A 115,343-nucleotide genomic window follows, 5' to 3' on the forward strand; every position below is an offset into this window, starting at 1 on the left:
CCAGAGCTCGCCGCCCGGGCGCAGCACCCGTGCGGCATCGGCGAACAGACGCGGGGCGAGGCCCTCGTGGATCGCGCCGCCGACGTGGAACGGCGGGTTCAGCGCGATGAACGACGCACTCGCGTCGGGCCGGGTCGACAGCATGTCGTCGCGGACGACCTCGATCCGATCGGCGACTCCGTTCGCCACGGCGGTCTCGCGCGCCGACGCGACGGCGGTGGCCGACTGATCGGTCGCGTACACCCGGAGATCGGGATGCCGAAGCGCCAGCGCCGCAGCGACGACACCCGTGCCGCACGCGAGGTCGATCGCGGCGTCTCGGGAGTCGATGGTCTCGGAAAGTGTGTCGGGGAGGCTGTCGAGCAACAGCCGTGTGCCGATGTCGATCGACGTGCCGGCGAACGCCCCGCCGTACGCGCACACGACGAGGTCGCCGTGCTCCGCGCGCTGCGGCGCGGGGTCTCGCCCGTCGTGGGGGTCGCGCGCGATCAGCACGCGCGACTTCTGCCGCGCGTGGCTCACGTCGAGCCGCGAGAAGTACCGGTGCAGCACGTCGTTCATGCCGAGCGTCATGTGCTTGAGGCGCCCGCCGGCGAACACGACGACGTCGGGGTGGGCGTGGGCTGCGATCAATCCCGCGATGTCGTCGAGGGCGTCGAGCGAGCGGGGGAGGCGCAGCAGCACGACACGGGTGCCCCGCACGAGGTCGGCGTTCAGCGGGTGCGACGAGAACGCTGCGTCGAGCCCGAACGTCGCGGCGTTCGCAGCGAGCGCCCGCTCGCCCGTCACGGCGTCCTGATGGACGCGGATCGGCCGCAGTCGCGCTCCGCCGTCCGCCGCGGCCGCCAGCGTCAGCGCGCCGAAGCCGTCGCCGATCACGACCAGACCCCCGTCACCGGCAACCACCCGCGCGGACGCCGACTCATCCAGGATCAGGCGGTCGGCGGCATCCGCTGCCGGAAGATCCGGCGCCTCGACGTCGGGCCATCGCCGCAGGTCGTCGAGTGAGAAGTCCACGACCCCACGCTAGCCCGCCCCACCCCCACCGTTTACGGACGGGACGCGCCGCGGCCGACTGCGAGCACCGCGGCGTGTTCCGTCCGTAAACGGATGCGAACGGGGGAGGGGAAGCGCGAAAGTAGGCTGGGAAGACCCCCTCGACCCTTGGAGACCCGTGTTCCGCGCGCCCCTGAACCTCTTCCGCACGCTCGCGATCGCCGAGGCGATCTCCTGGACCCTGCTCATCACGGGGCTCATCCTGCGGGCAACCGCCGATCTCGCGATCGCGGTGACGATCGGCGGCGGCATCCACGGGTTCGTCTTCCTCTCCTACGGCGCGACCGCGATCCTCGTCGCGAAGAACCAGCGCTGGGGAGCGTGGCCGACGATCGTCGCGATCGGCAGCGCCATCGTGCCCTACGCCACGATCCCGACCGAGCTGTGGCTGCACCGCTCGGGACGGCTGCGAGGCGACTGGCGACTCGTGGCCACCGCCGACCCGCGCGATGCGGCGTGGCACGACCGGCTGATGCGCTGGTTCCTCAAGCGCCCGTGGGTGCTGGGTGCGCTCATCGCGCTCGCGGTCGTCGTGCTGTTCGTGATCCTGCTGATCGTCGGGCCGCCCGGCGGGCGTGACTGACCCGCCGTCACGACCGCGTCAGAACCCCGTCGTCAGCACACGATCGAGCGCGGCGACGAAAGCGTCGGCGCTCTCGCGCGTGAAGCACATCGGCGGTTTGACCTTCAGGATGTTCTGGTGGTCGCCGGTGGGCTGGGCGATGACGCCGAGTTCGCGCAGGCGCGCGCAGATCGCCGCTGTCTCGGCCGTGGCGGGCTCCCACGTCGTGCGGTCGCGGACGAACTCCGGGCCGAGGTAGAAGCCCGAGCCGTGGACGGCGGCGAGGAGCGGATGCCGGCGCCCGAGGTCTTCGAGCCGACCCTTGAGGTACGCGCCGATGTCGCGGGCGCCCTGCTGCAGCTGCTCGTCGCGGATGATGTCGAGCACGGTGAGCCCGACGACGCTCGAGACCGGGCTGCCCCCGGCGGACGAGAAGAAGTAGCCGCCAGTTCGATAGCGCTCGGCGATCTCGCGCGTCGTGATGACGGCCCCCAGCGGATGCCCGTTGCCCATGGCCTTGGCCACCGCGACGACATCCGGCACGACGCCCTGCTGCTCGAATCCCCAGAACCACTCGCCCAGGCGCCCGTAGCCGACCTGCACCTCGTCGGCGATCGCGAGTCCGCCGTGCGCACGCACCGCGCCGTACACGGCAGCGAGATACCCGTCGGGGAGGAACACTCCGCCGGCGTTGCCGAAGATCGTCTCGGCGAGGAAGGCTCCTGGCGGCGTCCCGGCGACGGCGAGGCGCTCCACCTCGGCGACGGCGTCTGCGGCGAACTGTTCGCCCGCGCCGCGGTGCGTGAAGGGAGCCTCGACCGTGTGCACCCATTCAGGGCGCGTCTCCAGCGCCGCCGGGTTGTCGGCGATCGAGGTCGAGACGGCATCGGTGAGGTAGGTCCAGCCGTGATAGGCCTCGCGCACCGCGAGCACATCGCGACGGCCCGACCACGCCTGCCCGAGGCGCAGTGCGAGATCGACCGCCTCCGACCCGCTGTTGACGAGGAAGACGGTGTCGAGCGGCTCGGGGACGAGGGCCGCGAGCCGTTCTGAGAACTCCACCACCGCGGGGTAGTGGAAGCGCGAGTTGGTGTTGAGCAGGCGCCACTGCTCGGCGACGGCCTCGGCGATCCGCGGGTGGGCGTGCCCGACCGCGGTGACGTTGTTGAGCGTGTCGAGGTACACGCGCCCGTCGGCGTCGATGAGGTGCTCGCGCCATCCGCGCACCATGACGGGCGGGTCTGCGAAGTAATGCTCTTGCACGTCGGCGAACACGGCGTCGCGACGGGCGAGGAGCGCTGTGGCGTGGGTGGTTTCGATCTCGATCGGGGCGGACGGATGCTGGGGCAGCAGCCGCGACGGATCCTCGACGACCGCGAGCCACGCCTCCGCGAGCGAGTGCTGCGCAAAGCGCGGCACATCGACGCCGTCGTCGAGGCCCGGGCCTGTGAGCTGGATCCACAGCGCCGCATCGACTTCGCCGAGCAGGTCGCCCGCCGATACCTCCGCGCCGTCGTCGAGCGCCGAGCGCAGGCCCTCAAGGCGCAGAGCGCGCCCGTCGCCCGCCAGCACCACGCCGCCTGTCGTCACGCGCACGATGCCGCTCCACGGGGCCGCGACCGGTTCGGGCTGCGTGACGCGCAGCTCGATGCCGAGGGCGACGTTGTGCGGCTCGGCCTGGGCGTGCGGCCGCGCGCGCGTGAGCCGTGCTTCGCCGAACCGCGTCAGGGCTGCGCGCGGGGCGGCGGTGGCGGCGGTGCCGGGGGAGAGATGCTCCGCGAATGCGCGGTCTTCGGCATCCGCATCGAGCCATCGTCCATCGTGCAGGTCGCGACTGCCGGCGGACAGATCCACGACGACGACGTCGTCGGCCCTCAGCCACGGCAGGAGCGGGGCGTCCGGGATCTGGGCGGCGCGGCGATGCGATGCCCCGACGGTGCGTCGCACCAGACTCTCCGCCCCCGCGAGCGGCACCGAGACCGCCTGCTCGAAGATCGCGAGCTCGTGGACGAGGTTGCCTGCGGCATAGGCGTTCGCGGCATCCGTCGCCAGCACATGGTGGGCGCTCGCGACGAGCGTCGCGCCGCGCAGCACGACGAGAGGCCACAGGGCCTTCACCTCGGCCTCGGTGAGCGGGCGCACCGCGTGGTACGCGCCGACGGCGCGCATCGCGCTCGCGAGATCCATGCCGTCGTGGTGCAGCAGCGACGACACCGTGATCGCGAGCTCGCCGACCGCCCACGTGCGATTGAGATCGCCGAGGTCGATCACGCCGTCGGGGATGCGCGTGATCGGGTCGGCGGTGACGACGTTGTCGTCGGTGAGGTCGCCGTGGATGAACTGCGCGGGCAGATCGGCTGCCAGAGCCTCGACGGCAGACCAGGCGGATGCTGCGGCCTCGGTGGCCCGCGAGCGCAGGTCGTCGTCGGCGATGTAGGGGAGCAGCTCGGCGAGCACGCGCGGAGCGTGGCGGAGATCCCACTGGTGCTCGCGCTCGGCGACGGCCGGGTCGATGTCGAGGCCGTCGAGCTCGGCGAGGGCGAGCGCCACCCGCGCGGCGAGGGCTCCGAGGGCGGTGACGACGGCGGGGGACAGGTAACCCGACAGCGTCTCGCCCTCGAGGAACTCGAGAACCCGAGCCTGCATCACGACGCCGTCGACGATGACGGCTGCCACGGTCCCGTGACCGGCCTCCGGCGCGAGCGCTCGCGGGGCGCGGGTTCCGGCGCGCTCCGCGATGGCGGACGCGGCGGCGCTCTGGGCTTCGAGCTCGTCGGCGCTCACGCTCGGATTCGCGATCTTCAGCAGCAGTGGCGGGGCATCCGGGCGTTCGAGCAGGAAGTTGCGGTCCTGGTGGCTGCCGAGCGCGCGGGCCATCGCCTCGACGCCCCATCCGTCACGGGCGAGCCGCGCCGCGGTGTCGTCGTCGATCTCGGGCGGCGCGGGCTGGACGAGCGCGTCGTCGCTCATGGCGGGGCTCCTTCGGTGGGGCTTCGATGAGGGTATCCGCAACCGCGACGGGAATACATCTCCCGAGGAGTCGTTGAAGTTGACACGTCTGCACTCAACTTCGCAGTCGATCCCACCCGATGTCGCAGGAGAAGCAATGCCCGAAGACCTCACACCCCCGCACGACGCCGACGAGAACGGCAGCACGTTCGACGAGTTCCTCGCCCGGTACGTGGCCCGCGAGCGTGCGCGGGCGGAGGGATCGATCGATCTCGCGCGCTTCCTCGGCGCCCGCACGCAGCAGCTGCTGCAGAGCGCCGGGCGTTTCGCGCTGGAGCGCGGTCAGCACGAGCTCGACGCCCTGCACGTGCTGCGCGTCCTCGTCGATGACGCTCCGGTGAGGGACGCCGTCGCCCGCATCGGCGCCGACCCCCAGGCGATCGCCCGCGCGGCGGAGGAGCGACTCCCCGCGGCATCCGATCCCGCCGACGTCGACGGGGCGATCATCACGTCGTCCGTGCAGCGGGCGCTCTTCCACGCCTTCCAGGTCGCGCGCTCGTCAGGGTCGACGTACGTGGATCCCGAGCACCTCTTCTTCGCGCTCGTGCTCGCCCAGGACACCCCCGCCGGCCAGGTGCTCGCCCGCGCCGGGGTCACCGCCGAAGCTCTCACCGAGGGTCTGCGCGACACGGTGACGCCCGGGAGTGCAGAGCCCGGTCAGACGGCGACGGATGCCGCAGCATCCGCGTCCCCGATGCTCGATGCGTATGGAACCGACCTCACCGCACGCGCCGCCGAGGGCGACCTCGACCCCGTGATCGGGCGCTCCGACGAGATCGAGCAGACGATCGAGATCCTGAGCCGTCGCACCAAGAACAACCCGGTGCTCGTCGGCGAGGCCGGCGTCGGCAAGACCGCGATCGTCGAGGGGCTCGCACAGGCGATCGTCACAGGCTCCGTTCCGGAGCAGCTGCGCGAGAAGCGCGTCATCGCGCTCGACCTCGCCGCGATGCTCGCCGGTGCCCGCTACCGCGGTGACTTCGAGGAGCGCCTCACCTCGACGCTCGACGAGATCGCCGCGCGCAAGGACGAGCTGATCGTGTTCATCGACGAGGTGCACACCGTGGTCGGCGCCGGTGCCGCGGGCGAGGGCGCCATGGATGCCGGCAACATCCTCAAGCCCCGGCTGGCGCGGGGCGACCTGCACCTCGTCGGCGCGACGACGCTCAAGGAGTACCGCGTCGTCGAGAAGGATCCGGCGCTGGAGCGCCGGTTCCAGCCGGTGAGGGTGGGCGAGCCGTCGGTCGCGGATGCCGTGCTGATCCTGCAGGGGCTCAAGGCCGCCTACGAAGACCACCACGCCATCGTCTACACCGACGAGGCGATCCGCGCCGCCGTCGAGCTCGGCGACCGATATCTGCCCGACCGGGTGCTCCCTGATAAGGCGATCGACCTCATCGACCAGGCGGGCGCACGGCTGCGACTGCGCCTGGGCTCGAAGGTGGATGTGAGCGGACTGCAGTCTCGCCTCGCGGTGCTCGAGGCGGAGAAGAACGCCGCCGTGTCTGCCGAGCATTATGAAGACGCCTCGCGCATCCGCGACGAGATCGCCGGGGTGCAGGCGCAGCTCGCCGACGCGGCTCGCGCGGGGCGCGCCGCAGGCGACGCTGGAGCGGTCGTGGGTGAGGCCGAGATCGCGGCCGTCATCAGCCGCGCGACCGGCATCCCCGTCAGCCGCCTCACCGAGACCGAGCGCGAGCGTCTCGCGCAGTTGGAGGACGAGCTGCACGACCGCGTCGTCGGGCAGGACGACGCCGTCGCCGCCGTGGCGAAGGCCGTGCGCCGCAACCGCACCGGCATGGGCGACGCGCACCGGCCGGTGGGGTCGTTCCTCTTCCTGGGTCCGACGGGCGTCGGCAAGACCGAGCTCGCGAAGGCGCTCGCACAGTCGCTCCTCGATGACGAGTCCGCGGTCATCCGCTTCGATATGAGCGAGTTCGGCGAGCGGCACACGGTCTCGCGGCTCGTGGGCGCTCCTCCCGGATATGTCGGCTTCGAGGACGCCGGGCAGCTCACCGAGCGCGTGCGGCGGAACCCGCACTCGATCGTGCTGTTCGACGAGATCGAGAAGGCGCACCCCGACGTGTTCAACCTGCTGCTGCAGGTTCTCGACGACGGCCGCCTCACCGACGGCCAGGGACGGACGGTCGACTTCCGCAACACGGTGATCGTGATGACCTCGAACCTCGGGTCGGAGTTCCTCGCCTCGCGCTCCGGCGCGATCGGGTTCATCGCCGACGGGGGAGGGGCGACCGGATTCGGATCCGAGAAGGACCTCCGCGACCGCGTGATGGGGCGACTGCGCGAGGCCATGCGGCCCGAGTTCCTCAACCGCATCGACGAGATCGTGCTGTTCCGCAAGCTCGAGAAGCCCCAGCTTCGCGACATCGTCCGGCTGCTGCTCGGCGCCACCGACGCGCGCCTCGCGCGCCGCGACGTGGCGCTGGTCGTCACCGACTCGGCCGTCGACTGGCTCGCCGAGCACGGCTACGAGCCCGAGTACGGCGCCCGGCCGCTGCGCCGGCTCATCCAGCGCGAGGTCGACGACCGCATCGCCGACCTGTTCGTCTCGGGTGCACTCGAGGCGGGTGGGACGGTGACGGTGGATGCTGTCGCGGATGAGTCAGGCCGCGTGCTGACGGTTCGCGCGGGGGCGCCGATCGTCGCGGCGGCATAGTCGAGGTCGGAACCGCCTGCCAGAGTGGGACGCATGGCACGCATCGGCGCGATCTTCAATCCGTACACGCATTCCCCCGACGAGTTCCTCGCCGCGGTGCAGTCCGCCGAACGCGCGGGCGTCGGCGAGCTGTGGCTGTGGGAGGACTGCTTCCGCCAGTCGGGGTTCGCCGCGGCCGCCGCGGCGCTCGCGCAGACCGAACGGCTGAAGATCGGCATCGGGATCGCGCCGATGCCGCTGCGCAACGTCGCGCTCACCGCGATGGAGATCGCGACCATCGAGCGACTCTTCCCTGGGCGCCTGCTGCCGGGCGTCGGTCACGGCGTGCTCACGTGGATGGGTCAGGTGGGCGCGCGCGTCGCCTCGCCGCTCACGCTCATGCGCGAGTACGTGCCGGCTCTGCGAGGACTCCTCGCGGGCGGTCAGGTCGACGTCGAGGGGCGCTACGTGACGCTCCGCGAGGTGCGCCTGGACGCGCCGCCGGAGACACCGCCCCGCGTCTATGCGGCCGCCGAAGGACCGAAGACGCTCGCGCTCAGCGGCGAGGTCGCCGACGGCACCGTGCTCGACAGCGGGCACACGCCCGACGAGGTGGCCGTGTCGGTCGCCGCGATCCGTGCGGCGCGCGCCGCGAGTGGCCGGGGCGGCGACGCCGACATCGTCGCGTACGTGATCGCCGCATTCGGGACGGATGCCGAGGCCCGCGCCCTCGCCGACGTCGGCGACCGCGAAGACCCCCATCGCCGAGCCGTGTGGGGCGATGCCGCCGCGGTCGCCGCCGGAACGAGGGCGTTCTTCGACGCCGGTGTCGACGAGGTGATCCTGCTCCCGGCGTCCCGCACCGACCTCGACGCGTACTACGCCGCCGTCGGCGAGGTCTCCCGCATCGTCGCCGGGGCGTCGCAGGCATGACCGGCGCGCTCTCGATCGGCATCGCCGCAGCCCTCGGCCCCGACGTCGCAGCCCGCATCGCACCGGCGATCGAGGGGGCCGGGTTCCACTCGCTGTGGGTCAACGACACCGCGGGGAGCGACGCGCTCGAGGTGCTCGCGGCGGTTGCCGCCGTCACCGATCGGCTCATGCTCGCGACGGGAGTGCTGCCGGTCGATCGCCGCACGCCCGACGAGATCCTCGAGCGCGTCGCCGCGCTCGAGCTGCCGGCCGAGCGCCTCGTGCTCGGCATCGGCTCGGGCGGCGCCGCCGTCGGCGCGCTTGCGCGCGTGACGGAGGCCGTCGATGCCCTGCGCGCGCAGACCACCGCGCGGGTGATGGTGGGCGCACTGGGCCCGAAGATGCGCGAGCGAGGGGCCGCGGCATCCGATGGTCTCGTGCTCAGCTGGCTGACGCCGGCGCTCGCCGCGCGGCAGACCGCCGAAGCGCACGCGGTCGCTGCGCACACGCACACCGCGCTGTATGTGCGAACGGCGACCGATCCCGATGCGGAGGCGCGATTGGATGCCGAGACCGCCCGCTATGCCGGGTACCCGTCGTATGCGGCGAACTTCGCGCGGCTGGAGATCGCAGCTGAGGACACCGTGATCCGGCCGGGGTCGGTCGGCGCGGGGATCACGGCCTACCGCAGCAGTGCCGACGAGGTCGTGCTGCGGGCGATCACCGCGGAAGACGCCGAGGCCGACTACCGGCGCTTCATCGACGACGTCGCGGCGGTGATCTGAGACGTCCCCGGAAACAGAAGACGACGCGCGGTGGCCGCGCAGACCCGGCCACCACGCGTCGAGCCGGACGGGGCTAGAGCGTCGGAACCAGCACGCGGTCGATCGTGTGGATCACGCCGTTCGTCGCGTCGATGTCGATCGCGCGCAGCACCAGCCGCGGATCGCGCAGCGACGGGGTCTCGTCGCGCAGCACGAGGCCGGCCGGGCGCACGATGCCGCCGTCCGCCATCGTGAGCGAGCGCGTGAGCAGCAGGCGCAGGGGTCCGATCTCGCGGTCGGGAACCGCGTGGTACAGCACGATCTCGCGGATCTGAGGGATCGTGAACGCGGTGGTGATCGTTGTGAGGGCCTCCGCCTCGCTCGCAGGGGCGGTGCCGGTGAGATCCTTCACGAGCGTCATGAACGCGCGGTCGGTGGGGGCGAACACCGTCCATTTTCCGCCTGACAGCGGGGCGGCGAGTTCGGTCGCGAGGACCGCCTGGACGAGGATGTCGTAGTCGTTGGCGTTCGTGTCCGGCGTGCCGCCGCCGGAGGCCGCGACCGCGATCTCGACGATGTTCTGGGTGGGCGCCGGTGCGGGCGATGGCTTGGGCCAGGACGCCTGCGCCGGAGTTGCCACGCCGACGACGAGAAGGGCCGTCACCGCTGCGGTCGCGAGGATCTTCTTCATGTTCGAAACTCCTTCGTTCTCGGGGAGGTCTCCGCCCGGCATCCCGGACGCGCCATCAAGTGATTCCCCGTTCGCGCGGCTTTTGGATGCAGGCGGGGCGAGACTGGGGGAATGACCTCGAGCCCGGCAGCATCCGTCCTCCGCCTGATCAGCCGGCTGCTGCTGGCGCTGCTGCTGATCGTGGCCGGCGTCTCGCACCTCACGTGGGGGCGTCGTGGGTACCGCATCGTCGTGCCCGATTGGGCGACGCGGATGCTGCGCACCGACAAGGACATGATCGTGGTCGCGTCGGGGGCGGTCGAGGTCATGCTCGGAGCTGCTATCGTCGCGCTCCCGCGAGACCGGACGCGGGTCGGGATGATCGTCGCGGCGTTCTTCGTCGCCGTCTTCCCGGGAAACGTGCACCAGTGGCGCACGGGCCGTGAGGCGCCGATGCTTCGCACGGATCGCGCGCGGTTCATCCGGCTGCTGCTCCAGCCCCTGCTCGTCGCGTGGGCGCTGTGGAGCACCGCGGGTGACGCGCCGGCGGGGCATGGCCGGTGACCCGCCCGATCGCGGTCGTCGCGGGCGCCACGGGGTTCGTCGGCCGCGCCCTCACGGCGGCGCTCATCGAGGACGGGTACGACCTGCGCCTCGTGGGGCGTGACGCGCGCGACGCGCGGTGGCACGACCTCGAGAGCATCCGACGTGCGGTCGACGGCGCCGCACTGATCGTCAACCTCGCCGGAAAGTCCGTCAACTGCCGCTACACCGACGCGAACCGCGACGAGATCCTGCGCTCGCGCGTCGAGACGACACGCCTGCTGCGAAACGCGGTGACGGATGCCGCCGCCCCGCCGCCGCTGTGGCTCAACGCCAGCACCGCCACGATCTACCGCTACGCCCTCGATCGGCCGCAGACCGAGGCCGACGGCGAGATCGGCACCGGGTTCTCGGTCGACGTGGCCCGCGCGTGGGAGGACGAGTTCCTCGCCGGCGACCTTGCCGGTACGCGGCGTGTCTCGCTGCGGATGGCCATCGTGCTCGGCGACGGTCCGGCGACCCGCACCCTGGTGAACCTGGCCCGCGTGGGCCTCGGCGGGACGCAGTTCGACGGTTGGTGGTTCCCGCACCGCCGCTATCGCGGCATCGGGCCGAACGCCTCGGGTGACGGGCGAGCGCCGTGGCATCGATCGCGCGGGCGGCAGAGGTTCAGCTGGATCCACATCGACGACGTCGTGGGCGCAGTGCGTTTCGTGCGCGATCACCCGGAGATGTCGGGGCCGGTCAACCTCGCGGCGCCGCACGCGAGCGACAACCGCTCCCTGATGGCGACGCTGCGCCGCGCGGTGGGCGCCCGGATCGGGCTGCCGGCCGGGCGGTTCATGCTCGAACCCGCGATGTGGGCGCTGCGCACCGAGCCCGAACTCGTCATGAAGAGCCGCTGGGTGGTGCCCGGCGTTCTGCAGGGCGCGGGTTACCGGTTCGCCCAGCCCGATCTCGAGGCGGCACTCCGCGACGTCGTGAACACGCTTTCCCCCGATCGCTGAGCGGGGCCTCGGGGTCGCTGTGGTCTGGGTTAGAGTGCCAGAGTGCATCGGATGGCCGCGTGATCGGAGGAATCCGGTTCGCCCTGGCTCGGGCGCGTGCCGCCACCGCGCCGCTGGTGACCCTCGCCGTCGTCGCGGCGCTCTGCGCCCTCCTGGTGGTCGTCACCGCCGGAGTCATCGCGACCGTCGAGGCGCGCGAGGTGCGCGCGGCGCTTGCGACCGCCACGGGTGAACGCGGTGCCGTCGAACTGACGCTCGAGAGCGATGCTGCGCGGGGTGCCGCGATCGACGCGGTCGAGGGGCTGCTCCGCGAGCACGGGGCCTCCGGCGCCCTCGTGGTCGGCGGCGAGATCGCCGTCGTCGTGCTCAGCCCCGACCTCGAGACGATCACCGCGAGCGAGGCAGCCGCGCTCGTCGACGTGCTCGGTGGCGTCCGCGATGCGGTCGAAGACAGCACCGATGTGAGCGTGCAGGTGTCGGGCGGGCTGCGTGACACCCTCGAAGGCATCACGGCCGGGGTCGACGCCCGCCGCGGCCCCACCGCAGTCGCGATCGCGCTGCAAGGCCTCCTGACCGCGGTCGTGGTGGGCGCGGTGGCCCTCGAAGCCGTGCGGATGCGCTCCACCGAGACGATGCTGCTGCGCGCGCGCGGGGCGCGGCGCCGTGATCTCGTGTCGCTTGCGAGCATCGAGACCCTGGTCGTCGCAGCGGCGGGCGCCGTCGCCGGCGCCGGCGTCGGGGTCGCCGCGGTGCTCGCGTTCGGAGGTGTTCCCGCCGGACTGATCCTTGCGGCCGGTGCCGCTCTCGCGATCGCCGTGGTCGCTGCGATCGTCGTGGCCGTGGTCACCGCACGCGGCGTCGATCGGGGCTCGGCCCGCGCGCGCGCCGCCGCCGACATCGGCCTCGTCATCGTCCTCGCCGTCGTCACCGCGCTCGCGGTCTGGCAGTTCGCCCAGTCCGGCACGCCGATCGTCGAACGCGGCGACGGCACCGCGGTGCTCGACCCGCTCGTCGCCATCGCTCCGGCTCTCGCCCTCGCACTCGTGGCCCTCGTCGCGGTGGCGCTCGCGACCCCGATCGCACGGGCGGTGTCGGCAGCCCTCGCCCCGACCCGGGGGATGACGCCGGTCACGCCGCTGCGCCTCGCCGCGCGGCGACCCGCGCGCCACGCCCTCTCGATCACGGTGGTGGCGTTCGCGATCGGCGCCGTGACGATCGCCGGCACGTACCAGGGATCCCTCACGGCGCTCGGCGATGCTCCCGAGGCGCTCCGCGTCGGTGCCGACGTGCGGGTCACCACGATCCCCGACGACGTGGCGGCCGCCGATGTCGCCACCGCCGGTGATCCGGATGCCGCCATGCTCGCGCGACCGCTCAACGCTCGCGGTGCGGACCAGCGCCTGCCCATCCTCGCCGCCCAGGCGTCGGAGCTGGGCGCCGTGATGCTCGACGCCGGCGGGGCGATCGACCCGGCCGCCCTCGGCGATGCCCTCATGCTCTCCTCGAGCGGCGCGCCGCTGTCAGGCACCGACATCGCGCTGACGCTCCTGACGCCGTCGCCGCCCCCGGTCGTCTTCGACGGCGAGGAGTACCAGCCCGGCCCGCCCGAGGTCGAGGCGCGCGTGACGGCGGTGTCCTCCACAGGCCAGGTGGCTCGTTTCGTCTTCTCGAACACCGACACGATGACCGTTGAGAACAACGGCGACACCTTCGTCACCTCGACCACCCGGGAGCAGACCGACGTCTCGTTCGACCTGCCTGCCGGCGAAGGATGGGCGCTCGCGGGGGTGGACGTCGGGTTGCGCTATCTGAACGGTGGCGCGAACGTCATCGAGTTCACGGAGTTCACGAGCGGCGGTGCCGCCGTCGACGTCTCGGGCTTCCGTTCCGCCGGCGGGTCCGGCGGTGTCGAGGCCTCGGCGAGCGCACTGACGTTCACGCTCGAGGTCGACGGGGAGTACACCCGGGCGGTGGCCGCCGACATCCCCGCCGTCGTCCCGGCGGTGATCACGGCGGCGCTCGCCGACACGATGAGCCTCGGCGTCGGCGACGACCTGGCGCTTTCGATCGTCTCGCCCGACGTCGACATCGACTTCCAGATCGCCGAGGTCATCCCGGTGCTCCCCGGAAGCGCGTCGGGCCAGGGGATGCTGGTCGACCTCGCGACCGTCTCCCTCGCCAGTCCGCTCGACATCGTCGCGAACCAGGTGTGGATGTCGACCGACGACCCGGGAGCGGTGACCGCCGCCGTCGAGGAGGCCTTCCCCGAGACGGTGACGATCGTCGCCGATCCGCGCTCCGCCGACAACGCCGCCGGCACCGCGCTGGCGTTCCTGCTCGCGGCTGTCGGCGCGGTCGGGCTGGCGCTCGTCGTGCTGGTGTTGCGCCGCACTCGCTCCCGTGCCGATTCGCGTGAACTGGCGCTCCTCGCGGTCCTCGGACTCGGTCGCGGGCGAGCCGTGCGCCTGCGCGCACGGGAAGACCTCTTCGCGGTCGTCATGGGCGTCGTCGGCGGTCTCGCGGCCGGTGTCGCTACGGCCTGGCTCGTCGTGCCGCCGCTCGTGCGCGCCGCCTACGTCACGGTTCCCGAGGCCTATCCGGTGCCGCTGCAGGCGTCACCCGTGCTCCTCGGCGCCGCTCTCGTGGTCGTCGCCGGCGTGTTCTGCGTCGTCGTGTCGACCGTGCGCGCGCCCGCCGCCCTCGCGCCGCTCATGAGGGAGGACGAGTGACCAGGTCTCCCGGGCTCTTCGCCCTCACCCGGCGCCGGTTCGCGACGCCTCGGAGCGCCGCGCTCGTGATCGTCGCGCTCGTCGCGTTCGCCGCGTTCGTGATCGCCGCGGCACCGCGCGCTCTCGTCGGTGTCGTGCGTGACGAAGTGGCCCATCAGATCTCGGGCGTTCCCGCGATCGCCCGCGATCTCACCGGCGACACGATCGGCGTGCCGATGTTCGGGCCCGCAGCGGATCCCGAGCTGACAGCGGGCTGGGACGACGGCGCCGCGACGGTGTTCGGCGAAGTGGCGCAGAGCCTCGCCGACAATCGCGCTTCGTTCGAGGAGGTTCTGCAGCCCATGGTGGGCGAAGCAGAGTTCGCCGAGTTCGCCGAACCCGCGGGTGCCGACCCCGACGTGATCGCGCCGGACGCGCCGCTGACGCGGGTCCAGCTGCTGTCCGAGCCCGAGATGCAGGCGAACGTCCGCCTGGTCGAGGGAGCGTGGCCGCAGGCGCCGGGAGCTGAGGGGACCTTCGACATCGTGCTCGCCGTGGACTCCGCCGCCACCATGCAGTGGCCGATCGGCGAGTCCCGCCGCTATGCATTCGTCACCGCGATGCAGACACGCGAGCCGCCGCTGCTGCGTCTGGTCGGCGTCGTCGAGGCGGTCGACCCCGACGCCCCGCGCTGGCAGCACCTTCCGACCGCGCTCGGCGCGACGGTCTTCGACGACGGCAACCGCCGCCCGGTCGCGACGTCGGTGGCGTGGCTGCATCCGGCCGCATGGCAGGCCCAGGCCACGGAGTCTCCGCGCCCGAGGCTCCGGGCGTGGTATCCGGTCGACGGCTCCGCAGCCGTCGGCGCGGACCCGCAGCAGGTGCTGTCGGCGCTGCGCGGCGTGACGGCGACATCGGTGCCGGTCGACAGCACCGGCCAGTTGCGCGTGCGGTTCTCGAGCGACATCGTCGACGTCCTCTCGACCGCGCTGTCGCGTGCGGGGTCGGCGAGCGCTATCCTCGCGGTCGCCGCCGTCGGACCCCTCGCCGTCAGCGTGGCGCTCGTCGTGCTGGCCTCGGCCCTGATCATCCGCCGCCGCCGCGCCGACCTGTCGCTCATGTCGGCGCGCGGGGCGCCGCTGGCGCGCCTCCGGCGCCTGTTGTTCGGAGAGGGACTCGTCCTCGGCGTGCCGGCCGCCGTCGCAGCAGCTCTCGCCGGGGTCGCCGCGACGACCTACGACGCCGGAATTCTGCCGACGACGGTGGCGATCGCGGTCGGCGTCGTCCCCGCCCTCGCTCTCGCCTTCACGCTGCGGCCGGCGCTCCTCGGACGCGACCGCGCCGACCTCGACGCGCCGGTGCGCGGGCGCGTGGTGCGGGTCCTCGAAGCGGTCGTCGTGCTCGTCGCGGTCCTCGCCGTGGCACAGCTCGTCATCCGCGGCATCGGACCGTCGACCGAGGGCATCGATCCGCTCGTCGTCGCGGCGCCGCTCTTGGCGACCGTCGCCGTCGCTCTGATCGTGGTGCGCCTGCATCCGCTGCCGATCGCCGCAGCCCTGCGCGTCGCGCGCCGCGGCCGGGGAATCACGTCGCTCGTGGGCGCCGCGCGCAACCTCCGCGACCCGGCGGCCGGCACCACCGCGGTGCTCGCGATGCTCGTCGCCGTCGCGATCGCGGTGTTCTCGTCGCTCGTGCTCGCCACGGTCGATCGGGGCGCGGTCGTCGCGGCCCAGCGCGACGTCGGCGCGGACATCCGCGTCTCGGGACCGTACTTCGACGACCAGACGATCGAGCGCATGCGCGAGGCCGGGGGCGTGACGGATGCCGTCGGCGTGCTCCGCGGCGACTACATCTCGGTGGCAGGACCCGACGGCCGCGATAGCGTCCAGGCCGTGATCACCGACGTCGAGCGCCTCGCTGCGATCCAGCGCGGCATGACCGGCGCGCTCCCCGAGGGCCTCATCGAGCCCGAGTCGGACCCCGTGCAGGTCGTGCAGTCGACGGCCCTCGTCGCCGAGATCGGGCAGGGGAGCACAGCATCCGTCGTCGATGTGCCCGTCGATGTCGTCGGCACCCTCGATCGCGTGCTCGGGATGTCGGTGTCGGAGCAGTTCATCCTGCTCGACCAGACCGACTACCTCACCCTCACCGGATTCGGGTTCTTCCCGCGCACCGTGCTGGTCGACATCGCCGACGGCGCAGACGCGCAAGCGGTCGCCGCAGACCTCAGCGACATCGTGGCGGGATCCCATTCGGTGCGCATCCTCGAGGAGTCCACGGCCGAGATCCAGGCGTCGCCCGCGGTCTCGGCGCTGCGCTTCGTGCTCTTCGCAGCCCTCGGCGTCGCCGTCGCGCTGTCGGTGGTCGCCCTGCTGCTGGTCGCGGGCGTCTCGCAGGACGCCCGGTCGCGCACGATCGCCCTGCTGCGCAGCATGGGTCTCGACCGGCGTCGCGCTCGCGGCATCATCGCGTGGGAGTTCGCCCCGCTCGGGATCACCGCGATCGTGGGCGGCGTGATCCTCGGAGCGCTGCTGCCGCTGCTGGTGGTCACCTCGATCGATCTGCGACCCTTCACGGGCGGCGGCGGCCAGCCGAGCATCGCCGTCGACCCGGTGCTCAGCGGCATCCTGATCGCCGTCGTCGTGGTCGCGATCGCCGGTGCCGTCGTCGGCGGCGTCGTGAGCGCGCGCACCACATCGATGGCCACCGTGCTTCGAACCGAGGAGGACTGATGACAGAACCCGACATCGTCTGCGAGGGGCTCGTCCGGATCTTCGCCGTCGCCGACATCGAGGTGCAGGCACTGCAGGGCCTCGACCTGGTCGTCGAGCGCGGCGAGCTCGTCGCGCTGGTCGGCGCCTCGGGCTCGGGGAAGTCGACGCTGCTGTCGATCCTCTCGGCGCTCGACACGCCGACGGCCGGCGCCGCACGCGTCGCCGGCCGCGACCTTCCGTCGCTGTCGTCGCGCGACCGCGTGACCTATCGCCGCGAGGTGGTCGGCTTCGTCTGGCAGCAGACGGCCCGCAACCTGCTGCCGTACCTCTCGGCGCGCGAGAACGTGCAGCTGGCTCGCGCGATCGGCGGCGACCGCAAGAATCCGGCGCGCGCGGACGAGCTGCTCGAGCTCGCCGGCGTCGCGAGCGTCGCCGACCGGCGCCCGGCCGAGCTCTCGGGTGGTCAGCAGCAGCGCGTCGCGATCGCGGTCGCGCTCGCGAACGACCCGCGGGTGCTGCTCGCCGACGAGCCGACCGGAGACCTCGACGAGCACGCGTCGGCCGAAGTGCTCCAGACTTTCGAGAGCGTCAACCGCGAGCTCGGCACGACCGCCCTCATCGTGACGCACGACCCCGCGGTGTCGGAGCACGTGCAGCGCACGGTGCAGATCCGCGACGGCCGCACCTCGACTGAGGTGCTGCGCTGGACCCACACCGACGACGAGGGTCGCGAGCACGCGATGGCCGAAGAGTTCGTCGTGCTCGACAAGGTCGGCCGCATGCAGCTGCCGACCGACTACATGACCCAGCTGTCGCTCCGTGATCGCGTGCGGCTCGAGCTGAACGCCGACCACGTCGGGGTGTGGCCGGCTGAGGGCAGGAGTGCACCGCCGACGCCACCCGCCGAACCGGCGCCCGCGGCGGAGAGCCTGCTCACTCGTCGGAGCAGACGCGAACGCGCGCAGCATCCTGACGATCAGAAGGGGGAGCGCGATGAGTGAGCCCGTGCTCGAGGCATCCGGACTCTCCGTTGTCCACCAGACACCCGCCGGGGACGTCCACGCCCTGGCAGACGCTTCGCTGACGCTCGTGCCGGGCGAACTCGTGGTGCTCGTCGGCCCGTCGGGTGCCGGCAAGACGACGCTCCTGCACGTGCTCGGCGGCATCCAGCCCCCGACGGCGGGAAGCGTGCGCGTCGGCGACGTCGTGATCACCGAGGCGGCCGAGCGCGAGGTCGACCGCGTCCGCCGCGACGACATCGGCTACATCTTCCAGTCGTTCGGCCTTATCGGGGCGCTCTCGGCGGAGGAGAACGTCGAGGTGCCGCTCCGGATCCTCGGTGCCGACCCCGGCGAACGTGCGGCTCAGGTGAGGCGCCTGCTCGAGCGGGTCGGGCTCGCCGGCCATGCGTCCCAGCGGCCGGCCGAGCTGTCGGGCGGCCAGCAGCAGCGCGTCGGCATCGCGCGGGCGCTCGCGGGTTCGCCCCGCATCCTCCTCGCCGACGAGCCCACCGGCCAGCTGGACTCTCGCACTGCCGCCGACATGATCGAGCTCATCGCCTCGATCGCGCACGACGACGGGGTCGCCGTGCTGCTGTCGACGCACGACCCGTCGATCGTCACGCGCGCCGACCGCGTGCTCGAGATGCACGACGGCGTGCTGCGCGCGGGCGAGGTGACGGTCGCGGTTTCGTAGGCGGGCTGGTGGGCACTGGTGGGCGCCGGTGGGAACTGTCGGCGCTCGGTGCGAGAATGCCGGGATGCTGCTCTCGGAGATCGTGCAGGCGACGGATGCCGTGGCGGCCACGTCGTCGCGGCTCGCGAAGGTCTCGGCCCTCGTGGCTCTGCTGCACGACCTCGAGCCCGACGAGGTCATCCCCGTCATCGGCTTCCTCACCGCGAGCCCACGGCAGGGCCGACTCGGGGTGGGCTGGCGAGGGCTGGCGAACCTCGAGGTCGACCACGCCTCGTCGCCGACCCTCACCGCGCTCGTGGTCGATGCCGCCCTCGAGCGCCTCGCCGCGGCCGACGGAGCCGGATCGGCGGCGGTCCGCAAGGCCGAGCTCACCGGACTCGCGGAACGGGCGACCTCATCCGAGTGGGACTTCCTCACGCGCGTGATGCTCGGTGAGCTGCGAACTGGAGCGCTCGAGGGCGTGCTGCTCGACGCCGTGGCGAAGGCATCCGCGCGCGACCTCGCCACCGTCCGCCGCGCCGCGATGCTCTCGGGCGACCTCGGCGTCACGGCGCGCCTCGCGCTCACCGGCACCGCCGACGATCTCGCTGCGGTCGGGCTCGAGGTGGGCCGACCGGTCCTGCCGATGCTCGCCTCGACCGCCGGCACGCCGAGCGAGGCGCTCGCGGTGGCCGGGGGAGCGGCATCCGTCGAGTTCAAGCTCGACGGCGCCCGCATCCAGGTGCACCGCGACGGCGACGACGTGCATGTCTACACGCGTAGCCTCGCGGAGATCACCCACCGCGTTCCCGAGATCGTCGAGGCGGTGCGGGCGCTGCCGGCGCAGCGTGTGATCCTCGACGGCGAGACCCTGTCGCTCGACGAAGACGGTGCACCGCGCCCGTTTCAAGACACGATGGCCCGCTTCGGCTCCGAGGGAGCGGCGTCGACGGCACTGCGCCCCTGGTTCTTCGACATCCTCCATCTCGACGGGCGCGATCTTCTCGACGAGCCCCTCGCGACGCGACTCGAGGTGCTCGACCGGGTCGCCGGCGACGCCCGCATCCCCGGCATCGTGACCGATGACCCCGAGCGCGCGGAGGAGTTCTCGCGCGAGGCGCTCGCCGCCGGCCACGAGGGGATCATGGTCAAGGCGATCGACTCGCCGTACGCTGCGGGCCGCCGTGGCAAGAGCTGGGTCAAGGTCAAGCCCGTGCTCACCTACGACCTCGTGGTGCTGGCCGTCGAAGCGGGATCGGGGCGGCGCACCGGTATGCTGTCGAATCTTCATCTCGGGGCGCGCGATCCCGACGGCGCGTTCGGCGAACCCGGTGGATTCGTCATGGTCGGGAAGACCTTCAAGGGCCTCACCGACGAACTGCTGCGGTGGCAGACGGCGCACTTCCCGACCATCGAGACCCACCACTCGGCGTACGCCGTGCACGTGCGGCCCGAGACCGTCGTCGAGATCGCGATCGACGGCGTGCAGCGCTCGTCGCGGTACCCCGGCGGGGTGGCGCTGCGGTTCGCCCGTGTCAAGGGCTACCGGCCCGACAAGCAGGCGGCCGAGGCCGACACGATCGATGCGCTCCGCGCACTGCTTCGATGACGCGCATCGTCGTCCTCACCGGGGCGGGCATCTCGGCCGAGAGCGGTGTGCCGACCTTTCGCGACGCCGATGGGCTCTGGGAAGGACACCACGTCGAGGACGTCGCCACACCCGAGGGTTACGAGCGAGACCCCGACACCGTGCTGCGGTTCTATGACGAACGCCGCCGAGCGCTGGTCGCGGTCGCGCCGAACCCGGCTCACGACGCGCTCGCGCGTCTGGAGACCGCGCTCGGAGAGGATCTGCTCGTGGTGACGCAGAACGTCGACGACCTCCACGAGCGGGCGGGCAGCATCAACCTCGTGCACATGCACGGCGAGCTGTATCGCGCGCTGTGCGAGGGGTGCGGCATCCGCTCGCCGTGGACCGGCGATCTGCTGGGGCGACCGCCCTGCCCCGTGTGCGGAGAGCGGATGCTGCGCCCCGACGTCGTCTGGTTCGGGGAGATGCCCTACGAGCTCGACCGCATCGAGGCGGCGGTCGCCCTGTGCGACACCTTCGTCTCGATCGGCACGTCGGGCGCGGTCTACCCGGCCGCCGGCTACGCGGCGCTCGCATCGGCGTTCGGGGCGCGCACGATCGAGCTGAACCTCATGCCGAGCGATGCGCTCGTCCCGTTCGACGAGGCACGCGCGGGGATGGCGAGTGTCCTGGTGCCGGCATGGGTGGACGAGGTTCTCGGTCGCCCACGAGACTGACGTGATCGCGGTGCTCGACGCGATGGGGCGCGGGCGATGATCAGTGCGTGAGACGCCGACGGCGCCGGAGGGAGAGCCCTCCGGCGCCGTCGGACGTGTCGATCCGGCTATATTCGTGCGCCGCCCGATCTCAGCCGCGAGAGTGCGTCGACGCTCGCCGCGAGGATCAGGACACCGCCGGTGACCAGCAGGTTGATGCCGGCCGGCAGGTTGAGCAGGCCCAGACCGTTCGTGATCACGGCGATCACGAGCGCGCCGATCGCGGCGTGGATGAGCCGGCCCTTGCCGCCGAAGAGGCTGACGCCGCCGACGACCGCCGCCGCAACGCCCGACAGGACGATGTCGCGACCGACCGTCGCGTCGACCGAGCCCACGCGTGAGACGCTCAGGAGCGCGGAGAACACGGCGAGGCTCGAGCAGATGACGAACGCCCACCACTTGATCCAGCGCACCTTGACGCCCGAACGGCGGGCGGCTTCGGCGTTGCCGCCGATCGCGTAGAGGTAGCGGCCGAACTTCGTGCGATCGAGCACGAACGTGCCGATGAACAGGATCACCAGCACCACCGGCACCACGATCGGGACGCCCGAGACCTCGACCACGGACTGCCCGCGGTTCTGGTTCAGCACGTAGACGACCGCGCCGCCGATCACCGCGATGACGGCGAGCTTGATCCACACGAGCGACATCGCGCGGTTGGGCACGCCAGCACGGGTGCGCCGAGCGCGGTCCCAGAACGAGGTGCCCGCCGAGACGGCGAGGATGACTCCGAGCATGACCCAGCCGGCCCACACCGGCAGGTTGCCGTTCTGCAGCGCGATCAGCTCGGGAACCTCGATGCGGTACAGACCGCCAGGGCCGATGATGACCAGCGCCAGTCCCTGGAAGCCGAGGAAGAGCCCCAATGTCACGACGAACGACGGTATGCCGACCCTCGCGACGAAGAAGCCTATGAGAGCGCCGGTGAGGAAGCCGAAGACGAAGCCGATCAGCAGCGCCAGGGGCCACGGGATGCCGAAGACGGAGTTCAGCACGACGAACAGCGCCATGCCCACGCCGCCGGTCACACCGGCCGACAGGTCGATCTCGCCCAGCAGCAGCACGAAGACGAGAGCCATGCCCAGCACCACGAGAGTGGCGGCCTGGTTCAGGAGGTTCGCGAAGTTGCGCTCGGTCAGGAAGAAGGGGCTGAGGACCGAGAACAGGATGCCGAGGACGACGAGGCCGCCGACTGCGGGAAGGGCGCCCATGTCGCCGCCGCGGACCCGCTGCCACCAGGCCTGCACCTGGTCGCCCAGGGTTCCTTCGACGCCGCTGCCGATCATGTCGCTCACGAGCGGATCGGGTGCCGCCTCGCTGCGGGGTGCGTTGCTGCTCACTGCGCGCCCTCCGTCGGGATGTTGGTCGTGCCGATGATCTCGACTCCCAGGGTCTTGGTTCCGGTGATGTAGCCGACGACGTCGTCGCGCGTCGTGTCGGCCACGTTGATCTGCGCGACCATCTGGCCGAGGTAGAGCACCGCGATGTCGTCGGCGACCTCGAACACGTCGGCGAGGTTGTGGCTGATCAGGATCACGGCGACGCCCTGGGCGGAGAGCCGCTTGACGAGGTTGAGCACCTGCTCGGTCTGCGCGACTCCGAGCGCTGCGGTGGGCTCGTCGAGGATGACCACGCGGGCCTTCTTGAGAACCGCGCGCGCGATGGCGACGGTCTGGCGCTGGCCGCCGGAGAGGCTCGAGACCTTCTGACGGACGGACTTGACGGTGCGGACCGACAGCGACCGCAGCGTGTCGGACGCGTCCTTCTCCATGCGCCCTTCGTCGAACGTGCCCGCCGAGAGCTCTTCGCGCCCGAGGAACATGTTCTGGACGATGTCGAGGTTGTCGCAGAGCGCGAGGTCCTGGTACACGACCTCGATGCCCAGGCCCGCGGAATCCCGAGGCGCGTGCAGGTCTCGGTGCTCGCCGTCGATGAGGACTTCGCCCTCGTCGTAGGGCTGGACGCCGGCGAGGCCCTTGATGAGCGTCGACTTGCCGGCGCCGTTGTCGCCCACGAGGGCGGTCACCTTGCCGGGGTAGACCTTGAGATCCACGCCCTTCAGGACGCTGACGGGGCCGAAGGACTTCTTGACGCCGATCAACTGGATGATCGGCTCTGTTTCGGTGATCGTATCTGGCATGCTCGCTTCCTTGCGATCTTGGGGGACGATCTACGGGCATCGTAGACCCGGGTGTCCCTGGTGGTGCAGACCTGAGGGATCCCGCGCGCCGCGCGGGATCCCGGGGGAACGGGGCGGGGGCGCCGCGTCTCGGACGCGGCGCCCCCGTCGTTCGGTGTCGTCAGCCTGCGACGACGCCGAACTCCTCGCATGCGGCAGCGACATCCGCGGTGCAGACCTCGTCGAAGGACGCGTCGCCGGCGGCGACGACATCCTTGACCTCTTCGGGGCCGACCAGCACCGGGGTGACCTGGACGTACGGCGTGCCGTCGTCGAGCTCAGCCTCGGTGGGGAAGTCCTCACCGTTCAGAAGCGCGATCGCGACCTCGACGGCCGCGGCCGCCTCGTCCGCCACCGGCTTGTAGACGGTCGCCGTCTGCCATCCGAGGAGGATGTTCTGCAGACCCGCGACGTTGGCGTCCTGTCCCGAGACCGCAACGCCTTCCAGGTTGTTGTCCTGGAGCACCTTGATGACGCCGGCAGCGTTGGTGTCGTTGGCAGCCCAGACCCCGTCGACCTGTCCGTTCAGGCTCGTGAGAGCCTGCTCGAAGTTGGTCTGCGAGATGGCCTGGTCCCAGGCCCCCGGCGGCTCGGCGGCCGGAACGATTCCGGCGCCTTCCATGACCTCGGCGGCACCTTCCGCGAACATCGCGGCGTTGCCGTCGGTGGGGTCTCCACCGATGTAGACGACCGTGGCGTCTGCCGGAGCGACACCCGCGGCCTCGAGGCCGTCGAGCACCGTCTGGCCCTGCAGGCGGCCGACCTCGACGTTGTCGAAGGACACGTAGTAGTCGGCGCCCGTGAACGGACGGTCGTACGCGATCACCGGGATGCCCTCGGCCGACGCCTTGGCGGCGACTGCTTCTGCGGCACCCTGGTAGTCGACGAGCAGCATGACGCCGCAGCCCTGGGTGAGCTGCTGATCGGCGATCGTCGAGTACGTGTTCACGTCACCCTGGGCGTTCTGGATGTCGACCTCGAAGCCGGCACCCTCCAGACCCTCCTGGAGGTAGGGGCGATCGAAGTTCTCCCAGCGCGGCGAGGACGCCGCGTCGGGCAGGATCACACAGGCACGGCCCGCTTCGGCTTCTCCGCCGTCGCCACCGTCCGAGGGGGTTTCACTGCTTCCACCGGCACAGCCGGCGAGCACAACCGCAGCCGCACCCGTGAGGGCGGCAACGGCGAGGAGTGAAGACTTCTTCATCTTTCGCCTTTCGTCTTTGAAATGTGCGAGGCCCAGGAGCTTCCCTGGCGCACATCGCGCTGATGCGATCCTGACGGCATCCGTTCTTGGCGTCAAGTCTTGAACGTAACGCTTTGGCAACGCTGGGTTCTGCCTGATGCACGACGCTGTCGTGCGCGACTCGCGCTAAAGTTTGCTTCGCAGATTGATGCTAAGACTGGACCCTTTGCCGACATAGTGCGCAAAAGGCGCTCGAATCGAGTGATTTGTTGTCGAGAACGGCTTTGTGCACTGAAGGCACTGAAGGCACATCGACCTAGGCGAGTCCGGTCGCCGCTCGCGTGCGCCGTGAGATGGAGTCGACGATGACCGCGAGCACGAGCACGACCCCGGTGATCATGAACTGCACCTCCGAGTCGAGGGCGAGCAGCGTCAGTCCCGACGAGATGGACTGGATGACGATGATGCCGAGCAGCGCCGAGAACGCCGATCCGCGCCCGCCGAACAGGCTCGCACCGCCGATGACGGCCGCGGCGATCGCGTTGAGGTTCGTGTCGCCGGTGCCGGAGCTCTGGCTCGCCGAGGCGAGGCGCGCTGCCGCGAGGATGCCTCCGACGGCGGCAAGGGTCGCGCACATCGCGAAGACCGAGAGGTAGACGCGGTCGACCCGGATGCCGGCGCGCCGCGCGGCCTCCACCGAGCCGCCGACGGCGTACACCGAGCGTCCCCACCGCGTGCGCGTGAGCGCGAAGTTCATCACCACGACAAGGGCGATGAAGAACAGGAACATCACGCCGATGCCGCGATAGAGGTTCAGGTACCACGTGGCCGCGAGCAGGAAGACCAGCAGACCGCCGCTGCGGAACGCGATGTCGCGGTAGCTCTGGCTCACGAGGTTCGCGGCGGCCCGGCGGCGCGCGCGTCGCAGCAGCGACCACGCGAACGCCCCGACCGACAGCACCACGACGACGTACGACGCCCATGCCGGAAGGGTCATCTGCTGCGCGAACTGGACGATCCACGAGTCGAACGGGATCGAGATCGACCCGGTGTCGCCCAGCACCCACAGCTGCAGCCCGAGGACGCCGAGGAGCCCGGCGAGGGTGATCACGAAGCTGGGCAGCCCGAAGCGGGTGTAGAGCCACCCGTACACGAGTCCCACGAGACAGCCGATCGCGATGGCCGCCACGATCGCGAGCGCGACCGGCCACTGGTACTGCACGAAGGTCACGGCGAGCACCGCCGCGGCGAGCCCAGACACCGAGCCGACCGACAGGTCGATCTCGCCGAGCAGCAGCACGAGCACGATCCCGAGGGCGATCGTGCCGGTGGCGGCCGACTGCATCGTGAGGTTCCAGAGCACTTCGCTGGAGAGGAAGTAGGGGTTGAGGATCTGGAAGATCGTCCAGATGAGCACGAGCCCCGCGATGACGGGCAGGGCACCGAGGTCGCCGCCGCGGATACGGCCCATGAGCATCGCGAACCCCGCACGGATGCCGGCCACGCTCAGGAAGCGGTCGGACTCGGCATCCACCGAGCCCATGAGGCCGCGATCGTCGCCGATCCCCGTCATGCGCGACCCTTCCCGTTCGGATCCTTGCGGCGTCGCGTGCGGCCTTCGGGCATGCGGATGATCTTCGCGTCATGCGTGCCGGGCTCGTCGAGGTCGGAATCGGAGTCGGGATCGGGCTGTCCGGCGCGGTGCGGCGGGTCGGGGCGCTCCGCAGCCCGTCGTGTGACGGCGTTGTCGGCAGCGCCGGTGATCGCGGCGATGAGGGTTTCGCTCGTGATCTCGGAGGCGTTGTAGACGCCGTTGTTTCGGCCGAGCCGCAGCACCACGACGCGATCGGCGACGGCCATCACATCTGCCATGTTGTGGCTGATGAGGATCACGCCGTGGCCGCGTTCGCGCAGGCGCTCGATGAGGTTGAGCACCTCGGCGGTCTGCGCGACGCCGAGCGCAGCGGTCGGCTCGTCGAGGATCACGATGCGGGGGTCGCCGATGAGCGACCGCGCGATCGCCACCGTCTGCCGCTGCCCGCCCGAGAGCGAGGCGACGGGAACGCGAACCGACGGGATCTTCGCGGCGAGCTCGCGCAGCAGCGTCCAGGTGCGCTGCTCCATGTCGACCTCGTCGAGGGTGGTCCCCTCGACGATCTCGCGCCCGAGCCACAGATTCGCCACGACGTCGAGGTTGTCGCACAGCGCGAGGTCTTGGAACACCGTCGCGATGCCGAGGTCGACGGCGTCGGCAGGGCTCTCGATCTCGACGAGGTCACCGTCGAACTCGATCGTGCCGGCATCCGGAGCATGCACACCCGCCAGCACCTTCACGAGTGTGGACTTGCCCGCGCCGTTGTCGCCCACGAGGGCGACCACTTCGCCCTCGTTGACCCAGAAGTCGACGTCGGTGAGCGCCTTGACCGCGCCGAACCGCTTGCCGATGCCGCGCATCGTCAGCACGCGGTCGCGCGAGCGTCCCGCCCGCTGCTGTGTCATCGACATCCTCGTCACATCCTCCTCGCCAAGGTCAGGACCCTACCGGATCCCGGCGGCATCGCACGCATCGGCGTACGGAGGTGTGCAGATGTCGGCGACGGTCCAGAACCCGTCGGCGACGACCGTCTCGAGGATGTTGTCGACGGTGACCGCGACCGGGTCGAGCAGGGTCGTCGGGGTGCCGTCGATCTCCATCGGCGCGGTCACCTCCTCGCCGTGCAGCAGTGCGACCGCGACCTCGGCGGCGAGCTCCGCCTGCGGCTTGATCGCCTTGTAGACGGTCATGTGCTGGTCGCCCGTGATGATGCGCTGCAGGGCCGAGAGCTCGGCGTCCTGCCCCGTCACGATCGGCAGGGGATCGACGTTGCCTGCCTTGAGCGCCGAGATCGCCCCGCCGGCAGTGGCGTCGTTGGCGGCGTAGACGCCCGCGATGTCGTCGGCGAACTGCGTGATCTGACCCGTTACCCAGGCCTGCGCCTTGTCAGGGCTCCACTCCGGGGTGTCGTACTCGGCGAGCACGCGCAGGCCGCTGTCGTCGATCACGCTGTGGGCGCCCCGACGGAAGAGCTCGGCGTTGCTGTCGGTCGGCGACCCGTTGACCATCAGGATGCCGGCGCCCCGGTCGGCGGCGAGCACCGCGTCGACGAAGGCGGTGGCCTGCAGGACGCCCACCTGCTCGTTGTCGAACGAGATGTAGTACGCGAGGTCGCCGCCGGCGATGAGTCGGTCGTACGAGACGACGGGAACGCCTTTCGCGTTGGCGGCGGTGACGATCGTGACCGCCGCGTTCGCGTCGACCGGGTCGAGCACGAGCACGCCGGCGCCGGCGGCGAGCGCGGACTCGGCCTGCTGCTGCTGCTTCGCGGCATCCTGATCCGCATTCGCGTACAGCACCGAGTAGTCGCCGAGCTCGTGCACCCGCGCCTCGAAGAAGGGGCGGTCGAACGTCTCATAGCGGGCCGTGTTGGCATCGGGAAGCAGGAGCGCGATCGTCCCGGACGATGAGCTGCTCGGGTCGGGGCCACCCGGTGGGGGCGTGCAGGCGGCCGTGCTCAGCGCGAGAGCGGCCGTGAGCGCGGCCGCGGCGACCATGCGTCCGGCAGACATCCTCAGGACCCGGGGTCCTGGCTTCCCACGACGCACGATCTACGCCGTGACCGGAAGGGCCCGGGCGTCGACCGTCACATGGTCGAGCGCGACGGCGATCGCTCCGCGCGTCTCGGCCCATTCGCCGAACGAGGCGCCGACGATCTCGGGGAGGCCTCCCGCGGCGGCGAGCGCGGTGCGCTCGAGCGAGTGGCGCATCGGGGCCATGAGGATCTCGCCGGCCTGGGCGAGCTCGCCGCCGACGATGATCAGCTCGGGGTCGAACAGGTTGCACAGGCTCGCCACGGCGATGCCGATGTGGCGTCCGGCGTCTGCGATCACGCGGCGGCAGCTGCCGTCGCCGATCTCGGCGGCGTGGAGCAGGTCACCGAGGCGCTGCATGCCCTCGCTCGGGGGGAAGAGCGACAGGAGCGCCGGTCCGCCGGCGTAGGTCTCGAGGCACCCGCGGTTGCTGCAGCGGCAGATCGGGCCGTTCTCGTCGATCGTGACGTGGCCGATCTGGCCGGCCTTGCCGTTGACGCCGCGGAAGAGGTCGCCGCCGACGATGAGGCCGGCGCTGATGGTGTGGCCGACGCGGATGAAGACCGACGACGAGGCCGCACGCCCCGCGCCTTCGCGGGCCTCGGCGAGTCCGCCGAGATTCGCCTCGCTGTCGACGTAGACGGAGCGGCCGATGCGAGCCGACAGGCTCTCGGCGACATCCACACCCTCCCAGCCGCGCAGGAGCCCCGGGGTCGAGACCATGCCGGTGCGAGGGTCGATGGGTGCGGGCAGGGCGAGCCCCACCGAAAGCAGGTCGTCCAGCGAGCCGCCGAGCGACTCCATCATGTCGCCGAGCAGCAGGCTCAACCGGTCGAGTTCGGCGTCGTGCCGGTGATCGAGGGCGAGGGGAAGCGAGCTCTGCGTCACGATCGTGCGGTTCGCGTCGGCGATCGCGATGTGCAGCTGACGCGAGCTGAAGTGGACGCCGGCGACGAGACCCAGCTCGCGGGCGAGCGAGACGAGGGTCGCGCGTCGGCCGCTGCGTGAGGTGATCGAGGTGTGGAGCAGCCCCGAAGCCGTCAGCTCTTTGACGATGTTCGAGACGGTCGCCGGCGACAGGCCGGTGCTGCCGGCGAGCTCGACCTGGGTGAGCCGCCCGTGGCGCTTGAGGGATTCCACCAGGCGCGCGCGATTGGCTTCGCGCAGCGAAGTCTGGGATCCCGGCGGTGGTTTGCGGCGTGCCACAAGACGACACTGTACCGGACGGGCGTTTTCCCTGGTCGGAGTGGGATCCTCGGCATCCGACCTCGAAACGGCGGCCGCCCCGCCCCGATGAGCGGGGCGAGGCGTCCGGATGATGGTCGGATCAGGACTCGATCAGGCGTTCTGCGCCGCCTCCTGACGGTCGCGGATGCTGAGCTTCTCCTCGTCGAGCCGGTCGAGTTCGTGCAGCGACGCGCCCTTCGTCTCGCGCAGCGAGATCACCGCGACGAGGGTGACCGCAGCCGCGATCGCGAGGTAGATCGCCACCGGCACCCACGAGCCGGTCGCGCCGATGAGCGCGGTGGCGATGATCGGCGCGAGCGAGCCCGCGAAGATCGAGGTCACCTGGTAGCCGAGCGAGACGCCCGAGTACCGCATGCGCGTCGGGAACATCTCCGACATGATCGCCGGCTGCGGCGCGTACATGAAGGCGTGGATGATGAGGCCCAGGCAGATCGCCGCGATGATGACGAGCGGGTCCTTCGTGTCGAACATCGGGAACGCGATGAAGCCCCAGGTCGCGGCGAGCACGGTGCCGATGAGGTACACGGGCTTGCGGCCGATCCGGTCGGTGAGGGCGCCGATCGGGGTGATCACGAGCATGTGGACGACATGGGCGATCACGAGCCAGCCGAGGATCTGCGTGACATCCATCGCGAGGACGGTGCGCAGATACACGATCGAGAACGTCACGACGAGGTAGTACATGATGTTCTCGGCGAAGCGCAGACCCATCGCGGTGATGACCCCGCGGGGGTAGCGCTTGATGACCTCGAGCACGCCGTAGCGCTTCTCTACGATCTCGGACTCCGCGGCCTGCTTCTGCGCCTCGAGGAAGATCGGGGCGTCGGTGACGCGGGTGCGCACGTAATAGCCGATCGCGACGATCACGACCGACAGCCAGAACGCCACGCGCCAGCCCCATGCGAGGAACGCCTCGTCAGACAGCGTGTTGCTGAGGACGAGCAGGACCACCGTCGCGATGAGGTTGCCGATCGGCACCGCAGCCTGCGGGAACGACGCCCAGAAGCCGCGGCTGCGGTCGGGGGAGTGCTCGGCGACCAGGAGGACGCCGCCGCCCCACTCGCCGCCGACCGCGAAGCCCTGTGCGAAGCGCAGGAGCACCAGAAGGGCAGGTGCCCAATAGCCGACCTGTTCGAAGGTCGGCAGGCACCCCATGAGGAACGTGGCGACGCCGACGAGGATGATCGCGAGCTGCAGCAGCTTCTTGCGGCCGTACTTGTCGCCGAAGTGGCCGAACACGATCCCGCCGAGCGGCCGCGCGACGAAGCCGACGGCGTACGTCACGAACGCCGCGATGATCGGCGCGAACGGGTCGTCCGACGGCGGGAACATGATCAGGTTGAACACCAGAGTCGCGGCTGTGGCGTAGAGGAAGAACTCGTACCACTCGACGACGGTGCCGGCCATCGAGGCGGTGACGACCCGGCGAAGCGTGGACGGGTTCTCGGGGACGGATGCTGTGGCTGATTCTGTGGCTGACGCCATGCGCTGAACCTCCTTGTAGAGCGCGGATGCGGCGGGGGGATTGTCGAGAATTGCCGCCCGCCGACAGTACCTGACGTCAGATTCAGGTTTCAAGGTGTGGATGGTGAGAATCCCCTCACATCCGCGGGACTAGCATCGGGAACGCCATGGACTCCGTCGTCGAGGCGCTCTGCGCCGCACTGCCCCCGCACATCGTGGCGACGGATGCCGACACCCTCGCCCGCTGCAGCCACGACGACGCCGAATGGGCGGCCTTCGGCATCCCGGCAGCGGTCGTCTTCGCGACGTGCATGGACGACGTCGTCGCTGCCGTGAGGGTCGCGGGCGCGTACGGCGTGCCGGTCGTTCCGCGCGGCGCGGGCACGGGTCTCTCGGGCGGCGCGAACGCGACGAGCGGCTGCATCGTGCTCTCGCTCGAGCGCATGACCGCGATCACCGAGCTGAACGTCGCCGAGCGGTACGCGGTCGCCGAGGCGGGGGTTCTCAACGACGACCTGCGCCGCCACGTCGCGGCCTCGGGGCTGTGGTACCCGCCGGACCCGGCGAGCCAGGCGATCTCGACGATCGGCGGCAACGTCGCGACCAACGCGGGCGGGATCTGCTGCGTCAAGTACGGCGTCACGCGCGACTACGTGCTCGGGCTCACGGTCGTCCTCGCCGACGGCCGCGTCGCGAAGGTCGGCCGGACCACCGCCAAGGGCGTCACCGGGTACGACTTCACGGGCCTCCTCGTGGGCTCGGAGGGGACGCTCGGCATCGTCGTCGACGTCACGGTGAAGCTGCTGCCCCTCGCCGGGCGCGAGGAGCGCGCCGTGGTCGGGTACTTCCGATCGCTGACGGATGCCGGCCGTGCGGTCTCGGCCGTCTCGGCGGCCGGCATCGTGCCCGCCGCCCTCGAACTCATCGACCGCACGTGCCTGCATGCGGTCGCCGAGTGGCAGGGGTGGGAGCTGCCCGAAGACGCGAACGCCCTGCTGCTGGCGAAGGTGGACGAGCCGGGCGCCCGCGGAGAGGAGCTCGCCACGGCGGTCGAGGCGCTCTTCCGCGACGCCGGCGGCGAGCGCGTCGAGCGGGCGTCGGACAAGACCGAGGTCGACCGGCTGTTCGCGGCACGGCGCCTCGCGTACCCCGCGCTCGAGCGGCTCGGGCCGGTGCTCACCGAAGACGTCTGCGTGCCGCGGGCCGCCGTTCCCGAGATGCTCGCACGGATCGAGGCGACCGCTGTCGACGCGGGCGTCGTGATCGCCAACATCGCCCACGCCGGCGACGGCAACCTGCATCCGCTCATCATCGCGCCCGAGGGCGACGACGACGCCAAGACCCGTGCCAAGACCGCGTTCGACCGGATAGTCGACGACTGCCGCGCGCTCGGGGGCACCGTCACCGGCGAGCACGGCGTCGGACTCCTCAAGCTCGACGGGGCCGCCGCCGAACTCAGCCCGGTCGTGCTCGACATGCACCGCGCCGTCAAGGTGGCGCTGGACCCCGCGGGTCTGCTCAACCCCGGCAAAGCGTTCCCCGCCACCCCTGCTTCACCACTCGACTGACCATCCGCCCGACTGATCCCCACGCGACCCCGGAGGCACTGCACCCGATGCCCACCCTCAACGCGGACGACGGCGTCCGCCTCGACTACACAGAGCACGGCGACCCCGCCGGCACCACCGTCGTGCTCCTCGCCGGTTTCAAGGCGGCCACCGCAAGCTGGATGTACCAGCTCGAACCGCTCGTGGACGCAGGGCACCGCGTGCTCGTCGTCGACCTGCGCGGCCACGGCGCGGCCGAACGCCCCGCCACCGGCGTCGATATGGCCCGCCGCGGGCGGGACGTCCGCGACGTGATGGAAGAGCTCGACCTCCAGGGCGCGATTCTCGTCGGCGGATCGATGGGCGGCAACACCATCTGGTCGTACGTCGCGCAGTTCGGCGCCGACCGCATCGCCGCGATCGCGATCGTCGACCAGACGCCGAAGATGCTCAACACCCCCGATTGGCCGCACGGATACTACGGCTACGACGAGACGAACGTCGACACCTACTTCGCCGAGAAGATCCCCGACACCGGGCAGGGCACGCCGGTCATGCGTCGCGGCATGCGCCTGGTGCGGCTGCTGAAGGCCTTGAAGGGCGTCGATCGCACCCTCACTCCGGGCGAGCTGGACCTCTTGGGCGACCATGCCCGCGCCGATTGGCGCAAGGTAATCGCCGCGACCGACGTGCCGGTGCTCTTCGTCGCGGGAGCAGACAGCGAGCTGTGGCCGAGCACGCATGCCGCGGCAGCCGCCGCCCTCGCTCCGCAGGGGCAGTCCGTGGTGATCCCGAAGGACGGGCACGCGGCCAACATCGAGCAGCCCAAGCCCTTCAACGAGGCGCTGCTCGCGTTCATCGCCGCGATCTGACCGCGTCTGGGCGTCAGCGTCGCCCCTCCGCCAGGCGGATGAGCACGATGTTTCCCGACTCGTCCATCTCGGCGACTTCCGGGTGGGTCTTCACGAAATCCGTGAAGCTCTTGTAGCCGAGCGCCTTCTCGCTGAAGGACGGGTCGAGGCGTTTGATGAGGCTCTTCACGGCGGACGCGTGCTGCCACTCCGCGCCCTCCTTGTCGCTCTCGAGCCGGAGCGCGCGTTCCAGCAGATCGGCCGACGGGTCGGCGGCGGCCTTGCGGGAGCGGCGGCGCGAGGGCTCCGCCTCCTTCTTGCCGTCCTTGGGCGGTGCCGCGACACCGGGAAGCGCGTCGTACGAGTCGAACTGGTCGCACGCTGCGGCCAGCGACTTCGCGGTCGATCCCGCGACGCCGACGCCGACCACGAACCGGCCGAGCCGCTTGCAGCGCTGTGCGAGGGGCACGTAGTCGGAGTCGCCCGCGACGATCACGACGTGCGTCAGATCCGGGAGGCGGAACATGTCCTCGACCGCGTCGACGGCGAGACGGATGTCTGCGCCGTTCTTCGCGTAGGCCGCCGCCGGGAACAGCTGCACGAGATCGACGGCTCGCGCGACCAGCTGCGAGCGGTACTCGGCGTTCACCGTCGCCGACCAGTCGGCGTAGGCACGCGTGAGCACGAGCGTGCCGAACGAGGCGGCGTAGTCGATGATCGCGCCGACGTCGATCGTGGCCGCGGCCAGCCGCTCGGCGATCTCGGGCTCGGAGGCGTCGGCGGCGATCTTCTGCCGGTCGCGCTGGTAGGAGTTTCGGCCGTGGACGCGGTCGTACCAGCTCATCACGATGTTGTCGAAGTCGAGGTAGACAGCCACACGCGGGTTCTGCAGATCGGGCACCGCTCACTCCTCGCCGGGGTAGCGCACGCCGATGAGGGCGCGGATCTCGTCGAGCGTCGCCATGATCGCGACGGACTCGTCGAGGGGAAGGATGTCGCTGTCGGTCGCACCGGCGGCGACGAAGCGCTCGGCGGCGAGCGCCTGGTACTGCATCCCGCGGCCCTCGACCTGCGATTCGTACGACTCGAGCACCGTGCCGTCGGGCGCGACGAGGCGGAACGACGTGGCGTTGTACCAGACGGCGTCGATGTCGATGCGGGCCTCGGTGCCCACGACATGGGCGGTGTTGGGGCCGGCGGAGCGGGATGCCGAGATCGACGTCGACAGCGCGCCCGAAGCGTGGGTCATGATCGTGGCGACCTCGGTGTCGGCGCCGGTCTCGCCCAGGCGTGCGGCGGCGGCGATCGCCACCGGGGCGCCGAGCACGTCCCACGCGAACGAGATCGGATAGATCCCGAGGTCGAGGAGCGCCCCGCCGCCGAGTTCGAGGGAGTTCAGGCGATGGGCGGGGTCGGACGAGATGCGCTGCGTGTGGTCGGCGAACAGCGTCCGCACCTCGCCGAGGGCGCCCGAAGCCAGCAGCTCCCGGATGCGCACCATGTGGGGGAGGTACCGCGTCCACATCGCCTCCATCGCGAGGAGGCCCCGCTCGGCGGCGACCCGCTGCACGGTGGCCGCCTCGCCGGCGTTGAGGGTGAAGGGCTTCTCGACCAGCACGTGCTTGCCGTGCTCGAGGGCGAGGATCGCCTGCTCGGCGTGCAGCGGATGCGGCGTCGCGATGTAGACGATGTCGACGTCGGAGTCGCTCACGAGCTCCTCGTACGAGCCGTGCGCACGGTCGATGCCGTACTCGGCGGCGAACGTCGAGGCGGCCTCCGCGCGTCGCGAGCCGACGGCGGTGACGTCGAGCCCCGCCGTCCGCAGATCACGAGTGAAGGCGTGGGCGATGCCGCCCGGGCCGAGGATGCCCCATCGAAGTCCGGTCATCCTCTGAGGTTAGCGCCGGACGTAGGCTCGTCGAGTGACTTCAGCCGTCGATCGCTTCCGCGAGCTCCTGCGCATCCCGACCGTTTCGCACGCCGACGAGTCCGAGACGGACTGGTCGCGGTTCGACGAGTTCCATGCCGCGGTGGAGCGCCTCTACCCGGCGGTGCACGCGACGCTCGAGCGCGAGGTCGTCGCCGGGCACTCGCTGCTGTATCGGTGGGCCGGGGCGGAGGTTGGAGGCGCGGGTAGCACTGCATCCGATCCGCTCGTGCTCATGGCGCACATCGACGTCGTCCCCGTCGTCGAGAGCGAGTGGGAGCACCCGCCCTTCGACGCCGAGATCGTGGGCGAAGGCGCGGATGCCGAGCTCCACGCGCGCGGCGCGATCGACGACAAGGGATCCCTCGTCGCCATCCTCGAGGCGGTCGAAGAGCTTGCCGCCGCCGGGTTCACGCCGGCGCACGACGTGTATCTGTCGTTCGGGCACAACGAAGAGACCGCCGGCGACGGCGCGCGCGCGATCGTCGAGGTGCTGCGGAGGCGTGGCGTTCGTCCCGGACTCGTGCTCGACGAGGGTGGCGCGGTCGTCGACGGCGTGGTTCCGGGCGTGAGCGTGCCCACCGCGATGGTCGGCGTCGCCGAGCGCGGCGTCATGTCGCTCCTCCTCACTGCTCGCGAAGGCGGCGGGCACGCCTCGACCCCGCCTGCGACACCGGCCACCGCGCGCCTCGCGCGTGCGATCGACCGGCTGCATCGGCATCCGTTCCCCACGCGCATCGCGCCGCCCGTTCGCGCGATGTTCGCGACCCTCGCGCCGCATGCGACAGGGCCCCTGCGCACGGTGTTCCGGAGCCTCGGGCTCACCGGGCCGCTCGTCGCGCGCGCTCTCTCACGCTTCGGCCCCGAGATGAACGCGATCGTGCGCACGACGGCGGTCGCGACCGAGCTCAGCGGTGCGCCCGGCGAGAACGTGCTCGCGACGACCGCACGAGCGACCATCAACATCCGCCTGCTGACAGGCGACACCGTCGAGGCGGCGACAGCCCGTGTGCGGCGCGTGATCGCCGATCCCGCGGTCGAGATCGAGGTGCGCCACGGCTCCGACCCGTCACCGGTTTCGCCGTGGCGGGGCGAGCCGTGGCAGCGGATCGGCGCGGCGGTCGCCGAAACGCTGGGCACCGACATCGTCACGACCCCCTACCTGCAGCTCGGCGCGAGCGACAGTCGGTGGTTCACCGGCATCGCGGATGCCGTCTACCGGTTCACGCCGTTCCACCTCACGCGGGCCGAGCGCGACGCCCTGCACTCGCACAACGAGCGCATCCGCGTCGAGGTGTGGCTGCGGGGGATCGGGTTCTACCGGGCGCTGATCAGGGCTTCCTGAGGCTCGAGGTCCGCCGCGGCGTCGGCTGTGACGGACACGGTCGCGAGGGCTGCTCCGAGGTCTGCGACGATGTCGGCCGGGTCTTCGAGGCCTATCGACAGGCGCACCGTGGTCGGGCCGATGCCGGCCTCGGCGAGCTGCTCGCGCGTCATGTGGCTGTGGGTCATCGACGACGGGTGCGCGACGAGGCTGCGCGCGTCGCCGATGTTCGCGACCAGCCGGACGACCCGGAGCTCCGCGATGAACGCCTCGACGAGGGCGAAGTCGGCATCCGCGTCGCCCGAGGTGGGCAGGTCGAAGGAGAACACCGAACCCGCTCCGCGCGGCAGTGAGCGCTTCGCGGCCTCGTGCCAGGGGCTGGACTCGAGGCCCGGGTGGTGGACGCGGACGACCGCGGGATGCGCCTCGAGGAAGCGTGCCACCGCGAGCGCGTTGGAGGTGTGACGGCCCATCCGCAGGTCGAGCGTCTCGATGCCCTGGAGGAGCTGGAAGGCATTGAACGCCGACAGTGACGGACCGAGATCGTGCACGTACTTCGTCTTCACGAGCGTGATGTACGGCGAGCCGGTCGCGCCGAAGCGCTCGACGAGGCTCGCGCCGTGGACCCGCGCGTACGGCGCGTTGAGCTGCGGCCAGCGGCCCGGGTCGGCGGCGAAGTCGAATGTGCCGAGATCGATCACGACGCCGCCGAGCGACGTGCCGTGGCCGCCGAGGAACTTGGTCGCCGAGTGCACGACGATGTCGGCGCCGAAGTCCTTCGCGCGCTGCAGGTACGGGGTCGCCACCGTGGCGTCGATGACGAGGGGCACGCCCGCGGCGTGTGCGAGGTCGGCGACCTGCTGCACATCGAGCACCTGGGCGATCGGGTTCGTGATCGACTCGGCGAAGAACGCGCGGGTCTCGGGACGCGCGGCGGCCGCCCACGCGGCCGCGTCGTCCTGGTCGACGAAGGTGACGGCGATGCCCCAATCGGCGAACGTGTCCGCCAGCAGGTCGATCGTGCCGCCGTAGAGCTGGCGGGCGGCGACGATGTGCTCGCCCTGCTTGGCGAGCGCGAGGAGGGCGACGGCGACGGCCGCCTGGCCCGACGAGACGCCCGCCGCCGCGATCCCGCCTTCGAGCGCGGCGACGCGGCGCTCGAACACGAGCACGGTCGGGTTCGCCGCGCGCGAGTAGATGTTGCCGTCTCGGCGCAGCGCGAACAGGTCGCGAGCCTCGCTCAGCGAGCCGAACTCGAACGCGTTCGACTGGTGGATGGGGGGCACGGCGGTGTTCTCGGCGACGCCGGCGGTGTAACCCGCCTGCACCTGCGTCGTCGCGAAGGCGCGCGGGGACTCGGACATGCGATCCATTGTCGAGCCGCGGTGCCCCGAGGTGTGATCCGTGTGTCGAACTGTTGCAGTGGTGGTCTACGGGGTCAGTGTGACCTTGCCGTCGACCCCGGCCTCGACGAGGCGGTGTGACTCTGCCGCGTCTGCGAGCGGAAGCGCCGGGCCGAGCTCGATCGAGAACCGCCCGGCTGCGAGCAGCGCGAGTGCGACGGGAACGGCCTCGGCGCGCCAGCCCTGCTGTCGCGGCGTCAGGGGCTCGGGCGACCCACCCGAGAAGGCGCGGATGCCGAGGGCTGCGGCATCCCGCCCGCGAACGAGCGTCGCGATGCGCGACCGGTCGGCGACGAGATCGACCGAGGTCTGCAGGGCCTCGTCGGTGCCGGCCGCGTCGAGCGCGACCGTGATGCCGTCGGGTGCGAGTTCCCGCACGCGGTCGGTGAGCCCGTCGCCGTAGGCGACCGGGGTCGCGCCGAGCGCGCGTACGCGGTCGAACCGGCGCTCGGATGACGTGGCGATCACGCGCGCGCCCCACAGCACCGCGAACTGGACGGCGGCCTGACCGACCGCCCCCGAGCCGCCGTGGATGAGTAGCGTGTCGCCCGGACCGACGGCGAGCGAGCGCAGAGCCTGATAGGCCGTGCCGATCGGGATGCCGAGGGCGGCGCCTTCTGCAGCGCTCACGCCCGCGGGGCGGGGGAACACCCGCGACGCGTCGACGACGACATCGGTCGCGTACGAACCCCTGGCACCGAAGAATGCGACGGGCTCGCCCGGGCGGAGGCCGTCGACGCCGGCGCCGACCGCCGTGACGACGCCGGCGCCGTCGCTGCCGACGCGTCGAGGGCCGTCGAGCGGGGTCGAGGCGCGCAGACCCGCGCGCAGCTTGTAGTCGATCGGGTTCACGCCTGCCGCCTGGACGCGGATCGCGACCTCGCCGTCGCCGGGAAGGGCCTCGGAGATCTCGATCTCGTGCAGGACCTCGGCGCCGCCGAACGCGGTGTGGACGATTGCTCTGGTCATGATGGGGCCAATCTACTCGCGCACCTACTCGCGCGACGCCTTCTGGATGCGCTGCAGCGACACCGCCTCGGCGGTGCCGAGGTGCTGTGCGAACAGGCTCACGCGGTACTCCTCGAGCAGCCAGCGGGTGCGCGTGAGCGCCGGGGAGGCGTCGGCGGGGAGCGGCAGCGTGCCACCGGCCTCGGCGAAGACGGATGCCGCCCGCTCGAACTCGGTGAGCCGCTGGCGATCGCGACCGGGGCTGTCGGCGAGCACGTTCAAGCGTTCGAGAGCACCGCGGAGATACCGCGGCAGATGCGCGAGCCGCGCGAGGCCGATGCGCGATGCGAAGCCCGGGAACACGAGCCCCGCGACCTGGGCCTTGACGTCGCCGAGCGAGCCGAGGAGCACCATCGAGTTCTGCGCGCGCATCGCGCGCTCGACGTCACGGGTCGCCGTGAGGATGCGGGCGACGAGCGAGACGGCGTCGAACAGCTCGTCGACGACGACGGCCGACAGCGCGTCGCGCACCCGATCGAAGTCGGCGCGGGTGCGGATCACCCCGTCGCCGACGGTGCGCGCGATGACGGCATCGGCGACGGCGACACGACAGTCTTCGATGAGCGCCTTCGCCGACGCGTACGGGGATGCTGCGAGCGCGAGCTTCTCGGCGGAGGTCAGGTGCTCGAGAACATATGCCGACGGCGACGGCACCGCGAGCAGCACGAGGCGCCGTGCGCCCGCGCGGGTGGCGGATTCGGCGGCCGCAGGCGTCGTCTGGATGCGCAGCGACACGCTCGCGCCGTCGTCGACGAGCGACGGGTAGCCGCGCACGACGCCGCCGGCGACCCGGGTGTCGACGACGTCGGGGAGGTCGTCGAAGGTCCAGGCGGTGAGGCCGGACTGCTCGGCTACGGGAGGAGCGGCCGCCGGGGCGGGAGTGCGCTTCGTCTCAGGGCTTCGCTCCTCGCTCTGGGACCCGGGAGCGGTCAGCGACCCGCGGGTGAGGGTCTGCGAGACGGCGTCTCGCGCGCGCTGCGAGAGACGCTGCTGCAGGTCGCCGAGGTCGCGGCTCGACCCGACCGCGCGGCCGCGCGCGTCGACGGCGCGGAACGAGACGCGCAGGTGCCCGGGGACGCGCTCGAGATCGAAGTCGGCCGCGGTCACCGGCTGGTTCGCGACGCGCTGGATGCGGGAGGCGAGCGCATCGCGGAGCGCTGTCGGCGGAAGACCCTCGTGCGACTCCGGTCCGCTGCCGGCGAGATCCGCGGCGAAGGTCGCCGCCCAGTCCGCGGCCGGCACCACGTGACGGCGGATCGCCTTCGGAAGCGAGCGGAGGAGACCGGCGATCAGCTCGTCGCGCAGCCCCGGAACCTGCCAGTCGAACCCGTCGTCGCGCAGCTGTGCGAGGAGGGCGAGCGGCACGACCGCGGTGACGCCGTCGTCGGCGGCGCCCGGCTCGAAGCGGTAGGCGAGCGAGAGCACCTGGTCTCCCTGTCGCCACCGCGCGGGGAAGTCGCGTTCGTCGCCGCGCGACGCCTCGTCGACGAGGTCGGCCTCGGTCATGTCGAGAAGCCGCGGCGTGCGGGCGGCGGCATCCCGCCACCACGCCTCGAAAGAGCGCAGGTCGAAGACGTCTCGCGGAAGGCGCGCGTCGTAGAACGCGTACACGGCCTCGTCGCCCACGAGGATGTCGCGGCGCCGCTCGCGCTCCTCGACCTTCTCGAGGCGGCGGCGGAGCTCGAGGTTCCGCCGCTCGAAGGCGGTGAGCCGCTTGTCGAGGTGCGACGAGTCCCATTCGCCGTCGACGAGCGCGTGGCGCACGAACAGCTCGCGCGCGAGCGGCCGGTCGAAGCGCGAGAGCTGCACCCGGCGCTTCGGGATGATCTCGACGCCGAAGAGCGTCACCTTCTCGTACGCGGATGCCGCGCCCTGCGTCTTCGACCAATGGGGCTCGCTCAGCTGCCGCTTGGCGAGATCGCCCGCGAGCGACTCCGCCCAGGCCGGATCGATCGCGGCGACGGTGCGGGCGAAGAGCCGCGACGTCTCGACGAGCTCGGCGGCCATGACCGCGGTCGGGCGCTTCTTCTTGAGCCCGGAGCCGGGGAAGATCGCGAAGCGCGCTCCGCGCGCGCCGAGGTAGTCCGCGCCGCCGCGGGTGGGAGCGGACTTCGCCGCGGGGCGTGTGCGCTCGTCGATGATCCCGATGTGCGAGAGGAGCCCGGCCAGGATCGCCTTGTGCACCTCGTCGGGGTCGGCCGACGTGATGGCGGCAGCGGCCGCCGCGCCGCCGCGGGCCTTCTTGCCGATGAGCGTGCTCAGCTGGCGGTGGACGTCGACCCACTCCCGCACGCGCACGTAGTTCAGGTGCTCGGCGCGGCACATGCGGCGGAAGGCGCTCGAGCCGAGGGCGGCCTGCTGCTCCTGCAGGTGGTTCCACAGGTTCAGCAGACTCAGGAAGTCGCTGGTCGGGTCGGCGAAGCGTGCATGGAGGCGGTCGGCCTCTTCGCGGCGCTCCTCCGGCCGCTCGCGGACGTCCTGGATCGACATGCCCGCGACGATCGGGAGAAGCGCGGCGAGAACGCCCGTCCGCTCAGCCTCGACGAGCATGCGCGCGAAGCGCGGGTCGATCGGCAGCCGCGCGATCTGGCGGCCGATGGTGGTGAGCGTCGTGCCGCCGCGCTCGGGCGCGACGGCGCCCAGCTCGATCAGCAGGTCGAAGGCAGCTTTGACGCCGCGCGAGTCGGGGGGCGTGAGGAAGGGGAACGCCGTGATGTCGCCGAAGCCGAGCGCGAGCATCTGCAGGATGACGGCGGCGAGGCTCGTGCGCAGGATCTCGGGCTCGGTGAACGCGTCGCGTGTCGTGAAGTCGTCCTCGCCGTAGAGGCGGATCGCGATGCCCGGCGACGTTCGGCCGGCGCGGCCCGAGCGCTGCTGCGCCGACGCCTGCGAGATCGCCTCGATCGGGAGCTGCTGGATCTTCGTGCGATTGCTGTAGCGCGAGATGCGCGCGGTGCCGGTGTCGACGACGTAGCGGATGCCGGGGACGGTGAGGCTGGTCTCGGCCACGTTCGTGGCGAGGATCACGCGGCGCCGGACGCCCGCGACCGCCGAGCGCTCGAACACACGGTGCTGTTCGGCGGCAGAGAGGCGGCCGTAGAGCGGCAGCACCTCGGTCGGTGCGGCATCCTTCGCGTACATTCCCCGCACGGCATCCGTCGCATCGCGGATCTCCGCCTCGCCGGGGAGGAACACGAGAACATCCCCCGCCGGCTCGCGGTCGAGTTCGCGCAGGGCGCCCGTGATGCCGTCGACGTCGTCGTCGGCATCGGCGGTGCGCGGACGGTAGCGGATCTCGACCGGGTAGGTGCGGCCCGAGACCTCGATGACGGGAGCAGGAGTGCCGTCGGGGGCGGCGAAGTGCCGGGCGAAGCTCTCGGGGTCGATCGTGGCGCTGGTGACGATCACCTTCAGGTCGGGGCGCTGGGGGAGGATGCGGGTGAGGTAGCCGATCAGGAAGTCGACGTTGAGCGAGCGTTCGTGCGCTTCGTCGACGATGATCGTGTCGTAGCGGCGCAGCAGTCGATCGCGATGGATCTCGTTGAGGAGGATGCCGTCGGTCATGAGCGCGACGCGCGTGTCGGCCGACACCTTGTCGGTGAAGCGCACCTTGTAGCCGACGGTCGAGCCGAGTGGAACCTGCAGCTCTTCGGCGATGCGCTCGGCGATCGTGCGGGCGGCGATGCGCCGGGGCTGCGTGTGCGCGATGCGCTCGCGACCGAGCTCGAGACAGATCTTCGGCAGCTGGGTCGTCTTGCCCGATCCGGTCGCGCCGGCAACGATCACGACCTGGTTGTCGCGGATGGCGCGCGCGATCTCGTCCCGTGCGGCGCTGACGGGCAGCTCCGGCGGGTAGATGATCACGGGTTCGGGCGCGGGCATAGCCTTCGATCGTACTGCGCATGGCGCCCGGGCCGGCGTCCCGCGGGACCCACGCGCGCGGATCTGCAATGGCGGTGGTACCGCATCGACCGTGTGGGCTTTCCTCTGCTCCGCCGGCTGCCGAACCAAGGACTCCCGCCACCGCGCCCGAACCCGCGCCTAGGCTGGATCCATGACGATCTCCACGGTTCCCCTCAACGACGGCCTCAGCATCCCCCAGCTCGGCTACGGCGTGTTCAAGGTTCCGCCGACCGACACCGAGCGTGCGGTGACGGAAGCCCTCGAGGTCGGCTACCGCCACATCGACACGGCAGCCATCTACGGCAACGAAGAGGGCGTGGGTGCCGCGATCGCCGCGAGTGGCATCTCGCGGGCCGACCTCTACGTCACGACGAAGCTGTGGAACGACCGCCACGACGGCGACGAGCCGCGCGCCGCGATCGGCGAGAGCCTCGACAAGCTCGGACTCGACCACGTCGACCTCTACCTCGTGCACTGGCCGACCCCGGCGAAAGACAACTACGTCCACGCGTGGGAGCGCGTCATCGAGCTGCGCGAGGCCGGCCTCGCGCGCAGCATCGGCGTCTCGAACCACCTCGTCGCACACCTCGAGCGCATCGTCGCGGCGACCGGCGTCGTCCCCGCGGTCAACCAGATCGAACTGCACCCCGCCTACCAGCAGCGCGAGATCACCGACTGGGCTGCCGCCCATGACGTGCGCATCGAGGCGTGGGGACCCCTCGGACAGGGCAAGTACGACCTCTTCGGCGCCGAACCGGTCGCCTCCGCCGCGGCAGCGCACGGCAAGACGCCCGCTCAGGCGGTGCTGCGCTGGCACCTGCAGCACGGTTTCATCGTGTTCCCGAAGTCCGTTCGCCGCGAGCGCCTCGAGGAGAACCTCGACGTCTTCGACTTCACGCTCACCGACGCCGAGATGGCCGCGATCGACGCCCTCGACCCGGGCGAGGGGACGGGACGCGTCAGCGCCCACCCCGACGAGGTCAACTGATCGGCTGCCCGACGGACCGGCGCCGACATGGCCTCCCGACTCGCCGACACCACGAGCCCGTACCTGCGGGCGCACGCCGACAATCCGGTTTCGTGGTTCCCGTGGGGTGAGGAGGCCTTTGCGCGGGCGCGCGAGCGAGATGTGCCGGTGATGGTGTCGATCGGCTACTCGACGTGCCACTGGTGCCATGTGATGGCGCGCGAGTCGTTCGCCGACGCCGCGACGGCCGCCGACCTCGACGCCGGCTTCGTCGCGATCAAGGTCGACCGCGAAGAGCATCCCGAGGTGGATGCCGCCTACATGGCGGCCGCAGCGGCGTTCACGCCGAGCCTCGGCTGGCCACTGACGGTGTTCACGACCCCCGAGGGGCACCCTTTCTTCGCGGGAACCTACTTCCCGCCCGAGCCGCGCGGCGGCCTCCCCGCGTTCCGCCAGGTGCTCGCGGCCGTGCGCGAGGCCTGGAGCGAACGCCGCGAGCAGATCGACGGCACGGCCGCGGCGATCGTGTCGGCACTCGCCGAGGTGCGGGCGAGCGCTGCCGACGAACGGTCGGGCGACGGGGCGGCGCCGCCCTCGGTCGACGCGCTCGCCGCGGCGGCACGCGCGCTCGCGGCGCGCGAGGATGCCGAGTACGGCGGTTTCGGCGGTGGTGACCCGTCGGCGCCGAAGTTCCCCGTCGCGACGGCACTGCGGTTCCTGCAGGCGCGCGCGATCCGCGAGGCGGCGGGCGCAGCATCCGTCGTCGCCGATCGCGCGCTCGTCGCGATGGCGGCGTCGCCGCTTCGAGACGGTGTCGAAGGCGGCTTCTTCCGCTACGCGACGCGGCGCGACTGGACGGTGCCGCATTACGAGCGGATGCTGACCGACAACGCGCAGCTGCTCGACGTCGCCCTCGACGCCGGCGACGAGCGCAGCGCGCGCGGCATCGCGGGTTTCCTCCTCGACGTGGTCCTGCAGCCGTCGGGAGGGTTCGGTGCGGCTCAGGACTCGGAGTCGTGGATCGACGGCGCACGCAGCGAGGGCGGGTACTACGCGAGGGATGCCGCCGCCCGCGCGGCGCTGAGTCCTCCGGCCGTCGACGGCAAGATCGTCACCGGATGGAACGGGCTCGCCATCGGCGCCCTCGCCCGTGCCGGGTCGCGCCTCGACGAACCTCGCTGGATCGAAGCTGCACGCCGCGCGGCGGAGGCGGTGCTGACGACGAACGTCTCGCCCGGCGGAGCTCTGGTGCGAGCATCCCTCGACGAGATCCCCTCGCATGCCCGGGCCACCCTCGCCGACTACGGACAGCTGGCGGGCGGCCTCATCGCGCTCGCCGTCGCCTCGGGCGATCCTGTCTTCGCGGTGCGGGCGCGCGAGCTCGTCGACGCGTGCACGCGCGGCGATGCCGAGCCGACGGCTCCCGGCGGCGGGGATCCGATGCTGGTCGCGCACGGCATCGCGGCGCCGGATGCCGCCTCCGACGGGGACGAGCCTTCAGGCCCGGCATCCCTCGCCGACGCATCCCTCGCGCTCTGGACGCTGGGTACCGGCGACCGCTACCGCGAGCTCGCCGCACGCATCGTGACCCGGCATGCCCCCGCCGCTCTCGCGCAGCCCCTCGCGCACGGATCGCTGCTGCGCGCGGCGGCCGCGCTCGCGACGGCACCGCACCAGATCGTCGTCGTCGCCGATGAGCCGGCGGCGCGGCTCGCGGCGGCGGCGCACGCCAAGCGCCCCGACCTCGTCGCCGTCGCAACGACCGATCAGGCGCGCGCGTGGTCGGCTGCGGGCTTCACGCTGTTCGACGGGCGGACCACGCAGCAAGGCCGTCCGACGGCCTACGACTGCAGCGATTTCGTCTGCCGACTGCCGGTCACCGACCCGGCGCACCTGTGACAACGCGCTACGCGCCCCACGACGCCAGCCACATGTGGCTGTGCCAGAACTCGTACGGCACCGCGACGGCCGCGACGACCGGATACCAGTAGATCGACAGCGCGACGGAGACCCCGAGGAACACCCACACGAGCCGCTGCCCGGTGAGGCGCCGATAGTCCTCGGCGTGCCGGGGTCCGGCGATGTCGCGCAGCGCGAACGTGAGCGCGAGCAGCATGAAGGGGAGTGTCAGCACCGTGTAGAACTGGAACACCGTGCGATCGGGATAGAAGAGCCACGGCACGTAGGTGACGCCGATCCCGGTCAGCACGAGCGCGTAGCGCCAGTCGCGCGCGACGACGAACCGATAGGCGAGGTAGAGCACCGCCGCGACGCCCGCGTACCAGATGAGCGGATTCGGCAGCGTCGAGATCGCGCGCGTTCCCTCCGGATCCGTGCGGAAGTACATCATCGTCGGCCGGATCAGCAGCGGCCACTGCCAGGCCGGGCTGTCGTAGGTGTGGGGCGAGGTGATCCGGGACGCCGCACCGAACATCGTGACGTGGTACTGCCAGAGGCTCTGGAACGCCACCGGCACCCACGACCACACGCCTGTCGCGGGCGCGGCATCGGCGGAGTGCCGGTCATACCCGCCGTCGGTGACGAGCCACCCCGTCCACGACGCGATGTAGACGAGGACGGCGACCGGCACGAGCAGCGTGAACGTCGCGACGCCCTGTCGCAGCGCGTCGGCCGGCCACAACCGCACGCCTGCGCGGCGTCGCGCCAGCGCGTCGGTCACGACGAGGTAGATCCCGAGTCCGGCGAGCACCCACACGCCCGACCATTTGACGGCGGATGCCGCACCCAGCGCCACGCCGGCGGCGAGGATCCAGGGCCGGTTCCACAGCACCGGACCCCACGCCGGCGGTTCGTCGCCGTCGGCGCGTGCTGCGACCGTCATCGCGATGCGTGCCATGGTCCGCTCTCGATCGAGCAGCACGAAGAGGAAGCCGAGCAGCACGAAGAAGGTCAGCGGCATGTCGAGGAGCGCCACACGGCTCATCGAGATCGCGAGCCCGTCGATCGCCATGAGCAGGCCCGCGACGACGGCGAATGTCGTCGAGCGGGTCAGGCGTTTGGCGAGCAGCATCAGCACGAGGACGGCGGCGATGCCGAGGAGCGCGGTCGTGATGCGCCAGCCCCAGCCGGTCGTCGGGCCGAGGGCGCCCATGCCGAGCGCGATGATCCACTTCCCGAGCGGGGGATGCACGACGAAGGCGGGGTCGGTGGTGAACGCGCCGACGTCGCCTGAGAGGAAGCGCTCGTTCGCGTCGGACGGCCACGCGCCCTCGTAGCCGAGCTGCGACAGGGTCCACGCGTCCTTGACGTAGTAGGTCTCGTCGAACTGGTTCATCAGGTCGTGCGGGTTCGCGAGATCCCAGAGGCGGGGCACCGCCGCGATCAGCAGCACGAGCGCCGGGCCGAGCCAGTCGTAGAGGCGGGCCGCACGGGGATCCGTCGCGAGCCGCTCCCGGAAGCGGTCGTACAGACTCGGCCGCGGCATGGGCGGCAGCAGCGGTGGCAGCAGCTGTGGCGGTGTCCCGACGGGCGCGGTCGCGTCCGGTCGGGTCTCGTGCGTCACCCGGCAAGTGTAAGCGGGACGACCCTGTGACCTGCCCTGACCCGCACCGTAGGCTGGGGCCGTGATCATCCTCGCGGCGACGCCGATCGGAAATCTCGGGGATGCCTCGCGGCGCCTCGTCGAGGCTCTCGAACAGGTGACCGTGGTCGCAGCCGAAGACACCCGCACGACCCAGCGCCTGCTCGCCGCCCTCGGCGTCGCCAACCGTCCGCGCCTCATCGCGTTGCACGACCACAACGAGAAGGATCGCGCGGCCGAGATCGTCGAACTCGGCCGCGAGAAGGACGTGCTGATCCTGAGCGATGCCGGCATGCCGACGGTGAGCGATCCGGGCTACGCGCTCGTCGCAGCCGCGGCCGCAGCCGGTGTCACGGTCACCGCGATCCCCGGCCCGAGCGCCGTGCTGACCGCGCTCGCGGTGTCGGGGCTTCCGACCGACCGGTTCACGTTCGAGGGCTTCGTTCCGCGCAAGTCGGGGGAGCGGCTCACCGCCTTCCGCGCGCTCGCCGCCGAACCCCGCACGATGGTGTTCTTCGACGCGCCCACACGCGTCGCCGCGACCCTCGTCGACATGGCCGCCGTCTTCGGGGGCGACCGCCCCGCCGCGGTGTGCCGCGAGCTGACGAAGCTCTACGAGGAGGTCGCGCGCGGCAGCCTCGTAGAGCTCGCCGCGTGGGCCGAGCCCGGGGTCCGCGGTGAACTCGTCGTGGTCGTCGCCGGGGCGGTGCCGCGCGAGGTGGCCTTCCCCGACGCGGTCGCCCAGGTGCAGGAGCTCGTGCGCGCCGGCATCCGGCTGAAGGATGCCGCCGGTGAGGTGTCGGCCCACACGGGTCACTCGAGCCGCGAGCTGTACCAGGCGGCGCTCGCGGCCCGCGGATGACCTGCGTCGCGCACCCGATCGCGGGGAATGTGACGAAATCGTCCTTCGCCACGCGCGGGGACCGCGCTCCTGTCACGCGGAGGGGGCGCGGCATCCGTCCCGACTAGAATCCTCGGGTGACTTCCGGCCGCAGCTTCTACATCACGACGCCGATCTACTATCCGAGCGACGTGCCCCACATCGGCCACGGCTACACGACCGTGGCGGTCGACACGCTCGCGCGCTGGCACCGCCAGGCGGGCGATGACACGTGGATGCTGACGGGCACCGACGAGCACGGTCAGAAGATGCTCCGTGCCGCCGCCGCGAACGGCGTGACGCCGCAGGCGTGGGTCGACAAGCTCGTCACCGAGTCGTGGTTCCCGGTGCTCGAGACGCTCGACGTCGCGAACGACGACTTCATCCGCACGACCCAGGAGCGCCACGAGGAGCGCGTCAAGCAGTTCGTGCAGGCCATCTTCGACCGCGGCTACATCTACGCCGGCGAGTACGAGGCGCTGTACTGCGTGGGCTGCGAGGAGTTCAAGCCCGAGTCCGAGATCGTCGACGGCACCGGACCCTTCGAGGGCCTCAAGGTCTGCGCGATCCACTCGAAGCCGCTGGAGCTGCTCAAGGAGAAGAACTACTTCTTCAAGCTGAGCGAGTTCCAGGACCGTCTGCTCGAGCTGTATCGCACGCAGCCGGACTTCATCCGGCCTGAGTCTGCGCGCAACGAGGTCGTCTCGTTCGTGAAGAACGGCCTGAAGGACCTCTCGATCTCGCGTTCGGCGTTCGACTGGGGCATCAAGGTGCCGTGGGACGAGCAGCACGTCATCTACGTGTGGGTCGATGCGCTGCTGAACTACGCCACGGCGATCGGCTACGGCGACGACGGTGAGCAGTTCGAGCGCCGTTGGCCGGCGTATCACGTGGTCGGCAAGGACATCCTGCGCTTCCACGCAGTCATCTGGCCCGCGATGCTGATGGCTGCGGGGCTCGACGTGCCGCGCGGGGTCTTCGCCCACGGCTGGCTTCTCGTCGGCGGCGAGAAGATGTCGAAGTCGAAGCTCACCGGCATCGCGCCCACCGAGATCACCGACGTGTTCGGGTCGGACGCGTACCGTTTCTACTTCCTCTCGGCGATCGCGTTCGGACAGGACGGCTCGTTCTCGTGGGAAGACCTCTCCGCTCGCTATCAGGCCGAGCTCGCCAACGGGTTCGGCAACCTCGCGTCGCGCACGACCGCGATGATCGAGCGCTATTTCGAGGGTGTGCTGCCCGCGGCGGGCGAGTATCTCGATGGTGACCTGGCCATTCAGCGGATCGTGGCGGATGCCGCAGCCGCAGCCGACGCGGCGATCGAGCGTTTCCGCATCGATGAGGCGATCTCGTCGATCTGGACGATCGTGGATGCGCTGAACCTGTACATCACCGAGAACGAGCCCTGGGCGCTCGCGAAGGACGAGGCGCAGCGTGCGCGGCTCGGCACCGTGCTCTACACGGCGGCCGAGGGTCTGCGCGCGCTCGCAGTGCTGCTGTCACCGGTGATGCCGGCTTCGACCGAGAAGCTGTGGATCGCCCTCGGCGCGGCGGAGTCGATCGGGCGCCTGCAGGATCAGCCGATCCGCGAGGCCGGTGGCTGGGGTGTGCTCGAGCCCGGCTCGAGCGTGAGCGCTCTTGCGCCGCTGTTCCCGCGCGTCGAGCAGTCGGTCTAGCCCGGTCCGCAGCATCCGTGTCCCGATTTCCGGCTACCGCGTCCCGATTTCTCGGCGCGACGGTGCCTCTGACGCGAGAGAGTGGGACGTGCCGTGAGTGAGGCGACCGACCCGAGCGGCTACGTCCGCGAGCGTCACAACGACGGCAAGCGCGACATCCGCTGGCCGGCGGCACCGGATCCGCTCGGCGTTCCGGTGTACGACAACCACGCGCACCTCGAGATCGCCGACGGCGACGAGCCGCTGACGCTCGACGACCAGCTCGAGCGCGCCGCCGCCGTCGGTGTGATCGGAGTTGTGCAGGCCGGCGGCGACATCGAGTCGTCGCGCTGGTCGGCGTGGGCTGCGGCATCCCATCCCCGGGTGCTGGCGGCCGTCGCGATCCACCCCAACGAGGCGCCGGCTTACGCGGCCGCGGGACGCCTCGACGAGGCGATCGGCGTGATCGACGAGCTCGCGGCGCAGCCGCGCGTCCGCGCGATCGGCGAGACGGGGCTCGACTTCTTCCGGACGGACGAGGACGGAGTTCCGGCCCAGTTCGAGAGCTTCGAGGCGCACATCGCACTCGCGAAGAAGCACGGCGTCGCGATGCAGATCCACGATCGCGACGCGCATGACGCCGTGCTCGAAACCCTCGAGCGGGTGGGTGCGCCGGAGCGGACGGTCTTCCACTGCTTCTCGGGCGACGATGCGATGGCGCGGATCGCGGGGGAGCACGGGTACTACCTGTCGTTCGCGGGGAACGTGACGTTCAAGAACGCGCAGAACCTGCGCGACGCGCTGGCGGTGATCCCGCGCGATCGGATCCTCGTCGAGACGGATGCGCCGTTCCTCACGCCCGTGCCGCATCGGGGTCGCCCGAACGCGCCGTACCTGATTCCGGTGACGGTGCGCTTCATGGCCGCCGAGCTGGGTGTCGAGGTGGACGAGCTGTGCGCACAGCTGGCCGCGAACACGCTCGAGGCCTACGGCGCGTTCGAGGACTGAGCGCTGGTTGACTGGGGGGATGCTGCTGCAGCCCGCCCGGGACATCGGCTCGAGCGCTGACACGGAGGCCGGTCGGCCCTAGGCTTCCTCGCCGATCACGGGCTTCGCCGCCGCGATGTTCGAGATCGGGCGCCACACCAGCAGCAGCGTGATCGCCGAGCCGCCGAAGGCGAACCACCACGGCGCCGTCAGCCCCCACGCCTGCGCGATGAGCCCGCCGAGCAGCTGTCCGATCACAAGACCGCCGAAGACGCCGACCATGTTGACCGACGCGATGCGGCCCTGCAGCTCCATCGGCACGAGGCGCTGGCGCACCGTGGTCGAGATCGTCGCCCACACGAAGGCATACGCACCGAACCCGAACATCAGCGCGAAGGCCACCCAGCCCGTCGTCGTGAGTGCGAAGGCGAGGTGCATCAGCACCTCGAGGCTGAGGCACACGCGCATGAGCGTCGCGAACGAGACGTGGCGCTCCAGCCAGCCGAAGCCGGCGACGGAGATGAGCCCGCCGAGCGCGGAAGCCGTGGTGAGGGCGCCGAAGCCGACCGCCCCCATGTTCAGGTGCTCGGTCGCGTAGAGCACGAGGATGCTCCACGGTGCCGCCCACGTGATGTTGAAGACCAGGATGATGAGCACGAGCGTGCGCACGGGCGGGTTGGCGCGGAGCCACCGCAGGCCCTCGCGGATCGGATGCGGCTTCGCGCCCTCGGGCGTCGCTGCCTGCTCCGGCACCGGCGTGTGGGCGATCCGCGAGATGAGGATCACCGCGAGCGAGACGCAGACGATCTGCACGACGAAGGGCCAGAACGACCCGACCGCGAAGAGGAAGGCGCCCAGCGGCGGCCCGGCGAGCTGATTCGCGACGAGATAGCCGGCCTGGAGGCGCGCGTTGCCGATGCCGAGGTCGGCCGGGCGCACGAGCATGGGCAGCAGGGTGCTGCCGGCAGAATCGGCGAACACCTCGGCGGTGCCGTAGAGGAACGCGGTCGCCAGCACCAGCCAGACGTTCGCGTAGCCGGTGACGATGAAGACGACGAGTGCCAGCACGACGACGGCTCGTGCGCTGTTGGCGATCATGACGAGTCGCCGGCGATCGTGATGGTCGGCGACGGACCCTGCGAACAGACCGAACAGCAGCCAGGGCAGGAACTGCATCATCGCGCCCGAGGCGACCAGGATCGGCGACGAGGTCATCGAGGCGATCAGCAGCGGCGCCGCCGACAGCGCGATGCCGTCGCCCAGGTTGCTCGTCCACGACGACGAGAGCAGCCAGCGGAAATCCGTGCCCAGACGGCGGGGTGCGATCATCTCGCCGAGGGAGGGCATCCGTCGATCCTATGCGGGGTTGACGACAGCGCCCCGATCAGTCCGTCTTCGCGCCCTTGTGGGTGAAGAGGGTCTCGGTCTGCTCGATGTCCATGCCCTTCGTCTCGGGGATCCGCAGCAGCACGTAGAAGAACGACAGTGCGGCGAACGTCGCGTACATGCCGTAGGTGAGCGGCAGCGACCACGACGACATCGCCGGGAACGAGATCGTGATGAGGAAGTTCGCGATCCACTGCGCGCCTGCGGCGACGCCGAGCGCCTTGCCGCGGATGCGGCTCGGGAAGATCTCGCCGAGGAGCACCCAGACCAACGGGCCCCACGAGGCGCCGAACCCGATGACGAAGACGTTCGCGGCGACGAGGGCGATGGGGCCCCACGGTGCGGGGAGGACGACCTCGCCGGCGGAATCGGTCACGGCGAACAGGAACGCGATGGCCATGAGCCCCAGCGACAGGGCCATCATCACCGAGCCGGTGAGCAGGATCGGCTTGCGGCCGACGCGGTCGACCAGGAAGATCGCGACGAGGGTCACCAGCACGTTCGTCACCGAGGTCGCGACGCTGATCGCGAACGAGTTGCTCTCGTCGAAGCCCACCGACTGCCAGAGGCTCGTGGAGTAGTAGAAGATCACGTTGATGCCGACGAACTGCTGGAAGACCGACAGGATGATGCCGACCCACACGATCCGCTGGAGGCCCAGCACCGGCCCCCGCAGGGAGACGCCGGCGTTCTTGCGGTCGGACTCGATCGCCGTCTGCAGGTCGCGGATGGTGTGGTCGAGATCGGCCTCGGGAACCAGCTGCGCGAAGATCGTGCGCGCTTCGTCGGTGCGACCCTTGGCGAGCAGAAAGCGCGGCGACTCCGGCAGCGTGAAGGCCAGGATTCCGTAGACCGCCGAGGGAATGACGCCCACGATGAACATCCAGCGCCACGCCTCGAGTCCGAGCCACAGCACGTTGTCCGCACCCCCGGCGGCACCGGCGAGGAGGGCGTCCGAGAGCAGGGCGGCGAAGATGCCGAGCGTGATGGCGAGCTGCTGGAGCGAGGCCAGGCCACCGCGGATCTGCCGGGGCGCGATCTCGGCGATGTAGGCGGGGGCGATCACCGAGGCGATGCCGATGCCGAGGCCGCCGACGACGCGCCAGAGCGCGAGGTCCCACACCGAGAAGGCGAGGCCGGCGCCGAGCGAGCTGACGAAGAACAGCAGGGCGCCGATGAACATCACCCGCAGCCGCCCCCAGCGGTCGGACAGGTTCCCGGCGAGGATCGCGCCGACCGCGCAGCCCAGCAGCGCGATCGCCACGACGAACCCCGTGAGAACGTCGTTGATGGCGAAGTCCTGCGAGATCGAGTCGACGGCGCCGTTGATCACCGAGGAGTCGAAACCGAAGAGGAAACCACCGACGGCGGCGGCGACCGACAGGCCGATCGCGCGGCGGCCGAAGGCGCTGCGGATCGAGAAGGCGTCCGCCGGGATGCTGCCGGTCGTGTTCATGGAGACGACGTTATCGGCGGCGCTCCGCGCGGTCGAGGCGGCTCACCGCGCGCCCGCACCGGCGAGATCGACCGCCGCCAGCCACGCGAGGATGGCCGAGAGCGAGGTGCCGTCGTCGAGGGAATCGGCATCCAGTCCCTCCACGATCTCCGCGGCGCGCGCGCGCGCGTCGTCGTCGCCCAGCGCCGAGTACGCCAGCACGTACTCGCCCAATGCGCCGTCGAACGCGGCATCTCCACCCGCCTCCGCGACTCGTCTCGCGACGCCTTCGGGATCGCCGGCGAGGTAGTCCAGCGCGATCGGTCCGATCGGCAGCACCTGGATGCCGAGGATCGCCGACGGCTCGGCGCTGAACCACGTCGCGTACTCGCGCTTGCCGCCCCACGCGAGCGACACGATCTCGTGCTCGTAGCCGGCGAACCCGGCGAGATCGGGCGCGAGCCACTGCGTGCGCGCAGCGTCGGCTTCGGCGGACAGCAGCCACAGCGCCGTCGCCTCGAGGCCGCGGTCGCCGCGCGCGCTCGCCCAGCGGGCCAGGCCGTTCCAGGCCGCCACCGCCTCCGAGCTCGACTCCTGGTTGTTGCCGTCGGCGAAGGGGGAGAGCCCCGACGCCCAGGAATGCCCCTGATACGGATCGAACACGCGGAGCGCCGGCAGCGCCTCGTCGGGAGCCCCGGCGGAGATATCGGCGGCGAGCGCGTCGATGACGGGCGCCAGCGCGTCGCCGCTGTCGGGTCGCGCCTCGACGAGGGCGGCGGCGGCTGCGAGGAAGTAGCCGTAGTGGAAGTGGTGGTCGTTGCCCTCTTCGGCGCCGAAAGACGGGGTGCGACCGACGACGAGACGGAGTGCGTCGTCGTAGACGAAGCAGCGCTCGTCGCGGTCTGTGCAGCCGTCCGGATCCGTCCACGGCGCGAACTCGTCGGCGAGCCGGTCCGCGATCCGGTCGGCGAGGTCCTCGTCGCCGATCGACCGCGCGATCCCGAGCAGGTCTCCCAGCCGCGCCAGCCCTTTGCCGCCGAAGTACGTGTCGGCGGGGACGGGCTCGGTCGCAGCGAGGTCGGCCGCGATCTGCTCGGCGAGGGCGGTGCGCGCGCTGCCGTCGAGCCCGTCGAGGTCGTACGCGCCGAGGGCGTCGCGGCGCGGCACCGACCACTCCAGCGTCGTGCTCGCGCAGGCGGAGGCAGTGCCGTGGATCGTCGCGAACGTGCCGAGGTCGCAGCCGGCGTCGGGCTCGCGCCCGGGGAGCGGCACCACGACGGTCGCGTCCGTGCCCGCGTACGAAAGGCGGGTCGCGACCGAATCGTCGCTCGTCGAGTACGACGTGTCGACACCCGTGATCGGGTCGTCGAGCGCGGCGGCCCACGCGGACGCATCGGAGTCGGCGGGGACGGCGAACCACTGCGCGGTGGCTCCGGCGGGGAGACTCAGGATGCCGTCCGCCACGTCCGCGCCGGGTGCCCGCAGCCCGAACTCCTGCTCGCCGATGGTCGCCGTCCAGGCGCCCTCTCCCGCGGCGGTCAGAGTCGTGTCGGCGGTCAGATCGACCGCTGTCGCGGCCGTGAAGGCGACGACCGGCCACCCGGATGCCGTCGTGAGATCGCCCACGGGTGCGCCCGCGTTCGTGAAGCGCACCGTCACCGAGACGGGATCCGCCGCGACGACGGTGTAGTCGTCGGCGGGGACTCCGACGCCGATCGCCGGCGCCTCCGCGGTCGCGATCGTCGTCGGCGACACCGCGACGCCGGGCAGCGACACCGCGAACGACGCGGTCGTCAGGTCGAGGGCGAGCGGGAACGGGAAGATCCGCTCGGGCGTCTCGAAGGCGATCCCCGAGTACCAGCGATTCGTCGGGGGTGCCAGGTCGTCCGCCGTGCGGGAGGCGACGTCGGCCGCGATGCGGTCGACCGGGAGCGCGGCGACCTCTGTCGCAGCATCCGTCGACGCACCGGGCGTCTGCCATCCACGGGTCGTGGCGGGCGGCGCGGTCGTCGGTGCGCACGCCGCGATCGTGGCGACGATGCCCGTCGCCACGGCGATGCCGAGGGCCCGCTGCCTCGTCCGCCGGGCCGGCCCCCGCATCACAGGCCGATCCGCCAGAAGAAGTCGCGCACCACATCGGAGACGCCGGCGAGCGGGCCGTCGTCGCGCAGCAGCAGCGACGCGCGCACGGGGGTTCCCGGGCTGTACAGGCCGTCGATCGTGTGCGCCCGGAGTCCCGCGCTCTCGATCGTGATCGACGCGATCGCCTGCCCGTCGAGCGTGTCGACGTCGATGTCGGTGGTGAGCCCGCGGATCGTGCGGTCGTCGGGGAGGGTCATCTCCACCGTCGTGCCGATCCCGATCCGGCCGTAGTCGCGGGGGCTCAGTGAGAATTCGGCGACCACCGTCAGGGTCCCGGCGCGGTCGAGGTCGGCGAGCACTTCGCCGGTCTGAGCGAAGTCGCCGACGGGCGAGTGCACCTCCGAGACCGTGCCGTCGACCGTCGCGACGACATCGAACGTGCCGTCGGCGGCGACCGCCACGCCGAGGTCGTCGGCGGTCACGGTCTCGGCGGCGAGATCCCGCGCCAGCATCGGGCTGCGCACGCGGAAGAGGATCTCGCCGGCCTCGACGTCGTCACCGGGCTCGACGAGCTGCTCGACGATCGTGCCGGCGTAGACGCTGCCGACCGAGATCTGCTCCGCGGCGAACGACGCGGTCGTGCTGTCGGCCCGCAACTGGCGCTGGTTGAACGCGACGGTGCATGCGCCGACGATGATGAGCACGGCCACCAGGCCGAAGAACAGGCGGAAGCGATTGGCCCAGGTCATGAGGCACCTCCTCGTTGTGCACGCGATGCCGGCACTGCCGGTACCGCATCAGCTTCTTCCTCCCGTGCGGCCGGCAGCGGCCGCGCCACGATGGTGATCAGGGCCGGCGCCTCGTCCTCCGGCGCGGGTGTCGCGGGCATTGCGGATCGGGGCCTGCGCGCCGCGCGGTGCTCGTGGATCGCGGTGCCGACGAAGGCGGCGAGGATCAGCGTGTTCGTCACATTCCATGCGGTCGCGAGCGACAGCGCGCCGCCGTTGGCGTCTCGCCAGATCGCCACCACCGAGGTGAGGGCGAGGAAGACGAAGAACAGCAGCTGCGGCACGATGAAGTTGAAGGGCGAGCGCTGCGATGCGGTGCCGGTGACGTGCCAGCCGACGTCCTTGCCGGTCAGCACGTTCCACAGCGCCTTCGTGTAGATCGGGAACGACACGGTCGACAGGGTGAGCGTCTCCCAGCGGAACGAGCCGACGACGAACCACGCGAGCACGATCTGCATCGCGTAGAAGCCGGCGTAGTAGATCGCCCACGTGAGTGCCGTGATCGTCAGGTTCATCGGCCGCAGGTCGAAGTAGATCTCCAGCGGCGGCACGAGCAGCAGGAGCAGTGGGGCGATTCCCGTCAGGTAGAAGGTCGCCGTCACGAAGTACTGGATGCGCTGGTCGCCGGTGAGCTTGCGGCGCGGACTCAGCGGGTTGTGGGTCAGCAGGATCTCGAATCCACCGGTAGCCCAGCGCAGCTGCTGCTTGCTGTACGCCTCGATCGTCTCGGGGGCATCCCCGACGGCGAGGACGTCGGGGATGTACACCGAGCGCCACCCCCGCTCGTGGAGGGTGAGCGCCGTCCACACGTCCTCCGACTTCGAATCCGTGTAGATGCCGCCGATGTCGTCGATCGCGGCGCGGCGGAAGATGACGTTCGTGCCGACGCAGAAGGCCGCGTTGAAGCGGTTGCGGCCGCGTTGGGCGAATCGGTAGAACACGGTCTGCATGTACGCGGCGCCGCGGGCGATGACGGTGTGGAGGTTGCCGTACGCCTGCGGCGTCTGCACGAACGCGACGTTCGCGTCGTTGAAGAAAGGAACGGTCTCGATGAGGAAGTCGGGATGCGGCACGAAGTCCGCATCGAAGACGGCGAACAGCTCGCCCTTGGCGATCGACAGGGCATGGTTGACATTCCCGGCCTTCGCGCCGTTGGGGCTCAGGCGCCGGATGTACCAGGCGCCGAGCTCGGCGGCGGCCGCCTTCACGGCATCCGATCGCCCGTCATCGAGCACCCACGTGCGATGCGCGCCGCGTAGGGCCACCGCGGCGCGGACCGTGCGCCGAACGACGTCGAGATCCTCGCCGTAGACCGTGATGAAGACGTCGACGAGCACATCGCGGTCACCCAGGCGCATGGTGTCGTCGCCGTCGGGGGCGCTCGGCATGAGCAGCCGTTTCGCCTCGTGGTACGGGAAATCGCGCGGATCGTAGCCCGAGGCCAGGATCGTCCACATCGACAGGAGCGCCTGGACGACCAGGATCGTCTCGGCGATGAGCACGAGCGAATACGGCAGGAAATCGCCCCGGTTGTCGGGGTTGAGGAGGAAGAGCGAGTAGGCGACGACGCCGAGCGTCGCCACCACCGAGACGAGGACGAAGAGCGCCGAGGTCTCGCCGCCCTCGATTCGGCGGCCGTTGCGGTCGAAGCGTGTCAGGTGTGTGCGGGAAGTCGTGTCCGTCATCCTGTCCCTCCGGGTCAGGTGCCCTGCCGCGCGGGCCTGCGCGGCACCGTGCTGGCAAGCCGACGGGCGAGCGCCGGACTTTCCACTTCCATACTCCGCGCCTGACCGGCACCCGCGCGTTCCGGCGGTGTGAACGTCGCGTGACGTTTGGCTGGATGCCGCTGGGTAGGGTGAACGCATGCCCGTGTCTCTCCTCGGCGCCGCAGAGATCCGCGCGCTCGCCTCCGAACTCGACGTCACGCCCACCAAGAAGCTCGGGCAGAATTTCGTGGTCGACGCGAACACCGTGCGCAAGATCGTCCACGCCGCCGAGGTGCAGCCGGGTGACCGCGTCGTCGAGATCGGGCCGGGTCTGGGCTCGCTCACGCTGGCGATCCTCGAGGCGGAGGCGACGGTCACCGCGGTCGAGATCGACCACCGTCTCGCCGAGCGCCTCGCCCGCACGGCGGCGGCCCACGGCGTCCCCGACGGCGCGCTCACGGTCATCGACGCCGACGCGCTGCGGGTCACGGAACTCCCCGGCGACCCCACGGTGCTCGTCGCGAACCTCCCCTACAACGTGTCGGTGCCGGTGCTGCTGCACTTCCTCGAGACGTTCCCCGCGCTTGACCGCGGCGTCGTGATGGTGCAGGCCGAGGTCGGCGAGCGTCTCGCGGCCCCGCCCGGATCCAAGGTCTACGGGGCGCCGAGCGTCAAGGCCGCCTGGTACGGCCGGTGGCGCCTGGCCGGCACGGTGTCGCGTCAGGTGTTCTGGCCGGTGCCCAACGTCGACAGCGTGCTGGTCGGCTTCCATCGCGATCCCGACCCGCGCGGCACCGAGGACGAGCGCCGGCGCACGTTCGCGATCGTCGACGCGGCCTTCCAGCAGCGGCGCAAGATGCTGCGGCAGGCACTGTCGAGCGTGCTCGGAGGATCCTCCGCCGCGGCATCCGAGATCCTCGAGCGCGCCGGGGTCGCACCGACCGCCCGTGGCGAGGAGCTGTCGGTCGACGACTTCGCGCGCATCGCGGCCGCCGCTGCCTGATCCCGCCTGATCCGATAGTTCTCTGCCCGTTCTCCACCCGTTGTGCGGATCGCCACCGCGCCTTTCCCAGCGCCGCGAAACATGCCTGTAACATTTCGGGTGGCTCTCGTCTCGACCGCGGGAGCGGGGAGAGGATCATGCGCACCGCCGAACACCCGGCGCCCGAGCGGGTGCTGCTGCACATCAGCGATACGCACCTGCGCGCGGGCGGCTCGCGGCTGTTCGATCTCGTCGACGGCGCCGACCGCCTCGCGCGAGCACTTCGGGCGATCGAGGCGAGCGGGATCGCGCCCGACGCGGTCGTCTTCACCGGCGACCTCGCCGACCTCGGCGAGCCCGGCGCCTACGCCGACCTCCGCTCGCTCGTCGAGCCGTTCGCCGCGCGGATCGGCGCACGCGTGCTGTGGGTCATGGGCAATCATGACGACCGCGGAGCCTTCCGCGAAGCGCTGATGGACGAGCCGGCCGACCTCCGCCCGGTCGACCGCGTCGACGAGCTCGACGGCCTCCGCATCGTGACCCTCGACTCGTCCGTTCCGGGGCACCACCACGGCGAACTGCGCGACGAGCAGCTGGCGTGGCTCGCCGATGTTCTGGCGACTCCCGCGCCGCTCGGCACGATCCTGGCGATGCACCACCCGCCGGTCCCGAGCGTGCTGCCGCTCGCCGCGAGCGTGGAGCTGCGCGACCAGGCGCGCCTGGCAGCCGTGCTCCGCGGCACCGACGTGCGCGCGATCATCGCAGGGCACCTGCACTACTCGACGTTCGCCACGTTCGCCGGCATCCCCGTCTCGGTGGCGTCATCGACCTGCTACGCGCAGGACCTCACGGTCCCCGTCGGCGGCACGCGCCCGCAGGACGGCGCGCAGGCGTTCAACCTGGTGCACCTCTACGACGACACCGTCGTGCACTCGGTCGTGCCGGTCGATGCGCCGCAGATCCTCGAGCACATCGACGCGTCGGAAGCCCGCAGGCGCCTGATCGCGTCGGGGGTCGCCCCTGTCAGCGCCGCGCCGACGGATGCCCCGACCGAGCCGATCGCTGTTCTTCACTGAGCTCGACGCGCTCCCACGGCGCCCGCACCGGGAACATGCGCTCCAGCGCCGCGCGCAGCGCCTGAACGCGCAGCTCTTCGGGCACCTCGCTCTCGCCGCCGTCGTTGAGGCAGAACATGTCGACGTCGATGCGCTCGGCGAGCCGCTCCATGCGCTGCAGTGACGCGGCGAGCGTCGTCTGCACGTAGCGCACGCGGGGGGCACGGGTGGCGATCGCGCGCCCGGTCATCAGCGCGAAGTAGTGGTACAGGCTGTTGGTCACCGAGATGTCGGTCGCCGAGCGGAAGCGGCTCGCCGCAGTCCGCGCGAAGTCGTCGGGGAAGGTCTCTTCGAGCTCGGCCATGACGCTCTTGCGCAGCGGCGTCGCGCAGTGCTCGAGGTCGCGAACGATGGTGCGGCCGAATCGGCCCTTCAGCAGTTCGCGGTTCACGCGCAGCCCGTTGTCGTGACCGCTGCGGTGGCGCGCGGGGGAGCCGGCGCCGATGCGCACCTCGCACTCGACGAAGGATGTGATGCCGGCGGGCGTGAAGAACAGCTCGGGTTCGACGAGGCGACCGAAGAACATGTCGTCGTTCGAGTAGATGAAGTGCTCGGAGAGCCCCGGGATGCGGTGCAGCTGCGCTTCGACGGCGTGCGAGTTGTGGGTGGGGAGCACCGAGGGGTCGGCGAAGAACTCCTCGCTGCGCGCGATCGTGACCTTGGGGTGATCGAGCAGCCACGCGGGGGCGGGGGAGTCGGTGGCGATGAAGATGCGACGAACCCACGGGGCGTACATGTGGACGCTGCGGAGGGCGTACCGCAGCTCGTCGACGTGCCGGTAGCGAGCGGGGCCGTCGTCGCCCTCGCCGACGACGTACTCGGCCATCTGCGCTGCGCGCTGGCGCTGGAAGTCGCTGGCGGAGCCGTCGACCCACGAGAAGACGAGGTCGACGTCTTCGGTGAACTCCGCCGGCTGCGGCGTGAACATGCCGTCGATCGTCTCCCACAGCCGCCCGTCGCGCTCGACCGTGCTGAACGCGATGTCGCTCGTGGGGGTGTTGCAGCGCAGCAGCGCGTTGGCCGCGGGTGCCTCGATGATCTCCTCGCCGAATCGCCAGAATTCCAGGCGCGCGCCGAGCGAAGCGCCGTAGCGCAGCGTCCGGCCGCGCGTGATGCGCGGGCGATAGAGCCGCAGCGATGCCGGATCCGGGCCGGGCGCCGCGGCATCCGCCACGAGGATCGGCGCGCGACCCTTCGCCTTGACGTAGAGCGGCTCGTCGGCCAGCTGTTCGCGCAGCGCCTCGAAGGCGATCTCGCGCGCGGAGACGTCGACGACGAGGGCGGGGACCGCGCGATCGTGGCGGATGAGCAGCACCCGCACGCCCGCGTCCTCGAGGGTGCGGGCGATCAGGAGCAGGTCGTCGGTGCGGGCGTCGAGAGGTGTCGTCATCTCGTGGACGAGGTGGAGGATGCCGCGATCGAGGATCACGTCCGGGCGCTCGAGCAGGCCTGCTCCGGGGTGCTGCTGCTGGGGTAGTGCCGACAGGGATGCGATGGCGAACCTCCTCGATTTCGTCGCCACCGGATCGCGGGGCGCCCGGGCAACACTATGCGGTCTGCATTTCGGCGGGGTTTCGCAGTCCGCGCGCTAGCCTCGGATCATGAGCGACGCGCCCCGCTTCCGTGCCGAGGTCGGAGACCTCCACCGTCCGTACACCGCCGCCGAAGACCGCTACGTCGGCACCGGCTACCGGCAGGTCGGCTCGTCGGGCCTGTACCTTCCCCCGATCTCGCTCGGGCTGTGGTGGAACTTCGGCGACAACATCCCGTTCGACAGCCAGCGGGCGCTGCTGCGCCATGCGTTCGACCGCGGGATCACCCACTTCGATCTCGCGAACAACTACGGCCCGCCCTACGGATCGGCCGAGACGAACTTCGGGCGCATGATGCGCGAGGACTTCGGCCCGTACCGCGACGAGCTGATCATCTCGTCGAAGGCCGGGTGGGACATGTGGCCCGGTCCCTACGGCGACCTCGCGCCGCGCAAGCACATTCTCGCGAGCGCCGAGCAGTCCCTGGGGCGCATGGGCATCGACTATGTCGACATCTTCTATTCGCACCGCGTCGATCCGGTCACCCCCATCGAGGAGACGATCGGCGCCCTCGACACTCTCGTGCGTCAGGGCAAGGCGCTCTACGTCGGCATCTCGTCGTACAGTGCCGAGCGCACCGCGGTGGCGGCAGCCGTCGCCCGCAGCCTCGGCACGCCGCTCGTGATCCACCAGCCGGCGTACTCGATCCTCAACCGCTGGGTCGAGGACGGACTGACCGGCGTGCTCCGTCAGGAGGGGCTGGGCGCGATCGCCTTCACGCCGCTCGCGCAGGGTCTCCTCACCGACAAGTACCTGAACGACGGAACTGCCGAACGCGCGCAGCAGCGCCGGTCGCTGCCGTCGCAGCGGCTGTCGGAGCGGGGCCTGTCGGCGCTGCGCTCGCTCGATGTCATCGCGAAGGAGCGCGGTCAGACGCTCGCGCAGATGGCGATCCAGTGGGTGCTGCGCGACCCCGTGGTGACCTCGGCGCTCATCGGGGCGTCGCGCCCCGCTCAGCTCGACGAGAACCTCGCCGCCCTCTCCGGACCGGCGTTCACGACCGAGGAGCAGGAGCGTATCGACGCGCTGTCCGACTCGATCGACGTCGATCTCTGGGCGCAATCGGCGCAACTGTGAGCCACTCCTTCGCAGCCGAACGCGTGCACGTGCGCGCGCCGGGCAAGCTCAACGTCTTCTTCGCGGTCGGAGCCGTGCAGGAGGACGGGTACCACGACGTCGCGTCGGCGTATCAGGCGGTGTCGTTGTATGAGGACGTGTGGGCGGAGCACTCCGCCGACTTCACCATCGCGATCTCGGGCACCGTCGACATCTCGGGCGTGCCCGCCGACGACCGCAATCTCGCCGTGCGCGCTGCGCGGCTGGTCGCCCAGCGCATCGGCCACACGGGCGGCGTGCACCTCGAGATCGTCAAGCACGTCCCGGTCGCGGGCGGCATGGGTGGGGGATCGGCGGATGCCGCGGCGGCACTCGTCGCATGTGACGCACTGTGGGGAGCCGATCTCGGAAGCGCCGAGCTCCACCGCCTCGCCGTGCGCCTCGGGGCGGACGTGCCCTTCGCGCTCATGGGCGGCACGGCCGTCGGCGTCGGCCGCGGGGATCAGCTGAGCCCCGCGCTCGCGAAGGGGCGGTTCGACTGGGTGATCGTGCCGTCCGACGGGGGACTGTCGACCCCCGAGGTGTACGCCCACCTCGACGTGCTGCGCGCCGATCCCGACATCAGCCGCGCCGGCCAGGCACCTGCCGTCGATCCCGGTGTGCTGCAGGCGCTGCGGGCGGGGGACCCGGCCGCCCTCGCCGCCCGCACGAAGAACGATCTGCAGGCGGCGGCGCTGTCGCTGCGACCCGACCTGCGCACCGCCCTCGAACTCGGCGACGCGAGCGGCGCGCTCGCCGGCATCGTGTCGGGCTCGGGGCCGACGCTCGCCTTCCTCGCAGGAAGCGCCGAGTCGGCGCTTGAGCTGCAGGTGACGCTGTCGGCGGCGGGCTTCGAGGCGCTGCACGTGCACGGACCCGTCCCGGGTGCGAGAGTCATGGGCGTCTGAGCGCCCACCGCAGTCGAACCAGGAGCAGACGATGGACGAGCACACGGCCCCCGACCGCGACGCCTACCGGGCGGCACCGGTCGACCCGACGATCGCCGCGCGGCTGGCGGATCAGGGCCTCGGGTACCGCCTCGTCTCCCACGACGGTGACGAGTACGCCGCGTGGGTTCAGGTCATAGCGCGCGGATTCCAGGATGCCGAGCGGACCGCCGATCAGATCGAGGCGAACCGCGAGCGCAGCGGCTATCGCCGGGCGACCGGGGTGTACGACGCCGCGGCGCCGATGGCGGAGTCTCCGGTGGCGACGATCGCCTCGTGGATCGGCGAGCTGGCCGTGCCGGGAGGCCGCGGCATCCCGTCGTGCGCGATCTCGGCGGTCACCGTCTCGCCGACCCACCGACGCCGGGGCATCGCCCGCGCGATGCTCGAGGGCGAGCTGCGCAGCGCCGTCGCCGCGGGCGTGCCGATGGCGATGCTGACGGTGAGCGAATCCACCCTCTACGGGCGGTACGGGTTCGCGCCCGCCGCGTTCAGCACCTCGTGGCGCATCGAGACGAGGCGTGCGACGTGGATCGGCCCGCGCCCCGGCGGACGCGTCGACTTCATCCCGCGCACCCGCGTGAGGGAGATCGTCGAGCCGCTGCACGTCCGCTCCCGGCTGCGCTTCGCCGGAGAGATCGAGATGAACCCGCCCGCGTGGGACGCGATCGCCGGCACCTGGCCGCACGCCGAGCACGCGGGCGCCAAGCGTGCGGTGCAGTACGCCGACGCGGCCGGCGAGGTGCGCGGCGTGGCGATCTACGCCGTGCGCGAGAATGACGACGACTTCACCAAGGCGACGGTGACGGTGTCGTACCTGCTCGCCGAGACCGACGACGCGTATGCCGCGCTCTGGCGGTTCCTCCTAGAGCTCGACCTCGTCGCCGAGGTGCGCGCGAGCGAGCTCTCGCTCGACGAGCCGCTCCGCTGGATGATCGCCGACCACCGCGCAGCGACCGTCACCGTCCGGGATCACCAGTACGTCCGCATCCTCGATGTGCCGTCGGCTCTCGAGGCTCGCCGCTTCGGCGCGGCAGGGGTCGTCGCGCTCGAGGTCGACGACCCGCTGGGCCATGCCGGCGGACGCTTCGTGCTCGACGTCGACGCGAACGGGGTCGGGGCGGTGGCCGCGTGGGAGGGAGCCGACGAGCCGGCGGATGCGGTGACACTCTCGATCGGCATCGCCGAGCTGTCGGCCCTGTACCTCGGCGGCGTGTCGGCAGCGACCCTCGTGTCAGCCGGTCGCGCGCGATCGAGCGACGCCGCGGCGACGACACGGATCTTCTCGTGGCACACCGTGCCGCGGCTGAGCTTCTGGTACTGACGCGGGCAGAGCTCGGCTCGGCACCGTAGCCGCCGGGCGCCGGGTGCGCAAGATCGGCCCTCGTGTCTCAGGGGTCGGGTAGCGTGAATCAGCGCCGCCCGACCGTGAAGTCCCATGCCCGTGCACCGACGAGGGGAGAGCCCGCGTGATCGAGTTCGCTGCTGTGACCAAGCGGTTCCCCGACGGAACCGTGGCCGTCGACGACTTCAGCCTCGTCATCCCCGCCCACCGCACGACCGTGCTGGTCGGGTCGTCGGGATGCGGCAAGACGACCCTGCTGCGGATGATCAACCGCATGGTCGACATCACCGCCGGGCGCATCGAGATCGACGGCGACGACATCGCCGGTCGTGACCCCGTCCAGCTGCGGCGCAGCATCGGCTACGTGATGCAGAACTCCGGGCTCCTCCCGCACTTCACGGTCGCCGACAACATCGCCACCGTTCCCGTGCTGACGGGCTCGTCGCGTCGCGACGCCCGCGCCCGCGCGCTCGAGCTGATGGACACCGTCGGGCTCGATCGCGCCATGGCCGACCGGTATCCGAGCCAGCTCTCGGGCGGCCAGCAGCAACGGGTCGGCGTCGCCCGCGGTCTCGCCGCCGACCCGAACATCCTGCTCATGGACGAGCCCTTCGGCGCGGTCGACCCGATCGTGCGGGCCGAGCTGCAGGAGGAGCTGCTGCGCCTGCAGCGCGAGATCGGCAAGACGATCGTGTTCGTCACGCACGACATCGACGAGGCTTTCCTGCTCGGCGACCAGGTCGTGATCCTCGAGAAGGGCGCGCACATCGCGCAGGCCGGCACACCCGACGAGATCATCGAGCACCCGGCGGGCGACTTCGTCGCGAGCTTCATCGGCACAGACCGCGGCAAGCGCGCGCTGCGGGTGAAGTCCACCCCGACCGGCGATGTCGTGGTCGACGCCGACGGACGCACGCAGGGCGTGCTGGTCGAAGGCGGCTGAGCAGTGGGCTGGATCCTCGACAACCTCGACCTCATCGCCGGGCTCTCGGCGGTCCACATCCGCCAGAGCCTCGTCGCGATCGTCGTCGGCTTCGTCCTCGCGCTGCCGCTCGGCTGGGTCGCCTGGCGCTACCGGCTGCTGCGCGGGTGGGTGATCACCGTCACCGGGCTGCTCTACACGATCCCGTCGCTGGCGCTGCTGATCCTCCTTCCGACCCTGTTCGGCTACAGCGTGATCAGCGAGTTGAACCTGATCGTGGCGCTGACCATCTACGCGATCGCGATCCTCGTCCGCTCGGTCGCCGACGGACTCGACTCCGTCGACGATGCCGTGCGAGCGTCGGCCACAGCGGTCGGGTTCGGTGCTTCGCGACGGTTCTGGACGGTCGAGCTGCCGCTCGCCGGCCCCGTGATCCTCGCAGGTCTCCGGGTCGCCGCCGTGAGCACCATCTCGCTGGCGACCGTCGGCATCCTCGTCGGCGTGACGAACCTCGGCTACCTCTTCACCAACGGACTCCAGCGCCGTATCCTGCCCGAGGTGCTCGCCGGCATCCTCGCCGTCGTCGTGATCGCGCTGGTCCTCGACCTCGTGCTGGTGCTCGCCGGGCGTCTGCTCATGCCCTGGACCCGGCGCGTGCGCACGCCGCGGCGCGCCGGCGCATCGGTCCCGGCGGCGAACGCCGAGGCGGTGACGGCATGAACCTCATCGTCGACGCGTTCGCGTGGATCTTCTCGCCCGAGCGGCTGGAGGGGCCCTACGCGCTTCCGATCCTGCTCGGTCAGCAGCTCTTCTACACCGCCGTGTCGGTGCTCGTCGCAGCCGTGATCGCGGTGCCCCTGGGCTGGCTCATCGGCCACACCGGGCGCGGGCGCGAGTTCGCCGTCGCTCTCTCCGGCGCTGCACGCGCCATCCCGTCGTTCGGGCTGCTCGTACTGCTCGTGCTCGTGTTCGGCGTGCTCCACCGGCCCGAGGCGGCGATCGTCACTTTCGTCGTGCTCGCGATCCCGTCGCTGCTCGCCGGCGCCTACACCGGGCTCGAGGCGATCGATCGCCGCGTGATCGATGCGGCGCGCGGCGTCGGGATGACCGAGTGGCAGATCCTGTGGCGTGTCGAGGTGCCACTCGGCCTTCCGCTGCTCCTCGGCGGCCTCCGCGCCGCGGTGCTGCAGGTCGTGGCGACCGTCACGATCGCCGCCTACGTCAACCTCGGCGGACTCGGCTGGCCGATCATCCAGGGCATCCCCCTGCGCCGCTTCGACCAGGTGCTCGGCGGGGCGATCCTCGTCGCCGTGCTCGCCCTGGTGCTCGACGCCCTCCTCGCGTGGGCGCAGCGCGCCGCCGTGCCGCGAGGACTGCGCACGGACCCGCCCGCCTCGCGCCGATCCGAACCGCAGCCCGCTCCGAACACCACGGAGCGGAAGGAGCCTGCCCCGGCCCTCCGTCCCTGAACCTCACTCCCACCCCCACAGAAAGAGAAAGACCATGATCACAGTGCACCGCACGCGTCTCCTCCGCGGACTGGTCGTCACCGCGGTGGCCGCTCTCGCCCTCACCGGTTGCGCCTCCGGCGACCCGCTCGCGACCCCCGAAGACACCGCCGCTCCCGAGAGCGCCACCATCGTCGTCGGCTCGCAGGCGTACTACTCGAACGAGATCATCGCCGAGATCTACGCGCAGGCGCTCGAGAACGCCGGATTCGACGTCGAGCGCCAGTTCCAGATCGGTCAGCGTGACGCGTACATGCCGTCGATCGAGAGCGGCGAGATCACGCTGTTCCCCGAGTACAGCGGCAACCTGCTGCAGTTCTTCGATCCCGAGGCGACTGCCCGCACGCCGGAAGACGTCTACGCCGCCCTCCTCGAGGCGCTTCCCGAGGGCCTGACCGTGCTCGACCAGTCCACCGCGAGCGACCAGGACTCCTATACGGTCACCGCGGCGTTCGCCGACGAGTTCGGGCTCTCCTCGATCGCCGATCTCGCGAACGTCGATGTGCCGCTGACCCTCGGCGGTCCGCCCGAGCTCGCCGAGCGCCCGTACGGTCCGACGGGTCTCGCCGAGACGTACGGCGTCGAAGTCGCCTTCTCGGCGACGGGTGAGACGACGGTCGAAGACCTTGTCGCCGGCAACGTCAACGTCGCGAACGTCTACACGGCCGACCCGCGCATCGAGACCGAGGACCTCGTCGTGCTCGACGATCCCGAGGGGCTCTTCCTTGCCTCCAACGTCGTCCCGGTCGTCCAGGCGGGGGTCGCTGACGAGATCGCCGATGTGATCGATGCGGTGAGCGCCGCGCTCACGCCCGGGGGCCTGGTCGCGCTGAACGTCCAGAGCACCGTCGACCAGCTGTCGCCCGCCGACATCGCGTCGGAGTGGCTGGCAGCGAACGGGCTGTAACGGGCTGTCGCTCTCGTCCGGTGATGAAATGCCCCGCTGCCCATTCGGGCGGCGGGGCATCTCTCCTTCTCGTACCGGTTCGTCAGCGGCTGAACAGCGTCGCGAAGAAGCCGCGCGGGGCGGGTTCGTCGGCGTGGCCCGGGCAGCGGGCCGAGCGCGGCACGCCGGCGAGAGCCTGCTCGACGTGCTGGCCGCAGCCGGCCCACGTGGCCTTGCCGCAGGTTCTGCAGGTGGTCTGCTGGCACATGGGGTGTTCCTTTCGGTCGGGTGCTCGCGCTCAGGCGAGGGATCGCGCGAGAGATCGGGCGAGGGGTCAGGCGAGAGATCGCGCGAGGGATCGGGGGAGGGGTCAAGCGAGGGACAGGAAGAGCTTCTCCAGCTCTTCCGCGGTGAGTCCCTCGGCGGCTTCGGTGGCCTCGGGATCGATGACGCAGTCGCGCATCGCGCTCGAGATGATCGCGAATCCGGCACGATCGAGAGCGCTGGTGACGGCGGCGAGCTGGGTCACGACGTCGCGGCACGAGCCGCCGGCCTCCATGGCGGAGATGACGCCGGTGAGTTGGCCCTGCGCGCGCCGCAGGCGGTTGAGGATCCGCTTGCGTGCTGCTGCCTGCTCTTCGGGGGTTCCGGTGATCATCATGCGAAGGCGCCTTCTTTCGTGAGGGTTCGGTCGATGTCGGCATCATGCCAGGCGCGCAGGGTCTGGATACCGCCCGACAGCGACGCCGAGTCGAAGCCGTTGCCGGCGAGAACGCGGTGGGCGATGTTCGAGCGCACGCCGGCGGCGCAGAGCACCCTCACCGGTCGTCCGGCCGCCGCGGCCGCGACCTCGTCGAGGCGCCCGCGAAGCTCGGTGTGGGGGATGTTGAGCGAGCCCGGAATGTGGCCGGAGTCGAACTCGACGCGCGAGCGCACGTCGAGCACGAGTGCCTCGGCGGTGACGGCGTCGAGGTCGGCCGCCTGCCACAGCCGCAGGCGATCGCCGAGCACGTTCTCGGCGACCATGCCGATGAGGTTCACGGCATCCTTCGCCTGTCCGTAGGGCGGCGCGTAGCTGAGGTCGAGGTCGATGAGGTCGGGCGCGGTCAACCCGGCGCGGATGGCGGTCGCCAGCACATCGATGCGCTTGTCGACGCCCTCCGTGCCGACGGCCTGCGCCCCGAGGATGCGGCCGTCGCGGGCTCCGATGTGCACGACGAGGTGCACGGGTGCGGCGCCCGGGAAGTACCCGGCGTGCTGGTTCGGGTGCAGGTGCAGGGTGCGGTACTCGATACCGGCGGCATCCAGCGTCGCGCGGTTCGCGCCGGTCATCGCCGCCGCGAGGCTCCCGACGCGCACGATGGCGGTGCCGATCGCGGCGGGGACCCGGCGCGCGCCCGTCACGCCGAAGATGTCGTCCGCGACGAGGCGCCCGGCCCGGTTCGCGGGCCCGGCGAGCGGCACCGCGCGCATTGCGCCGGTGACGGCATCCGTCGAGAGCGTCGCATCGCCCGCTGCCCACACGCCCGGGGCCGACGTGCGGCCGTGGGCATCGACGAGGATCGAGCCGCGGAGGGTCGCGATGCCGGCGGCCTCGACGAAGGCGGTGTCGGGGCGCACGCCCACCGACAGCACGATCAGGTCGGCGGGAAGCACGGTCCCGTCGCCGAGAGTGACGCGATCATCGTCGGGGGAGTGCTCTACGCGGGTCGCGGCGACCCCCTCATGAAGTCGGATGCCGAGGCCGGCGAGTTCTGCGCGCACGAGCGCCGCGAGCTCGCGCTCGAGCGGCGGGAGGACGTGCGGCGCGAGTTCGACGACGTCGACATCGAGACCGGCGTGACGCAGCGACTCGGCGGCCTCGATGCCGATGAATCCGGCGCCGAGCACGACGGCCCGCCGAGCGCCCGCGGTGACGAGCTCGCGGAGCGCCACGGCATCGCCGACGGTGCGGAGCGTGTGGACGCGCGGGGAGTCGAGCCCGGGAAGAGGCGGGCGCACGGCCGCGGCGCCCGGCGCGAGCACGAGGGCGTCGTAGTCGAGGGTGTCTGCACCGTCGGCGGTGAGTGCCGTGACCGTCCGGGCGAACGTGTCGACGGCGGTGACCTCGTGCTCGGTGCGCACGTCGATCCCGAGAGATGCCCGGAGGGTGTCCGGCGTGTGGAGAAGGAGGGATGCCGCATCGGCGATCTCACCGCTCAGGTGGTAGGGGAGGCCGCAGTTCGCGAACGACACCTCGGTGCCGCGCTCGAGCACGATGATCTCGGCCGACTCGTCGTGCCGGCGTGCGCGCGCGGCGGCGCTCATTCCGGCGGCGACGCCTCCGACGATGACGATGCGCATCGATTCTCCTTCTCTCGATACCCCAGGGGGTATGGGATCCATGGAGAGTAACAATACCCCAGGGGGTATCGCCGCGCAACTCGCGATGCCGCCCGCGACGCCGGCGGCACCTACGCTGGGTACGACATGGCACATCTGCTCGGGGCCGAGGCCCTGCATCTCGAGTTCCCCACAAAGGTCGTCTTCGACGGCGTCTCGCTCGGCATCGACGAGGGGGATCGCATCGGCATCGTCGGCCGCAACGGCGACGGCAAGTCCACGCTCATGGCGATGCTCGCCGGACGCATCGCCCCCGATGCCGGCCGTGTCACCGTGCGCGGGGGCGTGCGGGTCGGCGTTCTCGACCAGGCCGACACCCTCGATGACTCCCTCACCGTCGCGCAGTCGGTCGTCGGCGACCGGGCCGAGCACGAATGGGCGGGCGACGGGCGCACGCGCGATGTGATCGCGGGGCTCCTCGCCGGCATCCCGTGGGACGGACCCGTGACGGGCCTCTCCGGCGGCCAGCGCCGGCGCGTCGCGCTGGCGGCCCTCCTCACCGGCGACGACGACGTGATCTTCCTCGACGAGCCCACCAACCACCTCGACGTCGAGGCGATCGCGTGGCTCGCCGCGCACCTGAAGCGCCGCTGGGCGACGGGCACCGGCGCACTCCTGGTCGTCACCCACGATCGGTGGTTCCTCGACGAGGTGTGCACGAAGACGTGGGAGGTGCACGACCGCATCGTCGAGCCCTTCGACGGCGGCTACGCGGCCTACATCCTCCAGCGCGTCGAGCGCGATCGCCAGTCCGCGGTGATCGAGGCGCGCCGCCAGAACCTCGCCCGCAAGGAGCTCGCGTGGCTGCGCCGCGGAGCGCCGGCGCGCACGTCGAAGCCGAAGTTCCGCATCGACGCGGCCAACGCCCTCATCGAGGATGTGCCTGAGATCCGCGACAAGACCGAGCTGCAGTCGCTCGCGGTCTCGCGCCTGGGCAAGGACGTCGTCGACCTGCTCGATACGGCCGTGTCGTACCCCTCGCCGGACGGCGGGCCCGCGCGTGAGGTGCTGCATCCGTTCGAGTGGCGCATCGCGCCGGGCGAGCGCACCGGCATCCTGGGCGTCAACGGCGCCGGCAAGTCGACCCTGCTGGGCCTCGTCTCGGGAGAGGTCTCACCGACCGCGGGGCGGGTCAAGCGCGGCAAGACGGTGCGCGTCGCGACCCTCACGCAGCGCCTCGACGAACTCGACGAGCACCTCGACGACCCGGTGCGGGTCGTGATCGCGCAGCTGCGCACGACGTACTCGTTCGGGGCCGGATCCAAGGCGCAGGAGCTCACTCCGGGGCAGCTCCTCGAGCGCATGGGATTCTCGAGCGCGCAGCTGTCGACCCCCGTCAAGGACCTGTCGGGTGGTCAGAAGCGCCGGCTGCAGCTGCTGCTGATCCTGCTCGAGCAGCCGAACGTGCTGATCCTCGACGAGCCGACGAACGACCTCGACACCGACATGCTCGCCGCGATGGAAGACCTCCTCGACTCGTGGCCGGGCACCCTCCTGGTCGTCTCGCATGACCGGTACTTCCTCGAGCGGGTCACCGATCAGCAGTACGCGATCCTCGGCGGGCACCTGCGGCATCTGCCCGGCGGTGTCGACGAGTATCTGCGGTTGCGCGAGCGCGAGCGCAACGCCCCTCCGGCAGGTGTGCCGGCGGCATCCGCATCCTCGTCCACGACACCGGGCCTGAGTGGGGCCGAGCTGCGCAACGCCCAGAAGGAGGTCGCGGCGCTCGAGCGGCGCCTCGAGAAGCTCGAGAAGCAGATCGCGGCGGCGAAGACCGCCCTCGCCGACCGCGATCAGGCCGACTACGTCGGCATCGGTGCCGAGATGACCCGCATCAGCACCCTCGAATCCGAGCGCGACGAGGTCGAGGAGCGCTGGTTCGTGCTGACCGAGCAGCTCGGGTGACGAGCCGGATCACGAGGCTCAGTCGGCGGAATCGAAGCCCAGGCTGAGCTTGCGCAGCAGCCCGGCGAGCCGGTCGCGGTCGCCGCGCGAGAGCGTGCCGAGCAGCACCGCCTCGGCGTCGACGAGCCGGGTGATCGCGGCATCGACCCGGGTGCGCCCCTCTTCGGTGAGGAACACCTGGATGCTGCGCCCGTCGCCCGGGTCTGCCTCGCGTCGCACGAGCCGGCGCCCGACGAGACGGTCGATGCGATTGGTCATGGTGCCGCTGGAGACGAGCGTCTGCTGGAGCAGCTGCTTCGGGCTCAGCTGGAACGGCTCGCCGGCCCGGCGGAGTGCCGAGAGCACGTCCCACTCCCACGGTTCGAGGTCGCTGCGGCGGAAGGCGTCGCGGCGCGCCCGATCGAGGTGTCGCGAAAGCCGGTCCACGCGCGAGAGCACGCCGAGGGGAGAGAAGTCGAGGTCGGGGCGCTGCGCCACCCACGCCTCGACGATGCGGTCGACCTCGTCGGTCTCCTGGGTCATCCCCCCATTATCGAGGGGCGCGGGCGGATGCGCGCAGGAGCGGGTGTCGCGAGGTCTGGCAGACTTGACGGGCGGCTCCCGACCGGGTGCGCCGCGGTCCGCCGTGGTGTAACGGCAGCACGACAGCCTTTGGAGCTGTTAGGCCCAGGTTCGAATCCTGGCGGCGGAGCATGACGAATACCAACGCACCCCTCGCCGTGATCGTCCTCGCCGCGGGGCAGGGCACCCGCATGAAGTCGTCGCTGCCGAAGGTGCTCCACCGCATCGGCGGTCGCCCGCTCGTGGGGCACGTGCTCGATACGGCGCTCGCGCTCGGTCCCGAGCAGGTCGTCGTCGTGGTGCGCCACGAGCGCGACCTCGTCGCCGATGCCGTCACCGGTGCCGCTCCCGGCGTCCTCGTCGTCGACCAGGACGAGATCCCGGGCACGGGGCGCGCCGTCGAGGTCGCCCTGGAGGCACTCGCGGACTTCGCCGGCGACGTGCTGGTCCTCAGCGGCGACGTGCCCCTCCTCGAGGCCGAGAGCCTCGGCATCCTGATCCAGGCCCATCGCGACGCGGCCGCCGCCGCGACCGTCCTCAGCGCCGTGGTCGACGACGCGACCGGCTACGGCCGCGTGATCCGCGACGCCGACGGCGCCGTCGCGCGCATCGTCGAGCAGAAGGATGCGACCGAGGCCGAGGCGGCCGTCACCGAGATCAACGCGGGCGTCTACGTCTTCCGCGCGCCCGACCTGCGCGCCCACCTGTCGCTGGTCGGCACCGCCAACGCGCAGGGTGAGAAGTACCTCACCGACGTCGTGGCGCTGCTGCGCGACTCGCGACTGACGGTCGCGGTCTCGACGGCGACGGATGCCGGGGCGGCGCTGGGCGTCAACGACCGCGTCCAGCTGTCGGAGGCCGGCCGTCTGCTCAACGCCCGCACGGTGCGCCGTTGGCAGCTCGAAGGCGCCACGATCCTCGACCCCGCGACGACGTGGATCGACGTGACGGCGACGCTCGCCCCCGATGTGACCGTTCTTCCGAACACGCACATCCTGCGCGCGACTGCGATCGCCACCGGCGCCATCGTCGGCCCCGACACGAGCCTCGTCGACTGCGAGGTGGGGGAGAACGCCACCGTCACGCGCACCGATGCGACACTCGCCGTCATCGGCGCGGGTGCCACCGTGGGTCCCTTCGCCTACCTGCGTCCGGGGACGTACCTCGGTGACAAGGGCAAGATCGGCACCTTCGTCGAGACCAAGAACTCGACGATCGGCGAGCGCAGCAAGGTGCCGCACCTCTCGTACATCGGCGACACGACGATCGGCACCGGGGTGAATCTGGGTGCCGGCGCGATCACGGCGAACTACGACGACATCGCCAAGCACCGCACCGAGATCGGCGACGAGGTGCACACCGGCTCGCACAACGTCTTCGTCGCGCCCGTTAGGATCGGAGACGGCGCGAAGACCGGGGCCGGGGCGGTCATCCGCAAGGATGTCCCCGCCGGCGCACTGGCCCTGAGCGTGGCCCCTCAGCGCAACGTCGAGGGGTGGGTCGAGAACAACAGACCGGGAACCGGTGCGGCAGATGTCGCGGCCAAGGCTCGGTCCGCACAGAAGGCGGACGATGGCTCGCAAGAAGAAGGTCGTTGATCTCGACCGGGAGCACGATATTGCCCCCGGACTCGTCGCGAAGACGAAGAAGCGACTGGTCGTCGCGCGCGGGTCGTCCCACCCGCAGCTGGCGATCGACGTGGCGGCAGATCTCGGCACCGAGCTCGTCCCGACGGAGTACCGCACGTTCGCGTCGGGCGAGATCCTCACCCGATTCGAGGTGTCGATCCGTGGTTGCGACTTCTTCCTGATCCAGAGCTTCGGGCCGCCCGTGAACGAGTGGCTCATGGAGACCCTCATCATGCTGGATGCCGCCAAGCGCGCGTCCGCGAAGCGCATCACCGTCGTCGCGCCGTACTACCCGTACTCGCGGCAGGACAAGAAGGGCCGCGGTCGCGAGCCGATCAGCGCGCGACTGGTCTCCGACCTCATGAAGACCGCCGGTGCCGACCGCATCATGAGCGTCGATCTGCACGCCGCGCAGATCCAGGGGTTCTTCGACGGGCCTGTCGACCACCTCTTCGCGAAGCCTGTGCTGCTCGAGTACTTCGAGAAGACCCTGAGTGCCGCCGACCGCGCCGCGCTCACGGTCGTCTCTCCCGACACCGGCCGCGTGCGCGTCGCCGACACGTGGTCCGACAGCCTGGGCGCGCCGCTGGCGATCATCCACAAGCGCCGTGACCCGAACGTCGCGAACCAGGTCACCGTGAACGAGATCGTCGGCGACGTGAGCGGTCGCGTGTGCCTCCTGGTCGACGACATGATCGACACCGGCGGCACGATCGTGAAGGCCGCCGAGGCGCTCAAGGCCAACGGCGCCGTCAAGGTCATCGTCGCGGCCACCCACGCGATCTTCAGCGATCCCGCCACCGAGCGCCTCCAGAGTGCGGCGATCGACGAGGTCGTCGTGACCGACACGGTTCCGATCCCCGATTCCAAGCGCTTCCCGACGCTCACGGTGCTGCCGATCGCGCCGCTCCTCGCCCGCGCGATCCACGAGGTGTTCGAGGACGGCTCGGTCACCAGCATGTTCGACGGCGCGGCGTAGCTTCACCCAGCCATACGGCGTTCCAAGGCTCCTCATAGGCGGAGTCGTCAGGATGCGTTCACCGCACCACCGAGCCTGGAGGACCGACATGATCCGCACCGCACTCGCTTCCCGCCCGCTTCGCGCTGGTGCCGCCTTCACGGCGGTGGCCGGCATCGCTCTCCTCGCCGGCTGCTCGCCCGCGGCGACGGGGTCGACCGATGACGCCGCCACCGACAGCGGGTCCAGTGACACGGGCGACACCGGCGACACCGGCACCGCGTCGTACGTCGACGGCACCTACACCGCCGAGGGCTCGTACCCGACCCCCGAGACGGTCGAGACGATCTCGGTGACCGTCACCCTCGAAGACGACATCGTCACCGCCGTCGAGGTGACCGGCGAACCCCAGCGCCCCGAGTCGGAGCAGTACCAGGGCGAGTTCATCGGCGGCATCGCCGACGTTGTGGTGGGCGAAGACATCGACACGCTGAACGTGAGCCGGGTCGCGGGGTCGTCGCTCACGAGCGGCGGCTTCAACGACGCGATCGAGACGATCAAGGCCGACGCGGCGGCGTAGACCCATGTCGGGGGATACGCCCGCAGCCGGCGTCTGGCGGTTCGACGCGATCGGCACGACGTGGCAGATCGAGACGCCCGCAGCCCTCGAGCCCCGCGTGCGACTCGAGGTCACGGCGGCGATCGACGCGTTCGACCGGGAGTGGTCGCGCTTCCGCGACGACTCCGGCGTCTCGCACCTCGCGCGCGAGGGCGGTGGCATCGGGGCGCCGCGCGATGCGCACGACATGCTCGAGGCGTACGCAGCGCTCGATGCGGCGACGGCCGGCGCCGTCAACCCGCTCGTCGCCCGCTCGCTCGAGGCCCTCGGCTACGACGCGACGTACTCCTTCACGGCGCGCGATCCCGAGCCCGCTCCGGCAGGTTGGCGCGACCTCGTGACGTGGGACGGCGGCACCCTCGCGGTGACCGAGCCGCTCCTCCTCGACGTCGGGGCGCTCGGCAAGGGGCGTCTCGTCGACATCGTCGCCGGCATCCTCTCACGTGCCGCGATCACGACCTTCGTCGTGGACGCGGGCGGCGATCTGGTCGTGCGCGGTGCCGCGCAGCGCATCGGGCTGGAGCATCCGTTCGACACGCGACGGGCGATCGGGGTGTGGGAGGTGACGGATGCCGCGCTCTGCGCCTCGGCGACGAATCGCCGTGCCTGGGGAGATGGCCTCCACCACGTCCTCGATGCCCGCACCGGCGCTCCGGTGCAGACGATGGCGGCTACGTGGGCGGTCGCGGACACCGCCATGCACGCGGATGCGATCGCCACGGCGCTGTTCTTCGACGGCGGACCGGCGATCGCGCACGCGTGGGGCGTGTCGTGGGTGCGGATGTTCACCGACGGGAGCGTGGAGTGGTCGCACGGATGCCGCGCCGAGCTGTTCACGCGAACGGCTAGCGTGGGACGATGACTGATTCGCCTTCTCGCCGGGGTGTGACATGGGCTCGTTGACCTCCGCGTGGAACCGCGTCTTCGCCGTGCTCGGCCGCGTGTCGATGTATCGCCTCGTCTACCTCGCGCTCGCCGCGCTCGCGGTCATCGCGATCGCGCTGTCTCTCGTCGACCAGGTCGCGCCGACGTGGCTCGAACTCGTCGTGACGCTCGCGGTGCTCGGCGGCGTGTGCGTCGCGGTGGATGCCGCGGCCCAGCGCGTGCTGCACCTGCCATGGCGCCTGGAATCGTCGCTCATCACGGCGCACATCCTGCTGTTCGTCCTGCGCCCCACCCTCGATTTCGCCGCCCTCGGCGGCATCGCGCTCGCGGCCGCCGTCGCATCGCTGTCGAAGTACCTGCTCGCGTGGCGCGGCCGGCATATCTTCAACCCGGCGGCCGTCGGCGCGACGGTGCTGTCGCTCGTGAGCATCGCGGTTCCCGCGCTCGGCGCGTCGGCGTGGTGGGTGGGGACCCCCGCGCTCGCCGGCCCCGTGATCGTGCTCGGTCTTGCGGTGGTACTCCGCACCGAGAAGGTGCGCGTGGTCGCGGTCTTCCTCGTCATCGCCGTCGCGGTGGCGGTGCTGCGCACATCGGCGCAGTATCAGGCAGCGGGGCTCGAGGTGGATGCCGCGCAGATCTTCTGGCCGATCCTCTGGTCGTCCCCCTTCCTCTTCCTCGGCGCCTTCATGCTGTCCGAGCCCCTCACGCTGCCACCGCGTCGCTGGCAGCAGTTCACGGTCGCCGCCGTCGTCGGTGTGCTCGCCGGCTGGCCCATCCCCATCGGCGAGATCACCCTCGGCCAGGAGCGCGCGCTCCTCATCGGCAACCTCGTCGCGTTCGCCTTCGCGCTGCGCACGGCCGTCCGGCTCACCCTCGACGGGCGCGCGGACGCGACCCCGACGGTGCGCGAGCTCACCTTCCGCGTGCACGATCGGCTCGCGTTCACGCCCGGGCAGTACCTCGAACTCGAAGTTCCCCACCGCCACGCCGACGCGCGCGGCACGCGGCGCGAGTTCAGCATCGCGTCTGCTCCCGAAGACCTGCCGCTGGTTCGCGTCGCCTTCAAGGAGGGGACGAGCGCGAAGCCGCAGTCGTCGTACAAGAAGGCGCTCGCCGAGGTTTCGGCCGGCGACGAGCTCGCGATCACGGGGGTCTGGGGCGACTTCGTGCTGCCCAAGCGTCCCGGGGCGCCGATCCTCATGGTTGCCGCCGGCATCGGGGTGACGCCGTTCGTGTCGCAGCTGCGTCACGCGCGGCTCGCCGGCGAAGATCGCGACGTCGTCCTCGTCTACGTCGCCTCGGACGCCTCCGAGCTCGCGTATCGCGCGGAGCTCGAGGAGTCCGGGGTCTCCGTCATCGTCTTCACACGCGACCGGCCCGCCGATCTTCCGCGCCACTGGCTCTGGGCGCAGGGCGTGCGCCTGGATGCCGACGGGCTGCTGCGCGTCGTCCCCGACATCGCGGCGCGGCACGCGTACATCTCGGGTCCTGCGGGTCTCATCGCCGATCTCGCGCCGGCGCTCGAGCGCGCGCGCTCGATCACGACGGACGCCTTCAGCGGCTACTGAGCGGCTACTGAGCGGCTACTGAGCGGCTACTGAGCAGCCCTTTCGTCGCCGACCGGAGCCGTCGAGCGCAGCGGCAGCCGCACCTCGAACGTCGTGTCGCCGGGCGTGCTCTGCACCGAGATCGTGCCGCCGTGCGTCTCCACGATCGCCTGGGCTATCGACAGGCCGAGCCCGGTCCCTCCGGTCTGGCGCGCGCGCGAACGGTCGGCGCGCGAGAAGCGCTCGAAGATCTCGTCGGCGACGCCCGGGTCCACGCCCGGGCCGTCGTCGTGCACGCGCAGGATCGCGTCGCCGTTCTCGGTCGCCACGCTCACGGTGACCGTCGTGCCGGCGGGCGTGTGGGTGCGCGCGTTCGCGAGCAGGTTCGCCGCGACCTGATGCAGGCGCCCCGCGTCTCCGGCGAGCACGACGGGCTCTTCCCCGACGTCGATCTGCCAGACGTGGTCCGGACCGGCCGGCCGCGCGTCGCCCACCGCCTCGATCGCGAGGCGTGACAGGTCGACGGCGCCGTAGACGAGCTCCTGCCCCTCGTCGAGCCGGGCGAGCAGCAGCAGATCCTCGACCAGCGTCGTCATGCGCAGGGACTGCGCCTGGATGCGCTCGAGCGACGATTCGGCCGTGTCGATGGTCTCGGGGCGGTGGCTCGTGCCGAGGGCGCGCAGCGACAGTTCGGAGTAGCCGCGGATCGAAGCGAGGGGCGTGCGCAGCTCATGACTCGCGTCGGCGACGAACCGCCGCATCCGCTCCTCGTTGCGCTGGCGTGCCGACAGCGACGATCCGACGTGGTCGAGCAGCGTGTTCAGCGCCGCGCCGACGCGGCCGATCTCAGTGCGGGGATCCGCCTCGCGATCGGGGACGCGCTCGGGGATCGACACGTCGCCGTGGTCGAGCGGCAGCCGCGACACGCGCTCCGCGGTGTCGGCGACGGCACGCAGCGGCGCGAGCCCCGCACGGATCGTCCACGCGGACGCCGCGGCGAGCAGGATCAGACCGCCGAGGGTCAGCAGGCCGATGGTGGTCAGCATCCGTCCGATCGTCTGGGCGACCTCGTCGCGCGAGAGGCCCACCACGATGATCGACGGTCCCGAGGTGATGCCCTGCACACGGTAGGTGCCGACATCGTCGATCGAAACGACGAGCGGACCCTCCTGCTGGAGGCCGGCGGCCAGCTGGGTGATCTGATCGTCGTTGAGCGCCGTGACCGTGCCGTCGGCCTCGGTCACCGCGGCTGTCGGGGCCTCCGGGGGCGACTCGACGGCCAGCAGGGTGCCGGCGGGCTGGGGCTGCTCGGTGAGGATCTCTTCGGCGCTGAGCCCTGTGGCGATGAGCGGCCGGGCCATCGCGGCGGTGCGCTCCGACACGTTCTTCAGCTGATCGGTGAGGCGGTCTTCGAGCACGGTTCCCAGCAGCGCGCTGGTCGTGACGGCGACGAGCACCATGATGAGCGACGTGATCGCGACGACGGTGACGATGAGCCTGCGCTGCAGGGTCCAGGGGTGTCGAGCGGATGCCGAGGCCGGGGTCTCGGCATCCGTCGATGTGTCGGGCGTGTGAGCCGCCGCCGTCGTCACTGGGGCGCCTTGATCATGTACCCGACTCCGCGGACGGTGTGGATGAGGGGCTCGCGGCCGGCATCGATCTTCTTGCGGAGGTACGAGATGTACAGCTCGACGACGCTGGAGCGGCCGCCGAAGTCGTAGTTCCAGACGCGATCGAGGATCTGCGCCTTCGACACCACGCGGCGCTGGTTGCGCATGAGGTAGCGCAGCAGCTCGAACTCGGTCGCCGTCAGCTCGATCTGCTCGCCCGATCGCTCGACTTCATGGCTGTCCTCGTTGAGCGTGAGATCGGCGACCCGCAGGATCGGCTCGGCACCCGACGCGTGAGCGGTGCCCGCGCGGCGCATGAGGCCTCGGAGCCGCGCGACGACCTCTTCGAGACTGAAAGGCTTGGTGACGTAGTCGTCGCCGCCCGCGGTGAGGCCGGCGACACGGTCGCTGACGGCATCCTTCGCGGTGAGGAACAGCACGGGCACGTCGTCGCCCGACTGGCGCAGGCGCTGCAGCACCGCCATGCCGTCGAGGTCGGGCATCATGACGTCGAGCACCATCGCGTCGGGGGCGAACTCCCGTGCAGCCTGCAGGGCTTCGAAGCCGGAGCCCGCGGCTCGCACCTCCCATCCCTCCATCCGCAGCGCCATCGACAGCAGGTCGGTGAGCATCTGCTCGTCGTCGACGACGAGCACGCGCAGCGGCGATCCGTCGGGACGGGTGAGGGCAGGGGTGGGGCTCGTCATGACTCCATTGTGGCGATGAATCTATGCGCTTCCTATGGAGCCGCCTATGCGGCCGCTGTGAGTGTCGCGGTCCCACACATAACGTCCTCATAGCCGGCGCTGGCGTGCCGCATCGACGCCGTCCCTAGCGTCACAGCGACGGCCGGCACCGAGCCCGCCGGGAGGAGACTCATGTACGGAACGTATCTGCGGCGGGAGCTCTCCGGCCGCAAGAAGCAGACGATCATCGTCGCGTCGGGGCTCGCGATCGCGATCGCCCTCGTGATGGTCGTCAATGCGCTCGCCGCGGGCGTGCGCGATGCGCAGGCGCAAGCGCTCGCGTCGGTGTACGGCGTCGGCACCGATCTCACCGTCACCGGCGCCATGGCCGAGCCCGGCGAGGGCCGCGGGCAGATGTTCGAGTTCGGCGAAGACGGCGGTGAGACCGCCGACGACGGAACGACCGAGCTCAGCCAGTCGCGTCTGGTCACCGACTTCATGCGCGGGACGCTCGAGGCCGAGGCACTCGCGACCGTCGAGTCGGTCGACGGGGTGGCCGCGGCATCGGGTGCACTGAGTCTTTCGAACATGACCTTCTCGGGCGAGCTGCCCGAGCGCCCCGCCGACGGCGCCGCGGAGCAGGGCGCACCGCCGGAGGGCGGCGGGGGCGGCTTCGGCGGCGGCTCGTTCGGCGTCGACTCGTTCACCGTGCTCGGCGTGGATTCCGCAGCGGCGTCCGTCGGGCCGCTCTCGGCCGTCACGGTGAGCGACGGCCGCGCCCTCGACGACGCCGACGCCGGCCAGAACGTCGTCGTGCTCGACGCGACCTACGCGACGACGGCCGAAGCAGCCGTCGGCGATCAGATCGAGATCGGCGGCGAGGAGTTCGAGGTGGTCGGCATCGTCGCGTCCGCCTCGAGCGCGGCCGACACCGCCGCGAACGTCTACATCCCGCTGGATGTCGCCCAGGCGCTCTCCGGCGCAGGCGCCGTCATCTCCACCGTGTACGTGCAGGCGGAGTCGTCCGACACCATCGCCGCGGTGCAGACGGCGATCCAGGAGGAGCTCCCGGACGCCACCGTCAGCTCGCAGTCCGACCTCGCCTCGACGGTGTCGGGGTCGCTCGCAAGCGCGTCGTCGCTCATCACGAGCCTCGGCACGTGGCTGTCGGTCCTCGCGCTCGGCGTCGCCCTCGTGCTGGCGGTGCTCTTCACGATCTCGGGCGTCTCGCGCCGCACACGGGAGTTCGGCACGCTCAAGGCCATCGGCTGGTCGAACCGCCGGGTCGTCGGTCAGGTCGCGGGGGAGTCCGTCGTGCAGGGCCTCATCGGCGGCGCTGCGGGCCTGGTGATCGGGCTCGCGAGCATCGCCGTCATCAACCTCGTCTCGCCGACCATCTCGGCCGCGCCCGCCGCCGAGGCGGTCACCGGCGGTCCTGGCGGCATGGGTCCCGGGGGCGCGTTCGGCGATGCCGTGATGACTCAGGGATCGACCGACATCATCCTCAGCGCGCCGCTCACGCCGTGGGTGGTCCTCGCCGCCATCGGACTCGCCGTGCTCGGCGGCCTCGTCGCCGGTGCGTTCGGCGGATGGCGCGCCGCGCGACTGAGCCCTGCCGAGGCCCTTCGATCGGTGGGGTGAGGCAGAGATGACCGATGTGACAGTGCCGCATTCCCACCACACGACAGGCTCGACAGGAGAGAACACCATGACCATGATCGACCAGGCCGCGGATGCGAGTGGCGCGACGGATGCCGCGCCCTCAGAGTCCTCCGCGCTCTACCGGCTCACCGGCGTCACCCGCACCTACCGGCAGAAGGATCGGGTCGTGAAGGCCCTCGCCGGCGTCGACCTCGACATCGCGGCGGGCGACTTCGTCACGATCCAGGGCCCGACCGGCGGCGGCAAGTCGACGCTGCTGCAGCTTCTCGGCGCGCTCGATCGCCCGACCTCGGGCTCGGTGGTGCTCGCCGGCACCGACCTCGCGGGGGCCTCCGATGCCGAGCTCGGCCGGGCGCGCGCCCGCGAGATCGGGTTCGTGTTCCAGGGCTTCAACCTGATCCCGACGCTGACCGCCGCTGAGAACGTCGACATGGCCCTCGAGCCGCTCGGCCTCGCGAAGGTCGAGCGGGCGGAGCGCGTCGCCGAGGCGCTCGCCCACGTCGGCCTCGCCGACCGCGCCGACCACAAGCCCGGCGAGCTGTCGGGCGGTCAGCAGCAGCGGGTGGCGATCGCGCGGGCGATCGTGAAGCGCCCGCGCGTACTGCTGGCCGACGAACCGACCGGCAACCTCGACGAGAGCATGCGCGACGAGATCCTTGCGGTGCTCGAGGCGCTGTGCGCCGAGGGCCTCACGCTGATCGTCGTGACCCACGACTCGGCGGTGGCCAAGCGCGCACGGCGGCGGCTGCGCCTCGAGCGGGGCGTGGTGCGCGACATCACGCGCTGAGCTCAGCCCGCCGACCGTGCGAAGGCCGCGATGCGATCGAACAGCGCATCGCGGCCTTCGTCGATGCGCTGCGCATCGGGGTGGGCGTCGTAGTGCGCGAGGATGCGGCGCGCGCCCTCGTCGAAGGTGATCGTGGTGCGGAACTCGGGCACGAGCGCGGTCACCTTCGCGGTGTCGAAGGTGACCGAGTGCGCCTTGTCGCCGATGAGGGTGGGGCCGAGCTCCGGTGCGAACGCCGCGATGGTGTCGGAGGCGACGTGGACGAAGTCGGGCTCGGCGACACCGGCGGCATCGGCGAGCCACCCGTAGATGCGGTTCCAGGTCGGCGCGTGCGAGCCCGTGATCGTGAAGGCGTCGCCGACCGCGGCCGGGTTCGCGAGCAGTCCCGTGAACGCGACGGCGAAGTCGTCGGCGTGGGTGAGCGTCCACAGGCTCGTGCCGTCGCCGTGGATGACGACCGGCTTTCCGGCGCGCATGCGCGCGATGTCGGTCCAGCCGCCGATCGTGGGGATCATGCGCTCGTCGTAGGTGTGCGACGGACGGATGATCGTGATCGGCAGGCCGCGCTCGCGGTGGGCCGAGACCAGGAGGTCCTCGCACGCGATCTTGTCGCGCGAGTACTGCCAGAAGGGGTTGCGCAGCGGCGTCGACTCGGTCACCGGGAGGCTCCGCGGCGGCTTCTCGTAGGCCGAGGCCGAGCTGATGAAGACGTACTGCCCGGTCCTGCCCTGGAAGAGATCGACGTCCTGCTGCACGTGCTCGGGAGTGAACGCGAGGAACTCCGCGACGGCGTCGTATTCGGCATCCCGTGTCGCCTCTCTCACGGCCACGGCGTCGCGCACGTCCGCGACGATCTCGCGCACCCCGTCGGGAAGCGGCCGCCGGGCAGAGCCCCGGTTGAGCACGGTGACGTCGTCGCCCGCCTCGACGCTGCGGCGCACGCACGCCGCGCTGATCGTTCCGGTACCGCCGATGTAGAGCACTCGCTTCGTCGTCACGCCTCGACACTAGTGGGGCATCGCTCGCCTAGGGTGGCCCCATGACGCTCGTGGATGCTGCCGTGTACGTCGATGGTCGGCGGGTCTCCAGCGGCACGGCCGCCGAGGCGCTCGCGGATGCCCGAGCCCGCGGCGGAATGGCATGGATCGGGCTGTACCGGCCCGGAGTCGATGAGATGGACGAATTGGCGACGCTGCTCGGCATCCACCCGCTCGCGGCCGAGGACGCCCTCAAGGGGCACCAGCGGGCGAAGCTCGAGCGCTACGGCGACATGACGTTCATCGTGCTTCAGCCCGCCCGCTACCTCGACGAGACCGAGACGGTGGAGTTCGGCGAGGTGCATCTGTTCGTCGGGCCCGACTACGTCATCACCGTCCGTCACGCCGAGAACCCCGACCTCGCCACGGTGCGGCATCGGCTCGAGGCGCGACCCGACGTGCTCGCGCACGGTCCGTTCGCGGTGGTGTGGGCCGTGTGCGACGACGTCGTCGACCAGTACCTGCCGGTCGTCGCCGGCGTCGAGAACGACATCGACGAGATCGAGGACGAGCTGTTCTCCGGCGATCCGGCCGTCTCGAAGCGCATCTTCGGGCTGCAGCGCGAAGTGATCGACCTGCAGCACGCCACGACACCGCTGGTCGACATGTTCGACCGGCTGCAGAAGATCGTGCTGGAGTCCTCCGGTGCCACAGAGGCCCCGGCGATCCGCGATGTCGACGACCACGCGCGCCGCATCGTCGAGAAGGTGGATGCCTTCCGCCCCACCCTCGACAGCGCCCTCACCGTTCACGCGACGATGGTCGACCAGGAGAACAACGAGGCGATGCGGCGCATGGCGGAGTTCGGCCTGCAGCAGAACGAGCAGGTCAAGAAGGTCTCCGGCTGGGCGGCGATCCTGTTCGCGCCGACTCTCGTGGGCACGATCTACGGCATGAACTTCGACCATATGCCGGAGCTCCACTGGGCGCTCGGGTATCCGATGGCCCTCGGGCTGATGGCGGCGACGTCGCTGACGCTCTACATCATCTTCAAACGGAAGGGCTGGCTGTAGATCGGGTCGAGCGTGGGACTAGCGGCATGTCGGGGGTGCCCGTTACCGTGACGCGGGTGACTGATCTCTTGAGCGATTTCGCGACCGGAAAGGTCGTCCGGCCCGGCGACGCGGAGTGGGATGCCGCGCGGCGGTTCCATTCCGGCATCGGCGTGCCGACTGTCGTGATCCGCGCGGCATCCGTCGACGATGTGCGTGCGGCCCTCCGCTACGCCGTCGCCGAGCGGCTCGACGTGATGATCCGCGGCGGCGGGCACAGTGATTGGGGCGCGGTTCCGGGCGGGCTCACGATCGATCTGTCGGCGATGAACGGCATCACGGTCGACGGCACGCTCGTGCGGATCGGCGGCGGGGCGGTCTGGGGCGACGTGGCCCGCGAGCTGGCGACGCACGATCTCGGGATCAGCTCCGGCGACACCGCGTCCGTCGGCGTCGGCGGACTCACCCTCGGCGGGGGAATCGGCTGGATGGTGCGCGCGTGGGGACTCGCGGCCGATCAGCTGGTCGGCGCTCAGGTGGTCACCGTTCGCGGCGAAGTGCTCGAGGTGACCGACGCCTCGCACCCCGACCTGCTGTGGGCGCTGCGTGGCGGCGGGGGCAACTTCGCCGTCGTCACGCGATTCGATTTCCGCGCGCACGCGCTCCCGGGCGTGGTCGCCGCGACGTTCGGCGTGCCGGACGACCCACGCCCGGCACTGCGGGCGCTGCGGGACATGATGGGCGATGCCCCGCGAGAGCTCACCGTGACGTTCATGGATGTGCCCCCGATGGATCCGAGTGCACCGCCGGGCGCGGCGATCGAGGCCATCTGGGCAGGCGCCGACGAAGCGGCGGCACGGGTGGCCCTCGCACCGCTGCTGGCGGTGGCGGGCGTCACCGAGGTCGAGTTCGGCGTGCGCAGCTACCCCGACGTGCTCCTGGAGATGCCCGCCGCCGACCCCGAGGCGCCGATGCCCGGCTTCATCGGCGGCAACACGCTGGTGCCCGACCTCTCCGACGCCGCGATCGATGCGCTCGTGCGGTTCCGTCAGGCGAACGAGATGTCGGTGATGTTCCTGCGGTCCCTCGGCGGCGCGTACGCCGATGTTCCCCAGGAGCAGACCGCGTTCCCGGCACGGCATGCCACGTGGTTCGCGATGGCGGGTGCCTTCGACATCCCCGGACTCGTCGACGATGCCCGTCGTGCGGCGATCACCGCCGACTGGGAGGCGATCGAGGTGCTCGGCGCCGGCGTCTACGGCAACTTCACCACGTCGACGGATCCGAGTTGGGTGTCGCGCATGTACGCACCCGACACGCTTGCGCGCCTCGCCGTGATCAAGCGCGCGTGGGACCCCGCGAACGTCTTCTGCCGCAATCACAACGTCGCGCCGGCCTGAGCCCGCACGCGCAGACGCCCTCCCCGCCGAAGCGGGGAGGGCGTCTGGTCGGCTCAGTACCGGGGCGTCAGTGGGTGTCTTCGGCCTCGATCTCGGTGCGATCGCCCGACCACAGGGTGTGGAACGTGCCGGGCTTGTCGACGCGCTTGTAGGTGTGCGCGCCGAAGAAGTCGCGCTGCCCCTGGACGAGGGCTGCGGGAAGGCGCTCTGCCCGCAGGCCGTCGTAGTAGGCCAGCGACGATGAGAAGGCGGGAGCGGGGATGCCGGTGGTCGTCGCGTGCGCGACGATCCGGCGCCACGCGCCCTGCGCCGAGGCGAAGGCTCCGGCGAAATACGGTGCGGTGAGCAGCACCGGCAGGTCGGGGGTCTCGTCGTAGGCCTCGGCGATGCGGTTCAGGAACTGGGCGCGGATGATGCAGCCGCCGCGCCAGATCTTCGACACCGCGCCGAGGTCGATCTTCCAGTCGTACTCGGCGGCGCCGGCGCGGATCTCGTCGAAGCCCTGCGAGTACGCCACGATCTTCGACGCGTACAGGGCGAGGCGCACGTCCTCGATGAAGGCATCGGTGTCGGTGACTTCGAGTGCGTCTGCCGGGCCGGGAAGGCCGCCCGACACGGCGCGCTGTTCAGGGTGGCTCGACAGCGACCGCGCGAAGACGGCTTCGGCGATGCCCGATACGGGCACGCCCAGGTTCAGTGCGGTCTGCACGGTCCAGGCGCCGGTGCCCTTGGCGCCGGCCTGGTCGAGGATGACGTCGACGAGCGGCTTGCCGGTTTCGGCGTCGACCTGGCGGAGCACCTCGGCGGTGATCTCGATCAGGTACGACTCGAGCTCGCCGCGGTTCCACTCGGCGAAGACGTCGGCGATCTCGGCGGGGCTCTTGCCGGTGCCGCGGCGGATCAGGTCGTAGGCCTCGGCGATGAGCTGCATGTCGGCGTACTCGATGCCGTTGTGCACCATCTTCACGAAGTGGCCGGCGCCGTCGTGGCCGACGTGCGTGACGCACGGCTCGCCCTCGGCGATCGCGGCGATGGACTTCAGGATGGGACCGAGGGTCACCCACGACTCGTCCGAGCCGCCGGGCATGATCGAGGGGCCGAGGAGGGCTCCCTCCTCGCCGCCTGAGATGCCGGCGCCGACGAAGTTGATCCCGGTCTCGCGCACGGCCTTCTCGCGGCGGATCGTGTCGGTGAAGAGCGCATTGCCGCCGTCGACGATGATGTCGCCGGGCTCGAAGACCTCGACGAGCGAATCGATGACGGCATCCGTCGGGCCGCCGGCCTTGACCATGATGATCGCGGTGCGGGGCTTCTGCAGGGTCGCGGCGAACTCCTCGTACGAGAACGCGGGCGCGAAACCGGCCTCGGGGTGGTCCGCCACCAGCTCGTCGGTCTTGGAACGGCTGCGGTTGTAGATCGCCACCGTGTTCCCCTCGCGGCTGGCGAGGTTGCGGGCGAGGTTCGACCCCATCACCGCAAGGCCCACTACTCCGATGTTCGCTGCTGCCTCGGTCACTCAAGACTCCTGTCGTCGATCGCTCTCCAGCCTAGAGTCTGCCCCGTCCGTGTTACGTCCGCACAGCGTGATGCTCACGGCGTCCGGTGTCCGGTTGTGAGGCGGGCGATCCGGTAGCGTGACGCCCGTGTCATCCCCGCCCGCGCCCGCTCGCATCGTCGTGATGGGACCGAGCGGCTCGGGCAAGTCCGCGGTCGGCGCACTTCTCGCCGAGCGACTCGGGCTGCCCTTCGCCGACGCCGACGACCTGCATCCGGCGGCGAACGTGGCCAAGATGGCGGCGGGGACGCCGCTCGACGATGCGGATCGGATGCCGTGGCTCGACCTTGTCGCGGCCGCTCTCGCCCCTTCGCCGGCGGGGGCGGTGATCGCCTGCTCGGCGCTCGCACGCCGCTACCGCGACCGCATCCGGGCGGGCGCGCCGGACACGGTGTTCGTGGAGCTGAGGGTGCTGCCGGAGGAGCTCGCCCGCCGCATGGCGTCGCGCGAGCATTTCATGCCGCCGGCGCTGCTGGCCTCGCAGCTGCAGACTCTCGAGCACCTCGGTGCCGACGAACCGGGGGTGGCGGTGCTGAACGACCGGCCGGTCGCGGAGGTCGTCGCGACCGTGGTCGCGGCGCTGGAAGCGCGTCAGTCCTTATAGGCCTGGCGCCCGAGCGACCAGAAGGCCAGCACGGTGCCGACGGCGCCGACCGCAGCCATCGCCCCGATCAACCAGAGCAGGGCGTGAGACAAGGTGCCGTATTCCATCGGGTCCTCCGTGGGCGAATTCAGGTGCGTCCTCATCGTAGCGGGGCCGCTGGTAGACTCGGGGCTTGAACTTCGGCGAGGGATGCCTCGCGCCCACCGGCATGGCGGGCGGCAGCATCCGTGATCGACGCGGTGAAGCAGGCCCACGGCTTTCCTCACGCGTTCGCGTTCGAGTCGAGACAACCCCATATACCTGGGCCCGCCATCCGCGCAGGCCCGCGATCAGAACGGGCCACAGCGCCCGCAAGGAGAATCATGTCGACTGAGACCGACACCAAGGTCCACGCCGAGGTCCGCGAGAACTTCGGCAAGGGCTACGCCCGCCGCCTGCGCGCCGCCGGCAAGATCCCCGCCGTCATCTACGGCCACGGCACGGCGCCCGTCCACGTCGCCCTCCCGGGCCACCAGGTCGCGCTGCTCATCCGTCGCGCGAACGTCGTGCTCGAGCTCGACGTCAACGGCACGCACCAGCTCACGCTCGTCAAGGACGTGCAGAAGGACCCGGTGCACCAGATCATCGAGCACATCGACCTCCTCGTCGTGAAGAAGGGCGAGAAGATCCAGGTCGACGTTCCGATCACGCTCGTGGGCGAGCCGGCCGCCGGCACGATCGCGGCGCAGGACGCCAACACCGTCCTCCTCGAGGTCGAGGCCACCCACATCCCCGAGCGCATCGAGGTCGACGTCGAGGGTCTTGAAGAGGGCACCCACATCACCGTCGCCGACCTGACGCTGCCCACGGGCGCGTCGCTCGCGGTCGACCCCGAGACGCTCGTCGTCGCCATCTCGGTCCCGTCGGCTGCGCTCGCCGCCGAGGACGAGATCGCCGAGGCCGACGCCGAGGTCGCCGCCGAGCAGTCGGAGGCCTCCGAGGCCGCCGCCGAGTAAGCACTCCGCAGAGCAATCGTCGAAGCCCGTCCCCGATACTGAGTGGGGACGGGCTTCGCCGTCGGAAGGGCAGCGCACATGTCAGAGGCGTGGCTGATCGTCGGACTCGGCAATCCAGGACCGCGATACGAGTCGACCCGTCACAACGTCGGCCAGATGGTCGTCGACGAACTCGCGGCGCGCCGCGGCGAGGGCTTCCGCGCCCACAAGGCGAACGCCCGCGTCGTCGAGACGTGGCTGCGCCCGGGGGCAGCGAAGCTCATCCTCGCCAAGCCCAATTCGTTCATGAACGTCTCGGGCGGCCCGGTCGCCGGGCTCGCGCAGTTCTACGGCGTGGATCCCGAGCGGGTCGTCGTCGTCCACGACGAGCTCGACATCCCCTTCGACACCATCAAGCTCAAGACCGGCGGCGGGCACGGCGGCCACAACGGCGTCCGCGACGTCGCGAAGGCGCTCGGCACCCCTGACTTCCCTCGGGTGCGCGTGGGCATCGGCCGGCCCATCGGGCGTCAGGATGCCGCGGACTGGGTTCTCGACCCGTTCGGCGCGACCGAGCGGAAGAATCTGCCGATCCTCGTCGGCGACGCCGCGGACGCGGTCGAGCAGCTCGTCGAGGAGGGCCTCCTCGCCGCGCAGCAGAAGCACCACGCGCCGCGCCTCTCGTAGCAGCGGCGCCATCGCCTCGGCAGGCGCCGCGCTTCGGCGTCGGCTTCCCCGCAGCCGAGCGCACGACTTGTCGCCGAGTGCACGACCTTGCAGCGCCGGAGACCCGTGCGTTCGACGGAAGGTCGTGCGCTCGGAGGAGGCGCGGGGTTGGGCGAGAAGGAGACCCCGAGGGCTCAGCCGCCGAGGCCCGAGCCCGCCAGGCCGCCCGAAGCCAGGGCGATCTGCACAGCGACCGCGAAGACGATCGGACCGAGCACCGCGATGATGACGGCCGCAGCGCCGGCGCCGCGGCCCCGTCGCTGCACGATCGCTGCGATGCCCTGCACGATCGCCCAGATGCCGAGTACGGTGCCGACCCAGAACGCCGCCTCGGCGAGCAGCACCCAGTCGCGCACCGGGGTGAGGACCGACCAGTCGAGGGAGATGTCGACGGGATTCAGGGCGATCTCGCGTCCGGCGCCGAGGCCGATGCGGAAGGCTGCCAGCGCAGCGACGACCGGCGCGCCGAGAGTCGCGACGAGGCTCAGCAGCAGTGCGACGACGCCGAGTCGATTGCCGGTGGATGCCGGTGGGGTGACGGCGCCGTACGTCCCCGGTGCCCCCGCGCCGTAGGACCCGCCGTGCGATCCGCCGGGAGCCGGGTACCCGACCGGCGGCGCGTACACGGGGGAGCGCACTGCCGCGCCGGCCGGTGACGGGCCGACGGGGGCGCCGAACGCGGGAGCACCTGGGGCCGCCCACGAGGGTGGCGCAGCGGATGCCTGGTCGGCAGGCACGGGCACGGGCACAGGCGCGGCGGAGTTCGGGGCGGCGGGATCGCTCACGGGACTCATCCTAGGAGTCGGGCCCGGTTCGCCCGTTCACCCCGCCCCCGGGATCACGGGCGCGGGCGCTGGTGTCGCACCCGCGCCGTAGACTCGTGCGGTGACAGTTCCCGGGATCCTGCGCGCCCTCGAACAGGCAGAGTCGTTCCGGGATGCTGCGGCAGCAGCATCCGTCGACGCCGACTTCTCCCTCGTGGAGGGCCTGGACGCCCCGCTCATCGCCGCGCTCATCGAGCGCCGCCGCGCAAGCGGCCGTCCGCCCGTCGTGCTCGTGGTCGCCCCGACCGGTCGCCGCGCCGAGTCGCTCGGGCCCGCGATCGCGGCGCTCGTTCCCGACGCCGAGGTGTTCCACTTCCCGGCGTGGGAGACCCTCCCGCACGAGCGGCTCAGCCCCAGCCCCGAGATCGTCGGCAACCGGCTCACGGCGCTCGGGCGCGTCGCGCGGTGGGACGGCGAGACGCCCCTCGTCATGACGGCCTCGGTGCGCGGCGCGATCCAGCCGCTCGCGGCCGGACTCACCGACGTCGCACCGGTCGACCTGGCCGTCGGCGCACGCGGCCACGACCTCAGCGAGGTCACCGCCCGGCTCGTCGAACTCGCCTACCACCGCGTCGACATGGTCTCGCGCCGCGGCGAGTTCGCGGTGCGCGGCGGCATCCTCGACGTGTTCCCGCCGACGGCACCGCACCCGTTCCGCGTCGAGTTCTTCGGCGACGAGGTCGACCAGATCCGCGCGTTCTCGGTCGCAGATCAGCGGTCGCTCCCGGGCGAGGTCGCCGCCGTCACCCTCGTCGCCAGCCGCGAGCTGCTGCTGACCGCGGCGGTCCGACAGCGCGCCGCCGAGCTGCGCGACGAGTTCCCGGGCCTGCGGGGAATGCTCGAGAAGATGGCCGAGGGGATCCCCGCCGAAGGCATGGAGTCGCTCCTGCCCGTCCTCGTCGATCGCCTCGTCACCGTCGTCGACTACCTGCCCGAGGGTACGGCTCTCGCCCTCGTCGAACCCGAGCGCTCGGTCACGCGCGCCCTCACGCTCGGCGAGACGAACCGTGAGTTCCTCGACGCGGCGTGGAATGCCGCCACAGCGGGCGCCGAGACCCCTGTCGATCTCGGGGCGGGCGACTTCGTGTCGCTCCCGCGTCTGCGCGAGGCCGCGCACGATCGCGGTGGCGTGTGGTGGACGCTGAGCGTTTTCGATTCGGGCGAGGCGGATGCCGCGGCGGCGCTCGCAGGGGCACCAGGCGACGGCTTCGACATCGATGCGGCGCTCGAGGCTGCGGCGGTCGTGCGCGTGCCGGGCACCGGGGTGCCCTCGTTCCAAGGGAACGTCGACGGCGCGACCGCGCACGTCGGCGAACTCCTCGCCGCCGGCTGGCGGGTCGTCGTGACGGCATCCGGAACGGGCCTCGTCGAGCGGGCGCGCGACGTCCTCGCCGAGCGCGGAATCGCCGCGCGCCGCGTGGATTCCCTGCCGGAAGCACCCGAACCGGGTGTCGCTCACATCGTCCTGTCGAGCCTGGAGCGCGGGTTCCAGGTCGACGATGCGCAGCTCGCCGTGATCACCGAGGCGGAGTTCTACGGCCGCACGATCGGCGGCGACCAGCGGGTCGTGAAGAAGCTGGCCTCGCGGCGTCGCAACGTCGTCGACCCGCTGCAGCTGAAGGCGGGCGACTACGTCGTGCACATCACGCACGGCATCGGCAAGTTCGTCGAGCTCACCCAGCGCGAGGTCTCCAGCGGGGGGCGGAACGCCGTCAAGAGCATCCGCGAGTACCTCGTGCTCGAATATGCGCCGTCCAAGCGCGGGTATCCGGGCGACAAGCTGTTCGTCCCCACCGATCAGCTCGACCTGCTCTCGCGCTACGTCGGCGGCGAGGCGCCGTCGCTGTCGAAGATGGGCGGCAGCGACTGGGCGCAGGCCAAGGGGAAGGCGCGCCGCGCGGTGCGCGACATCGCCGTCGAGCTCGTCAAGCTCTACTCCGCGCGCATGTCGGCGAAGGGCTATGCGTTCGGACCCGATACCCCCTGGCAGCGTGAGCTCGAAGAGGCGTTCCCGTTCGCCGAGACGCCCGATCAGCTGCAGACGATCGACGAGATCAAGGCCGACATGGAGAAGCCGATCCCGATGGACCGGCTGCTGTCGGGCGACGTCGGCTTCGGCAAGACCGAGGTCGCCGTCCGCGCCGCGTTCAAGGCGATCCAGGACGGCAAGCAGGTCGCGATGCTGGTGCCGACGACGCTGCTGGTCAAGCAGCACCTCGAGACCTTCACCGAGCGATTCGCAGGGTTCCCCGTCAAGGTCAAGGCCCTTTCACGGTTCCAGAGCGACAAGGAGGCTCGCGACACGCTCGCGGGCCTCACCGACGGCACGGTCGACATGGTCATCGGCACGCACCGCATCCTCACCGAGAAGGTCATCTTCAAGGACCTGGGGCTCATGATCATCGACGAGGAGCAGCGCTTCGGTGTGGAGCACAAGGACACGCTCAAGAAGATGAAGACCAACGTCGACATCCTCGCGATGAGCGCGACGCCCATCCCGCGCACGCTCGAGATGGCCGTCACCGGAATCCGCGAGATGTCGACGCTGCAGACGCCGCCCGAGGACCGGCATCCGATCCTCACGTACGTCGGCGCGCGCAACGACAAGCAGATCGCCGCGGCGATCCGTCGGGAGCTCCTGCGCGAGGGGCAGATCTTCTTCGTGCACAACCGCGTGCAGTCGATCCAGCGGGTCGCCGCCGAGCTCGCCGAGCTCGTGCCCGAGGCGCGCATCGCGGTGGCCCACGGCCAGATGGGGGAGCACGCCCTCGAAGAGGTGGTCGACGCCTTCTGGGAGCGTCGAGCAGATGTGCTCGTGTGCACGACGATCGTCGAGACCGGTCTCGACATCTCCAACGCCAACACGATCATCATCGACCGGGCCGACAAGTACGGGCTGTCGCAGCTCCACCAGCTGCGCGGTCGCGTGGGTCGTGCGCGCGAGCGCGCGTACGCCTACTTCCTCTACGACGAGCAGAAGCCGCTGTCGGAGACCGCCGCCGATCGCCTGGAGACCATCGCGGTCAACAACGATCTCGGCAGCGGTATGCAGGTCGCCCTCAAAGACCTCGAGATCCGCGGCGCCGGCAACATGCTCGGCGCCGAACAGGCCGGTCACATCGCCGGCGTCGGGTTCGACCTGTACCTGCGCATGATCGGCGAGGCGGTCTCCGCGTTCCGCGGCGACGAGGTCGAAGGACCCGCCGAGCTGCGCCTCGAGCTGCCGGTTCAGGCGCGCATCCCCGAGTCGTACATCGACAGCGAGCGCCTGCGCCTCGAGGCCTATCAGAAGCTGTCGGCCGCGGCATCCGTCACCGCGAAGGACGACGCGCTCGACCTCGTCGTGGACGAACTCCGTGACCGCTACGGCGAGCCGCCGGCCGACGTCGACGGCCTGCTCGCCGTCGCGCGGCTGCGCCGCCGTGCCGCGCAGACCGGTCTCACCGACGTCGTCGCGATGGGCCCGAACCTGCGCATCGCGCCCGCTCACCTCCCCGACTCGATGCGGGTGCGCCTGCAGCGCCTGTACCCGAAGGCGAAGCTGCTCGCGGGCGGCGATGCCCTCGTGGTGCCGCTGCCGACGGCGGGTGGCGCTGCGGTGGCGGATGCCGACCTGATCGCGTGGGTCGGGCAGCTGCTCGATCAGCTGTGGCCCGCGCCGAAGACGGACACCGCAGAGGCGTGACACCCGTCGTCGGCCCCAGGCATCGGCCGATCGGCCGATGAGGTCGGGCCTGTCGGCCGATGTGTCACGGGCGGCATGGGCGCGAGCATCGGGGTCATGACCCATGCGACCCGCACCCTCACCCGCTCGCCCTCGAGCACGCCTTCGCGCCGCTCGCGCCCCGAGTGGCTCGCTCCCGCCGGCCTGATCGCTCTGACCCTGATACCGATGACAGCGGGTTCTGCCCGGCTCGCCGAGCTCGCCGGCGGAGCCGAGGTCACCGCATCGAACTCCCGCTTCTTCGAGGCGCCGGTTCCGGTCGTCATCCACATCGTCGCCTCGACGCTCTACCTCTTGGTCGGCGCCCTGCAGTTCGCGCCTTCCCTGCGACGACGTCGGTGGCACCGTCGTGCCGGACGCGTACTCGCGCCCGCGGGGCTCGCCTCCGCGGCATCCGGCATGTGGATGGCCGTGTTCTACGACCTCCCCGCCCACAGCGACCTCTCGCTCATGCTGATGCGGCTGGTGCTCGGCTCCGTGATGGCGTTCGGCATCGTCTACGCGGTCGTGTCGATCCTGCGCGGCGACGTGCGCACCCATAGCGCGTGGATGACGCGTGCGTACGCGATCGGACTCGGCGCGGGTACGCAGGTGCTCACGGTCCTGCCGTGGGTGGTCCTCGTCGGCGAGCCGAGCGCCGCGGTGTACACGGTGCTGATGGGGGCGGGGTGGGCGATCAACCTGGCGGTGGCCGAGGTCGTCATCCGCCGGCGCCGCACTCGAACGACGGGGCCAGTCCGCACCGCCGCGGAGCACGCTCCGGCAGGAGCCGCCCGCCTATCATGAGCCGTATGCTCGACCCGGTCCGCGCGCTGTGGTGCTTGCCCGCAGCGACCCCGTTGCCGCCGCGGCGGGTCTGGCGGGACTGGGTGCTCGTGGGTGTCGTACCCGCGCTCGCCGTGTTCGAGGCCGCGCTGCGGCCTGAGCTTCCGCACCGGTGGCTCATGGCGGCGCTGCTCGCGGGCGGGTCGGTGACGCTCCTCTGGCGGCGCACGAGACCGCTGGCGATGCTGTGCATCGCGTTCGGACTCGCGGCATGCGGCGTGCTCATCAACGGCGCGACGACTCAGTCGTTCACGTCGGCGTATTTCCTCATCCTGGTGTACGCGGTGATGCGATGGGGGAGCGGGCGGGCGCTCGTCCTCGGTGCGGCGGTGACGCTGGCGAGCACCGCGTGGTCGCTGATCGCCGGGCCGACTGCCCTCGCCGACGTGATCGGCGGGCTCGCCGTGATGATCACGACGTCGGCACTCGGCATCGCGTTCCGCCTCCGCGCATCGGCTCGGGAGCGTCAGCTCGAGAGCCTGCGCCTCCGCGAGCGCGAAGAGCTTGCGCGAGACCTGCACGACACGGTCGCGCACCACGTGTCGGCGATCGCGATCCAGGCGCAGGCCGGCCGTGCGGTCGCCGCCGCCGATCCGGAGGCCGCGATCACGGCACTGCGCACCATCGAGGCCGAGGCCGGTCGCGCCCTCGACGACCTGCGCGCGATGGTGCGCGTGCTCCGGCACGACGACGACGCGCGGCGCGCGCCTGTGGCGGGAATCGCCGACATCGCGCAGCTCGTCGACGCGATGAACGACACGCCGACAGGCATCACCGCGCGCTTCGACATGCAGGGGGATCCCGCGGCGGTGCCGCCGGCGGTCGGGCTCGTCGCCTACCGCATCGCGCAGGAGGCGCTCACCAACACCCGTCGCCATGCTCACGGCGCGACGCGGGTCGACGTGACCGCGGCCGTCGATGCTGCTGCGGTGCGGCTGGAGGTGCGCGACGACGGGCATGTGGCGCCGGGCGGCTCGTCACGAGGCGGCGGCTACGGCGGCTACGGCATAGCGGGCATGCTCGAGCGGGCGCGTCTCGTCGGCGGCATCTGCGAGGTCGGGCCGCACGTCGACGACGGTTGGGTCGTCGCAGCGACCCTTCCGAAAGCGGGGACGACATGACCGGCACGCAAGACGCCGCGACCCCCGTACGGGTGCTGATCGCCGACGATCAGGAGCTCGTTCGAACAGGACTCCGGACGATCCTCGGCGCCCAGGAGGGCATCGAGGTGATCGGCGAAGCCGCCGACGGCGCGGAGGGCATCACCCTGGCACGGGCGCTGCGTCCCGATGTGTGTCTCTTCGACATCCGGATGCCGGGCGTAGACGGATTGCAGGCGACCCGCGAGCTCGCCGGCCCCGGTGTCGAGGATCCCATCCCGGTCGTCGTGATCACCACCTTCGACCTCGACGAGTACGTCTACGCTGCCCTTCGCGCGGGCGCGCGCGGGTTCCTGATGAAGAACGCCGGGCCCGTGCTGCTGCGTGAGGCGGTGCTGGCGGCGTCACGCGGCGATGCGCTGATCGACCCGAACGTGACGCTGCGGCTCATCGCCGCGTTCGCGGGCACCGCGAGCGGTCGGGACGCTGCGAAGCCTCCCTCCACGCCACTCACCCCTCGCGAGGAGGATGTGCTCGCCGGCATCGCCCGCGGGCTCGGCAACAGTGAGATCGCGCGCGAACTGCACCTCTCGCTGAGCACGGTGAAGACACACCTCGCGAGCATCATGGCCAAGATCGGCGCGCGCAACCGCGTGGAGCTGGCGATCTGGGCGACCCAGACGGGCAGGGCGGCGACCCCGAACCGCACCGCGGGGTAGTGCGCTCCAGCACACGGTAGCCTGGCACCGACCGAGGAGGGTCCATGCGGTTCGAGCACCTCGGGGCGCAGCCCCGCATCCACCCCGATGCCGTCATCGCCGCGACGGCGGTGATCAGCGGCGACGTCGAGATCGGCGCCGACTGCCAGATCCTGCACGGCGCCGTCATCACCGCCGAGGGCGGCGCGATCACGCTCGGCGAGAACGTCATCGTCATGGAGAACGCGCTCATCCGCGCCACCGCGACCAATCCGGTGCACATCGGCGATCACGTGCTGGTCGGGCCGATGGCGAGCGTGTCAGGCGCGACGATCGGCGACGAGGTCTTCCTCGCGACCGGGACGCGTGTCTTCAACGGGGCGCGCATCGGCGAGCGCAGCGAGGTGCGCATCAACGCCGTCGTGCACCTGCGGACGACCCTTCCGCCCGAGACGACGGTGCCGATCGCGTGGGTGGCCGTGGGTGATCCGGTGCAGATCCTGCCGCCCGATCGGCACGAGGAGATCTGGGCGGCGCAGCGCGAACTCGACTTCCCCGGCTACGTGTTCGGCCTCGATCGCGAGACTCCCGACCTCATGGTGCAGCTCACCGAGCGCTACGGTCGCAGCCTCGCTCGGCACGCCGACGATCGCCGCGTCGACGGCTGAGCCGCATCACCCGGTGTTCTGGAGTCCTGCCGCGACGCCGCTCACCGAGAGCAGCAAGAGCCGCTGCTGCTCCGGATCGGCCGGCTCGCCGCGCTCGGCCGCCTCGCGCAACGACCGGAGGGCTCGCAGCTGCAGCAGCGACAGCGCGTCGACATAGGGGCTGCGCATCTTGACCGCCCGCTGCAGCACGGGCTTGTTGCCGAGGAGCTCGGTGCCTCCGGTCACCCGGATCACCCACGAGCGCGTGAGGGCCATCTCGTCAGTCACGAGCTGGGCGAGGTCGTCGCGGTCGCCGAGGTCGAGGTAGTGCCGCGCGATGCGGTCATCGGCCTTCGCGAGGCTCATCGCGACATTGTCGATCAGCGTGCGGAAGAGCGGCCACTCGACGTAGGCGCGCTGGAGCAGCTCTCCGTCGCCGACGGTCTCGAGCGCCGTGCCGAGCCCGAACCAGCCGGCGAGGTTGATGCGCGCCTGCGTCCACGCGAACACCCACGGAATGGCGCGGAGGTCTTCGAGCGATTCGACCGAGAGGCCGCGTCGCGCGGGGCGCGAGCCGAGGGCGAGGAGGCCGAGCTCTTCCATCGGGGTGACCTGGGCGAACCACGGTGCGAACCCCGGTGCCTTCACGAGCGAGAAGAAGCGCTCGCGGGATGCCGCGTCCATCGCGGCCGCCACGGGGGCGTACCGCTCGGCGGCCTCGCGGTTGCGCTTCTCGTTGGTCGGCGAGGAGGCCAGCAGGATCGCGGCGGCGACCTGGTCGATGTGCCGCATCGCGATCGCCGGATCGCCGTAGCGGGCGAAGATCACCTCGCCCTGCTCGGTGAGCTTGAACCGGCCGTCGACCGAGTGCGGCGGCTGCGCGAGGATCGCCGAGTTGGCCGGTCCGCCGCCACGGCCGAGCGCGCCGCCGCGACCGTGGAAGAGCGTGAGCTCGATGCCCGACTCCTGCGCCCACGCCGCGATGGCGGCCTGGGCCTCGTACAGCGCGAGGTTCGCCGCGACCGGGCCGACGTCCTTCGACGAGTCGGAGTAGCCGAGCATGACCTCCAGGCGCCGGCCGGTGGCGTCCAGGCGCGCGGCGAACTCGGGGTGGTGCACGATCTCGGCGAGGATCCCGGGCGCAGCCTGCAGATCGGCGAACGTCTCGAACAGCGGGATGACATCGAGTGCGGGCGGCGTGGCGCCGGCGCCGACGGCGTGGCGGGCGAGGCGGTGGACGGCGGCGAGGTCCTCGGCCGACTGCGTGAACGAGACGATGTAGCGGCCCGCGGCCCGCGGCCCGTAGCGCTCCTGCAGGAACGCGATCGAGCGGAAGACGTCGAGCACCTCCTGCGCCTGCTCCGACGGGGCGCCGCCCGCGTCGAGTTCGGCCAGCACCTTGGCGTGCACGGCGGAGTGCTGGCGAACCTCGAGCTCGGTCAGGTGGAACCCGTAGGTCTCCACCTGCCACAGCAGCTGCTGCAGGTGACCGTATGCCTGACGCGCGGCGCCCGCCTGCACGAGTGAGTCCTGCACCACGCGGAGATCGGCGAGGAGGTGCTCGGGGTCGCGGTAGGCGAGGTCGGCGTTTCGCGCCCGCGTCGCCTCGATCTTGCGCGCGAGCAGCAGCAGGATGCGGCGATGGGGCTCGTCGGGCGAGCGCTTGGCGATGTCGGCCGCGGCCTCCTCATCTGATGCCGCGAGTCGCTGCCACAGGGCCGTGAGCGCGGCGCTCGGCGGCGTCGTGGCGGCATCCAGCGTCAAGGTCCGTCCGATGCGGCTCGTCGTCCGCTCGAGGCCGAGGAGAACGTGCTCGCTCGCAATCTTCGCGGCCTTGCGGGTGACGGATGCCGTCACGAACGGGTTGCCGTCGCGATCGCCGCCGACCCACGAGCCGACGCGCACGAACGGGCGGACGACGGGTGCTCGACTGCCGGCGGCCGGACCCTGCAGCGCGTCGTCGACGCGGCGGTACACGTGCGGGACGGCGGTGAAGAGCGTGTCGTCGAACACCGCCATGACCGCGCGAACCTCGTCGGTCGGCGAGGGCTTCTCGGGGCGCAGCGGCGCGGTGCGCCACAGCGTGTCGATCTCTTCGAGCATGCGGCGTTCCGCACGGCGCTCGTCGGCGCCGTTGCGCAGCGACGCGTCGTGCTCCTCGAGGAGCGACGCGAGACGACGGATGCTGGTCGACACCGCACGGCGTCGGGCCTCGGTCGGGTGGGCCGTGAACACCGGGTGGAAGCGCAGCGCCTGCAGGCGATCGAGCGCGGTGTCGTCGCCGACCTCGCTCGCGAGCCGCACGAACGCGGCCGCGACCGAGGTCGTGGCATCCTCACGATCGGGGCGTCCGTCGCGCTCGCGGAGGATCCGCACGCGCTGGTGCTCCTCGGCGAGATTCACGAGGTGGAAGTATGCGGTGAACGCGCGGGCGACCTCGTCGGCGCGGTGCACCGTGAACGACTCGGCGATCGACGCCGCGCGTGCGAAGGCTTCGGGGGTCTCGTCGGTATAGGCCTGGATCGTCGCGATCCGCAGACGCTCGACGTCTTCGTACAGGCCGGCCGAGCCGCTCTCGCGGAGCACTCGGCCCAGGAGTGCTCCCAGCATGCGCACGTCGGCGCGCATTCGCTCGGGGATCTCCTGCTCGGCCTCGAAGCGGCCGACCAGGTCGATCGCTTCGGTCTGGGTGGGTTCGCGCATGCGTTCCACGGTAGCCGCCGGGTGTTTCGGTCGCGTGACGCGAGACGGCTTATGACGCCGGCTGGCTAGACTGGGCCCCGGAGTGCCGGGAAGTCTGGTCGGCGAGGCTCGGCCGACCCCGTGGCCGCCTCGACGGAAGGACTCGGATGACCCTGCTGCGCTCTGCACGCTTCCCCGCGATCATGCTGCTCCTGGCGGCGGCCGCCGGCCTCATCGTCGCCAACTCGGCTGCCGGGCCCGCCGTCGACGATGTGATGCACGCGTACGTCGGCATCCCCGGGTTCTTCGAGCTCTCGGTCTCGCACTGGATCAAGGACGGCCTGCTCGCGGTCTTCTTCTTCGTCGTCGCGATCGAGCTGCAGTTCGAACTGACCAACGGTCAGCTCAACTCGGCGCGCAAGGCCCTGCAGCCGGCGATCGCCGCCGCCGGCGGCGTGATCGTGCCGATCGTCATCTACCTCGTCATCGCCGCCGGATCCGACGCGGTGGACGGCTGGCCCATCCCGACCGCGACCGACATCGCTTTCGCCCTCGGCGTGCTCGCCGTGTTCGGCAAGGGCCTCCCGTCGGCGCTGCGTGTCTTCCTCCTGGCGCTCGCGATCCTCGACGACATCGTCGGCATCGTCTTCATCGCCGTGCTGTTCACCGACGACGTCGACTTCATGATGCTGGGACTCGCCGCGGTCGCGATCGTGGCGTTCGGCATCCTGAGCCGTCAGCTCGACACCCGCGGGCGCGTGCCGATCTCGATCGCACTCGTCGTGCTGGGCATCGTGGCGTGGGCCCTCGTCTACCAATCAGGCGTCCACGCGACGATCGCCGGCGTCGTGCTCGGCCTCGCGATGTCGCAGCAGCCGGCTCTGCACACCCGGCACGTGCTCGAGCCGTGGGTGAACGGCCTCGTGCTGCCGCTGTTCGCGTTCTCTGCGGCGCTGGTCGTGATCCCCGCCGTCTCGCCCTCCGAACTGTCGCCGGCATTCTGGGGAGTGCTGGTGGCCCTCCCGGTCGGCAAGATCGTGGGCATCTCGCTCTTCGGCTGGCTGTCGCTGCGGATCGGGCATCGCGAGGGCGGCGCCCCGGCTCTCACGTTCACCGATCTCATCGCCGCCGGATCCCTCGGCGGCATCGGCTTCACGGTGTCGCTGCTCCTGTCGGAGCTCGCGTTCGCCGATGCCCCGGGCATCCGTGATCAGGCGACCCTCGGCGTGCTCGCGGGATCGATCATCTCGCTCTTCGCCGCCGGGATCCTGGTCTCGTGGCGGGCGGCGCACTACCGCCGGCTCGCCGCGGCAGAGCCGGCAGCGGCGCCCACTCACGGACCCGAGGCGGTGACCGAGGCGTGAGCGAGCCCGACGCCCTCCGTGAGGCCGCCGAGACGATGCGGGCCGTCCGCGACCGGTGCGTGTGGACCCAGCAGATCGATCACCGCGCCCTGGTGCCCTACCTCATCGAGGAGAGTGCCGAACTCATCGATGCCGTCGAGGAGGGCTCCCGCGACGAGCTGCGCGAAGAGCTCGGCGATCTGCTGTGGCAGGTGCTCTTCCACGCCGAGATCGCCGCGCGCGACCCGGTCGCTCCGTTCGACATCGACGACGTGGCGCGGGGGCTGACCGACAAGATGGTGCGGCGGCATCCCCATGTCTTCGCCGATGCCGTCGCGACGACTCCCGACGAGGTGCTCGTCCACTGGAATGCCGCGAAGGCGGCCGAGAAGAGTGCGCGCACGAGCGTGCTCGACGGTGTGAGCGAGCGGATGCCGAGCCTCGCGCTCGCGCAGAAGCTCGTCGGCAAGGCCGCCCAGGTCGGCGTGACCGCGGCGCCCCTGGAGCCGGAGCCTGCCACGGAGGCGGAGCTCGGCGATGCCCTGCTCGCGTTGGTCAAAGCCGCGCGAGAGAACGGATGGGATGCCGAGCGCGCCCTCCGCGAGCGCCTTCGAACTCTTACCGCCGACGTTCGGGATGCCGAAGCGAGGCGCGCAGACCTGGGAGGATAGGTCCGTGGCTTCCGTCAATCCGCCGCGCGGCATGCGCGACTTCCTCCCCGCTGAAAAGTCCCGCCGCGAGCGCGTGCTCGCCGTGATCCGCGAGCGCTACCGCGTGCACGGGTTCGACGAGATCGAGACCCCGGTCATGGAGGAGCACGGGCGGCTCCACGCCGGCATCGGCGGCGACAACGAGAAGCTCGCCTACAACGTGCTCAAGCGGGGCCTCGACGCGGACGCGATCCGGGCGGCCGCCGACGACCCCGCAGCGCTCACCGACCTGGGGCTGCGCTACGACCTCACCGTGCCGCTCGCGCGCTTCTACGCGACCAACCGCGGTCAGCTGCCGACCGTCTTCCGCTCGATCCAGGTGGCGCCGGTGTGGCGAGCGGAACGGCCCCAGAAGGGGCGCTACCGCCAGTTCGTGCAGTGCGACATCGACATCATGGGCGATGCGTCCTCGCGGGCCGAGTCAGAGCTCATCACGGCGACCCTCGACACGCTCGACGCACTGCGCCTCGACGGCGCGACGGTGCGGATCAACGACCGTCGCGTGCTCGACTGGATGCTCGACAGCTTCGGCTTCACCGCCGCAGAGCGTCCGGGCGTGCTGATCACGATCGACAAGCTCGACAAGATCGGACCGGCGGGGGTTGCGGCAGAGCTCCGCGATCGAGGCGCTTCGGCGTCGGCGGCGGATGCGTTCGAGGCGTTCCTCGTCCGCCCGATGACGCTCGAGTACAACCCGTACGGTGAGAGGCAGATCCGCAAGCTCCTGCCGCAAGGCGCGCCGGACGAGGTCGTCGCGCACCTCGTCGGCATCGGCGAGGCGGTCGCCGCAGCCCGCGGTGCCCAGGAGACTCCTCTCGTCTTCGATCCGTTCCTCGTGCGTGGCATGGGCTACTACACGGGCACGATCTTCGAGCTCGCCCACCCGTCGGTGGACTATTCGCTCGGCGGCGGCGGGCGGTACGACGGCATGATCGGCGGCTTCCTCGGCCAGGAGATTCCGGCGGTCGGCTTCTCGATCGGCTTCGAGCGGATCGTCGATCTCGTGCCCGCGCTCGATGATGTCGCCCCTGAGGCCGTCGTGCTCGTCCACGATCGCGACGTGCCCGACGCCGAACTGCTCGCGCACAAGGCAGCCGTCACGGCCCGCGGTGTCCGCGTGCGGCTCGAGCACCGCACGAAGAACCTCAAGGCGCTGCTCGAGCGTGCTGCCGCCGACGGCTACACGACATTCGCGACCGTGTCGGCGGGCGCGCCAGCGGGCTCGCTCGAGTTCAAGCCGCTCGCGTGAGCCGCAGCCGGAGCGCCCGGTAGAGGATCCCCGCGGCGACCACGACGACTCCGGCGACCACCGACTGCCACGGGAGCGTGACGGCGAGGACGACGCACCCGGCGCCGCCGATCAGCTGCAGAGCGCGAGGAAAGCGCCGCGCTTCGCCGCGCTGCCGGTACGCCGCGACGTTGGCGACGAGGTAGTACAGCAGCACGCCGAACGACGAGAAGCCGATCGCTCCGCGCAGGTCGACGACGGCGATGAGGCCGATGACGATCGCGGCGAGGACGACCTCGGCGCGATGCGGCACGTGCCATCGCGGGTGGACGGCGGCGAGGAAGCGCGGCAGGTCGCCCTCGCGCGCCATCGCGAAGGTCGTCCGGCCGATGCCGGCGATGAGGGCGAGAAGAGCGCCGAGGGATGCCGCGGCCGCCCCGATCCGCACGACGGGCTCCGCCCATGCCCATCCGGATGCCGCCACGGCTGCGGCGACCGGCTCGGACGACGCGGCGGTCGCGTCGGGCCCGAGGGTCGAGAGGACCGAGACGGCGACGACCGCGTAGACGACGAGGGCTCCCGCGAATGCGAGCACGATGGCGCGGGGGATCGTGCGGCCGGGGTCGCGCACCTCCTCGCCCATCGTCGCGATGCGCGCGTAGCCGGCGAACGCGAAGAACAGCAGGCCCGCCGACTGCAGGATGCCGTACCAGCCGTGCTCGAGGACGCCGTCTGCGCTCAGCCAGCCGGTGACGTCGGGCGCGGAGGTGGTCGCGGCGGCCGCGATCGCGAGCGTGAGCAGCACGGCGACCACGATCACGCGGGTGAGCAGCGCCGTACGCGTCACGCCGAACCAGTTCACGGTCGCGAGGGCCGCGACCGCGAGCATCGCCACCGGCTTCTCCCACCCGACCGGGGCCGCGTACGCGGCGAAGGTCATGGCCATCGCGGCACAGCTCGCCGTCTTGCCGATGACGAACGCCCACCCCGCGGCGAATCCCCACCACGGCCCGAGCTCGACCCGGCCGTACGCGTACGTGCCGCCCGAGGTCGGGTGCACCGCCGCGAGCTGAGCCGACGAGGTCGCGTTGCCGAACGCGACGACGGCGGCGAGTGCCAGGCCGATCAGCAGGCCGCTGCCGGCGGCTGCGGCAGCCGGGGCGATCGCCGAGAAGACGCCCGCGCCGATCATCGAGCCGAGGCCGATGAACACCGCGTCGGTGAGCCCGAGCCGGCGCTGGAGAGAGGGTGTCGCCACGCCGGAACCCTAGCGCGCCGAGGAACTCGGGCGGATCACGGTGCGACAGCTGCGGGTCATCGGATGGTTGCGCCGCGTTCATCCGCGCGGAGTCGAATCGGAGCATGAGCCGCTCACGGGTCGATGGACGCTCGGCCGCGCTCGCGGCGACGGGGACCGTTCTCGGGATCGGTGCAGTCACGCTCGCGGCGCGCGGGATGCTGCGGCGGCAGGCGGCGATCGCGCGCCGCCGCATCGGCAAGCCGTTGGGGGAGCGCGCGCCGGAGGCTGACCGGGTGTGGGCGCGGGCGCACGAGGGCGAGCCGATCGAGCTGCTCATGATCGGCGACTCGATCGCGGCCGGACTCGGCGCCGACCGGCGCAAGGACACTCCGGGCGCGCGCGTGGCGAAGGGTCTGGCGCGGGCGAGCAGGCGCCCGGTCCGCCTGCGCACAGCGGCCGTGGTCGGTGCGGAGTCGTCCATGCTGGCGGCCCAGCTCGACGCGCTTCCGGAGGATTATCGTCCCGACCTCGCGATCATCGTGGTCGGCGGCAACGACATAACCCACCGTGTGCCCGTGCCGACGTCGGTCCGCCACCTCGACGAGGCGGTCGTTCGGCTGCGTGCACGCGGCGCGGCTGTCGTGGTCGGCACGTGTCCCGATCTCGGAGCTCTCCGCCCGGTGCCGCAGCCGCTGCGCTCGCTCGGCTCGCGGCTGTCGCGTCAGCTCGCCGCGGCGCAGGCCGAGGCCGCCGAGCGGGCCGGCGCACGCGCGGTGTCGCTGCACCGCGCCGTCGGTCCGTTCTTCATCTCGCAGCCCGACGAGATGTTCAGCCTCGACCGATTCCACCCGAGTGCCCTCGGCTACCGGCGAACCGCCGAAGCCCTGCTGCCCGCGGTCATCGCGGCGCTCACGGCGTCGGTGACGTCGGCGTCGCCGACGCCGCGGTGATGCGCTTCTTCTCCCGTACGTACACCTCGCGCCTGACCCGCGCGACGACCTCGCCGTCGGCATCCGTGATCTGCGTCTCGAACCACTCGAGCACCTTGGCGCCGCCGCGGGCGCGTTCACGGAGCTCGTCGACCTTCGCCGGTGTCACGGCGAAGTGGGCGGTGAGGACGCCACGACCGGGCTTGACGAACTCGATCTCGCCGCGCGTGTCCCACACGACATAGTCCCGGCCGAGCTGGTGCATCACGAGCATGAAGAAGTACGGATCGGTCATCGCCGACATCGAACCGCCGAATGCTGTTCCGACGTAGTTGCGGGTGATGAGGTTGACGTGGAGCTCCACGGTGGCGCTCGTCCAGTCCTCCGCGAACCGCTTCACGCGGATGCCGCTCCAGAGGTTCGGCGCCCACAGGCTCATTCCGAGGGCGAGGCGGCGGGGCGTGACGTTCATCCGGACAGTGTGCCGGACGGCTCCCCGACGCCGCACGTCCGTCGTGGGTTGTCTACAACTGTTTGACTAGTTATAGAATAGTTGCATGCTTGTGAAGGTCGACACCGCCAGCGACGAACCGCTGTTCGCGCAGCTCGCCGCCTCGATCCGCGCGGATGCCGCCGCCGGGAGACTGCGCTCCGGCGACCGCCTGCCGTCGGCGCGTGATGTCGCAGCCGCCCTCGGGGTCAATCTCCACACCGTGCTGCGCGCGTATCAGGATCTCCGCGACGAAGGTCTGGTCGACATGCGTCGCGGTCGGGGTGCGGTGGTGACGGACGCCGCCGCCGGCCTCGCAGCACTGCAGGACGACATCTCCGCGCTCGTCGCCCGTGCCCGGAGCCTCCGACTCTCACCCGAAACCCTCGCCGCGCTCGTGAAGGAGAACGCCCGTGACCGATGACCGTGACCGTACCCATGCCCGTGCCATCCGCCGATTCGTGCTCGTCGCCCTCGTGGTGCCGGCGGTGCTCGTCGGGGTGGGCGTCGCGATCCAGCTGTTCCTCCTGCCGCAGATGCCGGACACGATCGCGATCCACTGGAACGCCGCAGGAGAAGCGGACGGCTTCGCGCCGGCATGGACGCAGCCGATCGCGACCCTGGGCTTCGGGTTCGGCATCGCGGCGCTCATCGCCTCGGTGACCCTCCCCACGATGCGTCGCGGCGGACGCGGTGCGACCTACCGGCTGATGGGCGCGACAGCCGCAGCGACATCCGCGCTGGTCACGGTCGTCCTGACCTGGACGTATGCCGCCCAGGCGGGGAGCGCCGAGGCCTCGGGGGCGGCCCCTGCGGGAGTCGTGCTCGCCGCCGGTCTCGCAGCGGCGATCGTGATCGGGATCGCCGCCTGGCTCGTGCAGCCGGCGGAGGAGCGCCGGCGCGGTGACCGATCGCCCGCCACGCCGCTGTCGCTCGGCGCGACCGAGCGTGCGGTGTGGATGCATACGGCGACGATGAGCCGCGGCGCGATGACCCTGCTGGCCGGCTCCGTGCTGCTGATGTTCGGGCTCGGCATCGGGCTGATGCTCGGCGGCGAGCAGACCGCCGCGTGGATCACGCTCGGCCTCGGCGCGCTCCTGGCCCTGCTCGTCGCATCGAACACGGCGTTTCGGGTCACGGTCGACGAGTCTGGACTCCGCGTTCGCTCGAGTGTGGGGGTGCCGAGGTTCGCGGTGCCGATCGCCGAGATCATCCGCGCCGATGCCGTGCGCGTCGACCCGATGGGCGAGTTCGGTGGATGGGGCATGCGCTGGTCGCCCGAGGGTCGGTTCGGCGTGGTGCTGCGCGCGGGGGAGGCGCTGGAAGTCGAACGGGCGAACGGCAAGACGTTCGTCGTGACGGTCGACGACGCCGGGACGGCCGCGTCGCTGCTGGCGACGTTTGCGAGCCGCACCCGACCGATGGCCCCTTGACGACCCGGCGCCCCGCTTGTTGGCTGGGGTCATGACCGAGCCCACACCCGACACCTGGCGGCGCGTCGACGCCTACCTCACCGAGACGCTCGTGGGGCACGACCCCGACCTCGAGCGCGCCGTCGCCGACCAGCACGCGGCAGGGCTCCCCGCGATCGAGGTCGCGCCCGTGAACGGCAAGCTCCTGCACCTGCTCGCACGCATGTCGGGCGCGCGGCGCGTACTCGAGATCGGCACACTGGGCGCCTACTCGACGATCTGGATGGCGCGCGGCATCCCATCCGACGGCCGGGTCATCACGATCGAGGCCGAGCCCGAGAACGCACGGATCGCGCGCCTCAATCTCGATCGCGCGGGTGTCGGCGACAAGGTCGATATCCTCCTCGGCCGCGCAGCCGACGTCCTGCCGACGCTCGCGGGGTCCGACGCCTTCGACATGGTCTTCATCGACGCCGACAAGGAGTCGAACACGATCTACCTCGACTGGGCGGCGCGCCTCGGGCGCTCCGGCACCGTCGTGGTCGTCGACAACATCGGTCGCGGGGGAGAAGTCGCCGACCCCGCCGCGATGCGCCCCGACGTCATCGGCACTCAGCGGGGCCTGGAGATGCTGGGCCGGGATCCGCGGTTCGACGCGACTGCGCTGCAGACCCTCGATCTCAAAGGGTACGACGGCGTCGCGATCGCCCTCATCGTGTGAGCCGCGGACTTCCGTCACTAGACTCGGGGGCGGACCGACGACGCTCCTATGAACCACCCTCCACAAGCAAGGAGTCCCCAGTGGCATTGATCGAGGCTGTAGGCGCGCGCGAGATCCTCGACTCGCGCGGAAACCCGACCGTCGAGGTGGAGGTGCTGCTCGACGACGGAATCGTCCAGCGCGCGGCCGTCCCCTCGGGTGCGTCGACCGGAGCCTTCGAGGCGTACGAGCTGCGCGACGGCGACAAGAGCCGCTACAGCGGAAAGGGCGTGCTCAAGGCCGTCGCCGCCGTCATCGACGAGCTCGGACCTGCGATCGAGGGCGTGGACGCCAGCGAGCAGCGCATCATCGACGAGATCCTCATCGAGGTCGACGGCACAGACAACAAGTCGCGTGTCGGCGCCAACGCGATCCTCGGCATCTCGCTGGCCGTCGCCAAGGCTGCGGCCGACTCGGCCGACCTGCCGTTGTTCCGCTACCTCGGCGGCCCCAACGCGCATGTGCTGCCGATCCCGCTGTTCAACGTCATCAACGGCGGCTCGCACGCCGACAACGGCATCGACTGCCAGGAGTTCTTCCTCGCCCCGATCGGCGCCTCCAGCTTCGCCGAGGCGCTGCGCTGGGGTGCCGAGACGTACCACGTGCTGCACAGCGAGCTGAAGGCGGCGGGTTACGCGACCGGCCTCGGCGACGAGGGTGGATTCGCGCCTGACCTGGGGAGCAACCGCGAAGGCCTCGACTTCCTCGTCAAGGCGATCGAGAAGGCCGGATTCGCGGTCGGCAGCGACATCGCGCTCGGCATGGATGTCGCGGCGAGCGAGTTCTACGACAACGGTGTGTACACCTTCGAGGGGAAGCCCTGGACGGCCGAGGCCCTCACGGATTACTACGTCGAGCTCGCCGACGCGTACCCGATCGTCACGATCGAGGACGCCCTCGACGAGGACGACTGGGACAGCTGGAAGCACCTCACCGAAAAGCTGGGATCGAAGATCCAGCTGGTCGGAGACGACCTGTTCGTCACGAACCCGGAGCGGCTGAAGAAGGGCATCGACCTCGGCGTCGGCAACTCGCTGCTGGTCAAGGTCAACCAGATCGGCACGCTCTCCGAGACGCTCGACGCCGTCAGCCTCGCGCACCGCTCGGGCTACACGACGATGTTCTCGCACCGCTCAGGCGAGACCGAGGACACCACGATCGCCGACCTCGCGGTCGCCGTGAACTCGGGTCAGATCAAGAGCGGCGCGCCCGCCCGCAGCGAGCGCGTCGCGAAATACAATCAGCTTCTGCGCATCGAGGAGGAGCTGGGCGACGCTGCGGAGTTCATCGGCCGCGCGGCCTTCCCGCGCTACAAGGGCTAGCACGACGCACGAACGAACGAGAGGGGGAGCCGTGGCGAAGACGACGGCTCCCCCTTCTCGTGCCCCACGGGAGGCCCGTACGCCGGTCGACGTGCGCGAATGGCTCGGCGGGATCCGACTGTCCGGGTTCATGGTCATCATGCTGGGGCTCGTGGTGCTGGCGGCCTTCGTGCTGGTCCCGACGATCGGGCTGTATCGCGACCAGCGTCAGCAGATCGCCGCGCTCGAAGCGGCTGTCGAGGTGAGCCGCGACGACGTCGCCGAGCTCGAGGCGCAGCGCGAGCGGTGGGCCGATCCTGCCTACATCACCACCCAGGCGCGGGAGCGGCTGTACTACGTCAGGCCTGGCGAGGTCATCTACCTGGTCGACAACGACCTGCCTCCCGAGCTCGCGCCGCAGGATCAGGATGCCGTGAGCGACGAGCTGGAGACGACGCGCACCGACTGGATGTCGCAGCTGGTGCGCTCGGTGACCGAGGCCGGACTCGCGCAGACCGTGGCGCCCCTCACGATCGGCGTGCCCGACGACCCGGCGCCGAGCCCATCCGGCACGCCCTGATCCAGCACCGTCCCAGGCGCCGCCGGTACCCTCGACACGTGAGCACTGCGACGTTCCCCCCTGTCAGCGAAGCCGACCTCGCGGTGCTGCGTGAGCAGCTCGGCCGGCCGGCTCGAGGCGTTCTGGGAGTCGCGGCACGCTGCGTGTGCGGCAACCCCACGGTGGTCGCGACCTCGCCCCGCCTCCCCGACGGCTCGCCGTTTCCCACGTTCTACTACCTCACCCATCCCGCCGCGACCGCTGCGATGTCGGTGCTCGAAGCCGATCACGTGATGCGCGAGCTCAGTGACGAGCTCGCGGCCGACGAAGAGATGGCCGCCGCCTACCTGAGCGCACATGAGTCGTACCTGCGCGACCGAGCCGCCTACGGCGAGGTCGAAGAGATCGCGGGGATCTCGGCGGGTGGCATGCCGACGCGCGTGAAGTGCCTGCACGCCCTCGCCGGGCACGCGCTCGCCGCCGGCCCCGGGATCAACCCGATCGGCGACCGCGCGCTGGAGCTGTCGAGCTGGTCGCCCGCACGGTGCGAGTGCGCGCAGCCGGGAAGCGGCGGATGACGCGTCGCCTCATCGCGGCCGCTCTGCTGGCCGTCTTCGTCGCCCCCTTCGCCGTCGCCGCGCCGGCGGCGGCTTCGGCCGTCGAACCCGCCGCGGTGCGGACGCAGGCCCCCGATTCCGCCGATGATCCAGACCCGGTGCGTGCGGCCCAGTACTGGCTCGAGGAGTACGGCATCGAGAAGGCATGGGAGACCACACGCGGCGCCGGTGTGCGCATCGCTGTGATCGACACCGGCATCGGGCGAGGACCCGCCGAATTCGTCGGCGCCGTCGTGGGCGGAGCGGACGTGTCGGGACTCGGCACGCCGGACGGACGCACCCCCGTGGGCGCGGTCGACGCCAATCACGGCAGCTGGGTGGCCTCGCTCGCCGCGGCGCGCGGCACCGGTCCGGACGCGGGGATGATCGGCGTGGCTCCCGAGGCGGAACTCCTCGCCGTGTCGGTCGGATTCGGCGCGGCATCGGCGGTTCCGTTCGGTGACCAGATCGCCGAGGCGATTCGCTGGTCGGTGGACAACGGCGCGGACGTGATCAACATGTCGCTCACCACGAACATGCCCGACTGGCCCGAGAGCTGGGACGACGCGTTCCTCTACGCATTCGAGAACGACGTGGTGGTCGTCGTCGCGGCGGGCAACCGGGGGAGCGGCACGACACGCGTCGGCGCGCCGGCGACGATTCCTGGCGTCCTCACCGTCGGCGGTGTCGACCCGTCGGGCCGAGCGAGTCTCGAGGCATCGACGCAGGGCATCACGATCGGCGTCTCGGCTCCGAGCGAGAAGCTCATCGGCGTCTCCGCCGACGGCCGGCTCGTCGAGTGGAAGGGCACGAGCGGCGCAGCGCCCATCGTCGCGGGCGTCGCGGCGCTCGTGCGAGCCGCCCATCCCGACCTCGACGCGGCGAACGTGATCAACCGCATCATCAAGACCGCCCGGCCGTCACCGTTCGCGACGGCGGGCCGGGATCCGCTCTACGGATATGGACTGGTGGATGCCGCCGCCGCCGTCTCGGCGAGTGTGTCCTCCGTGTCTGCGAACCCCATGGGAAGCCTCAAGGAGTGGGTGCGCCTGTACCGACGTGCGCAGACCGAGCCCGTTCCGCAGCAGCCGTCGGGTCCCGTCGAGGTGGCGCCGCTGCCCCCCGCCGAGGAAGTGGTGCGTGCGGCATCTCCCCTGCTGCCTTCACGCGAGACGCTCTTGTACGGCACCTTGCCGCTGATGGTCCTCAGCGCCACCGCTATACTGGTGGCGCTCGGCGTCACCGCAGCTGTCCGACGCATCCGATTGGCGTCCCGCGCGCCGAGCCGCTGACACCCAGGAGTACTCCCCACCGTGAGCAACACTGCGCCTGTGAAGAACACCGTGCCCAAGATCCTCATCGTCGGCGGTGGCTACGCGGGCTTCTATACGGCATGGAAGCTCGAGAAGCTCCTGCGCAAGGGCGAGGCCGAGGTCATGGTCGTCGACCCGCTGCCCTACATGACGTACCAGCCGTTCCTCCCCGAGGTCGCGGCCGGCTCGATCGAGGCCCGTCACTCCGTGGTGGCGCTGCGTCGTCACCTCAAGCGCACGACTGTCGTCGCGGCGAAGGTCACCGGCATCAACCACGCGCAGAAGGTCGCGACGATCACCCCGGTCGCGGGCGAGGCGTATCAGCAGGAGTACGACCAGATCGTCGTCACCGCGGGCGCCGTATCGCGCACCTTCCCGATCCCCGGCATCGCCGACAACGCGATCGGCCTCAAGACGATCGAAGAGGCCGTCGCGATCCGCGACCGGCTCATGTCGAACTTCGACAAGGCGTCGATGCTGCCCGCGGGTCCCGAGCGTGACCGTCTGCTGACCGTCGTCGTCGTCGGCGGCGGCTTCGCCGGCATCGAGGTCTTCGCCGAGCTCCGCTCGCTCGCGTCGTCGCTCATCAAGAGCTATCCCCAGATCACGTTCTCCGACACGCACTTCCACCTGATCGAGGCGATGGGCCGCATCATGCCCGAGGTGTCGCTGAAGACGAGCGAGTGGGTGCTCAAGAGCCTCGCCAAGCGCGGCGCCTCGGTGCACCTCGACACCCAGGTCACTGGCGCCGTCGACGGGAACATCGAGCTCTCCACGGGCGAGGTGATCCCCAGCGATCTGATCATCTGGACCGCGGGCGTCATGGCGAACCCGACGGTGGTCCGCGGCGGTGACCTGCCGGTCGAGGAGCGCGGTCGCATCCGCACCCGCGCCGACCTGCGCGTGGGCAGCGAAGAAGAGATCGTCGAGGGTGCATGGGCGGCCGGTGACGTGTCGGCGGTCCCCGACCTTTCGGGTGGCGGCGTCGGCGGCTACTGCGTCCCGAACGCCCAGCACGCTGTCCGCCAGGCGAAGCTGCTCGCGAAGAACCTCGTCGCAGTGCTCCGCGGCGAACTGCCCCGTGAGTACTTCCACAAGAACATGGGCGCAGTCGCCGGCCTCGGCCTGTACAACGGCGTCTTCCAGTCGGGCAACCTCGCCCTCAAGGGCTTCGTCGCGTGGGTCGCCCACCGCGGCTACCACGGCTTGGCGATGCCTTCGTGGGAGCGGAAGTTCCGCGTGCTGTGGGGCTGGTGGAACAACCTCTGGCTCGGCCGCGACCTCGTGAACCTCTCCACGGTGCAGAACCCGCGCTACGTCTTCGAGGAGTTCGCGGCCCGCCCGCGTCCGGCCGCGCCCGCTGCGGTGGAGGCTCCGGCAGCACCGGCCGCCAAGAAGGCGAAGGTCGAGAGCGTCCCCGAGAAGGCCGCAGCGACGCGCTGATCGGTCCGCAGCGCTGCTGACCCGTCCCGGTCGGTCCCGACCGGTAGCGTGGTGGCGTCCGCCCGTCGGCGGAGCCCCCGTAGCCCAATCGGCAGAGGCAGGCGACTTAAAATCGCTTCAGTCTGGGTTCGAGTCCCAGCGGGGGCACATTCGGGAACGTGGATGTGAGCGCTCTCGCGCGGCCCTAGGCTATTGCTCATGCGCGCTGACCCGAAGCGGGCGTCGTGAGCATCGACATGCTCGCCGCCGAGCCCACCTCCTCGTGGACCGACCCGGCTGCTTACTGGGGAGCCATGAGCGCCGCAGTCGCAGACGTGTCCGGACCCGTCGCCGCGATCGGCGTCGGAGCCCTCCGCCACAACGCGCTCGACATGATCGTGCGATCGGGCGGCGTGCCCATCCGCGTTGCGAGCAAGTCGGTGCGCGTGCGCTCGGTCATCGACGCCGCACTCTCGATGCCGGGCTATCGCGGCATCCTGGGTTTCACGCTCCCCGAGGCGCTGTGGCTCGCCGAGACGCACGACGACGTCGTGGTCGGCTATCCGACGGCTGACCGCGGAGCGATCGCGGCGCTCGCAGCCGATGAGCGGGCGGCATCGCGGGTCACGCTGATGGTCGACGACATCGCACAACTCGATCTCATCGATGCGGTGGCCCCGCCCGGCGCGCGGCCGCTGCTGCGCGTGGCGATCGAGGCGGACGCCGGGTGGCGGGCACGCGGCCTCGGCCACATCGGGGTGCGGCGGTCGCCGGTGCACCAGCCCGGCGAGGTCTCAGCCCTCGCGCGCGCGATCGTCGCGCGCGGCGGATTCCGACTCGTCGGACTCATGATGTACGAGGCGCAGATCGCAGGCCAGGGTGACGCGACCGGCTCCGGCGACGGCGTCATCCGCTGGA

At 71.0% G+C, this 115,343-nt stretch carries 95 protein-coding genes and 2 tRNA genes (2 of these 97 cut by a window edge); 62 read left to right on the forward strand and 35 right to left on the reverse strand.

All coding sequences use genetic code 11. The annotated features are described in order from the left end of the window. Positions 1–1,017 carry the 5' portion of a class I SAM-dependent methyltransferase gene (locus FFS15_RS04870; RefSeq protein WP_137843877.1) on the reverse strand. 114 nt of this gene lie to the left of the window's left edge, so the window shows 1,017 of its 1,131 coding nt (coding positions 1–1,017); it begins with the start codon at positions 1,015–1,017; the stop codon falls past the left edge of the window. Between the two features lie 157 nt (positions 1,018–1,174). On the opposite strand from FFS15_RS04870, the gene FFS15_RS04875 reads away from it, so the two are divergent. Further along, entirely contained in the window at positions 1,175–1,639 is a 465-nt protein-coding gene (locus FFS15_RS04875) for a DUF3817 domain-containing protein (protein ID WP_137843878.1), read from the forward strand. Positions 1,640–1,657: 18 nt separating this feature from the next. Here FFS15_RS04875 and FFS15_RS04880 read toward each other — a convergent pair whose 3' ends face one another. Next, the gene (locus FFS15_RS04880) at positions 1,658–4,588 is read right to left on the reverse strand and encodes an aminotransferase (protein ID WP_137843879.1); all 2,931 of its coding nucleotides are present in this window, start codon (positions 4,586–4,588) and stop codon (positions 1,658–1,660) included. A gap of 136 nt (positions 4,589–4,724) precedes the next feature. Between FFS15_RS04880 and FFS15_RS04885 the strand changes: the two genes are divergently transcribed. From FFS15_RS04885 to FFS15_RS04895, 3 genes are read left to right on the forward strand one after another with little or no spacing between them, the layout of a single operon-like run. After that, entirely contained in the window at positions 4,725–7,304 is a 2,580-nt protein-coding gene (locus FFS15_RS04885) for an ATP-dependent Clp protease ATP-binding subunit (RefSeq protein ID WP_137843880.1), read from the forward strand. 33 nt (positions 7,305–7,337) lie between these two features. Continuing rightward, the gene (locus FFS15_RS04890) at positions 7,338–8,216 is read left to right on the forward strand and encodes an LLM class flavin-dependent oxidoreductase (RefSeq protein WP_137843881.1); all 879 of its coding nucleotides are present in this window, start codon (positions 7,338–7,340) and stop codon (positions 8,214–8,216) included. Continuing rightward, positions 8,213–8,980 carry an LLM class flavin-dependent oxidoreductase gene (locus tag FFS15_RS04895; protein WP_137843882.1) on the forward strand — a complete coding sequence of 256 codons (768 nt, stop codon included), beginning with the start codon at positions 8,213–8,215 and terminating at the stop codon, positions 8,978–8,980. The genes FFS15_RS04890 and FFS15_RS04895 overlap by 4 nt, the downstream gene beginning before the upstream one ends. Positions 8,981–9,053: 73 nt before the next feature. On the opposite strand, the gene FFS15_RS04900 is transcribed toward FFS15_RS04895, so the two are convergent. Further along, the gene (locus FFS15_RS04900) at positions 9,054–9,650 is read right to left on the reverse strand and encodes a fasciclin domain-containing protein (RefSeq protein WP_137843883.1); all 597 of its coding nucleotides are present in this window, start codon (positions 9,648–9,650) and stop codon (positions 9,054–9,056) included. A 111-nt stretch (positions 9,651–9,761) separates the two neighbouring features. Here FFS15_RS04900 and FFS15_RS04905 point away from each other — a divergent pair, with 111 nt between their 5' ends. From FFS15_RS04905 to FFS15_RS04940, 8 genes are all read left to right on the forward strand, one after another. Next, complete coding sequence (locus FFS15_RS04905) at positions 9,762–10,193, forward strand: hypothetical protein (RefSeq protein WP_137843884.1); 432 nt, start codon at positions 9,762–9,764, stop codon at positions 10,191–10,193. After that, positions 10,190–11,179, forward strand: coding sequence for a DUF1731 domain-containing protein (locus tag FFS15_RS04910; RefSeq protein WP_137843885.1), 990 nt, complete (start codon positions 10,190–10,192; stop codon positions 11,177–11,179). Before FFS15_RS04905 ends, FFS15_RS04910 begins: the two co-directional genes overlap by 4 nt. Positions 11,180–11,238: 59 nt before the next feature. Next, positions 11,239–13,908 (forward strand): FtsX-like permease family protein, encoded by a 2,670-nt coding sequence (locus FFS15_RS18570; protein WP_171013085.1) that lies wholly within the window; start codon positions 11,239–11,241, stop codon positions 13,906–13,908. After that, positions 13,905–16,619, forward strand: a complete 2,715-nt coding sequence (locus FFS15_RS04920) for an FtsX-like permease family protein (protein WP_137843887.1) — start codon at positions 13,905–13,907, stop codon at positions 16,617–16,619. Before FFS15_RS18570 ends, FFS15_RS04920 begins: the two co-directional genes overlap by 4 nt. After that, positions 16,619–17,602 carry an ABC transporter ATP-binding protein gene (locus FFS15_RS04925; protein ID WP_137843888.1) on the forward strand — a complete coding sequence of 328 codons (984 nt, stop codon included), beginning with the start codon at positions 16,619–16,621 and terminating at the stop codon, positions 17,600–17,602. The genes FFS15_RS04920 and FFS15_RS04925 overlap by 1 nt, the downstream gene beginning before the upstream one ends. Further along, positions 17,595–18,296: an ABC transporter ATP-binding protein gene (locus tag FFS15_RS04930; RefSeq protein WP_137843889.1), complete on the forward strand. Its 702-nt coding sequence runs from the start codon at positions 17,595–17,597 to the stop codon at positions 18,294–18,296. The genes FFS15_RS04925 and FFS15_RS04930 overlap by 8 nt, the downstream gene beginning before the upstream one ends. 64 nt (positions 18,297–18,360) lie before the next feature. Then, the gene (locus tag FFS15_RS04935; protein WP_137843890.1) at positions 18,361–19,884 is read left to right on the forward strand and encodes an ATP-dependent DNA ligase; all 1,524 of its coding nucleotides are present in this window, start codon (positions 18,361–18,363) and stop codon (positions 19,882–19,884) included. Further along, entirely contained in the window at positions 19,881–20,582 is a 702-nt protein-coding gene (locus tag FFS15_RS04940; RefSeq protein ID WP_137843891.1) for an NAD-dependent deacylase, read from the forward strand. Before FFS15_RS04935 ends, FFS15_RS04940 begins: the two co-directional genes overlap by 4 nt. Before the next feature lie 107 nt (positions 20,583–20,689). On the opposite strand, the gene FFS15_RS04945 is transcribed toward FFS15_RS04940, so the two are convergent. From FFS15_RS04945 to FFS15_RS04980, 8 genes are all read right to left on the reverse strand, one after another. Beyond that, positions 20,690–21,961, reverse strand: a complete 1,272-nt coding sequence (locus tag FFS15_RS04945) for an ABC transporter permease (RefSeq protein WP_249353718.1) — start codon at positions 21,959–21,961, stop codon at positions 20,690–20,692. Continuing rightward, positions 21,958–22,761 (reverse strand): ATP-binding cassette domain-containing protein, encoded by an 804-nt coding sequence (locus FFS15_RS04950; RefSeq protein ID WP_137843892.1) that lies wholly within the window; start codon positions 22,759–22,761, stop codon positions 21,958–21,960. Before FFS15_RS04950 ends, FFS15_RS04945 begins: the two co-directional genes overlap by 4 nt. 160 nt (positions 22,762–22,921) lie before the next feature. Further along, a complete protein-coding gene (locus tag FFS15_RS04955; protein WP_137843893.1) occupies positions 22,922–24,004 on the reverse strand; it encodes a substrate-binding domain-containing protein in 1,083 nt (360 codons plus the stop codon). A gap of 295 nt (positions 24,005–24,299) precedes the next feature. Continuing rightward, positions 24,300–25,460, reverse strand: coding sequence for a sugar ABC transporter permease (locus tag FFS15_RS04960; RefSeq protein ID WP_249353750.1), 1,161 nt, complete (start codon positions 25,458–25,460; stop codon positions 24,300–24,302). A gap of 92 nt (positions 25,461–25,552) precedes the next feature. Next, positions 25,553–26,488, reverse strand: coding sequence for an ATP-binding cassette domain-containing protein (locus FFS15_RS04965; protein ID WP_137843895.1), 936 nt, complete (start codon positions 26,486–26,488; stop codon positions 25,553–25,555). A gap of 33 nt (positions 26,489–26,521) precedes the next feature. After that, a complete protein-coding gene (locus tag FFS15_RS04970; RefSeq protein ID WP_249353720.1) occupies positions 26,522–27,589 on the reverse strand; it encodes a substrate-binding domain-containing protein in 1,068 nt (355 codons plus the stop codon). A gap of 39 nt (positions 27,590–27,628) precedes the next feature. Next, positions 27,629–28,816 carry an ROK family transcriptional regulator gene (locus FFS15_RS04975; protein WP_212743109.1) on the reverse strand — a complete coding sequence of 396 codons (1,188 nt, stop codon included), beginning with the start codon at positions 28,814–28,816 and terminating at the stop codon, positions 27,629–27,631. 132 nt (positions 28,817–28,948) lie between these two features. Continuing rightward, positions 28,949–30,343 (reverse strand): MFS transporter, encoded by a 1,395-nt coding sequence (locus FFS15_RS04980; protein WP_137843896.1) that lies wholly within the window; start codon positions 30,341–30,343, stop codon positions 28,949–28,951. Positions 30,344–30,489: 146 nt separating this feature from the next. Between FFS15_RS04980 and FFS15_RS04985 the strand changes: the two genes are divergently transcribed. Continuing rightward, on the forward strand, positions 30,490–31,890 hold the full coding sequence (locus FFS15_RS04985; protein WP_137843897.1) for an FAD-linked oxidase C-terminal domain-containing protein: 1,401 nt from the start codon (positions 30,490–30,492) through the stop codon (positions 31,888–31,890). 47 nt (positions 31,891–31,937) lie between these two features. Further along, positions 31,938–32,741 (forward strand): alpha/beta hydrolase, encoded by an 804-nt coding sequence (locus FFS15_RS04990; RefSeq protein ID WP_137843898.1) that lies wholly within the window; start codon positions 31,938–31,940, stop codon positions 32,739–32,741. Positions 32,742–32,754: 13 nt separating this feature from the next. Here FFS15_RS04990 and FFS15_RS04995 read toward each other — a convergent pair whose 3' ends face one another. Then, entirely contained in the window at positions 32,755–33,621 is an 867-nt protein-coding gene (locus FFS15_RS04995; protein WP_137843899.1) for an NYN domain-containing protein, read from the reverse strand. A 3-nt stretch (positions 33,622–33,624) separates the two neighbouring features. Then, a complete protein-coding gene (locus FFS15_RS05000) occupies positions 33,625–34,608 on the reverse strand; it encodes a Gfo/Idh/MocA family oxidoreductase (protein WP_137843900.1) in 984 nt (327 codons plus the stop codon). Between the two features lie 34 nt (positions 34,609–34,642). On the opposite strand from FFS15_RS05000, the gene FFS15_RS05005 reads away from it, so the two are divergent. Then, positions 34,643–35,992: a M20/M25/M40 family metallo-hydrolase gene (locus tag FFS15_RS05005; RefSeq protein ID WP_137843901.1), complete on the forward strand. Its 1,350-nt coding sequence runs from the start codon at positions 34,643–34,645 to the stop codon at positions 35,990–35,992. On the opposite strand, the gene FFS15_RS05010 is transcribed toward FFS15_RS05005, so the two are convergent. The 3 genes from FFS15_RS05010 to hrpA all read right to left on the reverse strand — a co-directional run bounded on the left by FFS15_RS05010 (position 35,965) and on the right by hrpA (position 42,264). Next, the gene (locus FFS15_RS05010; protein WP_137843902.1) at positions 35,965–37,335 is read right to left on the reverse strand and encodes an aminotransferase class V-fold PLP-dependent enzyme; all 1,371 of its coding nucleotides are present in this window, start codon (positions 37,333–37,335) and stop codon (positions 35,965–35,967) included. The two genes, FFS15_RS05005 and FFS15_RS05010, sit on opposite strands and share 28 nt — an antisense overlap. A 66-nt stretch (positions 37,336–37,401) precedes the next feature. After that, positions 37,402–38,343, reverse strand: coding sequence for an NADP-dependent oxidoreductase (locus FFS15_RS05015; protein WP_137843903.1), 942 nt, complete (start codon positions 38,341–38,343; stop codon positions 37,402–37,404). A 24-nt stretch (positions 38,344–38,367) separates the two neighbouring features. Beyond that, positions 38,368–42,264, reverse strand: a complete 3,897-nt coding sequence (gene hrpA / locus FFS15_RS05020) for an ATP-dependent RNA helicase HrpA (protein ID WP_137843904.1) — start codon at positions 42,262–42,264, stop codon at positions 38,368–38,370. Positions 42,265–42,436: 172 nt separating this feature from the next. On the opposite strand from hrpA, the gene FFS15_RS05025 reads away from it, so the two are divergent. After that, on the forward strand, positions 42,437–43,273 hold the full coding sequence (locus FFS15_RS05025) for an aldo/keto reductase (protein WP_137843905.1): 837 nt from the start codon (positions 42,437–42,439) through the stop codon (positions 43,271–43,273). Between the two features lie 27 nt (positions 43,274–43,300). Next, entirely contained in the window at positions 43,301–45,151 is a 1,851-nt protein-coding gene (locus tag FFS15_RS05030) for a DUF255 domain-containing protein (RefSeq protein WP_137843906.1), read from the forward strand. Between the two features lie 7 nt (positions 45,152–45,158). Here FFS15_RS05030 and FFS15_RS05035 read toward each other — a convergent pair whose 3' ends face one another. After that, positions 45,159–46,775, reverse strand: a complete 1,617-nt coding sequence (locus FFS15_RS05035; RefSeq protein ID WP_249353723.1) for a phospholipid carrier-dependent glycosyltransferase — start codon at positions 46,773–46,775, stop codon at positions 45,159–45,161. A gap of 61 nt (positions 46,776–46,836) precedes the next feature. Here FFS15_RS05035 and rsmI point away from each other — a divergent pair, with 61 nt between their 5' ends. From rsmI to FFS15_RS05050, 3 genes are all read left to right on the forward strand, one after another. Then, a complete protein-coding gene (gene rsmI / locus FFS15_RS05040; protein WP_137843908.1) occupies positions 46,837–47,655 on the forward strand; it encodes a 16S rRNA (cytidine(1402)-2'-O)-methyltransferase in 819 nt (272 codons plus the stop codon). A gap of 116 nt (positions 47,656–47,771) precedes the next feature. Continuing rightward, entirely contained in the window at positions 47,772–49,349 is a 1,578-nt protein-coding gene (metG, locus tag FFS15_RS05045; protein ID WP_137843909.1) for a methionine--tRNA ligase, read from the forward strand. Positions 49,350–49,442: 93 nt separating this feature from the next. Further along, entirely contained in the window at positions 49,443–50,336 is an 894-nt protein-coding gene (locus FFS15_RS05050) for a TatD family hydrolase (protein WP_137843910.1), read from the forward strand. Positions 50,337–50,414: 78 nt separating this feature from the next. On the opposite strand, the gene FFS15_RS05055 is transcribed toward FFS15_RS05050, so the two are convergent. The 5 genes from FFS15_RS05055 to FFS15_RS05075 are packed head-to-tail and all read right to left on the reverse strand — an operon-like array spanning position 50,415 to position 57,691. Beyond that, positions 50,415–51,662 carry an MFS transporter gene (locus FFS15_RS05055; RefSeq protein WP_137843911.1) on the reverse strand — a complete coding sequence of 416 codons (1,248 nt, stop codon included), beginning with the start codon at positions 51,660–51,662 and terminating at the stop codon, positions 50,415–50,417. Between the two features lie 37 nt (positions 51,663–51,699). After that, on the reverse strand, positions 51,700–53,157 hold the full coding sequence (locus FFS15_RS05060; RefSeq protein WP_137843912.1) for a sugar porter family MFS transporter: 1,458 nt from the start codon (positions 53,155–53,157) through the stop codon (positions 51,700–51,702). 42 nt (positions 53,158–53,199) lie between these two features. Then, on the reverse strand, positions 53,200–55,236 hold the full coding sequence (locus tag FFS15_RS05065; RefSeq protein WP_249353752.1) for a glycosyl hydrolase: 2,037 nt from the start codon (positions 55,234–55,236) through the stop codon (positions 53,200–53,202). After that, positions 55,236–55,967 (reverse strand): HlyD family efflux transporter periplasmic adaptor subunit, encoded by a 732-nt coding sequence (locus tag FFS15_RS05070; RefSeq protein WP_137843914.1) that lies wholly within the window; start codon positions 55,965–55,967, stop codon positions 55,236–55,238. Before FFS15_RS05070 ends, FFS15_RS05065 begins: the two co-directional genes overlap by 1 nt. Further along, positions 55,964–57,691 carry a cellulose synthase catalytic subunit gene (locus FFS15_RS05075; RefSeq protein ID WP_137843915.1) on the reverse strand — a complete coding sequence of 576 codons (1,728 nt, stop codon included), beginning with the start codon at positions 57,689–57,691 and terminating at the stop codon, positions 55,964–55,966. The genes FFS15_RS05070 and FFS15_RS05075 overlap by 4 nt, the downstream gene beginning before the upstream one ends. 178 nt (positions 57,692–57,869) lie before the next feature. Between FFS15_RS05075 and rsmA the strand changes: the two genes are divergently transcribed. Both rsmA and FFS15_RS05085 read left to right on the forward strand, forming a co-directional pair. Continuing rightward, complete coding sequence (rsmA, locus tag FFS15_RS05080) at positions 57,870–58,715, forward strand: 16S rRNA (adenine(1518)-N(6)/adenine(1519)-N(6))-dimethyltransferase RsmA (protein WP_137843916.1); 846 nt, start codon at positions 57,870–57,872, stop codon at positions 58,713–58,715. Between the two features lie 137 nt (positions 58,716–58,852). After that, positions 58,853–59,770 (forward strand): phosphodiesterase, encoded by a 918-nt coding sequence (locus tag FFS15_RS05085; RefSeq protein ID WP_137843917.1) that lies wholly within the window; start codon positions 58,853–58,855, stop codon positions 59,768–59,770. On the opposite strand, the gene FFS15_RS05090 is transcribed toward FFS15_RS05085, so the two are convergent. Continuing rightward, positions 59,718–61,304: a stealth conserved region 3 domain-containing protein gene (locus FFS15_RS05090; protein WP_137843994.1), complete on the reverse strand. Its 1,587-nt coding sequence runs from the start codon at positions 61,302–61,304 to the stop codon at positions 59,718–59,720. The two genes, FFS15_RS05085 and FFS15_RS05090, sit on opposite strands and share 53 nt — an antisense overlap. A gap of 106 nt (positions 61,305–61,410) precedes the next feature. Between FFS15_RS05090 and FFS15_RS05095 the strand changes: the two genes are divergently transcribed. The 7 genes from FFS15_RS05095 (at position 61,411) to FFS15_RS05125 (ending at position 68,125) form a co-directional block, all read left to right on the forward strand. Further along, on the forward strand, positions 61,411–62,478 hold the full coding sequence (locus FFS15_RS05095; protein WP_137843918.1) for an aldo/keto reductase: 1,068 nt from the start codon (positions 61,411–61,413) through the stop codon (positions 62,476–62,478). Further along, complete coding sequence (locus tag FFS15_RS05100) at positions 62,475–63,404, forward strand: 4-(cytidine 5'-diphospho)-2-C-methyl-D-erythritol kinase (protein ID WP_137843919.1); 930 nt, start codon at positions 62,475–62,477, stop codon at positions 63,402–63,404. The genes FFS15_RS05095 and FFS15_RS05100 overlap by 4 nt, the downstream gene beginning before the upstream one ends. A 31-nt stretch (positions 63,405–63,435) precedes the next feature. Then, entirely contained in the window at positions 63,436–64,767 is a 1,332-nt protein-coding gene (locus FFS15_RS05105) for a GNAT family N-acetyltransferase (RefSeq protein WP_137843920.1), read from the forward strand. A gap of 145 nt (positions 64,768–64,912) precedes the next feature. Beyond that, positions 64,913–65,731 carry an ATP-binding cassette domain-containing protein gene (locus FFS15_RS05110; RefSeq protein ID WP_137843921.1) on the forward strand — a complete coding sequence of 273 codons (819 nt, stop codon included), beginning with the start codon at positions 64,913–64,915 and terminating at the stop codon, positions 65,729–65,731. Between the two features lie 3 nt (positions 65,732–65,734). Beyond that, positions 65,735–66,430, forward strand: coding sequence for an ABC transporter permease subunit (locus FFS15_RS05115; protein WP_137843922.1), 696 nt, complete (start codon positions 65,735–65,737; stop codon positions 66,428–66,430). Beyond that, a complete protein-coding gene (locus tag FFS15_RS05120) occupies positions 66,427–67,179 on the forward strand; it encodes an ABC transporter permease subunit (RefSeq protein ID WP_137843923.1) in 753 nt (250 codons plus the stop codon). The genes FFS15_RS05115 and FFS15_RS05120 overlap by 4 nt, the downstream gene beginning before the upstream one ends. Positions 67,180–67,213: 34 nt before the next feature. After that, on the forward strand, positions 67,214–68,125 hold the full coding sequence (locus FFS15_RS05125; RefSeq protein WP_137843924.1) for an ABC transporter substrate-binding protein: 912 nt from the start codon (positions 67,214–67,216) through the stop codon (positions 68,123–68,125). A gap of 82 nt (positions 68,126–68,207) precedes the next feature. On the opposite strand, the gene FFS15_RS18575 is transcribed toward FFS15_RS05125, so the two are convergent. The 3 genes from FFS15_RS18575 to FFS15_RS05135 all read right to left on the reverse strand — a co-directional run bounded on the left by FFS15_RS18575 (position 68,208) and on the right by FFS15_RS05135 (position 70,447). Beyond that, complete coding sequence (locus tag FFS15_RS18575; RefSeq protein ID WP_171013086.1) at positions 68,208–68,372, reverse strand: hypothetical protein; 165 nt, start codon at positions 68,370–68,372, stop codon at positions 68,208–68,210. 102 nt (positions 68,373–68,474) lie between these two features. After that, positions 68,475–68,765 carry a metal-sensitive transcriptional regulator gene (locus FFS15_RS05130; RefSeq protein ID WP_137843925.1) on the reverse strand — a complete coding sequence of 97 codons (291 nt, stop codon included), beginning with the start codon at positions 68,763–68,765 and terminating at the stop codon, positions 68,475–68,477. Next, on the reverse strand, positions 68,762–70,447 hold the full coding sequence (locus FFS15_RS05135; RefSeq protein WP_137843926.1) for an FAD-dependent oxidoreductase: 1,686 nt from the start codon (positions 70,445–70,447) through the stop codon (positions 68,762–68,764). Before FFS15_RS05135 ends, FFS15_RS05130 begins: the two co-directional genes overlap by 4 nt. 126 nt (positions 70,448–70,573) lie before the next feature. Here FFS15_RS05135 and FFS15_RS05140 point away from each other — a divergent pair, with 126 nt between their 5' ends. Beyond that, complete coding sequence (locus FFS15_RS05140; protein ID WP_137843927.1) at positions 70,574–72,391, forward strand: ABC-F family ATP-binding cassette domain-containing protein; 1,818 nt, start codon at positions 70,574–70,576, stop codon at positions 72,389–72,391. A gap of 18 nt (positions 72,392–72,409) precedes the next feature. Here FFS15_RS05140 and FFS15_RS05145 read toward each other — a convergent pair whose 3' ends face one another. After that, positions 72,410–72,913 (reverse strand): MarR family winged helix-turn-helix transcriptional regulator, encoded by a 504-nt coding sequence (locus tag FFS15_RS05145; RefSeq protein ID WP_137843928.1) that lies wholly within the window; start codon positions 72,911–72,913, stop codon positions 72,410–72,412. A 97-nt stretch (positions 72,914–73,010) separates the two neighbouring features. On the opposite strand from FFS15_RS05145, the gene FFS15_RS05150 reads away from it, so the two are divergent. The 6 genes from FFS15_RS05150 to FFS15_RS05175 all read left to right on the forward strand — a co-directional run bounded on the left by FFS15_RS05150 (position 73,011) and on the right by FFS15_RS05175 (position 78,610). After that, a tRNA-Gln gene (locus tag FFS15_RS05150) sits at positions 73,011–73,082 on the forward strand. Position 73,083: 1 nt separating this feature from the next. Further along, positions 73,084–74,550: a bifunctional UDP-N-acetylglucosamine diphosphorylase/glucosamine-1-phosphate N-acetyltransferase GlmU gene (gene glmU / locus FFS15_RS05155; RefSeq protein WP_137843929.1), complete on the forward strand. Its 1,467-nt coding sequence runs from the start codon at positions 73,084–73,086 to the stop codon at positions 74,548–74,550. After that, positions 74,525–75,559 (forward strand): ribose-phosphate diphosphokinase, encoded by a 1,035-nt coding sequence (locus tag FFS15_RS05160; RefSeq protein ID WP_137843930.1) that lies wholly within the window; start codon positions 74,525–74,527, stop codon positions 75,557–75,559. The genes glmU and FFS15_RS05160 overlap by 26 nt, the downstream gene beginning before the upstream one ends. 88 nt (positions 75,560–75,647) lie before the next feature. Beyond that, a complete protein-coding gene (locus tag FFS15_RS05165; RefSeq protein WP_137843931.1) occupies positions 75,648–76,118 on the forward strand; it encodes an FMN-binding protein in 471 nt (156 codons plus the stop codon). A gap of 4 nt (positions 76,119–76,122) precedes the next feature. Beyond that, positions 76,123–77,019: an FAD:protein FMN transferase gene (locus FFS15_RS05170; protein ID WP_137843932.1), complete on the forward strand. Its 897-nt coding sequence runs from the start codon at positions 76,123–76,125 to the stop codon at positions 77,017–77,019. 28 nt (positions 77,020–77,047) lie between these two features. Continuing rightward, complete coding sequence (locus FFS15_RS05175; protein WP_137843933.1) at positions 77,048–78,610, forward strand: flavodoxin reductase; 1,563 nt, start codon at positions 77,048–77,050, stop codon at positions 78,608–78,610. A gap of 26 nt (positions 78,611–78,636) precedes the next feature. Here FFS15_RS05175 and FFS15_RS05180 read toward each other — a convergent pair whose 3' ends face one another. Both FFS15_RS05180 and FFS15_RS05185 read right to left on the reverse strand, forming a co-directional pair. After that, complete coding sequence (locus tag FFS15_RS05180) at positions 78,637–80,181, reverse strand: ATP-binding protein (RefSeq protein ID WP_349290450.1); 1,545 nt, start codon at positions 80,179–80,181, stop codon at positions 78,637–78,639. Next, a complete protein-coding gene (locus tag FFS15_RS05185; RefSeq protein WP_137843934.1) occupies positions 80,178–80,906 on the reverse strand; it encodes a response regulator transcription factor in 729 nt (242 codons plus the stop codon). Before FFS15_RS05185 ends, FFS15_RS05180 begins: the two co-directional genes overlap by 4 nt. 171 nt (positions 80,907–81,077) lie before the next feature. Between FFS15_RS05185 and FFS15_RS05190 the strand changes: the two genes are divergently transcribed. Next, on the forward strand, positions 81,078–82,526 hold the full coding sequence (locus FFS15_RS05190; RefSeq protein ID WP_137843935.1) for an ABC transporter permease: 1,449 nt from the start codon (positions 81,078–81,080) through the stop codon (positions 82,524–82,526). A 67-nt stretch (positions 82,527–82,593) separates the two neighbouring features. Then, entirely contained in the window at positions 82,594–83,334 is a 741-nt protein-coding gene (locus tag FFS15_RS05195) for an ABC transporter ATP-binding protein (protein WP_137843936.1), read from the forward strand. Positions 83,335–83,336: 2 nt separating this feature from the next. On the opposite strand, the gene FFS15_RS05200 is transcribed toward FFS15_RS05195, so the two are convergent. After that, complete coding sequence (locus FFS15_RS05200; protein ID WP_137843937.1) at positions 83,337–84,332, reverse strand: NAD-dependent epimerase/dehydratase family protein; 996 nt, start codon at positions 84,330–84,332, stop codon at positions 83,337–83,339. 41 nt (positions 84,333–84,373) lie between these two features. Here FFS15_RS05200 and FFS15_RS05205 point away from each other — a divergent pair, with 41 nt between their 5' ends. Both FFS15_RS05205 and FFS15_RS05210 read left to right on the forward strand, forming a co-directional pair. Then, the gene (locus FFS15_RS05205; RefSeq protein WP_137843938.1) at positions 84,374–85,384 is read left to right on the forward strand and encodes a magnesium and cobalt transport protein CorA; all 1,011 of its coding nucleotides are present in this window, start codon (positions 84,374–84,376) and stop codon (positions 85,382–85,384) included. A 56-nt stretch (positions 85,385–85,440) separates the two neighbouring features. Further along, entirely contained in the window at positions 85,441–86,763 is a 1,323-nt protein-coding gene (locus FFS15_RS05210) for an FAD-binding oxidoreductase (RefSeq protein ID WP_249353725.1), read from the forward strand. A 67-nt stretch (positions 86,764–86,830) separates the two neighbouring features. On the opposite strand, the gene gndA is transcribed toward FFS15_RS05210, so the two are convergent. Beyond that, the gene (gene gndA / locus FFS15_RS05215; protein WP_137843940.1) at positions 86,831–88,279 is read right to left on the reverse strand and encodes an NADP-dependent phosphogluconate dehydrogenase; all 1,449 of its coding nucleotides are present in this window, start codon (positions 88,277–88,279) and stop codon (positions 86,831–86,833) included. A gap of 127 nt (positions 88,280–88,406) precedes the next feature. Here gndA and FFS15_RS05220 point away from each other — a divergent pair, with 127 nt between their 5' ends. The 3 genes from FFS15_RS05220 to pth all read left to right on the forward strand — a co-directional run bounded on the left by FFS15_RS05220 (position 88,407) and on the right by pth (position 90,583). After that, positions 88,407–88,922 carry a gluconokinase gene (locus tag FFS15_RS05220; RefSeq protein ID WP_137843941.1) on the forward strand — a complete coding sequence of 172 codons (516 nt, stop codon included), beginning with the start codon at positions 88,407–88,409 and terminating at the stop codon, positions 88,920–88,922. Positions 88,923–89,284: 362 nt separating this feature from the next. After that, the gene (locus FFS15_RS05225; protein ID WP_137843942.1) at positions 89,285–89,917 is read left to right on the forward strand and encodes a 50S ribosomal protein L25/general stress protein Ctc; all 633 of its coding nucleotides are present in this window, start codon (positions 89,285–89,287) and stop codon (positions 89,915–89,917) included. A 78-nt stretch (positions 89,918–89,995) separates the two neighbouring features. Beyond that, a complete protein-coding gene (gene pth / locus FFS15_RS05230; RefSeq protein ID WP_137843943.1) occupies positions 89,996–90,583 on the forward strand; it encodes an aminoacyl-tRNA hydrolase in 588 nt (195 codons plus the stop codon). Positions 90,584–90,756: 173 nt separating this feature from the next. Here the strand turns inward: pth and FFS15_RS05235 are convergent, their stop codons facing one another. Continuing rightward, entirely contained in the window at positions 90,757–91,407 is a 651-nt protein-coding gene (locus FFS15_RS05235) for a hypothetical protein (protein ID WP_249353728.1), read from the reverse strand. 100 nt (positions 91,408–91,507) lie between these two features. Here FFS15_RS05235 and mfd point away from each other — a divergent pair, with 100 nt between their 5' ends. The 5 genes from mfd (at position 91,508) to FFS15_RS05260 (ending at position 98,461) form a co-directional block, all read left to right on the forward strand. Beyond that, on the forward strand, positions 91,508–95,131 hold the full coding sequence (mfd, locus tag FFS15_RS05240; protein ID WP_171013087.1) for a transcription-repair coupling factor: 3,624 nt from the start codon (positions 91,508–91,510) through the stop codon (positions 95,129–95,131). Positions 95,132–95,227: 96 nt separating this feature from the next. After that, positions 95,228–95,956, forward strand: coding sequence for a DUF2306 domain-containing protein (locus tag FFS15_RS05245; protein ID WP_137843944.1), 729 nt, complete (start codon positions 95,228–95,230; stop codon positions 95,954–95,956). 5 nt (positions 95,957–95,961) lie between these two features. Continuing rightward, on the forward strand, positions 95,962–97,116 hold the full coding sequence (locus FFS15_RS05250; protein ID WP_137843945.1) for a histidine kinase: 1,155 nt from the start codon (positions 95,962–95,964) through the stop codon (positions 97,114–97,116). Continuing rightward, the gene (locus tag FFS15_RS05255) at positions 97,113–97,814 is read left to right on the forward strand and encodes a response regulator transcription factor (RefSeq protein ID WP_137843946.1); all 702 of its coding nucleotides are present in this window, start codon (positions 97,113–97,115) and stop codon (positions 97,812–97,814) included. The genes FFS15_RS05250 and FFS15_RS05255 overlap by 4 nt, the downstream gene beginning before the upstream one ends. Positions 97,815–97,858: 44 nt before the next feature. After that, complete coding sequence (locus FFS15_RS05260) at positions 97,859–98,461, forward strand: gamma carbonic anhydrase family protein (RefSeq protein ID WP_137843947.1); 603 nt, start codon at positions 97,859–97,861, stop codon at positions 98,459–98,461. 6 nt (positions 98,462–98,467) lie between these two features. Here FFS15_RS05260 and FFS15_RS05265 read toward each other — a convergent pair whose 3' ends face one another. Continuing rightward, positions 98,468–101,143 (reverse strand): phosphoenolpyruvate carboxylase, encoded by a 2,676-nt coding sequence (locus FFS15_RS05265; protein ID WP_137843948.1) that lies wholly within the window; start codon positions 101,141–101,143, stop codon positions 98,468–98,470. 146 nt (positions 101,144–101,289) lie between these two features. Between FFS15_RS05265 and nhaA the strand changes: the two genes are divergently transcribed. Genes nhaA through FFS15_RS05280 form a run of 3 tightly spaced genes read left to right on the forward strand, consistent with a single transcriptional unit; the run spans position 101,290 to position 104,424 of the window. Beyond that, a complete protein-coding gene (gene nhaA / locus FFS15_RS05270; protein WP_137843949.1) occupies positions 101,290–102,486 on the forward strand; it encodes a Na+/H+ antiporter NhaA in 1,197 nt (398 codons plus the stop codon). Positions 102,487–102,521: 35 nt separating this feature from the next. Then, entirely contained in the window at positions 102,522–103,136 is a 615-nt protein-coding gene (locus FFS15_RS05275) for a MazG family protein (RefSeq protein ID WP_137843998.1), read from the forward strand. 31 nt (positions 103,137–103,167) lie between these two features. Continuing rightward, positions 103,168–104,424 (forward strand): ATP phosphoribosyltransferase regulatory subunit, encoded by a 1,257-nt coding sequence (locus tag FFS15_RS05280; protein WP_212743112.1) that lies wholly within the window; start codon positions 103,168–103,170, stop codon positions 104,422–104,424. On the opposite strand, the gene FFS15_RS05285 is transcribed toward FFS15_RS05280, so the two are convergent. Further along, a complete protein-coding gene (locus FFS15_RS05285) occupies positions 104,408–105,661 on the reverse strand; it encodes an amino acid permease (RefSeq protein WP_137843951.1) in 1,254 nt (417 codons plus the stop codon). The two genes, FFS15_RS05280 and FFS15_RS05285, sit on opposite strands and share 17 nt — an antisense overlap. 104 nt (positions 105,662–105,765) lie before the next feature. On the opposite strand from FFS15_RS05285, the gene FFS15_RS05290 reads away from it, so the two are divergent. After that, positions 105,766–106,593 carry an SGNH/GDSL hydrolase family protein gene (locus tag FFS15_RS05290; RefSeq protein WP_137843952.1) on the forward strand — a complete coding sequence of 276 codons (828 nt, stop codon included), beginning with the start codon at positions 105,766–105,768 and terminating at the stop codon, positions 106,591–106,593. Here FFS15_RS05290 and FFS15_RS05295 read toward each other — a convergent pair. After that, positions 106,553–107,044, reverse strand: a complete 492-nt coding sequence (locus tag FFS15_RS05295; RefSeq protein ID WP_137843953.1) for a DUF4442 domain-containing protein — start codon at positions 107,042–107,044, stop codon at positions 106,553–106,555. The genes FFS15_RS05290 and FFS15_RS05295 overlap by 41 nt on opposite strands. A gap of 85 nt (positions 107,045–107,129) precedes the next feature. Here FFS15_RS05295 and FFS15_RS05300 point away from each other — a divergent pair, with 85 nt between their 5' ends. The 10 genes from FFS15_RS05300 to FFS15_RS05345 all read left to right on the forward strand — a co-directional run. Beyond that, complete coding sequence (locus FFS15_RS05300; protein WP_137843954.1) at positions 107,130–107,486, forward strand: GntR family transcriptional regulator; 357 nt, start codon at positions 107,130–107,132, stop codon at positions 107,484–107,486. Then, complete coding sequence (locus FFS15_RS05305; protein ID WP_137843955.1) at positions 107,476–108,495, forward strand: DUF1648 domain-containing protein; 1,020 nt, start codon at positions 107,476–107,478, stop codon at positions 108,493–108,495. Before FFS15_RS05300 ends, FFS15_RS05305 begins: the two co-directional genes overlap by 11 nt. A 31-nt stretch (positions 108,496–108,526) precedes the next feature. Continuing rightward, positions 108,527–109,195, forward strand: coding sequence for an O-methyltransferase (locus FFS15_RS05310; RefSeq protein WP_137843956.1), 669 nt, complete (start codon positions 108,527–108,529; stop codon positions 109,193–109,195). Positions 109,196–109,275: 80 nt separating this feature from the next. Next, positions 109,276–110,556: a phosphopyruvate hydratase gene (gene eno / locus FFS15_RS05315; protein ID WP_137843957.1), complete on the forward strand. Its 1,281-nt coding sequence runs from the start codon at positions 109,276–109,278 to the stop codon at positions 110,554–110,556. A gap of 31 nt (positions 110,557–110,587) precedes the next feature. Continuing rightward, positions 110,588–111,115: a septum formation initiator family protein gene (locus FFS15_RS05320; RefSeq protein WP_249353730.1), complete on the forward strand. Its 528-nt coding sequence runs from the start codon at positions 110,588–110,590 to the stop codon at positions 111,113–111,115. A 38-nt stretch (positions 111,116–111,153) separates the two neighbouring features. After that, positions 111,154–111,672: a DUF501 domain-containing protein gene (locus FFS15_RS05325; RefSeq protein WP_171013088.1), complete on the forward strand. Its 519-nt coding sequence runs from the start codon at positions 111,154–111,156 to the stop codon at positions 111,670–111,672. Further along, positions 111,669–112,982: a S8 family serine peptidase gene (locus tag FFS15_RS05330; protein ID WP_137843958.1), complete on the forward strand. Its 1,314-nt coding sequence runs from the start codon at positions 111,669–111,671 to the stop codon at positions 112,980–112,982. Before FFS15_RS05325 ends, FFS15_RS05330 begins: the two co-directional genes overlap by 4 nt. A 51-nt stretch (positions 112,983–113,033) precedes the next feature. After that, positions 113,034–114,446 (forward strand): FAD-dependent oxidoreductase, encoded by a 1,413-nt coding sequence (locus FFS15_RS05335; protein ID WP_137844001.1) that lies wholly within the window; start codon positions 113,034–113,036, stop codon positions 114,444–114,446. 73 nt (positions 114,447–114,519) lie between these two features. Further along, positions 114,520–114,593: transfer RNA gene (locus FFS15_RS05340), tRNA-Leu, on the forward strand. An 89-nt stretch (positions 114,594–114,682) separates the two neighbouring features. Beyond that, positions 114,683–115,343, forward strand: the 5' portion of a protein-coding gene (locus FFS15_RS05345) for an alanine racemase (RefSeq protein WP_137844002.1). 554 nt of this gene lie beyond the right edge of the window; 661 of the gene's 1,215 nt are visible here — the first part of the coding sequence; it begins with the start codon at positions 114,683–114,685; its stop codon lies off the right edge, out of view.

The organism is Microbacterium sp. 2FI (genome assembly GCF_005502885.1).
Lineage (GTDB): Bacteria > Actinomycetota > Actinomycetes > Actinomycetales > Microbacteriaceae > Microbacterium.

What these genes read in the sequence shown, in the direction of transcription:
- FFS15_RS04880 (WP_137843879.1), bottom strand. Translation starts at nt 4,588, where the DNA reads ATGAGCGACGACGCGCTCGTCCAGCCCGCGCCGCCCGAGATCGACGAC.
- FFS15_RS04885 (WP_137843880.1), top strand. Translation starts at nt 4,725, where the DNA reads ATGCCCGAAGACCTCACACCCCCGCACGACGCCGACGAGAACGGCAGC.
- FFS15_RS04890 (WP_137843881.1), top strand. Translation starts at nt 7,338, where the DNA reads ATGGCACGCATCGGCGCGATCTTCAATCCGTACACGCATTCCCCCGAC.
- FFS15_RS04895 (WP_137843882.1), top strand. Translation starts at nt 8,213, where the DNA reads ATGACCGGCGCGCTCTCGATCGGCATCGCCGCAGCCCTCGGCCCCGAC.
- FFS15_RS04900 (WP_137843883.1), bottom strand. Translation starts at nt 9,650, where the DNA reads ATGAAGAAGATCCTCGCGACCGCAGCGGTGACGGCCCTTCTCGTCGTC.
- FFS15_RS04905 (WP_137843884.1), top strand. Translation starts at nt 9,762, where the DNA reads ATGACCTCGAGCCCGGCAGCATCCGTCCTCCGCCTGATCAGCCGGCTG.
- FFS15_RS04925 (WP_137843888.1), top strand. Translation starts at nt 16,619, where the DNA reads ATGACAGAACCCGACATCGTCTGCGAGGGGCTCGTCCGGATCTTCGCC.
- FFS15_RS04930 (WP_137843889.1), top strand. Translation starts at nt 17,595, where the DNA reads ATGAGTGAGCCCGTGCTCGAGGCATCCGGACTCTCCGTTGTCCACCAG.
- FFS15_RS04935 (WP_137843890.1), top strand. Translation starts at nt 18,361, where the DNA reads ATGCTGCTCTCGGAGATCGTGCAGGCGACGGATGCCGTGGCGGCCACG.
- FFS15_RS04940 (WP_137843891.1), top strand. Translation starts at nt 19,881, where the DNA reads ATGACGCGCATCGTCGTCCTCACCGGGGCGGGCATCTCGGCCGAGAGC.
- FFS15_RS04950 (WP_137843892.1), bottom strand. Translation starts at nt 22,761, where the DNA reads ATGCCAGATACGATCACCGAAACAGAGCCGATCATCCAGTTGATCGGC.
- FFS15_RS04955 (WP_137843893.1), bottom strand. Translation starts at nt 24,004, where the DNA reads ATGAAGAAGTCTTCACTCCTCGCCGTTGCCGCCCTCACGGGTGCGGCT.
- FFS15_RS04960 (WP_249353750.1), bottom strand. Translation starts at nt 25,460, where the DNA reads ATGCTCATGGGCCGTATCCGCGGCGGCGACCTCGGTGCCCTGCCCGTC.
- FFS15_RS04965 (WP_137843895.1), bottom strand. Translation starts at nt 26,488, where the DNA reads ATGTCGATGACACAGCAGCGGGCGGGACGCTCGCGCGACCGCGTGCTG.
- FFS15_RS04970 (WP_249353720.1), bottom strand. Translation starts at nt 27,589, where the DNA reads ATGTCTGCCGGACGCATGGTCGCCGCGGCCGCGCTCACGGCCGCTCTC.
- FFS15_RS04980 (WP_137843896.1), bottom strand. Translation starts at nt 30,343, where the DNA reads ATGGCGTCAGCCACAGAATCAGCCACAGCATCCGTCCCCGAGAACCCG.
- FFS15_RS04985 (WP_137843897.1), top strand. Translation starts at nt 30,490, where the DNA reads ATGGACTCCGTCGTCGAGGCGCTCTGCGCCGCACTGCCCCCGCACATC.
- FFS15_RS04990 (WP_137843898.1), top strand. Translation starts at nt 31,938, where the DNA reads ATGCCCACCCTCAACGCGGACGACGGCGTCCGCCTCGACTACACAGAG.
- FFS15_RS05000 (WP_137843900.1), bottom strand. Translation starts at nt 34,608, where the DNA reads ATGACCGGACTTCGATGGGGCATCCTCGGCCCGGGCGGCATCGCCCAC.
- FFS15_RS05010 (WP_137843902.1), bottom strand. Translation starts at nt 37,335, where the DNA reads ATGTCCGAGTCCCCGCGCGCCTTCGCGACGACGCAGGTGCAGGCGGGT.
- FFS15_RS05015 (WP_137843903.1), bottom strand. Translation starts at nt 38,343, where the DNA reads ATGACCAGAGCAATCGTCCACACCGCGTTCGGCGGCGCCGAGGTCCTG.
- hrpA (WP_137843904.1), bottom strand. Translation starts at nt 42,264, where the DNA reads ATGCCCGCGCCCGAACCCGTGATCATCTACCCGCCGGAGCTGCCCGTC.
- FFS15_RS05025 (WP_137843905.1), top strand. Translation starts at nt 42,437, where the DNA reads ATGACGATCTCCACGGTTCCCCTCAACGACGGCCTCAGCATCCCCCAG.
- FFS15_RS05030 (WP_137843906.1), top strand. Translation starts at nt 43,301, where the DNA reads ATGGCCTCCCGACTCGCCGACACCACGAGCCCGTACCTGCGGGCGCAC.
- FFS15_RS05055 (WP_137843911.1), bottom strand. Translation starts at nt 51,662, where the DNA reads ATGCCCTCCCTCGGCGAGATGATCGCACCCCGCCGTCTGGGCACGGAT.
- FFS15_RS05060 (WP_137843912.1), bottom strand. Translation starts at nt 53,157, where the DNA reads ATGAACACGACCGGCAGCATCCCGGCGGACGCCTTCTCGATCCGCAGC.
- FFS15_RS05065 (WP_249353752.1), bottom strand. Translation starts at nt 55,236, where the DNA reads ATGCGGGGGCCGGCCCGGCGGACGAGGCAGCGGGCCCTCGGCATCGCC.
- FFS15_RS05070 (WP_137843914.1), bottom strand. Translation starts at nt 55,967, where the DNA reads ATGACCTGGGCCAATCGCTTCCGCCTGTTCTTCGGCCTGGTGGCCGTG.
- FFS15_RS05075 (WP_137843915.1), bottom strand. Translation starts at nt 57,691, where the DNA reads ATGACGGACACGACTTCCCGCACACACCTGACACGCTTCGACCGCAAC.
- rsmA (WP_137843916.1), top strand. Translation starts at nt 57,870, where the DNA reads ATGCCCGTGTCTCTCCTCGGCGCCGCAGAGATCCGCGCGCTCGCCTCC.
- FFS15_RS05085 (WP_137843917.1), top strand. Translation starts at nt 58,853, where the DNA reads ATGCGCACCGCCGAACACCCGGCGCCCGAGCGGGTGCTGCTGCACATC.
- FFS15_RS05095 (WP_137843918.1), top strand. Translation starts at nt 61,411, where the DNA reads ATGAGCGACGCGCCCCGCTTCCGTGCCGAGGTCGGAGACCTCCACCGT.
- FFS15_RS05105 (WP_137843920.1), top strand. Translation starts at nt 63,436, where the DNA reads ATGGACGAGCACACGGCCCCCGACCGCGACGCCTACCGGGCGGCACCG.
- FFS15_RS05120 (WP_137843923.1), top strand. Translation starts at nt 66,427, where the DNA reads ATGAACCTCATCGTCGACGCGTTCGCGTGGATCTTCTCGCCCGAGCGG.
- FFS15_RS05125 (WP_137843924.1), top strand. Translation starts at nt 67,214, where the DNA reads ATGATCACAGTGCACCGCACGCGTCTCCTCCGCGGACTGGTCGTCACC.
- FFS15_RS18575 (WP_171013086.1), bottom strand. Translation starts at nt 68,372, where the DNA reads ATGTGCCAGCAGACCACCTGCAGAACCTGCGGCAAGGCCACGTGGGCC.
- FFS15_RS05130 (WP_137843925.1), bottom strand. Translation starts at nt 68,765, where the DNA reads ATGATGATCACCGGAACCCCCGAAGAGCAGGCAGCAGCACGCAAGCGG.
- FFS15_RS05135 (WP_137843926.1), bottom strand. Translation starts at nt 70,447, where the DNA reads ATGCGCATCGTCATCGTCGGAGGCGTCGCCGCCGGAATGAGCGCCGCC.
- FFS15_RS05140 (WP_137843927.1), top strand. Translation starts at nt 70,574, where the DNA reads ATGGCACATCTGCTCGGGGCCGAGGCCCTGCATCTCGAGTTCCCCACA.
- FFS15_RS05145 (WP_137843928.1), bottom strand. Translation starts at nt 72,913, where the DNA reads ATGACCCAGGAGACCGACGAGGTCGACCGCATCGTCGAGGCGTGGGTG.
- glmU (WP_137843929.1), top strand. Translation starts at nt 73,084, where the DNA reads ATGACGAATACCAACGCACCCCTCGCCGTGATCGTCCTCGCCGCGGGG.
- FFS15_RS05160 (WP_137843930.1), top strand. Translation starts at nt 74,525, where the DNA reads ATGGCTCGCAAGAAGAAGGTCGTTGATCTCGACCGGGAGCACGATATT.
- FFS15_RS05165 (WP_137843931.1), top strand. Translation starts at nt 75,648, where the DNA reads ATGATCCGCACCGCACTCGCTTCCCGCCCGCTTCGCGCTGGTGCCGCC.
- FFS15_RS05170 (WP_137843932.1), top strand. Translation starts at nt 76,123, where the DNA reads ATGTCGGGGGATACGCCCGCAGCCGGCGTCTGGCGGTTCGACGCGATC.
- FFS15_RS05175 (WP_137843933.1), top strand. Translation starts at nt 77,048, where the DNA reads ATGGGCTCGTTGACCTCCGCGTGGAACCGCGTCTTCGCCGTGCTCGGC.
- FFS15_RS05185 (WP_137843934.1), bottom strand. Translation starts at nt 80,906, where the DNA reads ATGACGAGCCCCACCCCTGCCCTCACCCGTCCCGACGGATCGCCGCTG.
- FFS15_RS05190 (WP_137843935.1), top strand. Translation starts at nt 81,078, where the DNA reads ATGTACGGAACGTATCTGCGGCGGGAGCTCTCCGGCCGCAAGAAGCAG.
- FFS15_RS05195 (WP_137843936.1), top strand. Translation starts at nt 82,594, where the DNA reads ATGACCATGATCGACCAGGCCGCGGATGCGAGTGGCGCGACGGATGCC.
- FFS15_RS05205 (WP_137843938.1), top strand. Translation starts at nt 84,374, where the DNA reads ATGACGCTCGTGGATGCTGCCGTGTACGTCGATGGTCGGCGGGTCTCC.
- FFS15_RS05225 (WP_137843942.1), top strand. Translation starts at nt 89,285, where the DNA reads ATGTCGACTGAGACCGACACCAAGGTCCACGCCGAGGTCCGCGAGAAC.
- pth (WP_137843943.1), top strand. Translation starts at nt 89,996, where the DNA reads ATGTCAGAGGCGTGGCTGATCGTCGGACTCGGCAATCCAGGACCGCGA.
- FFS15_RS05245 (WP_137843944.1), top strand. Translation starts at nt 95,228, where the DNA reads ATGACCCATGCGACCCGCACCCTCACCCGCTCGCCCTCGAGCACGCCT.
- FFS15_RS05250 (WP_137843945.1), top strand. Translation starts at nt 95,962, where the DNA reads ATGCTCGACCCGGTCCGCGCGCTGTGGTGCTTGCCCGCAGCGACCCCG.
- FFS15_RS05255 (WP_137843946.1), top strand. Translation starts at nt 97,113, where the DNA reads ATGACCGGCACGCAAGACGCCGCGACCCCCGTACGGGTGCTGATCGCC.
- FFS15_RS05260 (WP_137843947.1), top strand. Translation starts at nt 97,859, where the DNA reads ATGCGGTTCGAGCACCTCGGGGCGCAGCCCCGCATCCACCCCGATGCC.
- FFS15_RS05265 (WP_137843948.1), bottom strand. Translation starts at nt 101,143, where the DNA reads ATGCGCGAACCCACCCAGACCGAAGCGATCGACCTGGTCGGCCGCTTC.
- nhaA (WP_137843949.1), top strand. Translation starts at nt 101,290, where the DNA reads ATGACCCTGCTGCGCTCTGCACGCTTCCCCGCGATCATGCTGCTCCTG.
- FFS15_RS05275 (WP_137843998.1), top strand. Translation starts at nt 102,522, where the DNA reads ATGCGGGCCGTCCGCGACCGGTGCGTGTGGACCCAGCAGATCGATCAC.
- FFS15_RS05280 (WP_212743112.1), top strand. Translation starts at nt 103,168, where the DNA reads ATGCGCGACTTCCTCCCCGCTGAAAAGTCCCGCCGCGAGCGCGTGCTC.
- FFS15_RS05290 (WP_137843952.1), top strand. Translation starts at nt 105,766, where the DNA reads ATGAGCCGCTCACGGGTCGATGGACGCTCGGCCGCGCTCGCGGCGACG.
- FFS15_RS05295 (WP_137843953.1), bottom strand. Translation starts at nt 107,044, where the DNA reads ATGAACGTCACGCCCCGCCGCCTCGCCCTCGGAATGAGCCTGTGGGCG.
- FFS15_RS05300 (WP_137843954.1), top strand. Translation starts at nt 107,130, where the DNA reads ATGCTTGTGAAGGTCGACACCGCCAGCGACGAACCGCTGTTCGCGCAG.
- FFS15_RS05310 (WP_137843956.1), top strand. Translation starts at nt 108,527, where the DNA reads ATGACCGAGCCCACACCCGACACCTGGCGGCGCGTCGACGCCTACCTC.
- FFS15_RS05330 (WP_137843958.1), top strand. Translation starts at nt 111,669, where the DNA reads ATGACGCGTCGCCTCATCGCGGCCGCTCTGCTGGCCGTCTTCGTCGCC.